The sequence below is a fragment of the Virgisporangium aliadipatigenens genome (genome assembly GCF_016863615.1).
GTDB classification, from domain to species: Bacteria; Actinomycetota; Actinomycetes; order Mycobacteriales; family Micromonosporaceae; genus Virgisporangium; species Virgisporangium aliadipatigenens.
Window position 1 is genome coordinate 1 of sequence record NZ_BOPF01000019.1, and the last position, 112,373, is coordinate 112,373.

The 112,373-nt window shown below is 72.2% G+C and carries 110 protein-coding genes and 4 pseudogenes; 55 read left to right on the forward strand and 59 right to left on the reverse strand.

Annotated features, from left to right (window positions below):
- Both Val02_RS24525 and Val02_RS24530 read right to left on the reverse strand, forming a co-directional pair.
- The coding region (locus Val02_RS24525; RefSeq protein ID WP_203901544.1) for a P-loop NTPase at positions 1–2,541 on the reverse strand (2,541 nt) is incomplete at its 3' end.
- Positions 2,528–2,857 (reverse strand): trypco2 family protein, encoded by a 330-nt coding sequence (locus tag Val02_RS24530; protein WP_203901545.1) that lies wholly within the window; start codon positions 2,855–2,857, stop codon positions 2,528–2,530. The genes Val02_RS24525 and Val02_RS24530, both read right to left, overlap by 14 nt.
- Before the next feature lie 288 nt (positions 2,858–3,145).
- Here Val02_RS24530 and Val02_RS24535 point away from each other — a divergent pair, with 288 nt between their 5' ends.
- The 3 genes from Val02_RS24535 (at position 3,146) to Val02_RS24545 (ending at position 4,837) form a co-directional block, all read left to right on the forward strand.
- Positions 3,146–3,691 carry a hypothetical protein gene (locus Val02_RS24535; protein ID WP_203901546.1) on the forward strand — a complete coding sequence of 182 codons (546 nt, stop codon included), beginning with the start codon at positions 3,146–3,148 and terminating at the stop codon, positions 3,689–3,691.
- 159 nt (positions 3,692–3,850) lie between these two features.
- A complete protein-coding gene (locus Val02_RS24540; protein WP_203901547.1) occupies positions 3,851–4,441 on the forward strand; it encodes a hypothetical protein in 591 nt (196 codons plus the stop codon).
- 90 nt (positions 4,442–4,531) lie between these two features.
- Positions 4,532–4,837, forward strand: a complete 306-nt coding sequence (locus tag Val02_RS24545) for a hypothetical protein (protein WP_203901548.1) — start codon at positions 4,532–4,534, stop codon at positions 4,835–4,837.
- 242 nt (positions 4,838–5,079) lie between these two features.
- On the opposite strand, the gene Val02_RS24550 is transcribed toward Val02_RS24545, so the two are convergent.
- The 6 genes from Val02_RS24550 to Val02_RS24575 all read right to left on the reverse strand — a co-directional run bounded on the left by Val02_RS24550 (position 5,080) and on the right by Val02_RS24575 (position 9,184).
- Entirely contained in the window at positions 5,080–5,871 is a 792-nt protein-coding gene (locus tag Val02_RS24550; protein WP_239153309.1) for a hypothetical protein, read from the reverse strand.
- A 193-nt stretch (positions 5,872–6,064) separates the two neighbouring features.
- Positions 6,065–6,724 (reverse strand): hypothetical protein, encoded by a 660-nt coding sequence (locus Val02_RS24555; RefSeq protein WP_203901549.1) that lies wholly within the window; start codon positions 6,722–6,724, stop codon positions 6,065–6,067.
- A gap of 67 nt (positions 6,725–6,791) precedes the next feature.
- Positions 6,792–7,445, reverse strand: coding sequence for a hypothetical protein (locus Val02_RS24560; RefSeq protein ID WP_203901550.1), 654 nt, complete (start codon positions 7,443–7,445; stop codon positions 6,792–6,794).
- 233 nt (positions 7,446–7,678) lie between these two features.
- Positions 7,679–8,011, reverse strand: coding sequence for a hypothetical protein (locus Val02_RS24565; protein ID WP_203901551.1), 333 nt, complete (start codon positions 8,009–8,011; stop codon positions 7,679–7,681).
- 18 nt (positions 8,012–8,029) lie between these two features.
- The gene (locus Val02_RS24570; RefSeq protein ID WP_203901552.1) at positions 8,030–8,200 is read right to left on the reverse strand and encodes a hypothetical protein; all 171 of its coding nucleotides are present in this window, start codon (positions 8,198–8,200) and stop codon (positions 8,030–8,032) included.
- A gap of 90 nt (positions 8,201–8,290) precedes the next feature.
- Complete coding sequence (locus Val02_RS24575; RefSeq protein ID WP_203901553.1) at positions 8,291–9,184, reverse strand: hypothetical protein; 894 nt, start codon at positions 9,182–9,184, stop codon at positions 8,291–8,293.
- Positions 9,185–10,091: 907 nt separating this feature from the next.
- On the opposite strand from Val02_RS24575, the gene Val02_RS24580 reads away from it, so the two are divergent.
- The 3 genes from Val02_RS24580 to Val02_RS24590 all read left to right on the forward strand — a co-directional run bounded on the left by Val02_RS24580 (position 10,092) and on the right by Val02_RS24590 (position 14,721).
- On the forward strand, positions 10,092–10,292 hold the full coding sequence (locus Val02_RS24580; RefSeq protein ID WP_203901554.1) for a hypothetical protein: 201 nt from the start codon (positions 10,092–10,094) through the stop codon (positions 10,290–10,292).
- A gap of 2,368 nt (positions 10,293–12,660) precedes the next feature.
- Positions 12,661–13,659 (forward strand): hypothetical protein, encoded by a 999-nt coding sequence (locus Val02_RS24585; RefSeq protein WP_203901555.1) that lies wholly within the window; start codon positions 12,661–12,663, stop codon positions 13,657–13,659.
- Positions 13,660–14,136: 477 nt separating this feature from the next.
- Positions 14,137–14,721, forward strand: coding sequence for a magnesium transporter MgtE N-terminal domain-containing protein (locus Val02_RS24590; RefSeq protein ID WP_203901556.1), 585 nt, complete (start codon positions 14,137–14,139; stop codon positions 14,719–14,721).
- A 430-nt stretch (positions 14,722–15,151) separates the two neighbouring features.
- On the opposite strand, the gene Val02_RS24595 is transcribed toward Val02_RS24590, so the two are convergent.
- The gene (locus Val02_RS24595) at positions 15,152–15,796 is read right to left on the reverse strand and encodes a hypothetical protein (protein WP_203901557.1); all 645 of its coding nucleotides are present in this window, start codon (positions 15,794–15,796) and stop codon (positions 15,152–15,154) included.
- Between Val02_RS24595 and Val02_RS24600 the strand changes: the two genes are divergently transcribed.
- The 5 genes and pseudogenes from Val02_RS24600 to Val02_RS48695 form a co-directional block, all read left to right on the forward strand.
- Complete coding sequence (locus Val02_RS24600) at positions 15,797–16,315, forward strand: hypothetical protein (protein ID WP_203901558.1); 519 nt, start codon at positions 15,797–15,799, stop codon at positions 16,313–16,315.
- A gap of 106 nt (positions 16,316–16,421) precedes the next feature.
- On the forward strand, positions 16,422–16,826 hold the full coding sequence (locus Val02_RS24605) for a hypothetical protein (protein ID WP_203901559.1): 405 nt from the start codon (positions 16,422–16,424) through the stop codon (positions 16,824–16,826).
- 476 nt (positions 16,827–17,302) lie between these two features.
- Positions 17,303–17,506 (forward strand): annotated as a pseudogene (locus Val02_RS24610) (cold-shock protein); the annotation flags it as partial.
- Positions 17,507–17,536: 30 nt separating this feature from the next.
- A pseudogene (locus Val02_RS24615) lies at positions 17,537–17,728 on the forward strand (cold-shock protein); the annotation flags it as partial.
- Positions 17,729–17,779: 51 nt separating this feature from the next.
- Positions 17,780–18,253, forward strand: a pseudogene (locus tag Val02_RS48695) (cold-shock protein); the annotation flags it as partial.
- 681 nt (positions 18,254–18,934) lie between these two features.
- Here Val02_RS48695 and Val02_RS24625 read toward each other — a convergent pair.
- Positions 18,935–19,576, reverse strand: a complete 642-nt coding sequence (locus tag Val02_RS24625) for a TetR family transcriptional regulator (RefSeq protein ID WP_203901560.1) — start codon at positions 19,574–19,576, stop codon at positions 18,935–18,937.
- A gap of 89 nt (positions 19,577–19,665) precedes the next feature.
- Here Val02_RS24625 and Val02_RS24630 point away from each other — a divergent pair, with 89 nt between their 5' ends.
- The gene (locus Val02_RS24630) at positions 19,666–20,583 is read left to right on the forward strand and encodes a zinc-binding dehydrogenase (protein WP_203901561.1); all 918 of its coding nucleotides are present in this window, start codon (positions 19,666–19,668) and stop codon (positions 20,581–20,583) included.
- Positions 20,584–20,679: 96 nt separating this feature from the next.
- Here the strand turns inward: Val02_RS24630 and Val02_RS24635 are convergent, their stop codons facing one another.
- On the reverse strand, positions 20,680–21,621 hold the full coding sequence (locus Val02_RS24635) for a LysR family transcriptional regulator (protein WP_203901562.1): 942 nt from the start codon (positions 21,619–21,621) through the stop codon (positions 20,680–20,682).
- A 70-nt stretch (positions 21,622–21,691) separates the two neighbouring features.
- On the opposite strand from Val02_RS24635, the gene Val02_RS24640 reads away from it, so the two are divergent.
- Positions 21,692–22,507, forward strand: a complete 816-nt coding sequence (locus tag Val02_RS24640; RefSeq protein WP_203901563.1) for a class I SAM-dependent methyltransferase — start codon at positions 21,692–21,694, stop codon at positions 22,505–22,507.
- A 34-nt stretch (positions 22,508–22,541) separates the two neighbouring features.
- On the opposite strand, the gene Val02_RS24645 is transcribed toward Val02_RS24640, so the two are convergent.
- Genes Val02_RS24645 through Val02_RS24660 form a run of 4 tightly spaced genes read right to left on the reverse strand, consistent with a single transcriptional unit; the run spans position 22,542 to position 27,631 of the window.
- Positions 22,542–24,734 (reverse strand): MMPL family transporter, encoded by a 2,193-nt coding sequence (locus Val02_RS24645; RefSeq protein WP_203901564.1) that lies wholly within the window; start codon positions 24,732–24,734, stop codon positions 22,542–22,544.
- On the reverse strand, positions 24,731–25,486 hold the full coding sequence (locus Val02_RS24650; RefSeq protein ID WP_203901565.1) for an LmeA family phospholipid-binding protein: 756 nt from the start codon (positions 25,484–25,486) through the stop codon (positions 24,731–24,733). The genes Val02_RS24645 and Val02_RS24650 overlap by 4 nt, the downstream gene beginning before the upstream one ends.
- Positions 25,487–25,541: 55 nt before the next feature.
- Positions 25,542–26,921 (reverse strand): sensor histidine kinase, encoded by a 1,380-nt coding sequence (locus Val02_RS24655; protein WP_203901566.1) that lies wholly within the window; start codon positions 26,919–26,921, stop codon positions 25,542–25,544.
- Complete coding sequence (locus Val02_RS24660) at positions 26,918–27,631, reverse strand: response regulator transcription factor (protein ID WP_203901567.1); 714 nt, start codon at positions 27,629–27,631, stop codon at positions 26,918–26,920. The genes Val02_RS24655 and Val02_RS24660 overlap by 4 nt, the downstream gene beginning before the upstream one ends.
- Before the next feature lie 229 nt (positions 27,632–27,860).
- Here Val02_RS24660 and Val02_RS24665 point away from each other — a divergent pair, with 229 nt between their 5' ends.
- Positions 27,861–28,235: a hypothetical protein gene (locus tag Val02_RS24665; RefSeq protein ID WP_203901568.1), complete on the forward strand. Its 375-nt coding sequence runs from the start codon at positions 27,861–27,863 to the stop codon at positions 28,233–28,235.
- Positions 28,236–28,897: 662 nt separating this feature from the next.
- On the opposite strand, the gene Val02_RS24670 is transcribed toward Val02_RS24665, so the two are convergent.
- Both Val02_RS24670 and Val02_RS24675 read right to left on the reverse strand, forming a co-directional pair.
- A complete protein-coding gene (locus tag Val02_RS24670) occupies positions 28,898–29,155 on the reverse strand; it encodes a hypothetical protein (RefSeq protein ID WP_203901569.1) in 258 nt (85 codons plus the stop codon).
- Positions 29,156–29,177: 22 nt separating this feature from the next.
- Positions 29,178–29,642 (reverse strand): hypothetical protein, encoded by a 465-nt coding sequence (locus Val02_RS24675; RefSeq protein ID WP_203901570.1) that lies wholly within the window; start codon positions 29,640–29,642, stop codon positions 29,178–29,180.
- A 188-nt stretch (positions 29,643–29,830) separates the two neighbouring features.
- On the opposite strand from Val02_RS24675, the gene Val02_RS24680 reads away from it, so the two are divergent.
- Positions 29,831–30,322, forward strand: coding sequence for a hydrogenase maturation protease (locus Val02_RS24680; protein ID WP_203901571.1), 492 nt, complete (start codon positions 29,831–29,833; stop codon positions 30,320–30,322).
- Positions 30,323–30,454: 132 nt separating this feature from the next.
- Here Val02_RS24680 and Val02_RS24685 read toward each other — a convergent pair whose 3' ends face one another.
- Both Val02_RS24685 and Val02_RS24690 read right to left on the reverse strand, forming a co-directional pair.
- Entirely contained in the window at positions 30,455–31,102 is a 648-nt protein-coding gene (locus tag Val02_RS24685; RefSeq protein ID WP_203901572.1) for a class I SAM-dependent methyltransferase, read from the reverse strand.
- A gap of 19 nt (positions 31,103–31,121) precedes the next feature.
- Positions 31,122–31,730: a TetR/AcrR family transcriptional regulator gene (locus Val02_RS24690; RefSeq protein WP_203901573.1), complete on the reverse strand. Its 609-nt coding sequence runs from the start codon at positions 31,728–31,730 to the stop codon at positions 31,122–31,124.
- A gap of 203 nt (positions 31,731–31,933) precedes the next feature.
- Here Val02_RS24690 and Val02_RS24695 point away from each other — a divergent pair, with 203 nt between their 5' ends.
- Positions 31,934–32,743 (forward strand): hypothetical protein, encoded by an 810-nt coding sequence (locus Val02_RS24695; protein WP_203901574.1) that lies wholly within the window; start codon positions 31,934–31,936, stop codon positions 32,741–32,743.
- A 361-nt stretch (positions 32,744–33,104) separates the two neighbouring features.
- On the forward strand, positions 33,105–34,706 hold the full coding sequence (locus Val02_RS24700; protein ID WP_239153310.1) for a glycoside hydrolase family 44 protein: 1,602 nt from the start codon (positions 33,105–33,107) through the stop codon (positions 34,704–34,706).
- A 103-nt stretch (positions 34,707–34,809) separates the two neighbouring features.
- On the opposite strand, the gene Val02_RS24705 is transcribed toward Val02_RS24700, so the two are convergent.
- From Val02_RS24705 to Val02_RS24720, 4 genes are all read right to left on the reverse strand, one after another.
- Entirely contained in the window at positions 34,810–36,285 is a 1,476-nt protein-coding gene (locus Val02_RS24705; RefSeq protein WP_203901576.1) for a DUF4389 domain-containing protein, read from the reverse strand.
- A gap of 122 nt (positions 36,286–36,407) precedes the next feature.
- Positions 36,408–36,713 (reverse strand): hypothetical protein, encoded by a 306-nt coding sequence (locus Val02_RS24710; RefSeq protein ID WP_203901577.1) that lies wholly within the window; start codon positions 36,711–36,713, stop codon positions 36,408–36,410.
- On the reverse strand, positions 36,710–37,501 hold the full coding sequence (locus tag Val02_RS24715) for an efflux permease Rv1217c-related protein (protein WP_203901578.1): 792 nt from the start codon (positions 37,499–37,501) through the stop codon (positions 36,710–36,712). Before Val02_RS24715 ends, Val02_RS24710 begins: the two co-directional genes overlap by 4 nt.
- The gene (locus Val02_RS24720) at positions 37,498–38,394 is read right to left on the reverse strand and encodes an ABC transporter ATP-binding protein (protein WP_203901579.1); all 897 of its coding nucleotides are present in this window, start codon (positions 38,392–38,394) and stop codon (positions 37,498–37,500) included. Before Val02_RS24720 ends, Val02_RS24715 begins: the two co-directional genes overlap by 4 nt.
- Before the next feature lie 423 nt (positions 38,395–38,817).
- Between Val02_RS24720 and Val02_RS24725 the strand changes: the two genes are divergently transcribed.
- The gene (locus tag Val02_RS24725; RefSeq protein WP_203901580.1) at positions 38,818–39,693 is read left to right on the forward strand and encodes a universal stress protein; all 876 of its coding nucleotides are present in this window, start codon (positions 38,818–38,820) and stop codon (positions 39,691–39,693) included.
- 332 nt (positions 39,694–40,025) lie between these two features.
- On the opposite strand, the gene Val02_RS24730 is transcribed toward Val02_RS24725, so the two are convergent.
- From Val02_RS24730 to Val02_RS24795, 14 genes are all read right to left on the reverse strand, one after another.
- Positions 40,026–40,307 (reverse strand): BON domain-containing protein, encoded by a 282-nt coding sequence (locus Val02_RS24730; protein WP_203901581.1) that lies wholly within the window; start codon positions 40,305–40,307, stop codon positions 40,026–40,028.
- A 28-nt stretch (positions 40,308–40,335) separates the two neighbouring features.
- The gene (locus Val02_RS24735; protein ID WP_203901582.1) at positions 40,336–41,532 is read right to left on the reverse strand and encodes an ABC transporter permease; all 1,197 of its coding nucleotides are present in this window, start codon (positions 41,530–41,532) and stop codon (positions 40,336–40,338) included.
- Positions 41,529–42,683, reverse strand: a complete 1,155-nt coding sequence (locus Val02_RS24740) for an ABC transporter permease (RefSeq protein WP_203901583.1) — start codon at positions 42,681–42,683, stop codon at positions 41,529–41,531. The genes Val02_RS24735 and Val02_RS24740 overlap by 4 nt, the downstream gene beginning before the upstream one ends.
- Positions 42,684–42,685: 2 nt before the next feature.
- The gene (locus Val02_RS24745; RefSeq protein WP_203901584.1) at positions 42,686–43,666 is read right to left on the reverse strand and encodes an ABC transporter ATP-binding protein; all 981 of its coding nucleotides are present in this window, start codon (positions 43,664–43,666) and stop codon (positions 42,686–42,688) included.
- The gene (locus Val02_RS24750) at positions 43,663–45,297 is read right to left on the reverse strand and encodes an NAD(P)-binding protein (RefSeq protein ID WP_203901585.1); all 1,635 of its coding nucleotides are present in this window, start codon (positions 45,295–45,297) and stop codon (positions 43,663–43,665) included. The genes Val02_RS24745 and Val02_RS24750 overlap by 4 nt, the downstream gene beginning before the upstream one ends.
- The gene (locus Val02_RS24755) at positions 45,290–46,291 is read right to left on the reverse strand and encodes a thiamine pyrophosphate-dependent enzyme (RefSeq protein WP_203901586.1); all 1,002 of its coding nucleotides are present in this window, start codon (positions 46,289–46,291) and stop codon (positions 45,290–45,292) included. The genes Val02_RS24750 and Val02_RS24755 overlap by 8 nt, the downstream gene beginning before the upstream one ends.
- A gap of 10 nt (positions 46,292–46,301) precedes the next feature.
- A complete protein-coding gene (locus Val02_RS24760) occupies positions 46,302–47,477 on the reverse strand; it encodes a hypothetical protein (RefSeq protein WP_203901587.1) in 1,176 nt (391 codons plus the stop codon).
- Positions 47,470–48,066, reverse strand: a complete 597-nt coding sequence (locus Val02_RS24765; RefSeq protein ID WP_203901588.1) for a 2-oxoacid:acceptor oxidoreductase family protein — start codon at positions 48,064–48,066, stop codon at positions 47,470–47,472. The genes Val02_RS24760 and Val02_RS24765 overlap by 8 nt, the downstream gene beginning before the upstream one ends.
- 17 nt (positions 48,067–48,083) lie before the next feature.
- Entirely contained in the window at positions 48,084–49,469 is a 1,386-nt protein-coding gene (locus Val02_RS24770; protein WP_203901589.1) for an NAD(P)(+) transhydrogenase (Re/Si-specific) subunit beta, read from the reverse strand.
- On the reverse strand, positions 49,466–49,783 hold the full coding sequence (locus tag Val02_RS24775; RefSeq protein WP_203901590.1) for an NAD(P) transhydrogenase subunit alpha part 2: 318 nt from the start codon (positions 49,781–49,783) through the stop codon (positions 49,466–49,468). The genes Val02_RS24770 and Val02_RS24775 overlap by 4 nt, the downstream gene beginning before the upstream one ends.
- Position 49,784: 1 nt before the next feature.
- Positions 49,785–50,894, reverse strand: coding sequence for an NAD(P) transhydrogenase subunit alpha (locus tag Val02_RS24780; protein ID WP_203901591.1), 1,110 nt, complete (start codon positions 50,892–50,894; stop codon positions 49,785–49,787).
- Positions 50,895–51,026: 132 nt separating this feature from the next.
- Positions 51,027–52,607 carry an efflux permease Rv1217c-related protein gene (locus Val02_RS24785; protein ID WP_203901592.1) on the reverse strand — a complete coding sequence of 527 codons (1,581 nt, stop codon included), beginning with the start codon at positions 52,605–52,607 and terminating at the stop codon, positions 51,027–51,029.
- A complete protein-coding gene (locus tag Val02_RS24790) occupies positions 52,604–53,488 on the reverse strand; it encodes an ABC transporter ATP-binding protein (RefSeq protein WP_275415608.1) in 885 nt (294 codons plus the stop codon). The genes Val02_RS24785 and Val02_RS24790 overlap by 4 nt, the downstream gene beginning before the upstream one ends.
- Positions 53,489–53,490: 2 nt before the next feature.
- Positions 53,491–54,321, reverse strand: coding sequence for a MerR family transcriptional regulator (locus Val02_RS24795; protein WP_203901594.1), 831 nt, complete (start codon positions 54,319–54,321; stop codon positions 53,491–53,493).
- 244 nt (positions 54,322–54,565) lie between these two features.
- On the opposite strand from Val02_RS24795, the gene Val02_RS24800 reads away from it, so the two are divergent.
- From Val02_RS24800 to Val02_RS24810, 3 genes are all read left to right on the forward strand, one after another.
- Positions 54,566–55,177, forward strand: coding sequence for a CBS domain-containing protein (locus Val02_RS24800; protein WP_203901595.1), 612 nt, complete (start codon positions 54,566–54,568; stop codon positions 55,175–55,177).
- A 175-nt stretch (positions 55,178–55,352) separates the two neighbouring features.
- Positions 55,353–55,616, forward strand: a complete 264-nt coding sequence (locus tag Val02_RS24805) for a hypothetical protein (RefSeq protein WP_203901596.1) — start codon at positions 55,353–55,355, stop codon at positions 55,614–55,616.
- 12 nt (positions 55,617–55,628) lie between these two features.
- Positions 55,629–56,267, forward strand: coding sequence for a response regulator (locus Val02_RS24810; protein WP_203901597.1), 639 nt, complete (start codon positions 55,629–55,631; stop codon positions 56,265–56,267).
- 4 nt (positions 56,268–56,271) lie between these two features.
- Here Val02_RS24810 and Val02_RS24815 read toward each other — a convergent pair whose 3' ends face one another.
- The 6 genes from Val02_RS24815 to Val02_RS24840 form a co-directional block, all read right to left on the reverse strand.
- The gene (locus Val02_RS24815) at positions 56,272–58,992 is read right to left on the reverse strand and encodes a bifunctional acetate--CoA ligase family protein/GNAT family N-acetyltransferase (RefSeq protein WP_203901598.1); all 2,721 of its coding nucleotides are present in this window, start codon (positions 58,990–58,992) and stop codon (positions 56,272–56,274) included.
- Between the two features lie 19 nt (positions 58,993–59,011).
- Positions 59,012–59,215 carry a hypothetical protein gene (locus Val02_RS24820; protein ID WP_203901599.1) on the reverse strand — a complete coding sequence of 68 codons (204 nt, stop codon included), beginning with the start codon at positions 59,213–59,215 and terminating at the stop codon, positions 59,012–59,014.
- The gene (locus tag Val02_RS24825) at positions 59,215–61,818 is read right to left on the reverse strand and encodes a cation-translocating P-type ATPase (protein ID WP_203901600.1); all 2,604 of its coding nucleotides are present in this window, start codon (positions 61,816–61,818) and stop codon (positions 59,215–59,217) included. Before Val02_RS24825 ends, Val02_RS24820 begins: the two co-directional genes overlap by 1 nt.
- Positions 61,819–61,869: 51 nt before the next feature.
- On the reverse strand, positions 61,870–62,772 hold the full coding sequence (locus Val02_RS24830) for a universal stress protein (protein WP_203901601.1): 903 nt from the start codon (positions 62,770–62,772) through the stop codon (positions 61,870–61,872).
- Positions 62,769–63,254, reverse strand: a complete 486-nt coding sequence (locus Val02_RS24835; protein ID WP_203901602.1) for a BON domain-containing protein — start codon at positions 63,252–63,254, stop codon at positions 62,769–62,771. The genes Val02_RS24830 and Val02_RS24835 overlap by 4 nt, the downstream gene beginning before the upstream one ends.
- 62 nt (positions 63,255–63,316) lie before the next feature.
- Entirely contained in the window at positions 63,317–63,877 is a 561-nt protein-coding gene (locus tag Val02_RS24840) for a DoxX family membrane protein (RefSeq protein WP_203901603.1), read from the reverse strand.
- 224 nt (positions 63,878–64,101) lie between these two features.
- On the opposite strand from Val02_RS24840, the gene Val02_RS24845 reads away from it, so the two are divergent.
- Complete coding sequence (locus tag Val02_RS24845; protein WP_203901604.1) at positions 64,102–65,223, forward strand: Acg family FMN-binding oxidoreductase; 1,122 nt, start codon at positions 64,102–64,104, stop codon at positions 65,221–65,223.
- Here Val02_RS24845 and Val02_RS24850 read toward each other — a convergent pair.
- Complete coding sequence (locus tag Val02_RS24850; RefSeq protein WP_203901605.1) at positions 65,132–65,473, reverse strand: hypothetical protein; 342 nt, start codon at positions 65,471–65,473, stop codon at positions 65,132–65,134. The genes Val02_RS24845 and Val02_RS24850 overlap by 92 nt on opposite strands.
- Before the next feature lie 172 nt (positions 65,474–65,645).
- Between Val02_RS24850 and Val02_RS24855 the strand changes: the two genes are divergently transcribed.
- The 3 genes from Val02_RS24855 to Val02_RS24865 are packed head-to-tail and all read left to right on the forward strand — an operon-like array spanning position 65,646 to position 66,347.
- Positions 65,646–65,840, forward strand: a complete 195-nt coding sequence (locus Val02_RS24855; RefSeq protein WP_203901606.1) for a DUF1918 domain-containing protein — start codon at positions 65,646–65,648, stop codon at positions 65,838–65,840.
- Positions 65,841–65,853: 13 nt separating this feature from the next.
- Positions 65,854–66,123 carry a DUF1876 domain-containing protein gene (locus Val02_RS24860; protein ID WP_203901607.1) on the forward strand — a complete coding sequence of 90 codons (270 nt, stop codon included), beginning with the start codon at positions 65,854–65,856 and terminating at the stop codon, positions 66,121–66,123.
- A 26-nt stretch (positions 66,124–66,149) separates the two neighbouring features.
- The gene (locus tag Val02_RS24865; protein ID WP_203901748.1) at positions 66,150–66,347 is read left to right on the forward strand and encodes an SHOCT domain-containing protein; all 198 of its coding nucleotides are present in this window, start codon (positions 66,150–66,152) and stop codon (positions 66,345–66,347) included.
- Positions 66,348–66,429: 82 nt separating this feature from the next.
- Here the strand turns inward: Val02_RS24865 and Val02_RS24870 are convergent, their stop codons facing one another.
- Positions 66,430–67,395: an Acg family FMN-binding oxidoreductase gene (locus Val02_RS24870; protein WP_203901608.1), complete on the reverse strand. Its 966-nt coding sequence runs from the start codon at positions 67,393–67,395 to the stop codon at positions 66,430–66,432.
- A 6-nt stretch (positions 67,396–67,401) separates the two neighbouring features.
- On the reverse strand, positions 67,402–67,617 hold the full coding sequence (locus tag Val02_RS24875) for a three-helix bundle dimerization domain-containing protein (protein ID WP_203901609.1): 216 nt from the start codon (positions 67,615–67,617) through the stop codon (positions 67,402–67,404).
- 199 nt (positions 67,618–67,816) lie between these two features.
- Here Val02_RS24875 and adhE point away from each other — a divergent pair, with 199 nt between their 5' ends.
- The 7 genes from adhE (at position 67,817) to Val02_RS24910 (ending at position 77,827) form a co-directional block, all read left to right on the forward strand.
- Entirely contained in the window at positions 67,817–70,450 is a 2,634-nt protein-coding gene (gene adhE, locus Val02_RS24880; RefSeq protein WP_239153311.1) for a bifunctional acetaldehyde-CoA/alcohol dehydrogenase, read from the forward strand.
- Entirely contained in the window at positions 70,447–73,110 is a 2,664-nt protein-coding gene (gene ppdK / locus Val02_RS24885) for a pyruvate, phosphate dikinase (protein ID WP_203901611.1), read from the forward strand. Before adhE ends, ppdK begins: the two co-directional genes overlap by 4 nt.
- Before the next feature lie 10 nt (positions 73,111–73,120).
- Positions 73,121–74,338 carry a glycosyltransferase gene (locus tag Val02_RS24890; RefSeq protein ID WP_203901612.1) on the forward strand — a complete coding sequence of 406 codons (1,218 nt, stop codon included), beginning with the start codon at positions 73,121–73,123 and terminating at the stop codon, positions 74,336–74,338.
- 151 nt (positions 74,339–74,489) lie between these two features.
- The gene (locus Val02_RS24895; protein ID WP_203901613.1) at positions 74,490–75,455 is read left to right on the forward strand and encodes an Acg family FMN-binding oxidoreductase; all 966 of its coding nucleotides are present in this window, start codon (positions 74,490–74,492) and stop codon (positions 75,453–75,455) included.
- Between the two features lie 110 nt (positions 75,456–75,565).
- Complete coding sequence (locus tag Val02_RS24900; protein ID WP_203901614.1) at positions 75,566–76,429, forward strand: universal stress protein; 864 nt, start codon at positions 75,566–75,568, stop codon at positions 76,427–76,429.
- A 40-nt stretch (positions 76,430–76,469) separates the two neighbouring features.
- Positions 76,470–77,390: a universal stress protein gene (locus Val02_RS24905; protein ID WP_203901615.1), complete on the forward strand. Its 921-nt coding sequence runs from the start codon at positions 76,470–76,472 to the stop codon at positions 77,388–77,390.
- Positions 77,387–77,827 carry a universal stress protein gene (locus Val02_RS24910; RefSeq protein ID WP_203901616.1) on the forward strand — a complete coding sequence of 147 codons (441 nt, stop codon included), beginning with the start codon at positions 77,387–77,389 and terminating at the stop codon, positions 77,825–77,827. Before Val02_RS24905 ends, Val02_RS24910 begins: the two co-directional genes overlap by 4 nt.
- A gap of 54 nt (positions 77,828–77,881) precedes the next feature.
- Here Val02_RS24910 and Val02_RS24915 read toward each other — a convergent pair whose 3' ends face one another.
- Together Val02_RS24915 and Val02_RS24920 are read right to left on the reverse strand one after the other, a co-directional pair.
- Positions 77,882–78,493, reverse strand: a complete 612-nt coding sequence (locus Val02_RS24915; protein WP_203901617.1) for a CBS domain-containing protein — start codon at positions 78,491–78,493, stop codon at positions 77,882–77,884.
- A gap of 156 nt (positions 78,494–78,649) precedes the next feature.
- Positions 78,650–79,654 (reverse strand): Acg family FMN-binding oxidoreductase, encoded by a 1,005-nt coding sequence (locus Val02_RS24920; RefSeq protein ID WP_203901618.1) that lies wholly within the window; start codon positions 79,652–79,654, stop codon positions 78,650–78,652.
- Positions 79,655–79,862: 208 nt separating this feature from the next.
- Between Val02_RS24920 and Val02_RS24925 the strand changes: the two genes are divergently transcribed.
- From Val02_RS24925 to Val02_RS24940, 4 genes are all read left to right on the forward strand, one after another.
- Complete coding sequence (locus Val02_RS24925) at positions 79,863–80,231, forward strand: sporulation protein (protein WP_203901619.1); 369 nt, start codon at positions 79,863–79,865, stop codon at positions 80,229–80,231.
- Positions 80,231–80,563 carry an STAS domain-containing protein gene (locus Val02_RS24930; RefSeq protein WP_203901620.1) on the forward strand — a complete coding sequence of 111 codons (333 nt, stop codon included), beginning with the start codon at positions 80,231–80,233 and terminating at the stop codon, positions 80,561–80,563. Before Val02_RS24925 ends, Val02_RS24930 begins: the two co-directional genes overlap by 1 nt.
- 102 nt (positions 80,564–80,665) lie before the next feature.
- On the forward strand, positions 80,666–81,190 hold the full coding sequence (locus tag Val02_RS24935; RefSeq protein ID WP_203901621.1) for a flavodoxin family protein: 525 nt from the start codon (positions 80,666–80,668) through the stop codon (positions 81,188–81,190).
- A gap of 4 nt (positions 81,191–81,194) precedes the next feature.
- Positions 81,195–81,899, forward strand: coding sequence for a CBS domain-containing protein (locus Val02_RS24940; protein WP_203901622.1), 705 nt, complete (start codon positions 81,195–81,197; stop codon positions 81,897–81,899).
- A gap of 53 nt (positions 81,900–81,952) precedes the next feature.
- Here Val02_RS24940 and Val02_RS24945 read toward each other — a convergent pair whose 3' ends face one another.
- Positions 81,953–82,237, reverse strand: coding sequence for a 2TM domain-containing protein (locus Val02_RS24945; protein ID WP_203901623.1), 285 nt, complete (start codon positions 82,235–82,237; stop codon positions 81,953–81,955).
- A gap of 88 nt (positions 82,238–82,325) precedes the next feature.
- Positions 82,326–83,507: a baeRF10 domain-containing protein gene (locus Val02_RS24950; RefSeq protein ID WP_203901624.1), complete on the reverse strand. Its 1,182-nt coding sequence runs from the start codon at positions 83,505–83,507 to the stop codon at positions 82,326–82,328.
- Positions 83,508–83,638: 131 nt separating this feature from the next.
- Here Val02_RS24950 and Val02_RS24955 point away from each other — a divergent pair, with 131 nt between their 5' ends.
- Entirely contained in the window at positions 83,639–86,188 is a 2,550-nt protein-coding gene (locus tag Val02_RS24955; RefSeq protein WP_203901625.1) for a cation-translocating P-type ATPase, read from the forward strand.
- Positions 86,189–86,373: 185 nt separating this feature from the next.
- Here Val02_RS24955 and Val02_RS24960 read toward each other — a convergent pair whose 3' ends face one another.
- Together Val02_RS24960 and Val02_RS24965 are read right to left on the reverse strand one after the other, a co-directional pair.
- Complete coding sequence (locus tag Val02_RS24960) at positions 86,374–87,198, reverse strand: AMIN-like domain-containing (lipo)protein (protein WP_203901626.1); 825 nt, start codon at positions 87,196–87,198, stop codon at positions 86,374–86,376.
- A gap of 19 nt (positions 87,199–87,217) precedes the next feature.
- Positions 87,218–88,033 (reverse strand): SPFH domain-containing protein, encoded by an 816-nt coding sequence (locus tag Val02_RS24965; protein WP_203901627.1) that lies wholly within the window; start codon positions 88,031–88,033, stop codon positions 87,218–87,220.
- A 179-nt stretch (positions 88,034–88,212) separates the two neighbouring features.
- Here Val02_RS24965 and Val02_RS24970 point away from each other — a divergent pair, with 179 nt between their 5' ends.
- The gene (locus Val02_RS24970) at positions 88,213–89,046 is read left to right on the forward strand and encodes a universal stress protein (protein WP_203901628.1); all 834 of its coding nucleotides are present in this window, start codon (positions 88,213–88,215) and stop codon (positions 89,044–89,046) included.
- A 12-nt stretch (positions 89,047–89,058) separates the two neighbouring features.
- On the opposite strand, the gene Val02_RS24975 is transcribed toward Val02_RS24970, so the two are convergent.
- Positions 89,059–89,427, reverse strand: coding sequence for a GNAT family N-acetyltransferase (locus Val02_RS24975; protein ID WP_203901629.1), 369 nt, complete (start codon positions 89,425–89,427; stop codon positions 89,059–89,061).
- A 163-nt stretch (positions 89,428–89,590) separates the two neighbouring features.
- Here Val02_RS24975 and Val02_RS24980 point away from each other — a divergent pair, with 163 nt between their 5' ends.
- The 3 genes from Val02_RS24980 (at position 89,591) to Val02_RS47575 (ending at position 92,003) form a co-directional block, all read left to right on the forward strand.
- A complete protein-coding gene (locus tag Val02_RS24980) occupies positions 89,591–90,466 on the forward strand; it encodes a universal stress protein (RefSeq protein ID WP_203901630.1) in 876 nt (291 codons plus the stop codon).
- Positions 90,467–90,672: 206 nt separating this feature from the next.
- On the forward strand, positions 90,673–91,557 hold the full coding sequence (locus Val02_RS24985) for a universal stress protein (RefSeq protein ID WP_203901631.1): 885 nt from the start codon (positions 90,673–90,675) through the stop codon (positions 91,555–91,557).
- Positions 91,554–92,003 carry a patatin-like phospholipase family protein gene (locus Val02_RS47575; RefSeq protein WP_275415609.1) on the forward strand — a complete coding sequence of 150 codons (450 nt, stop codon included), beginning with the start codon at positions 91,554–91,556 and terminating at the stop codon, positions 92,001–92,003. The genes Val02_RS24985 and Val02_RS47575 overlap by 4 nt, the downstream gene beginning before the upstream one ends.
- On the opposite strand, the gene Val02_RS24995 is transcribed toward Val02_RS47575, so the two are convergent.
- A complete protein-coding gene (locus tag Val02_RS24995; protein ID WP_203901632.1) occupies positions 91,949–93,409 on the reverse strand; it encodes a WS/DGAT/MGAT family O-acyltransferase in 1,461 nt (486 codons plus the stop codon). The genes Val02_RS47575 and Val02_RS24995 overlap by 55 nt on opposite strands.
- Positions 93,410–93,516: 107 nt before the next feature.
- Positions 93,517–94,695 (reverse strand): hypothetical protein, encoded by a 1,179-nt coding sequence (locus Val02_RS25000; protein ID WP_203901633.1) that lies wholly within the window; start codon positions 94,693–94,695, stop codon positions 93,517–93,519.
- Positions 94,696–94,924: 229 nt separating this feature from the next.
- Between Val02_RS25000 and gap the strand changes: the two genes are divergently transcribed.
- The gene (gap, locus tag Val02_RS25005; RefSeq protein WP_203901634.1) at positions 94,925–95,935 is read left to right on the forward strand and encodes a type I glyceraldehyde-3-phosphate dehydrogenase; all 1,011 of its coding nucleotides are present in this window, start codon (positions 94,925–94,927) and stop codon (positions 95,933–95,935) included.
- On the opposite strand, the gene Val02_RS25010 is transcribed toward gap, so the two are convergent.
- Entirely contained in the window at positions 95,890–96,804 is a 915-nt protein-coding gene (locus Val02_RS25010; RefSeq protein WP_203901635.1) for a serine/threonine-protein kinase, read from the reverse strand. The genes gap and Val02_RS25010 overlap by 46 nt on opposite strands.
- A 307-nt stretch (positions 96,805–97,111) precedes the next feature.
- Between Val02_RS25010 and hypF the strand changes: the two genes are divergently transcribed.
- From hypF to Val02_RS25055, 9 genes are all read left to right on the forward strand, one after another.
- Complete coding sequence (gene hypF, locus Val02_RS25015) at positions 97,112–99,397, forward strand: carbamoyltransferase HypF (RefSeq protein ID WP_203901636.1); 2,286 nt, start codon at positions 97,112–97,114, stop codon at positions 99,395–99,397.
- Positions 99,398–99,400: 3 nt separating this feature from the next.
- On the forward strand, positions 99,401–99,664 hold the full coding sequence (locus Val02_RS25020; RefSeq protein ID WP_203901637.1) for a HypC/HybG/HupF family hydrogenase formation chaperone: 264 nt from the start codon (positions 99,401–99,403) through the stop codon (positions 99,662–99,664).
- Positions 99,661–100,773 carry a hydrogenase formation protein HypD gene (gene hypD, locus Val02_RS25025; RefSeq protein ID WP_203901638.1) on the forward strand — a complete coding sequence of 371 codons (1,113 nt, stop codon included), beginning with the start codon at positions 99,661–99,663 and terminating at the stop codon, positions 100,771–100,773. The genes Val02_RS25020 and hypD overlap by 4 nt, the downstream gene beginning before the upstream one ends.
- A complete protein-coding gene (gene hypE, locus Val02_RS25030) occupies positions 100,770–101,810 on the forward strand; it encodes a hydrogenase expression/formation protein HypE (RefSeq protein WP_203901639.1) in 1,041 nt (346 codons plus the stop codon). The genes hypD and hypE overlap by 4 nt, the downstream gene beginning before the upstream one ends.
- Positions 101,811–101,905: 95 nt before the next feature.
- Positions 101,906–102,988: a 4Fe-4S dicluster domain-containing protein gene (locus Val02_RS25035; RefSeq protein WP_203901640.1), complete on the forward strand. Its 1,083-nt coding sequence runs from the start codon at positions 101,906–101,908 to the stop codon at positions 102,986–102,988.
- Positions 102,985–103,803, forward strand: a complete 819-nt coding sequence (locus Val02_RS25040) for an FAD/NAD(P)-binding protein (protein ID WP_203901641.1) — start codon at positions 102,985–102,987, stop codon at positions 103,801–103,803. Before Val02_RS25035 ends, Val02_RS25040 begins: the two co-directional genes overlap by 4 nt.
- Positions 103,803–104,588 (forward strand): NADH-quinone oxidoreductase subunit B family protein, encoded by a 786-nt coding sequence (locus Val02_RS25045; RefSeq protein WP_203901642.1) that lies wholly within the window; start codon positions 103,803–103,805, stop codon positions 104,586–104,588. Before Val02_RS25040 ends, Val02_RS25045 begins: the two co-directional genes overlap by 1 nt.
- Positions 104,585–105,883 (forward strand): Ni/Fe hydrogenase subunit alpha, encoded by a 1,299-nt coding sequence (locus Val02_RS25050; RefSeq protein WP_203901643.1) that lies wholly within the window; start codon positions 104,585–104,587, stop codon positions 105,881–105,883. The genes Val02_RS25045 and Val02_RS25050 overlap by 4 nt, the downstream gene beginning before the upstream one ends.
- Before the next feature lie 21 nt (positions 105,884–105,904).
- The gene (locus tag Val02_RS25055; RefSeq protein WP_203901644.1) at positions 105,905–106,174 is read left to right on the forward strand and encodes a GlsB/YeaQ/YmgE family stress response membrane protein; all 270 of its coding nucleotides are present in this window, start codon (positions 105,905–105,907) and stop codon (positions 106,172–106,174) included.
- A gap of 72 nt (positions 106,175–106,246) precedes the next feature.
- On the opposite strand, the gene Val02_RS25060 is transcribed toward Val02_RS25055, so the two are convergent.
- Complete coding sequence (locus tag Val02_RS25060; RefSeq protein WP_239153313.1) at positions 106,247–107,140, reverse strand: class I fructose-bisphosphate aldolase; 894 nt, start codon at positions 107,138–107,140, stop codon at positions 106,247–106,249.
- Between the two features lie 75 nt (positions 107,141–107,215).
- The gene (locus Val02_RS25065; protein WP_203901645.1) at positions 107,216–107,710 is read right to left on the reverse strand and encodes a CorA family divalent cation transporter; all 495 of its coding nucleotides are present in this window, start codon (positions 107,708–107,710) and stop codon (positions 107,216–107,218) included.
- Between the two features lie 266 nt (positions 107,711–107,976).
- On the opposite strand from Val02_RS25065, the gene Val02_RS25070 reads away from it, so the two are divergent.
- The 4 genes and pseudogenes from Val02_RS25070 to Val02_RS48700 form a co-directional block, all read left to right on the forward strand.
- Complete coding sequence (locus tag Val02_RS25070; RefSeq protein ID WP_203901646.1) at positions 107,977–109,131, forward strand: site-2 protease family protein; 1,155 nt, start codon at positions 107,977–107,979, stop codon at positions 109,129–109,131.
- Positions 109,128–110,525 (forward strand): MBL fold metallo-hydrolase RNA specificity domain-containing protein, encoded by a 1,398-nt coding sequence (locus Val02_RS25075; protein WP_203901647.1) that lies wholly within the window; start codon positions 109,128–109,130, stop codon positions 110,523–110,525. Before Val02_RS25070 ends, Val02_RS25075 begins: the two co-directional genes overlap by 4 nt.
- An 80-nt stretch (positions 110,526–110,605) precedes the next feature.
- The gene (locus tag Val02_RS25080) at positions 110,606–111,004 is read left to right on the forward strand and encodes an Hsp20/alpha crystallin family protein (protein WP_203901648.1); all 399 of its coding nucleotides are present in this window, start codon (positions 110,606–110,608) and stop codon (positions 111,002–111,004) included.
- A gap of 81 nt (positions 111,005–111,085) precedes the next feature.
- Positions 111,086–111,226, forward strand: a pseudogene (locus Val02_RS48700) (BON domain-containing protein); the annotation flags it as partial.
- A gap of 293 nt (positions 111,227–111,519) precedes the next feature.
- Here the strand turns inward: Val02_RS48700 and Val02_RS25090 are convergent.
- Positions 111,520–112,185 carry a CBS domain-containing protein gene (locus Val02_RS25090; protein ID WP_203901649.1) on the reverse strand — a complete coding sequence of 222 codons (666 nt, stop codon included), beginning with the start codon at positions 112,183–112,185 and terminating at the stop codon, positions 111,520–111,522.
- Positions 112,186–112,373: the final 188 nt, after the last annotated feature.

Consider the following 112,373-nt stretch of genomic DNA (forward strand, 5'->3'; position numbering starts at 1 on the left):
CGCGGCCAACGCCGGCTCCCGCCGCCCCAAGTCCGCCAACCCCATGGAGAGCGTGTTCAGCGACGCGGCGAGGTCGGGTTCGACCGCGTCGGGGCGGGCTGCGGCCAGCCGCCGCCGGATGGTGACGGATTCCTCGATCGCGGCCAACGCCGGCTCCCGCCGCCCCAAGTCCGCCAACGAGGCAGAGAGGTTGTTCAGCGACGCGGCGAGGTCGGGTTCGACCGCGTCGGGGCGGGCTGCGGCCAGCCGCCGGTAGACGCTGACGGCTTCCTCGATTGCGGCCAACGCCGGCTCCCGCCGCCCCAGACCCGCCAACCGCACGGAGAGGTTGTTCAGCGACGCGGCGAGGGCGGCGTCGTTGGTGCTGGTGTCGGGGCGTAGACCGGGGAGGTGTTGCCACCATCGGCGTTGGGATCGGCGTGTCGCGGTGAGGTGGCGGTGTTCGTCGACGAGGCGTTCGGTGATCTCGGTCGCCCATTCGGCGAGGTTGTGGCTGGCCTGCGGTAGGCGATATGCCATGGCGGACAGCTCGTCGAGGCTGGTGTGGGGGTCGGTGGTCAAGCGGCGCAACGCGGTGATGAGCGGGGCGGGCTGCTCGACCTGGGTGGCGATGTCGATGGCGGGTATGGCGAGCGCGTGCGAGTGGCGGGTGCACAGGTTGGTCAGGGCGGCGGGGAGCCGGTCGGTGAAGGCGGGGCGGGCGGCGGCGCGGGCGTAGACGGTCAGCAGCTGCACGACCTGGGCCGCGCTGGCGTGCGGCACGAGTGGGTCGACCAAATTCGGGTTGCAGAGCAGGCGGGTGCCGACGAATTGTTCGGCGAGGCGGTCCGGTTGCAGGCTGCCCCATGGGCGGTGGTCCCCGGATGGGTAAAGCCGACCGATCCACTGCCGAATGGTGTTACGCCGGTCGCGGGTCTGCCCGTCCAGGGCGGGAAGGTGCGCCAGGACGGTGTCGGCGCTGGTGTCGTCGTGCGCGCCGAACAGCATCGCCACGGCCAGAGCATCTTCCAGGGTGCTCTCGGACACGGCGGGCAGCAGATGGTTCGCGGTGGCGGTGCTGCGCCAGTAGCGACGCTCGTGGACCAGCAGCCGCTCCTCCACCCCCGAGGTGCTCGTCGCCGGGTCGGGTGGATCGACCGCGTCGAGCAGGTCGGCCAGCGCACCGGTGTGCAGGCTCAACGCCGACACTGTCTGCTCGGCGACGGCCGTGGGCGGTGCGCCGCCGGCGAGTCGTTCGGCGACGGTGCGCCAGTCGTGGTGGCGGTAGGCGGGTATGGCAGCCAACGCGCGCACCAGGTCGGTCACGGCGTCACGGTAGGCGTCGACGCGGCCGCCCGGGTCGGTGTCCAACTGGTCAAGGCGCAGAGTGTGGGCGCCGTCAAGGAGTCGTTCCACGGCGGGGTCGGCGGCGGGCAGGCTGGTCCACCAGTCACCGGCGATCCGGGCCAGCAGCAGCAGCCGCACCGGCACGTCACCGGGGTGCTCCGCGCAGACGCGCAGCACCTCGGCGAGCTGGCCGGTGCGCGTCTCGGCGTAGTCGACCACGACCAGCAGCGGCACCGCCACCTGCGCCAGGACCCGCAGCGCGGACCCGGTCGCGTCGGGGTGCAGCCACAGCGTCGCCCACCGCTGTTCGGCCAGCCGGCGTGCCAACTCGTGGGCGGTGCGCGTTTTGCCCTGCCCACCCGGGGCGTGCAGCAGCCACACCGGCGGGCCGCTGCCGGCACACCAGGCGAGCAGGTCCTCCATCAGCTGTTCGCGGCCGTGGAAGCGGACCACCTGCTGTCCGGCCCGCAGCAGCGCCGCAGGGCTGTCGCTCAGCGACGGCTCGACCGCGGCCAGCGGCTGCAACTCCACCGCCTCCAACACCATGTCACCGCCGCCGCGCTCGGCCAACACCTGCCGAAACAGCGGATCCCGGTGCAGCAGGTACACCGGGACCGCGTCCAGGTGAGCGTGTTGACCCGAGGCCACATCGGTGGCGACCACCCCGGTGAGCAGCTCCTCTCCGCAAAACATCGCCGCGCCGGACAACCCGGCCCACGGCGACGCACCGTCCTCACCCACCGCCGGCGGATGGCCGTCGACGTCGAGCACATACCGGTCACCGACATAGCGGTTACCCGCGTTCAGCGTCCCCGACGGCTGCCCCGTCTCGTCGCTGTGTCCCAGGCGCTGAACCCACTCCGGGAACCCCCACGCCCGACACGAAATACCGGCCCGGTGGGTCACCACCCGACCCCACCGCACCGCTCGCCCCCGCAGCGACGGCCAGGCCGGATCATCCACGCGCAGCAGCGCGGCATCGTCGCGGCCACCCGGCGTACCCCGCCACACCACCACCGCGGTGAACTCCTCCCGGCCGGTGACGGTCCGCACGCCTACTGCCGCCCCGACCGGAGGAACAACGTGCGCGCTGGTGAGCACCAACCGGCCGGCAACGACGTACCCGGAACCACGCTGCGAGGCGGAGGCCACCGCGACTACGCGGTCGGCCGGCCCCAGCACCGCCGCCGCAGTGGTGTGGTCAGCGCCCGACATGACCTGACAGGTCAGGCGGGGACACCGACCGGTCCTGGCCGGCGGAGATCAGCAAGTCGCCACCGTCGGGCTTCTTCGGCGTCAGCGTCACGCACACCCGGTGAGTCCGGCCCCGTGACATACCGCCCTCCACATCACCCGACACCACCCACGCCTTGAACCCGGCCTTGGCCTTGGCGTCAGCGCGCAACTCCACGGCGAACTCCAACTCGATCGGCCCCACCGTGAAAGCGACCTCCTGCCCGGAACCGCGACGGGCGGCATCGAGCAACTCCTCCCGCACCGCGGCCACCGCGTCGGCCAACTCGATCTCCACCAGGACGCCCTCCCCACCTCACCGACACGACCACACCGCTATCTCGGTGTCATAGCTTGTTCGCTGCCAGTGTGGCGCCAGCAATCCCCTCAGGAGACTGGATAACAGTCTGTTACCCGACACGGCGACCGTTCCGCCGCGACCGCTAACCGACGTGTCACGATCGCCGCAATTGGCCGGCGCAGTATGCATGACTATGCACGACACCCGGTCTTACAGACATCCGGTTCTGCCGCTGGTCGCGCGCTGACGTCTGCTGGCCTGGACCATATCGGTTACGGTCGGCGGGTGTTGGCTGATCGTGATCGTCTCATGCGGCTCTACGAGGAGCGCGTGGCCGGATGGGACGTGGACGAGGGATTCCGGCAGCAATGGTCCGCGTGGTGCCAGCGGCTACTGGCGCATGGTGGCGAGTTGGTCGTGCCGCCCGGAGTTCCCGAGCCCGACCTCGACCTGCTTGTCGCAGACGGGACTCTGCTTGCCCTACCCATCAACGTCGCGGACCTGGGTGGAGACTGCCACGCCAATGTCGCCAAGCTGTGGATCGACGGCGAGATCGCCGCGGTCGGCACGGGTTATGCCCTATCCGGTGGCTTATGGCGGCAGCACTCATGGGGGGTGACCGCGGACGGGGGGATCGTGGAGACCAAGACCGGGTGCGAACTGTACTGCGGTGTGACTCTGCCACCCGGCGAAAGGACTGTTCAGTTCGCTCTCAACGGGTTCGACGGCGATGTGAAAGCACGACTTCGCGAGGGCGGTGGTCGTACCGGCGAAATCATCAGCGTGCTGCGAGCCAGCCGGCAACGCCGATCGGCTGTAGGCCCGCGGTAGCACCGGTTGCATCACCATCCGGATCTGCCGCGAAGCGCTCGCCCACGGGTCGGGAGCCTCCGGACGCAACGTTGCCGGCCGGACAACTGCCCCTGACGGACGCTTCTGCCGACGCCGCATGGCTTCGCTCGGTAGGCCGGGCACGTAGGGTTGGTCGTCGTGACCGACTTGAAGGCGTTTCGCCGCGCCTGCTATGAGGCCGCGCGACAAACCGGCGGCGAGCTGACCGAGTTCCGGATCAGCGACCATCCAACGCCGAACTTCCACCAGGCGATCATCACCTATTCACATCGAAACGTCGCGGTGGTCTGCGCCCGCGACGCGCCACTTCTGGCGCTCGCCGTTCCGCGCGTCATCGAGTTCACGCCCGCACGTGAAGCGGGTCCGCTGACTTTCGTCGACGTGCCCGACCTGATCGCGGTTTTGAGAACGGCACCGGGGTTCCGCCTGCTGACCGCCACGGAATTGGTCGGGCCGATCGACGCGGCGAAGTGGCCACGGATCAGCCAGCACGACATGCGCTACAGGCAGCCTCAAACGCTGGCGAGGGTCTGTTCAACTACTGGGACTAATCCAAGATCACACATGCTCTTTCTGCCGCCGTTCGGGCGTTCGCGTTCGACCCGTGGGCTACCGAATGTCATCGACGACGGAGCCGCGGATCTTCCGCTCGCGCCGAAGACGGAATCCAGGATCGTCGCACCGCCAACCGCCCACCCAAGCGGCCACGCCATCCGCTCATGCCGCTGATCGCGCGTTACAGAGCGTGATGGGGAGGACGACGCGATCGAGGTCATCGTAGGTCGCCCCGACGACGACGGGCGGTTCGCCCTCAGCGCGTTGGAGGAAAACGGTACCGGCGAGTTCACCGAGACCGACGACGTCGTGCGTACCGCGGCCTGGCTGACCGAAGCGGGCTTCATCAACACCCTGTCCACGTCCAGCACGGGAGGAAACGGATCCCGGCTGTTCGAAAGAGAGGACGGCTGGGAGATCCGCTATCAATGCGTCCTCGGCACCTGGACGTTGGAGATGAAACCGCCGCACGGCACATACGTCAGCTTCTCGCGGATCCGCGTCCATACCACCGAACCGTGCTGGTATCAGGAGGTGCCCGAACTCATCACCTTGTTGACGCCCCCATGACGGCACGTCCGCACATGCCGCCGACCGCGCGCGACGGCCGGCGGTGAGCCGTCACGCGGCGTGATGCACGCCGGGGTGGCCCGACGCACGCTCGAAGCGGAGAAGAGTGCGCGGCCTGACCGCTACAGATCTCCTGTCGATCGTTGTGTCTCCCCAGGTGCAGTTCCGCTCCAACGGCAGGGGTACGTGCGCCAGCGACTGCAACCCGGCCCGGATTGCGGCTATAACGGGATCACGGGCGATCACCGGACAGGAGGCGGATCCAGGTGATCTTCGACCCAGCGACAGAAGGCGTCACCAGTCGCGGGGCCGCCCGCCTCTGCGGGTTCACGCACGATCTCCGAGGCGGTTTCCGGGACAGTCACGCCGAACGTTCCGCACAGCCAATCGCGGTAGGGGCCGTTGACGATCTTACCGCTGTCGCCCCACGGCCGCGGTGGCGCGGCGAACTCCTCACCCCAGCAGATCTCGCGATAACCGATTGCCAGCAGCCGTAGAAAGTCCAGCCCGTTCTCGGCAAGCACACACGTCAGCAACGAGCCGCTGCCCGACCCGAGATGAACGACTCGGGTCCGCCGGTCGCCGTCCAGCCACAGCGCGGCCATCGAACCGTCGCCGCCGGTCCGCACGAAAGGCCACAAACGCGTGGCATGGTCGTTTGCCGCATCCCCGAACCAGGAGCGTGTATACGAGACGGTCTGACCGGCGGTGAAGCCGCGAAGCTCGACCGAGGTGCCGACCCAGGCGTCAGCGCTGAGCGAGCCGTACAGATCGCCGTCGTGCCCCGGCCTTACATAGCCCTGCTTCTCGACCCACTCGAACAACATCTGCAACGGACCCGAGAAATCGAACCCGGACGGCACACGGGCCAACGTCACGTCCACGAACTCCCCCACGCCGGCATCGTAGGCGAACGTCGCCGACCAACAGCCATCGAATGCTGCCATCAAGCCGGACAACGCGGCGTGCTGCACGAGCGCACGCTGCGAGGACCACCACAGAACCAGGGCGTGTTCCTTCTTCGGTCGCTGCACGAGCCGACCGTCCGCCCTGGCGGCGAGGTGTCGAACGAACTCAGCGGCAAGCATCGCGACCAGGCATGCGCTCGTAGTTACGTCACGGTCAGGTCGCCACAGCACAGTCCAGCGCTATTCCAGGTCGATCAGGTCGCCGGCGACGCATAGGTAACCGTGTGGAGGGGCGACCGGGGTCGGCGGTGCAGGGTCATTAGCCCTTTTGCTCGGTTGCCGGTGGACGTAGGCGGGCGGTGGCGATCGTCCTGTCCTCGGCGTCGTAGGCGGTCAGCAGCGGATACCGGTCTTCGGGCAGTGGGGTACTTCCCCAGCCGCCGTCGCCGTAGGGGGCACTCTGCGGTATCGGCTTGCCCTGGCGCTTCAGCCAGAAGATGGTGACGTCGCGATTGTTGCTCCATCGGGTGTAGTGGGCGTTGGTCGTCTTGCCGGCGTCGCGGCTCGTGATACGGGCGGGTGCGGCCCACACGGCGCCGTACTCGATGAGCGGGGTGTGGGTGAACGTGCACTGCCGGACGCGGAAGAAGTTCCTGGGTAGATCGTCTGGCTCCGCGGCGGCGGAACACAGGCCATCGATCTGCAGGTCGATGGCGCCGGTGGTGGTGTCGCGCCAAGCATGATCCAGATTTGGCCTGTCGGGCCTGCCCCAGAAGTACAGCACCAACTCCTGCCCGCCGATGACCATCGATGTCGGGACGGTGTCGCCGATCGGCAGGGCGCTCGGGTTGGCGGTGATGGGGATCGGAGAGGGCGTTTCCGGGCCGGTCGGCGGCTGGGTGGGGGACGTGCAGGCGGCCAGCAGTGCGGCGAGGATGACAAGGGCAAGATGACGCATGCCCTCAAAACTCTTCGGCATGCGTCAATGGTTGCCGGACCCGTCGTGGGCGAGGGTGCTGCCGCTGAAATAAACCAGCCGGGCGCGATCAGCTTCCGGAGCCGAGGGCTTCGGCTATGAGGGCGAGGCGATCCGGTGGCGCCGCTGGGCCTCGCGGGCTGTGTCGGCCCAGGCGGACACGACGATCGGCGTACTCGGTCCAGGTTGGATCGCCCCAGAAACGACGACTCGCGGTCAGGAGTTCGTGGGCGACTTTGTACCGTTGCTGGGACAGGCCACCGACGGCAGCGAAGGCCGAGATGATCGGTTCGTCCGCGTCGTGCGGCAGATCGGCATCACCCAACGCGGGCAGCAGCAGGAGGAGGCGTTCCGACCAGCTCCGTGCGGGGTCCGGTTGACCGGCTGCGACGAGAAGCTCCGGCCAGGAGAGGCCCGGCCCCTGGAAGCAGCCCTCCAGCGCGGCGAGCGTGGTGACCGTATCGGAGCCGGCAGGTTGGAGCAGGTAGTCCCATCCTGCATCATCCTCGAAGTTGCGAAACAGTATGTGCAAGCCGTGGCCACCCCCGAGCGGCAGCGAGATGAAGGGCCAACTGTCGGGGTGGTGGAGCTGCTCTGCGTACTCCTCGACATCCGCCGGATCGACGTCGAAGGCAACGGCTGCGGTGTCGGAACCACCGACCGAGAGCAGGAACGCCGGCCAGAACAGCCGGTCATCCAGCCACAGCGAAATATCGGCGAGCACGGACGCGTCAACCGGCGGTCGAAAGGCGCTCAGGTAACACCGCAAGGACATCGCGCCAGTCTGCCAGTCGGGGCACTCGACGCGTGTCCGGATCTGCCGCCGACCGCGCGACGGGGCCGACGGTGGGCCGTCACATGGCGTGACGCACGCTCGGGCGGCCCGACGCACGCTCGTGCCGCATGAACGGTTCTGGTCGGAGCACATTTCCGATGGAAGCCGCGGCAGCTGTTCACTCAGTTGGGTTGTGCGTCCCACCAACGAGGCAGATCCTCGTTCGGCTCCTGTGGGCTAGCGAAGTGGAACGGCACGCCGAGCTGCTGCGCGACCGCCCGGCCCTGCTCGAATGCCTGCTGTGCCTCCGGCCAGGGCGGCACCTGTCCGTTGAACAGACGGATGTCGCCGCCCGAGCGCAGCACGGTCAACGGAACCTCATCGAAACGATCGTTGTGCCTACCCGGCCGGCGCACAACGGCCACTAGAAAGATGAACCATCCCCGCGTGTCGCCGTCCCAGAACGCCTCGACGGCAAGAACCGGCGCGGTGACAGTATCGATGATCTCGATCAACTGTGCTGGTGGGCAGTCTCACTGAACCAGCACGTACCCCGCTCCGTTCACCTCCAGCAAGTCGACGCTGGCCGGCGGATCGGCGTCGAGCAGCTCACGCAGCGGAGCGAACACCTCGTTCCACGTCTGCGCGTACTGCGGCCGTAGCAGCGCGTCATGGGCGTCCAGGCTAGTGCCACGTTCGTCCAACTAGATAAGCATCCGGAACGCCGGGCCGTCATCCTTGTCCTGCCGTCAGCCACGTGTCGGGGTGGATGACCTCGCCGACCGGAGGCAACGTCAGATTTCCAGGGTGCGTCCGACGAGGGCATGCCTGTATAAGGCGGGCATGGCGTTGCTCAGGGCATCGCGTACGCGGCGTGCCGAGTCGTTGTCATAGTGTCGGAGGTGTTCCGTGGCCTGTAGCCAGTACCCGCCGGCGGCGAGCGGCGACACATCGTGGAAAGCGCCTGTGTCCCGCAGCGCTTGGACGCCGCCGAGTCGGTCGCCTATCTCTTGTGGCAGCAGGGTCAGCCATGAGTAGCCGCGTAGAAGTGTTCTGCCGGTTGTGGGGCTGTGTTCGGCGTTCACGCCGATCTTCGCTTCGAGGGTGGAGCCGGTCGGTCCGGCGGAGTGGTTGGGTCCTGCCTCGCCGTAGGTGGGGTTGCAGCCGTCGGCGAAAAGGCGCGCCACCGACAGGAGTCGGGCCTCGCCATCAGCGTCCGGGACCAGAAAGTCCGATGACGCGAGCAGTCCCAGGGTGAACTGGTCGGCTCCGTAATCGCGGGAGGCCGTCAGATACAGACGGGGCCAACCCGGGTCTCGGCCGAGAAAGCTGGGTTCGAGGATGCCGCCGGTGATAGCCACCCCGGATGCCCAGCGCAGATCATCTGCAATAGCGGCCAGATTCCTCTCGGTCAGGGTCCGCGCGGCGAAATGCCTTTCGTCGTCCTCGACAGCGATGGTCACGAACGGGGATCCGAGCGGTGGGTACGCCTCGCGGATCCGGCCCGCGGCGACGAGTTCGCTGATGTCGTCGCCGGGAAGCGGGTGGGTCTGTAACGCGAGGCGAAGCGGCGTACACAGGTTCTGCCAGACTTCCCGGCACCACCGCTGTGCGGTCGACCTCCACTTGTCGAAACCGTTATCGCTGTCGGCTGTAATGGTGAGCCGTATCGATTTCCTGGACGCCATTGCCACCCTTCGCCGGTCGGAACGCTACCTGCCGGTGCTACTCAGCGCGGTAGCGCCCGCCCGATCCGTCCAGACAGGCACGGGCAGGCGCACCCGAACTACGATCCGCCTGCCACCTGCTCAGTTTGTGAGCGATCGCAACAGTTGTGGGATGGTTCTCCCCCATCGTCGCTGCACAGCCGCCAAGGACCTTCTCGAGAGTGGTTTCGTTCGTGAGAACGAGAGCCGGAGGTTCGTCACCTCGGGAGCCACCTCGCCCACCGCCGCCGCGTGAATGTTCGTAAGAACGAGCGCCACTTTGTGACCATGGGCCGAAGCAGGGAGAGCTCCTTGAACGCCTGCACCATCAATGTCTGTGCACCTGTACCGCGTCCGCGAACGAGGGTCGATCGCTCTTCTGCCGATGTGCGGATGCCCGATTGGATGATCGGACCTGCGATGGAGTCGACGCTAGAGAACGTGTCGCCGGCGCAGAACCGCTGTACCGCGGTTGGGTCCACGGGTCGGCGATCAGAGCGCGCGGTTCGGCGTGCTGAGCGACGTTCAGCGTATGGACCGTGCCGCTGCCCGCGACTGCTCCCACCTGATCCGGCCAATTGAGCCGCGCGGGCGTCCCGCTACCCGCACGAACGTCCATCGGCCCTTGCTCGACCGCGGGCTCAGCCGATGATGGGACGCACTTCGCTGATCGCTCCATCGTTACCCGGCCACAACGTGCACTCGTTCGACCGAAAGGCGGAACTCCCTCCAACGTTGCCGTGAAAAACTGGATACCTCAATCATGACGGATTCATCTTCGGGTCCGATGTACCGCTCGACACTCGACCCGAAGTGGCGCCCACCAAATGGACAGACGACCAATTTGCATCTGGAATGAAAGTGAAACCCGAGCAGAGCGAGGCCGACGATGTCATGGATCAGAGCTGCCGACGGCGAAACGTGGATCAATCTGGACCGAGCCACGCGGGCCTGGGTCGCGCCGTGCCAGAAGACGCCGGGCCACTTCATTGTCGCCGCGGAGGTCGACGGAGCCTGCTATCAGCTGGGCCGCGATTCTCACGACAGCAAGGCGCTCGCCGAAATGGTGTTGAAGAACTATCTTTCATAAACCGTGAACTTGTCGATGCAACGTTGCGGCAACAGTCGTGTCCATCGACTAAGGAGCCGTTCACTTACGGCTTCGGTCGTCTGGTCAATCTGGCACTCCGCTGACGGAATGCGGCAGTCCACATAGTCGTTCGGCGTGGCCATCAAGGCAACGTCCATAGCATCGCTGGTCCGCGACCTGCGCCGGACATCCTGACCGTGAGTCACTTGCTCGATATGCGAGGTCGTCCGGGCCGGTCACACTCACAGTCGCGCCGCTCAGTGCCTTAGTCTTCCGGAGCATGTGGAAAGGGATCCGCGAAGACCGGATCGGCGCAATCACGGCGCGGCCCTGTCTTCAATCGCAAGTGTGCATTGCACTGTTCCGCCGGGTCGGCCGCGTGGCCTCAACGGCAGATTTCGCCAAGCCGTCTGCGAACCGCAGCCCAGCGGAATTTACTCATGCTCATCGTCGGGCTCCGCGGAAACTAAGTCCTCTACCCAACCAATTTCAACTTGGTGATCTGTCGAGCGCTCAACATCAATTAAGTGAGGAACCCGTGTCCATTGATGATCGCGCCGCACGGCCTGGCGAGTTGACCTGCCTCAACGATCACTGCGACAACGCGGGAGGACCAGTCGCAGCGACGGCATGTCCGCTGTGCGGTCAGGCCACGTACCCTGTTCCACCCGAAGGGCCTCATTACCCAACCCCGGCCGCCCCTCCACGAGGAATGCCTAGCGTCGGCGATATCATCGGCCGGGTAGTATTTGGTGGATTTTGGACGGTTGCGACCGTGGGCGCGTTGTTGGTGTGCGCATATTCTATCAAGGAAGGGCGAGTCGGCGGGGCATTGGTCGCTGTCGGAGTGGCGCTGTTGTGCGGACTGTACGCACGATACATTCTCCGTGGAGGAACCTTCCGTATCTTGTTCTGGTGACCGTCGTGACCCGTCGGCTCGTGCGGATACCGTCGGGCGATTGCCTGGACAGGCCCGGCGTGGGTCATGACCACCTGGTGGCTGCTTCGCTGAAGACCCGGCCTATCGGTAACAGATCGCTGAATGCCATCCGACAGTGTGCCGCGAAATTGTGGGGTATGCGGTGGGGCCGAAGCGGTATTCGGAGAACAGGCTTTGCAGGGCCCGCCGGGCGGCGGTAGCCATCTCTTCGGCGGGCTTACCGCCGGGAACACCCTTGCGTGTAGCTGAGCGCCCTACCCTCCGACATAGGTGCCGTCCGGTGGGTCGGCCAAGATCACGGTCGATGCCGTCACGGAGATCATGCCCTGGCAGTTCAATCTCCTCCAGGCGAACGGTTGGCGTGTCTGCAACGCACAAGGCTCCTACTAGCGGCCAAGGTTTTAGCCGCCTGGCTGCAGTTCTGACCCGGCCGCGCAGGGCCGCATCAAGCAGACTGGCCAATCGAAATCGAGGCGGCATGGCCACGCGACCGATCAATTAATGCCGATCGCATTCATGCAGCGCGGCGCACCGAGGCAAGACCAGTGCGCACATCTTCCGCCGTCGGTGCGCGCTGCCCAGTCGCCGCTTGTCGCGGTCGGCAACCGGCGCCTTCGCCGTAGAGCATCGTGAACTGCCCAAATTGCACGTCTGATCATCCCGCCCGCGGTGGTCATCGGCGTGGCGCCACTCGCGACGGTAGGGTCGGCGCGATCGGGCTACGTCGCGGCTAAGCTCGCGAGAAAAGGGATCGCCCCCAGGCCCGAACATGGCATGATCTGGAGGCCAACCTACGCCGCGGCGATTCGTTTGGGACCCCGGCCGCAGTGGCTCGCGGTCGTCCATATCGACAGCGTATCGAGACTTCGACTGAATTGAGACACGATCCATCGCTTAGCACTTCACTGTTGATCCTTTTTAAGATCCGGAGGCGTTATGGCATATCAAGATCTTCAGCTGCAACGGTCCCTCCGGGAGTCTTTGCGTCGCCGATCTAGTCTCGTTGGATTTTCAGCACTTGTAATCCTCGCCTATGCCGTTGTGGCTCTCATCGTCTTGACATACACCAAAGGGATATTCGAAAAGGAGGTCGCGCCTACTTTGCCAAAAGAAGGTATTGTGCTTTCATTCGAATTGAACAGGGATTCGATTACCAGATCATTCACAGTGGATGTGCAGGCCGCACAACCTCCGCCGCCAGCCGGTCAACCAGCCGAGCTCAGTGTTCGACTCGCAGGTGACTTGCGGCACGATGGCGGGCCGGGTGAGTTTCCCGAGGGACAGATAACAGTAGGGGTCAACCGTCTAACCGAAACACGTTTAAGCATCGCAATAACCGCAGACCCCTGGGCTCCTGAGAAGGTGAGGGCGGGAGTTTTTCGTGGCCTCGTTCAAGTCCGAGGACCCGGCATTTCGACGGACGCGCCGTTGACAATCTGGCTAAAGGATCGGGACGGCCGCGGCGCGGCGCTCGCCCTGACGCTCTTGCTCCTTGGCGCCATGCTGGGACTCCTGGTCAAATACATCACCGAACGACTGACGCCGCAGGCTGTGCTGGTCCGGCGCCTCGGAACGTTGAAGCGAGCACTTAGCTACCGCGACGATGGTGCCACCCTTCCAGTCCGGGCGAGGATGCGAATAGACGATCTTGAGGACCAGATATCTCGCTCGGACTACGCCCAGGTGGAGAAATCATTCGAGGAATTCGACAAAGATAAGGTCGCGCTGGCCACAATGTCGTGGCATTTCCGCATTTTACTCGACCAGCTTGATCAGCAAGCTGGGATACTTCGCGGGGCGCGCAAGCTATCGTCAACAGACGCCAGACTAATCGAGGGCGTGCTAGAGGCAGAGTTCCGGGCGGTCCAGAAGTCGCAGGTACTTGATTGGCCGGAACAAGAAGAGGATATGGTTGCGCAATGTCGTGAGAATGCGAACTCGTTCGGCGTGGTTACCGGCATCATATCCCGGTTTCTGCGAAGCCCCGGAGATCGTAGGTTGCGCGCCCAGCTCTTCGATATCCAACAGGGCGATTTGCCGCCTGCCGGGTCACTACTTGACGTACCCGAAACTGACACCGAAGCCGACGAGAGCCCATCTCCACTCGCAGATTCGCCAGAAGCTCGCGACTTCGGTCCGAGAGCCGGCATTGTGGGAATCGTGACTCCCGGACTACGGCAAGATCCCGGACGGGTGTCGCTCCTTTTCCGGCAGGCGAGAACAATTGCGGCACTGGCATCCGTTCTGGTAGTCAGTCTCGTTGGGCTCAAGACCCAGTACCTCGACCAGAGGCCTTTCGCTGGAAACCTTTCGGACTGGCTCGGGATCGGCCTCTGGGGTCTCGTTGTTGAACTTAGTGGCGTCGCGGTTCTCGACGTGCTTGGCCGCTTGGGCAGCGGTGGGACCGCTGGCTCGACCAGACCGTAATTCGAATTCATCTCGACGGGATCGCGCACTTCTACGACCGCACCGACGTGGTGGTCCGCATTGACGGCGTCACCGAGTTGGTTTCGTTGGGCAGCGACGATATGCCCTACGGCGGCTGGCGGGAACGTCACCGGCGTGTTCCGCGAGCGGGGCCGCGCCGCCGCGGTGCCGAATGCCCGGGCTGCTCGGTTGTCGCGCGCAGGCTCCGCTGACAACCGCGCCCGCAGCGAGTGGGCAGCCGAGAATGGCTCGGCGGCGCCCGATCGGCGCGCCGGCCGATGCAATCTGGTCAGGCGGAGCGGTTAGCCGCTGCGGGTGCGCCACATACCGACGCGGTGTACGCGCCGCCATCCGGCGAGACGCAAATGCGCGCCGGCACCCTACGTCGAGCCGTGGCGGGAGCCGGGCTCGCCGGGGCCCGTTGGGCAGGCGCCGTTGCAGGTGCATCCGCCGCGGTACGACGTCGGTGTCACGCAGGTGTCCAACGCGATTCTCGCGGGAACGGTCGACGACGCCGTCGCGCGGCTCGGCGACCTCACCGTGTCGGCCGCCGCCGAGATCCTCGGTGACGTGCCGCCGGCGCGGGTAGCCGTACTGCTCGCCGCCATGCCGCCGGAGATCGGCGCCGACGTGCTGGCGTCGATGGCGGCGGATCGGGTGGCGGTGCGGTTGTCCGCGCTGGCGCCGGCCATGGCGGTGGCGCTGCTCCTCACCATGCCGATCCGGGCGGCCGCCGACCGGCTCGGGCTCATCCCGGTGCGGGTGGGCAACCCGTTGCTGCGCGCAATGCCGCCGCAGGCCGCCGCCGACCGGTTGGCGACGATGGCACAGAACGCGGCGGGGCTACGCCTGGCGGGCCTCCCGCCGCAGGTGGCCGCCGGGCTCGTCGCCGCGATGCCGCCACCGGCGGCGGCCGTGCGGCTGACCATGATGCTGCCGATGACCGCCGCGACGATGCTGCGGAACCTGCCCTGGCCAGTCGTCGCGGACCTGCTCATGCTGATGCCACCGGCCTCCGGTGCCGAGGTGTACGCGGCGATCCACCAGGTCTGGCAACGCTAGGTTCCAGCTCGTGGATCACGGAGACTCGGCCGCGACGATGCGCCAACGAAGCGGCTCGACAGGTGCGCTGCCCAGGCGTCGAGCATTGACCCTGAGGACCTCAACCACGGCGAGGTCATGAATCTTGCTCAGCTCGGCGGGGCCCTAACCGCGGCGAATCAGAACGCGTACGAGCCACAAGATCAGGTGCGCGAATCTGCCGCGGCGAGCGTACTGGTGTTCATCGCCGGGAGTGACGCATGGTGATGTATGGCTGCCATCGTCAACCCAGCCGTCAGCGGCGGGGCCCCGAACGAACTCGTACTCCGCGCTACGCCGGAACGCAGCAACCCGAACGGCCCGCTGATGAGTGGGCACGTTGTCGTGCCCTTCTCAAGGACAGTGATCGTCAAAGGAAGCATCTGGTCGCTTGCAAGTAGTGACGGTGCGGCTATATTGCCCATGTTGCGTCAGGCGGTGAGGTCACGTTGCTCATTGAGAGATACTCGATAAGGTGAGCTGCGCGCGCTCGAGCCGCCGCGCGATCGGAGTCGGTCAGTTTCACCGGACGCGCTTCCGAAACGACCACTGAGAGCTCGGCATCGAGCTTGTCGAGATAACTCCTGATAGCTGGAAGGTTTTGGCCTTCTCCTCGCCAAGCTGGCGGTCCGACGTCAAGTTGCAGGTAGCGTTCGTAGGACTCTGCAAGAGCGCTTAGAGTGGCAGCCGCACGCCCGTGGTCTCGGGACCTACTGGCGGCGCCCAAGGCTTGCTGTAGCGGCACCAGTGCGGCTACGGCTATAGACAGCACTATGCCAAGCCAGCCCGCTTTCAGGTAGCCAACCGCGGCGAGTGACGCAGCAACCGCCGTCACCGCGCTAATCACCGTCTCGATGCGTGCCCATCTTTCGGACTGGCGTCCATGAGCTCGCGCACGAACATCTGATTTCATGAGTCGCTGAATGCCCAGACGTGCAATATCATCTGGCATTCCAATAAATGGAATTAAATTCCCCTCTGTCAATTTATTCCCACCTTTTGATATGACGTTTCCTAAGCTTGCGCAGCAGGTGGACATTGTCACGAAAATTGCCACGTGAATTTCCTGCGCTCGGCGCTAGCCCGGCCGGAGAGGACAGTGCGCCGGGCATGTCGCTCCTTTGCGACATGGGCTATTCTCGATGCTGCCGAGGTGACTGGCCACCGGAAGGGTGTCAATCCGACAGCCTTCCGACGTAGCATCGATCGGCTTCACCGCCGCCTGAAGGTACACGCCTCTGTCGCGATCCGGCAGGGCGGCTGCGTATCCGCATACCTGCGTAGTGTCGTGCTCATGTCTGAGAAGGCGGAGCGACGGACGGCGCGCTCGGTGGTCGCGGAGTACCACCAAGCCGAGTTGGAAGACCTACTCGCCCGCGTGGCAGAAGCCGTCGATCGCTACCGCGAAGGTGAGCTCGACGCCTTCGACGTCGATCAGATTTTGTTCCAGTACTCCCGATCGGCGAAGGAGCTGTGGAAGTACTGCAATCTCGGCCCAGTGGAGATGGCTGCGACGCTCATCTGTGAGCGGCCACCGCACGACTGGTGGGAACGCGGTGCGCCGAGACGACGGTGATCGTGGACAGCTCGGCGACCCCGCCGTGCACTCTCATGCCGCGAACCGGGTGCGGCAGACCGGCTCCGCGGCGCAGCGCGAAGTGTCGCGCCGGTACCGTATCGGCATGGCTGACGATGACGGCCTGGTCGGTGACGATCCGCTGGTTGACGGTATGAGCCTGTCGCTACGGCTGCGGCGGGACTTCTCGGTCACCGACGCCGATCGGCTCCTGGCCGCAGCCCGCCGTATCTATCGCGACCTCAACCCCGGTACCAGCGCCGAGACAGCCGATGCGATGGTGACGTGCGCCGCGGATGCGCTGTTCGTCATCCTCGAACACGCAGGACTGCTCGGCGAGACCTCCGACAACCGGCTCGCAGAATATGCAGGCGACGGACTGGAGGTCGCCGGATGGCGGGCACAGGTCGTCCCGAACGAACCATGGCCGCTGTCGCCCGCGCCTCTGCACGACTGCCTGCTCGGAGACGTTTTCGCACTGCCACCCGATGCAAGCGAAGACGAGCGTTGAACAAGTGCGCACATCTGCCGCTGTCAATGCGACGTTGGTTTTCGAGGGCTGGTCACGTTGCGCCGACGAGGCAGGGGCACGTCTCGTCCTGGCGCTTGTAGTCGTAGGAACGGGGATGACAGCAGTAGCAGACGCTGAGCAGTGTGTGCTGGGGTTCGGTGGACTGGTCCGGGTCAGCGCCGCATGCCGGGCACGGTGTCGGCGTGTCTGGACCGGTCACCGTCGGCGCTGAGCGGGTCCACCAGGCAACGACGCGCTCGGCCACGGAGTCGATCTCATCGTCGGCCACGTCGAGCGGTCGCGCGGCGGGCGGGCCGGCGCGACGAGCCGTCGGAGTCGTTCGCGACCGCCACCCGCGTCCTGGCCGCCTACGACCTTCTGACAGCCGACCGACCGTGGCCGGTCCCGGTGGTCCCAGGCACGACGCCGTGAGCGAGACTGAGAGCAATGCCGCTCTTACGACCTGGAGCTTTCCTATGCCGCACGGGATCGTCCGCTGGTTCGACGCCGAACGGGGGTTCGGCTTCCTCGCGCCTGAGGACGGCTCGCCAGACGTGTTCGTGCACGCCTCCGAGATCGTGGGTGAAGGCGGCCCGAAGGTGCTCCGTGAGGGCCAGGCCGTCGAGTTCGAGGTCGGCGAGAACGACCGCGGTCCGCAGGCGCTGCGCGTCCGCGTTACCGCCGAGCAGGCCGCCGGCGGCGCCGTGGGCGTGCTCGGCACGGTCAACTGGTACGAGCCGGCGAAGGGGTACGGGTTCGCCTCGCCGGACGGCGGCGGCCCCGACGTCTTCGTGCACAGCTCGGCCATCGTGACCGGCGGTGTGCTCAGCGACGGTCAGCGGGTGGCCTTCGTCGTCGTCGAGGGCGAGCGCGGCCCGCAGGCCGCGCACGTGGTGCCGCTCGGTCCCGGGGCCGGCCTGTCCGCCGGTGCCGACGGGGCGGACGGAACCGTCTCCTGGTACGACGAGGACAAGGGCTTCGGCTTTATCGTTCCCGATTCCGGCGGCGGGGACGTCTTCGTCCACGCCCGGTCCCTGGCCGAGGGCCTCACCTGGCTGGCAGAGGGCGATCGGGTGGCGTACGAGGTCGTCAGCGGCGACAAGGGCCCGCAGGCCCGCGATGTGCAGCTGGTCCGAGGGGCCGAGCCCGCACCGCCACCGCGACGGCCGGCACCGGCCGGGCCGCCACCCGCCAGGAGGGAGCCGCCGTCACGGGGCGTGCCCGCACGCGCGGGCGAGGGCGTCGTCGCACGTTACGACGGCGACCGCGGGTTCGGGTTCATCACCCCGGATGCCGGAGGCGACGACCTGTTCGTCCACGTGTCCGTGGTCGCCGGGTCGGAACCGCTGCAGCAGGGCGACCGGGTCCGGTACACGGTGCGTCAGAGCGACCGGGGCCCGCAGGCCGACCGCGTGGAGCGCCTCTGACCTCTGAACACATGCTCATCTGGCAGACCATGCGCGGCCACATTTCCGCTCTAGTAACTATCCGTGAGCGAGTAGGTCTCGACCAGCTGGCGTAGTGCCGCGGCCGACGGTTGGCTCCCAAAATCGCGAACATCGAGGTCGGGAAGATCCCACTGGCTCCCAAACTCAGCAACATTCGGCTCTGTAGTTCACCAACAAACCCACGAGAGGAACTCGCGAACGGAAGCACAGTCGAATGAGAGATGCAGCGCGGGTTGTCCAACGGATTCCGGCCTTCCCCGGTCACCGGCCGTGGCCCTCCGTACCCGCGGGCCTCTGCCGGTTCGACCCCGCGACGTTGTCGGTCGCGGGTTCGCGCTTCCACATGGTGGCCCGTGCCAGACTCCGGAACCCGAGCCGCTGGTACACCGGTTGGCGGGCTTCGCCGTGATCAGTACGGCGGGCAGGTGCGGAGCGATCTGCGCGGCCCGCCAGGCCGTCGCGATGCGGTACTCCTCGGCGCGGGGGCCGGCAGTGTCCCGATCCGGTCCACGCGTGGCGCCGCCCCGAGCGTGGCGGTGCCCGCCTGGCCAGTTCCAGATCACGGCTGTCCACAGGTAGCCGGACAACGGCACGGAAGCGACGGGCAGCGACCACGACGGCGGCCCTGCCGAGGCGGCTCGGCGACGGAGCCGCGTCCCTCTAATGCTCCTGGGCGGGCGCCCCACCGGTGACCGTGAGGCTGTCGGGAATCGCCCCGAACGCCGCGAGGGTGTCCGCCGCCAGCAGCGCGCGATCGGCCTCGCCGGTGCGGGCGGCCCACCGGGCGATGCTGCGCTGGTGTGCCGCGACGACGATGTCCATGGCCAGCAGCACGCGAAAGTCTTTTGGGGCGGCTAGCTCGTGGCGGTCTCGCATGATGGACAGCGCGGCTTCGGTGGTGCGGTGGCAGAAGTAGAGGCAGTGCGCCTCGATGGCCGGAGTCGCGACAGACAGGTGGACGGTGCGGCGCAGGCGCTCGGCCCACCCGTCGGAGTCCATCTTGTCGAGCCCGGCGAGCAGGCTGTCGCGCATGAGATCGACGAGGGGCCGCCGTCCCGGCGGGGCCGCCTCCAACGCCTCCAGCGCCGCCGCCCACATGTCCTGGTAGGTCGCCATCGCGGCGTGTTCCTTGCTCGTGAACGTGCGGAAGAAGGTGCGCTTGGACACCTCCGCGGCCTCGCACAGTTCGTCGAGCGTCACGTGGTCGAAGCCGCGGCGGCCGAAGAGGTCCAACGCGCTGTCGATCAACGCCTCACGGGTGCGTCGCTTACGGCGTTCGCGCAGGGACGGTCGGGCGGTCATGGTCGCAGTCTACGTGAACGCCACTTGTCGCCAACTGCCACTCAGTGGCACTATGACCGCGACTTACCCGGTGAACGAAGGATTTCCTCGTGCGCGCTCTGCTTGTCGACCGTTCCGCTCCAGCCGGCCTCCGCCTGGGCATCGCGCCCGATCCCGAACCGGCCCCGGACCAGGCCCTCGTGCGGGTGCACGCGACGTCCGTCAACCCCGGCGACCTCGGTTACGAGGCGGCCCCGGAGGGCACCGTGCCCGGTTACGAGGCAGCCGGTGTCATCGAACGCGCGGCGGCCGACGGCTCCGGACCGCCGGTGGGTACGCCCGTCGTGACGCTGGACGCGCACGGCGGCTGGGCCGAACTGCGCGCGGTCGGCACCACGCTCATCGGTACGGCACCCCGCGGCGCGGACCCGGGCGCCCTCAGCACCGTCGCGGTCGCCGGAGCTAGCGCGCTACGGGCGTTGCGCAGAGTGGGACCGATCCTGGGCAGGCGGGTGCTCATCACGGGAGCCGCCGGCGGCGTGGGGCGCTACGCCGTTCAACTCGCCCGGTTGGGCGGCGCGCAGGTCATCGCCGCGGTCAGGGACCCCGCGACGCACGGGTCGGTGCTGCGTTCGCTCGGTGCCGACGAGGTCGTGGACAACCCCGCGACGGTCACGCAGCCGGTGCACGGCGTCATCGACACGGCCGGCGGGACGACGCTGGTCGAGGCGTACGACCGCCTCGCCGCCCACGGGGTACTGGTGTCCGTCGGGCCCGGCACCGGCGAGACGTTCCCCCCGATGTCGTTCGCCGGTCACGCCGGGCGGCACGAGCGCACGATCGTCACGTTCTTCAACCCCGAGGGCGCGCCGATGCCCGCGGACCTCACCTGGCTCGCGGAAAAGGTCGCCGGCGGCGCGGTGGATCCCGGCATCACGGCGCGCACCGGTTGGGACAACGCCGCAGACGCGATCCGGTCGCTGCGCGAACGCCTCGTGCGGGGCAAGGTCGTCCTCGACATCACCTGATCCGGCGGGAGTGCCGTGCGGGTGTCGGCCCGTGCGTCCCACCGTTACCGCACCGCCGACCCCGACCGGATCCGATCCGACCACCCGTCGTCCCGGCTAACGCCGATATTCGGCGATCAGTTCCCCGAGCAGGCCGAGCATCGCCTCGGCGGCGGGACCGCGGTGCGGCGGCGGCGCGGTGACGGCGTAGAGCCGTCGCGGGGGCAGCGCCGGTTCGGTGGGGCGCAGGACGATGTCGCGCCGCACCGCGGTGCGGGCCAGCGGCGGCACCAGGGTGATCCCGCTGCCGCTGGAGACGAGGGCCTGCTTGCCGTTCCAGTCGTCGCAGAAGAACCCGACCCGTGGCGGTGCGCCGAGCGCCTCGGTCAGTTCGGTCAGCGGCCCCAGGCAGTCGGGGAACGCGCCCTCGATCCACGCCTCACCTGCCAGGTCGGTGAGGCGGATCCGGGTGCGGGAGGCGAGCCGGTGCGCGGCCGGCAGCGCCACGAGGAGTTCCTCGTCGAGCAGCGGCGTCAGCTCCACGTCGTCGAGGCCGACGGTGGTGGTGTCGCCGTGGTGCCGGGCCCGCTCCGGGTCGGCGTACAACTCCCAGCCGGTCACCAGCGCGACGTCCACCGCGCCGGCCCGGATCGCCGGTAGCGGGCCCGCGGGATCGTGCCGCACGAGGGTGATCTCGACGCCCGGGTGCGCGCCCCGGAAGCGCCGGATCGCCTCGGGAACCAGCACCGTGTTTGCACTCGGGAAGGCGGACATGCGCAGCGATCCTGTCTCCAGGTCACGGAACGCGGCCAGCCGGGCAGACATGTTCCGCAGCCCGTCGAGCACCTCCAGGGCGTGTGCCAGCGCAGCCTCCCCCGCCGGCGTCGGGCTGACGCCGCGCGGCGAACGGCGGAACAGCCGCACCCCGACCCGCCGTTCCAGGCCGCCGATCTGGCGGGATACCGCGGGCTGCGTCATCGACAGCGCCTCGGCGGCCGCGGAGAACGACCCCCGCGCCGCGACCTCCACGAGAACCCGCAGGGACCACGTGTCCAACATGCGCCGAGTGTATGGCGGGCATGTTCAACCGGCAGTGGTGCGCATGCCCGGAGCGGACCAGGCTGAGTTCATGCAGATCGCCAATGTTCAGCAGGACGCCGCATGGAACGGGCCGGAGGGGCACCACTGGGCCGCACGCGCCGAAAGCATCAACGCCGATCTCACCGACCGGCTCCTCGCCGCCGCCGACATCGCCCCGACCCACCGGGTTCTCGACGTCGGCTGCGGCACCGGCGGGAGCACCCGCGCGGCGGCACGCCTCGCCGTCGACGGTGCGGCCGTGGGGCTCGACCTGTCCGAGCCGATGCTCGCCCGCGCCGCCGCACTGGCCCAGCGGGAGGGCCTGACGAACGTCCGGTTCGAGCGGGGCGACGCGCAGGTGCACCGCTTTCCCGCCGGCCGTTTCGACGTGGCGATCAGTCAGTTCGGCATCATGTTCTTCGCCGATCCGGTGGCGGCGTTCGCCAACATCCGCCTGGCCCTGCGCCCCGGCGGGCGGCTGGTGTTCGTCTGCCCGCAGGCCGCGGACGACTGCGAGTGGTACCGCGTCCCGATCCGCGCACTCGACCCCTCCGGGTCCGAGTCGCCCACACCGAACGAGGGGATGTTCTCGCTCGCCGACCCTGGCGTGATCCGCGACGTTCTCGGAAAGGCAGGGTTCGCACGTGTCCGTGCGACGGCGGTGACGGCGTCCGTCAGGTTCGGCCGCGACCTTCCCGAGGCAGTCGACTTCTTCGCCGGAAGCGGCCCGGTCCGAGCCGTCCTCGAATCCGGTGCGCTCACCGAGGACGCGGTCCGCGCGACGCTCGGGTCCGCGCTCCACCCCTACGTCTCCCCCACCGGCATCCTCGTCCCGGGACGTCATTGGATCGTCGAGGCCATGTGAGGGAACGACTTTTTCGCCCGCCCGGTCCACATGATCACTGCGGCGACGCGTGCCGCTCCCGGTCGTGCGGCACGGTGACCGTCACGGGCGACGGCGTGCCGGCCGTCGGCACGATCGCGGGTGAACGCCCGGGGTGCCACCAGTTGGCCGGGCCGAGCAGCGCCATGACGGCCGGCACCAGCAAGCCGCGCACCACCGTGGCGTCGACCGCGATCGCCACCGCCATGCCCAGCCCGAACATCTTGATCACCGGGTCGCTGTGCAGCAGGAAGCCGGCGAACACGACCACCATGATGAACGCCGCCGAGGTGATCACCCGCCCGGTGGCGGCCAGTCCGGCGCGCACCGAGGCCCGGTTGTCGCCGGTACGCCGCCACGCCTCCTGAACCGCGGTCAGGAGAAATACCTCGTAGTCCATCGACAGGCCGAACAGCAGCGCGAAGAGCATCATCGGCACGTAGCTCTCCACCGGCACCGGGCCGTCCAGGCCGATGAGCGTGGCGCCCCAGCCCCACGCGAAGACGGTGGTCAACGCCCCGTACGCGGCGCCGATGGAGACCAGGTTCATCACGGCCGCCTTCACCGCGACGACCGGCGCGCCGAACGCCAGGTACAGCAGCACCGTGGACAGCACCACGACGACCGCGATGACGTACCACATCCGTTCGCCGACACGTCCGGCCAGGTCGGCCTTCGTCGCCACGACGCCGCCGACGTGTGCGGTCGTTCCGGCGACCGGGGTGTCCCGGACGGTCTCGACGAGCGCGGCGGTGGCCGGGTCGCCCGGTCCGGTCGTCGGGATGACCCGCAGCGTGGCGATCGCACCGTCGGGCGACGGCCGGGCCGGCGCGACCGACGCGACGCCGGGCAGGGCCGACAGGTCCGTGCGGGCCGTGGCCAGTCTCGGGTCGTCCGCTCCGGTGGCCGGCGGGTCGAGAACGACCACGACGGTCAGCGGTCCGTTGACACCCGGCCCCAGTCCGGCGGCGAGCAGGTCGTAGCTCGTGCGGCCGGCGCTGCCCGGTGCGGCGTCGCCGGCGTCGGTCTGTCCCAGCCGCAGACTCAGCGCGGGCGCGGCGAGCAGGCCCAGCAGGGCGGTGGCCGCCATCGCGTAACGCCACGGCCGACGGGTCACCCGGTCGGCCCGCCGCGCCCACCCTGTCGTGCCGTCGGTGGCCGGTGCGCGGGTGAGGCGCAGCGCGTCAACGCGGGCGCCCAGCAGCGCGAGAAGGGCCGGCAGCAGGGTGACCGCACCGGCGACGGCGACCACCACGGCCACGCCGGTGCTCCACGCCAGCGTGGTGAGGATCGGTACCCCGGCTACGGCCAGGCCGCCGAGAGCGATCACCACCGTGCCACCGGCGAACACGACGGCGCTGCCGGAGCCGGCCATGCTGCGGGCGACCGCTTCCGGCACGGGCACGCCGCGGGCGAGCAGCTCCCGGTGGCGGGTGATGACGAACAACGCGTAGTCGATGCCGACGCCGAGCCCGATCATCGTGGCCAGGGTGCTCGCGACGCCCGGCACTCCGGTGATGTGGCCGGCGAGCCCGACAGCACCGACCGCGCAGGTCAGCGTCAGCAGGGCGGTCAGGATCGGCAGCCCGGCGGCAACCAGCCCGCCGAAGGCCAGGACGAGCACGACGGCCGCGGCCACCAGCCCGATCAGTTCGCTGAGCCGGCTGTCGCCGCGGTCGGCCGCCGCCGCCAGCGCGCCACCGAGGCTGGTCCGCACGCCGTGGGCCCGCAGCGGCGTGGCCGCCGCGTCGACCTCGGCGGCGAGCGACCGGTCGACCTCCCGGGCCGGGACGTCCAGTTCCACGGTGAGGTAGCCGGTCCGCCCGTCGGCGCTGAGCGTGCCCTGGCCGGTGGCCGGCGGCGTGACCACAACGACGTGGTCGACGGCGGCGATCGCCGCCACCGCCTCCGTCAGGGCCGCCTGGCGGGCCGACTCGTCCAGCCGGCCGGTCCCGACGTGCACGACGACCTGCCCGCCGGCGCCGTCGTCGCCGACCCCGTGCGCGTGCACCAGGTCGCGGGCCGTCTGGGCGTCGCTTCCGGGCAGGCCGACCTCGTTGTCGACCGGACGGCCGTAGGCCACGACGGCGAGCACAACGGCGACCACCAGTAGCAGCCATGCCCCGAGCACCCGGCGCGGGTGCGCCGCACAGCCGCGGCCGATCCGGCCCAGCACGCGGTGTACGGTGCCGGCCTCTGCCCCGCTCATCGCGCTCCTCCGCAGTCGCCGTTCCGCGTGCCGGCGCCGGTTGCGGGACCGCTCAGGTCGTGCCCGCCGACGGTGATCCGCAGGCCGTCGTCGACGACGCCGACCGACCGGTAGGCCACCTTCTCCGGCAGGTCGGGCAGCGTGCGCGTGGGCGTCCGGTCGACCCCCATGCGGGCCAGCACCTGTCCGGCGGAGCGCTGGACGCCGAACACCTCGACGGTGTCCGGTGTGACGGCCAGCGTGGCTCCCTCCAGGCGCGGGACGGCGAGGATCGTGACCGGCACGCTCTGTCCGGCGAACCGGGCCTCGGTGCGGATGCCCAGCCGGTCGCCGCGGGCGACGTAGCTGACCGGTCGGTCACCGAGCCGGGTCGGTAGGCCGTCGAACCCGACCACCAGGTCGACCCGCAGTTCGGCCACGGTGAACCGGCCGTCGCCCACCGCGACGTCGCGCAGGTCCGCGTCGACCCGGCGCACCCGCAGTTCGCCGCGCACCACGTCGGTCGCGGTCACGGTGAGGTGCGGGTAGCTGCCCGCGGCGACCTGGGTCAGGAACGGGAAGCCGTGCAGGTCGATGGCCGGCGTGCGGGCCAGCCCGGCGGCGCAGGCCAGCCTCGTGGCGAGCCGCCGGGACGCGACGGTGGCGGCGACCCGGTCGGCGACCGTGGCGGCGATGATGACGATCAGGAACGCGGCGGCGCTGATCCGCGCCCGGCGTGACCGCGGCAGGCGCGGTCGGATTCGGTACGACACCGGACCATTGCAGCGTCGGTGGCTGCGAGCCCGACGCGACGACGATGTGGGTTCGTCAAGAGTTCGGCGCCGGAACGGTGAGACGCACCGCGGTGCCGCCACCGGGCGGGCTGTCGACGGTGACCGTGCCCTCGTGCGCGGCGACGATCTCGGCGACGATCGCGAGCCCGAGACCACTGCCCGGGCCCCGCCGGTCGCCGCGGCTGAACCGGTCGAACAACTGACCCGCGAGGGCCGCCGGCACACCCGGCCCGTCGTCGGCGACGGTGACCCGGGCGGTGCCGGCCGCGCACTCAACCGTGACCCGCACCGGGGTCTGCGGCGGGGTGTGCATCCGCACATTGGCGAGCAGATTCGCGAACACCTGCCGCAACGCGTCCGGGTCACCGGGCACCGGGCAGGTCCGCGGGGCGTCGAGGGTCGCCGGCCGTCCGGGTTGCACAGCCAGGGCGTCGGAGAGCGAGTCGCGGGCCACGACGACGAGGTCGACCGGTTCGTGGCGCAGCGCCGGTTCGGTGTCCAGCCGCGCGAGGTACAGCAGGTCCTCGACGATCTTCGCCATCCGGGTCGCCTCCGCGTCGGCGCGTCGCAGCACCTCGGGCCGGTCGGCGTCGGTGACCATCCCCTGTCGCAGCACCTGCAGGTACCCGCGGATCGTGGTCAGTGGCGTGCGGAGTTCGTGCGACGCGTCGGCGATGAAGCGGCGCAGCCGTTCCTCGGAGCGGGCGCGGGCGGCCAGGGCGGTCTCGATGCGCCCGAGCATGCCGTTGACGGCGAGCGTGAGCCGCCCGACCTCGGTGCGGTCGTCGACGGCGCGTTCGACCGGAACACGCCGGTCGAGCACGGCACCCGGATCGCCGGCGGCGATCGCGACAGCGGTCGTGGTGATCCGGTTCAACGGCCGCAACCCCCGGGCGAGCAGCATCCGCCCGGCGAGGCCCTGCAACACCAGAACGAGAAGGCCGGCCGCCACCTCGACGAGGATGAGGCGGGTGAGGGTCTGCCGCATAGGGGCCAACGGGAACGCCACCAGGATCACGGCGTCTCCACTGTGGACGGTCACCGCCCGGTAGGCGCCACCGGCGGTGGTGACCGGCCCGGCCGCCCCGGTGGGCCATCGGTCCAGGAGCGTCTCGGCGGGCAGACCGGCCAATCCGCCCAGCCGGGTCAGCGTGCCGTCGGCGTCCCGGATCTCCACCACGTAGTCCGACGGCGCCAGCACCGCCTTCAACCCGCCGCCGCGCTCGTCACCGGCGAGCAACGCGGGCGCGCGCTGCACCGCGAACGCCCCGGCGACCCGCAACTGGTCGTCGGTCCGCTCGACAAGGTAGGCGCGCAACGCGACCGCACTCACGGTGCCTGCGACGGCCAACGCCACGGCGGTGAGCGCGAGCATCCACCACAGCAGCGACCGGCGCAGTGGCGGCCGGCTCACCACGACGCGTCCGATCCCGCCTCACGCAGCGCGTACCCGAAGCCCCGCCGGGTGGCGATCAGCGGCGGGCCGTACCGGTCGAGCTTGCGCCGCAGGTAGCCGACGTAGGTGTCGACGACGTTCGAGGCGCTGCCGAAGTCGTAGTCCCACACCGCTTCCAGGATCTGGGCACGGGACAGTACCCGCCCGGGATTGGCCATCAGGTACCGGAGCAACTTGAACTCGGTGGGCGACAGGGCCACGAGCGTGCCGGCACGGCGGACCTGGACGGCGCCCTCGTCCAGTTCCAGGTCAGCGAAGCGCAGCACCCCCGGCAGGGGCGGCCCGTCACCGACCGGTCGGATCCGGCGCAGCACCGCGCGGATGCGGGCCAGCAGTTCGTCGACCGCGAACGGCTTCGTCACGTAGTCGTCGCCGCCGTACGTGAGCCCCGTGACGGTGTCGCGGGGCGCGTCCCGGGCGGTCAGGAACACGATGCCGAGTTCGTGTCCCGCGGCGCGCAGGTCGCGACACACATCGAACCCCTCACCGTCGGGCAGCATCACGTCGAGCACCACGAGATCGGGTCGATCGGCGGCGGCGCGGCGCAACGCCTCCGCAGCCGTCCCCGCGGTGCTGACCGCGAAACCGTGAAAGCCCAGCACGGTGACGAGCATGTCGACGATGTTCGGCTGGTCGTCGACGACCAGCACCCGAACCGGTCCATCCATGACGGCATCCCAGCACAGCACGATGTGAATTCGATGAGAACTGCGGCCCGACGCCTGCCCTCTCCTCGTGCCGTCTCATGTTGAGGGACATGTCCGCGCCGAGCAGCCTCTCGGCGTTGTGGACGCCCTGGTGCCTGGGCCCTCGCTTGTCACGCACGCCGCCCCGGCATCGCCCGCCTCGCCGTCGACCTCGAGGTCGACCCCAAGCCCCGTCAAGGCAGCCATCGCCGTGCTGCGGCGCACCGGCCTGCTGCGCCTCGTGAGCGCCGGCGGCCGCTCCCGCCGTGCCGATGAGTACCAACTCGTCATACCGGTAGACCTTCTCGACCGCGACGACCTCGAAGTGCTCTCCCCCGCCGCTCACGACCTGGCGATCGAGATCACCCGCACCGAGCTGCGCGGTCGCCCGGCCGCCACGACCGACCCGCGACTGGCCCGCGAGGCTGCCGACACGCAGACCCCTCGACGGCCCGACATCTCCACCCGCGACTTCTCGGATGCGGGCCCCGTCGATGCCGCCGCCGGCACAGCGCAGGCCCTACCGGTACTTGTGTGCAGACCCCGTCGGTGCCTGCCACCACCCACAGACCTGCCACCGCTATGACCACCCACCTCGACGGCAGTGCCTGTACCGACGTTGCCGCACCGCGCCCACGTACGCGCATAACGGCCCCGACATCAGCCTCCACGAAATGTCCGCACGGGCTGACCAGCGGCCAACGACCCGACGGGCGACCCGCGTGCGCTCTGTGCCGGCGACACCGCATCACCACGGCGAGCGGCAGAGTCGACGGGCCGTCGATGCCAGTGGTGATGCCTTGATCTGCTCAAGCGTCGTTAAGCCGATCCAAACGGTGCTCCGCTCCGGGGCTACAGCAATTGCCGCAGATGTCGCGTGGCACGCAGGTCCATGGCAGCGGAGGCCCGTGGGCTCCGCAACGACTGCGCCGGCCCGGTCCCGAGCGACGTTCGTACCGAACTCGCTCACCCCGGCCGCCCGCGCGACGCCGACGTTGTCCACGGCCGTGCCGGCCTTACCCAGAGCCCGTTCCGGATCCGTGGGGAACGCCGACCTTGCGCACGATCACTACTTCCGACGGCGCGTGCAGCGCCGCAGCTATCTCGAAGGCGAGCGGAACACCGCCGCGCGGCAGGTCCAGCACCACGGCACGGTGCCGCACGGTCGAGCCACCCGCCCCGCCAGTCGCCGGCCCGCGTCCCTGCGATCACGAATCGCCTGGCGCGCCCTCCTCGTCGCCTCTTCGCTCAGCGCCCGGGCGGGACGGTGAACGGCTTACGCGCGGCGTCAGCCCGGGCCAACGCGGCCATCTCCGCGCGGTACCGCGCCGCGGACAGCTGACCCGCCAGCAACCGGCGGGCGAGCCGCTCCTCGACGGCGTACAACGGCGTCTGCGGCGCCGGCGTTGACGGCGGCGCCTTCTGCCGGCCCGGGGTCGGCGCAGCGTAGGCGCACAGCCAGAGCGCCAGCAGGACCATCGCGAACAGGCTGAGCCAGCCGATCATCGTCTCCACCTCCCCGGGACCGTCAGCCCGGCCCAACGGACCGCCGCCCGCCACCGCGGAGTTCCCGCACCAGCCGGGTCGCCTGGGCGATCACGTCGATCGCGGTGCCGACGAGGGCAACGGCGAGCACGAGCCGCACCGGCACCCGCCACACCGCGTCGTCGGCGAACGTGAACGGGAAGACCGCCCAGATCCGCACCAGCGACCACCACGCCACCGCCGAGCCCAGCAGCCGGCCGTAGGCCGTGAACCAGGCCACGGCCCCGACGCTGAACGCCAGGTTGACCGCGACACCGACGACGAGCGACAGCGCGACGGGTCCGAGCACGTGCGGCGTCCGTTCGGTGAGGAACGGCACGACGTCCCAGCCGGGCCATGCGTAGATGAGATACAGCAGCACCAGGTTGACCGTCGCGGCGGCGGTGTACCCGAGCCGTTCGCCCAGCCGGAGCGAACCCGGCCGGTGCAGGTCCTGACGCGTGTCCATGACGTTCCCCTCCCGTGGATCCCGCCGGTTCCCACCGTGCGTCGTGGCGGGCGGCGTGCGGCAGGGCCGGACGTCCCGGCAGCCGGCGGGACGATCGGCCCACGGCCGTGCGGTCCGCCGCCCCTGCCGCACGCCGTCCGCATGACGAAGCCTGGGACCGTAGGCCCGAACGCGGATCGGAGACGGCGATGGCCACGCATCCACCGATGTCCCCCGTCGTGGTGATCGGCGTCGGCAACCCCTACCGCCGCGACGACGGCGTCGGTCCGGCCGTCATCGAGTTGCTGCGCGAGCGCCGCCTTTGCGGGGTGGACCTGGCGGAGACCGACGGCGAGGCCGTGGCTCTCATCGCGATGTGGGACCGCAGGCGTCTCGCCATCCTGGTCGACGCCGTGTGCGCCGACCCGCCTCATCCGGGTCGGGTGCACCGCCTGACCGTTCCCCGTCCGAGCATCGAACGGGCCCGCGCCGCCAACTCCCACGGCATGGATCTCGGCGACACCGTCGAACTGGCACGGGAACTCGGCCGCCTTCCCGACCGCATGACGGTCTACGCCGTCGAGGCCGCCGATACCGGTTTCGGGCCCGACCTGACGCCGGCGGTGGCCGCGGCCGCGCGCCACATAGCGGACGAGATCGCCGCCGACATCGCCGCCAATGCGCAAAGGAGTTCACGATGATCGGAAAGCTCGGCCTTCCGCCCGGCTCGCCGCGGATCTACCGATCGCCCCCGTAACCGGTCGTGACCTGGTTCCGTGCCGCCCTCGACACGAGTTCCGTCGGCGGGACCGGTCTGTCGACGAACCCGACGGCTACGCCCGTTTGGTGGCATGGATGCGTTCGACGCTGCCGGCCTTGAGGCGTTCGGTCTCGACGATGTCGAATCCGGCCGCCGCCACGAGGGCGAGCTGGCGGCGGGTGAAGTGTTCCCCGGCGGCGGGGATGGTGATGCGTTCGAGCAGCCATTGCGCGGCGCGCACAGGCGGCCAGGTGCTGGCCACATGATCCAGCAGTAGGATCCGGCCGCCGGGAACGAGGACGCGGTGCATCTGGGCGATCGCGGTGGCGGGGTTCGGGATGGAGCACAGGGACAGGGCGCAGACGACGGTGTCGAAGGAGGCGTCGTCGAACGGGAGGTGTTCGGCGTCGCCCTCGTGCAGGTCGATCGTGCGGTTGAGGTCGGTGGCACGTCGGCGGGCGATGGCGAGCATGGCGGGGCTGAGGTCGATGCCGGTGAGCTGTACGCCTGACGGGTAGTGGGGCAGGCTGCGGCCGGTACCGACGGCGACGTCGAGGACACGTCCGCGGGCCCGGGTGCCGAGCCATTCGCGCCCGCCGCCGAACTGGACCTTTTCGAAGAAGGCGATCTGCTTGTCGTAGCTGGGTGCGCCCTTGTCCCAGACGCGGCGTTGTTTGGCGGTGGCGGCCTCGGCGGCGCTGGGTTTGGCGGTGCCGGTCATGGTGGTGGGTCCTTCCGGGTCATGGGGCGGGAAGGGTGCACCGCACGTCGGTGGCGGCTGCGGTGATGACGCCCATGACGACCTGTCGTACGCGGTCGCCGGCGCGTTGTGGGTCGGGTTGGCCGGCGTCGAGCCAGGCGATGACGGCCTCGATCGCGGCTACCGGGGCGAGTTGGGCGGCCCACCGGGCCAGTGCCGGGTCCGGGACGAACGCGGAGATCTGCTGGTGCGCGGCGGCGGTGGTGTCGGCGCGGAACTTCTCGATGCGTTCCTTGAACTCCGGTTCGCGCACGGCGTGCTGGAACAGCAGCCGGAACCCGGCCGGCGATTCGGCGGCGGCGGCGAGCAGCCCGTCGACGCTGGCGTCGGTGAACCCACCGACGGGTTCCTCGACGTGTGCTTCCAGCCGGGTGCACATGCGGTCCAGGACGGCCTGGTAGAGGTCGGTCTTGGAGTCGAAGTGCCGGTACAGGATCACCCGCGTGATGCCGGCCTCGGTAGCGATCTCGTCCAGCCCGGTCGCGGCGAAGCCGTTGCGGGCGAACGCCTCGGTCGCCGCCGCGAGGATCTGCTCTCGACGCTCGGCCCGGGGCAGCCGGCGTGCCGGCTCCTGGTTGCCTTCCACCATTGACGCACCCTCGTTCACTCGTTGACGCCAAAGTGTACTTAGATAGATGTTCACTCGGAAGTACACATCTTGGGCGAGCGCACGGGTCCGGTGGATCCCGGGCGGGCGCCGATGCGTATCCATCAGCAGGAACGCCGACCACGGGTGAGGCAGGGTTGAACATGGAATCCGAGCCGGGCACCGAGCCATCTACGGCAACCGTCGTGCCTGAGTACCGCAAGCCCGACGACGCAGAGCCGGCGCCTCCCGAGGAACAACCGTCGCGACGCCTTCCCGTCATGGGGCTGTTGATCACCGGCTCTTTGGTGGCGATCGTGATACTGGCCGCGGTCACGATCATGCCGTTCGTCGACCCACCGGAGAACGAGGTGCGCACGTCGGCGTCACCGGGATTCACCAGGTCTCCCCACACGGTGACCGGTCCGCTCGGCTCGACGAAGAACGCGGAGTTCGAACTCGCCGTCGGTGTCGCCACCGTGGTGGTGCGCGCCGCCGACCTCGGCGACAACCTGTACCGCGCGTCGACGGCGGAGGGCGCGCGGTCCGTGCCGCGCGTCTCCCAGGAGAACGGGCAGGTCCGGCTGCGGGTCGCCAACGTGTTCGACAGCGACAGCGGCGACGAGGTCACGATGGAACTGAACCAGCGGGTGCGGTGGCTCGTCACGATGACCGGCGGCTCGCAGTCGGCGTCCGTGGACCTGCGGTCGGCGGATCTCGCCGGGGTCAACTTCGTCGGCGGGGTCGCACGTATCGAACTGTGGCTGCCGGCACCGAAGGGTGAGGTCCGGGTGGCGGTCTCCGGCGGCGCCCGCGACGTGGTGGTACACGTGCCGGACGGCGTTCCGGTGCGGGTCGGCCTCAGCCGTGGTGCGGCGAAGGCCACCGTCGACGGCTCGACGCGCACGGGAATCGCCGCCGGCACGCGCCTGACACCCGCCAGTTGGAACGCCGCCCGGAACCGCTACGACATCGACGCGCCCGGCGGACTGGGAACCCTGTCGGTCGGCCGCTGACCGCCACTCGCGAGTAAGCGGGCCACACCGCCGACGGGGGCGAGCCGGCGGATCGGCAAGTTCAGCCCCGCCGTTTCCCGGCCGACCGCCTGTAACTTTCAGGCCGCCCCGTCGCGGGTGGGCGATGCCGTCGCGCTCGCCGGTCGGGTGCGATGCGGCAGGTGTTCGCGGCCTGATCAGGCAACGCGGAGCGACCGGCCGGTCGATGCCGCCGGGGCAGGCGGCCCCGCCTCCGGGCTTCCGCTTGACGCACCGAAACGGACGGCGCCACGCTCCCGTCGAAGCATGTCGATGCATCGAGCGATGGGAGATGCCGGTCATGAGGACTCGACCACGGCCCCGACGGGCGTATGCCGTCGGGATGGCGCTGTCACTCGTGGCGGGAGGACTCGTCGTCCAGCCGGCTCCCGCCGCCGCCGACCCGGGCCTGACGCTGTCGGTGGACGTCTCCGCTGCCCGGCACCCGATCAGTCGGGACATCTACGGGCTGAACGGCGCGGACCCGGCGTTCGCCGCCGAGATCGGCATGCCGGTGGCGCGGTGGGGCGGCAACGCCTCCACCCGGTACAACTACACCAACCACACCTACAACACGGGCAGCGACTGGTACTTCGAGAACATCGTCGCCGGGCCCGACAACACGCTCGAGTCGTTCGTCCGGATCAACAGGGCCCGGGGTACGAAGCAGATCGTCACGGTGCCGATGAGCGGATGGGTGGCCAAGGACTCACCGGATCAGCACCCGTTCGCCTGCGGATTCCCGGCCACCCGCTTCCCGCAGCAGGACTCGTTCGACCAGTGGGACCCCAACTGCGGCAACGGCCGGCAGGGCGGTGTGAACCTGACCGGGGCCGACCCCACCGACACTTCCATCCCGGTCGACGCCTCTTTCGACGGTGCGATGGTGTCGCACCTGGTGAGCCAGTTCGGTCCGGCGGCGCGTGGCGGCGTGGCGATCTACGAACTCGACAACGAGCCGGTGCTGTGGAGTTCCACCCACCGCGACGTGCACCCCGACCCGGTCACGTACGACGAACTGGGCGGCAAGGGCACGGCGACGGCCGCGGCGATCAAGGCCGCCGACCCGAGCGCCGCGGTGCTCGGCCCGTCGGGCTGGGGCTACTGCGAGTGGATCGCCTCCGGGCTGGACGGCTGCTCGCCGGGTGCCGACGCGGCCGCGCACGGCGGGCTCAACCTCTCGCAGTGGTACCTCAAGAACATGAAGGACTACAGCGACGCCCACGGTGGGAAGCGCTTCCTCGACTACTTCGACCAGCACTACTACCCGCAGATCAGCGGCGGGCAGGATGCCGAGGCCAACGCGCTGCGGCTGCGGTCGACCCGGTCGCTGTGGGACCCCACGTACGTGGAGGAGTCCTGGATCGGCCCGGGTGGTGTCAACGCCCCGCCGCTGCAGTTCATCCGCACGATGAAGTCCTGGATCGCGCAGTACTACCCCGGGACGAAGACCGCCATCACCGAGTACAACTGGGGCGCGCTGGACAGCATCAACGGCGCCCTCACCCAGGCCGACGTCCTCGGCATCTTCGGCCGCGAGGGCCTCGACCTCGCGACCATGTGGGGAGAGCCGCAGCCCACTCAGCCCGGCGCCTACGCGTTTCGGATGTACCGCAACTACGACGGCAAGGGCGGCCGGTTCGGTGACGTGAGCGTCTCGGCGACCAGCAGCGACCAGGGGCAGCTCGCGGTGTACGGCGCGCAGCGGCTGCGCGACAAGGCACTGACCCTCATGGTCATCAACAAGACCGGCACCGACCTGACCTCGCCCCTGTCGATCGCCGGGTTCCACGCCAACCGCAAGGCCCAGCGGTTCACCTACGGCCCGGCCGATCTGGGCGCCATCGCGCGCGGCGCCGACCTCCCGGTGACCGGCGGCACGATCACCGCCACGTACCCGGCCAACTCCATCACCCTGCTCGTGCTACCCGCCCGCCAACACTGACCGGACGGCTCCGTGGCATGCGATGCCGTGGACGACGCGGAGCGGACATGACGCATCCCGCTCCGCGTCGCCGTCCCGGTTGTCGGGCGTCGCGCCGGCGCGCTCATCCTGAGCCGGCGCCGACCTTCTCACCCGACCGGCTGTCCGCTGCCGGTGGCGGCGGTTCTGCGGTGGGCGGCCCCTCCGGTGCCGACGGTGGCCGGTCACGGCGGGCTCCGCCGGCGAGCCCCGTACCACCGAGGTAGATCAGCAACAGCGCGACGAGGATCGCGACCACCCCGCCGGCCAGCAGGGCCGTACCGAGCGGCTGCAGGAACGACAGCCGCACCGCCGGGCCGACCTCCGCGGACAGGCCGGTCATCCCGTCCGCTCGGGCGAGTACCACGGTCCAGGTGCCGGCGACCGGGGTCCAGTCCAGCCGCAGCGTGTCGGTTCCGGTCACCGAGGCGTACCAGAATCCCGCGGTGGTCGGCGCGACGACCGGGCCGACGGTGCCCGCCGTGCGGTGCACCGTTCGACTGTCGTCGGGGCCGTAGACAGCACTGAGTTCGTCGTGGGCGATGCCGTCCAACCAGCGTTCCACCGCGCCCGCGGGCGCGACCCCGAGGAACAGCGCCGCGTCGCCGTGGTTGGCCACCGTGATCCGGACCGCGTCCACGCCGCTCATCTCCTGACCGAACACGTCACCGGGCCCGACCTCGATGCGTCCCGCCGTCACCGCGGCCGTGGAGGTGGCGACCTGCCATGCGGGCGCCTCGACGTAGCCGTTCGCGTCCCGCGAGGCGTGCATCGCCAGGGCCGCGGCGCCACCCGTCGCGGCGAGAGCGCCGCCGGCCAGCATCAGGGCGCCGAGCACGATTGCGGTCACGTGGACGACGAGCCGTCCGCCGGGGTCGCGCTTCTTCTCCGGGGGAACGGGCGGAGGGTCCGTCGGTCCCGGTTCCACCGCTCCCTGATCCAGCCGGAACGGTGGGTACCGGTCGGTCAGCAGCGTCACGTAGGCGATGGTGCGCAGCACCCAGCGGTTCAGCCCGATCACCAGGTCGTACAGCCCGCCGGGATAGCGGCCGGCGAAGAGCAGGAACAGCGCCGCGATGAGCACCAGCACGCCCAGCACGCCGCCGGCGTACGTAAGCCGCCAGCCGTTGTCGTCGCCGTTCGAGAAGCCACCGCTGGTGATGATCCCGACGATGACCAGATGCGGCAGGGCCAGCAGCCAGGCCACCAGCGGCAGCCACCGCGGCGGGCGCGGCGGGCCGTCGACGCTCAGCCGGGCCGGATAATCGGCGACGTCGGCGAGCGTGAACGGCGGGTACCGGTCGGTGCCCAGCACCGAATAGCCGTAGTACCAGACCCGCCAGGTCCACCGCAGGACGCCGACGTTGAAGTCGAAGATCCCGCCGGGGTACCGGCCGGTGAACAGGACCGCGACGTAGGCGATCAGGGTCATCGCCACGAACGCGGTCCACAGCACGGCCAGCACGATGTAGTGCGGTATCAGCAGCAGCCACTTCACCAGCCAGAGCCACCGGCCCGGCCGGTCCGGCTGCGCGGACACCCGCACGGGATAGGTCCCCATGGTGTCCTCCTTTCCACCGTCTCCAGCACAGGACGCCCGCCTCGTGGGTGGCAGGGGCGAACGGCACCTCCGGGGCCGGGCCCTTCGGCCGTGGTGGCGCCGCCGGCGCGGGCACCGCCCCTTCAGCCGGCTGGGCGGCCCGGCGGCGCAACCGGCTCGCGGCGTGCCGTTCGCGCGGACTCGGCGGCGGCGAGGTCGGCCATCGCGGATCGGTACCGGGCGCGGTCGAGAGAGCCGGCCACGACGGCGGCGCACAGCCGGGCCTCTCTGGCGTGCCGCCGCCCGAGGCGGCTGAACAGGCGGCGCCACCGCGGCCGGCGGCGCACGGTTCGCTCCGGCCGCGGCTCGATCGCTTCCACGTAACCGTAGACGGCGCACATGAACCCGGTGCCGAGGAGGAACAGCCACACGTAGAGACCGAGGCTCATCGCGCTGCTCCGATGTCGCGCCGCGTGAAGACCGGCGCCGCGGCGATGATCACGGCCGCCGCACCCGCGACCAGCCACAGGTAGCGTCCCGGCAGCCCGGCCCCGATCGGTCCGCCCTCGAGCGCCTGGTGGAACGGCGACAACGGCTGCCAGCCCTTGACCGCGTCGACGAGCTGCCCCGCGACGAACAGCACGTAAGCCGCCACCGCCGCGACGGCCGGCACCGCCACCGCCGCCGCACGCCGGCCGGTCAACGCCCCGACGGCGAGCGCCAGCGCACCGAACTCGGCACCGAGCAGCACCATCGACAGGCAGGCACCGGCGAGGTCGAGCGGCCGCACACCGAGGCCGAAGGCGGCGGAGCACAGCGCGGCTGTCGACCACAGCACCACGCCGAGAGCCGCCAGCGAGGTGGCCAGCGCAGCCGCCTGCTCTGCCAGGAACCGCGCCGGGGTCACCGGCGTCACCAGCACGATGTCCAGCGTGCCCGCCTCCTCCTCGCCGGCCACCAGGCGCACGCCGCGTCCGACGGCGAAGATGATGAACAGCACCGGCAGCACCGCGCTGAACAACTCGGCGTTGATGAATCCTGCCCCGCTCGCGAAGTTGTCGAGGTCGAACAGTTTGCGCAGCGCCTCCGGATAGTTCGCCACGAACGCGTCGAGGTCGGGCATGTCCCGGACGGTCGGCCACATCGCCGACTCCAGCAGGACCAGCGCGGCGATGCCGACGCTCCATCCGATGATCCCTCGACGCTGGTCCCGCAGGCTCTTGAGGAACACGGTCATGGCTGTGGCACCTCCCGGGAGTAGTAGTTGACGAAGATCTCCTCCAGGTCCGGCTCGTGGGTCACGACGGAGACCACCCGATGCGGCGCGGCGACCTGTAGCAACCTCGCCGTCGAACCCTCCACCATGAGGTGGACGGCGCGACCGGCAACGGTGCACGAGCGCACCTCCGGCACGGCGCGCAGGGGCTCCTCGGGCGGATCCGTGTCGAAGATCAGGTCGATGCGCCGCTGGGCGCGCGACTTCAGCTTGTCGACGGCCTCGGTCACCAGCAGCCGGCCCTGCGAGAGCATCGCCACCCGGTCGGCCACCGCCTCGACCTCGGACAGCACGTGGGAGGAGAGAAAGACCGTCCGACCGCGGTCGCGCGCCTCCCGCACCATCGCCAGGAACTCCCGTTGGGCGATCGGGTCGAGTCCGGCAGTCGGCTCGTCCAGGATCAGCAGCGGCGGATCGTGCGCGAACGCCTGCACGATGCCGACCTTCTGCCGGTTCCCGTGCGACAGCGTGCCGATGCGGGCCGTCAGGTCGAGGTCCAGGCGTTCGGCGAGGCGCGCGACCGCGGACGGGTCGGCGCCGCCGCGCAGCCTGCCGAGGTGCTCCAGGTACCGCCCGGCGGTCAGGTCCGGATAAGCGACGAACTCCCCCGGCAGGTAGCCGACGAGACGCTGGGCCCGTTCCCGGTCGCGCACCGTGTCGTGACCGAACACCGCTGCCGCCCCGGACGTGGGGCGCAACAGGCCGACCAGGAGCCGGATCGTGGTGGTCTTGCCCGCGCCGTTGGGTCCGAGGTAACCGCAGACCGGTCCGGCGGGCACGGACAGGTCGATGCCGCGCAGTGCGGTGCGGCGGCCGTAGTTCTTGGTCAGGCCCCAGGTGCGGATGGCGTCCATGGGCTCACCTCCGTCGCTCCCGCCCAGTCTGGGCGGTCGGACGGCCGTCGGTGCAGGGTCCTTGGTCCCTGCTCGGGCGCGGTTCCCACGGGGACCGTGGAAGCTGTCGGCGACCTGCCGACGCCGCACTGCGGACTCACCGGGCGTCGGAGAACCCGGGCCCGGGAAATCCCGAGGAGGTCGGGAGAGATGGCTACCCGAACGGTAGCGAGCGTGACGACGTTCAACGAGACAGTGGACATGCTGGCGGCCCACCGGATCGGCGTGCTACCGGTTCCGAACCCCCGGTCGGCGCGGGGGCGCTACATCCGGGTCCGGCCGACGAAGCTGCGTCGCGGGCGGGAGACCCGCGGGCGAGGCCGCCGGCGTTGAGCCGGTCGACCGGCCGGCGCGCTCGCCCGGGCCCGGCAGGAGGTGCACGTGATGAGCGGACCGGTGGTGGTCGGGGTCGACGGCTCCGTCACCGGTGAGCGCGCCCTGGACTGGGCGACGGACGAGGCCCGCCGGCGCAAGCGGACACTGCGTGTGCTGCATGCCTACGGCTGGCCGCTGCCGGACCTTCCGGTGTCACCGGACCGCTACCGGGCGCCCCGCCCCGGCATGTCCGACGGTGAGTTGGCGCGCGACGTGGCCGAACGGCATGCGGCGCGAGCCCGCCGCGCGGCCCCCGAACTGACGGTGGAGACCGTCGTCTCCGGCGATCTTCCCGGGCCCGCGCTGGTGACCGCGTCGCTCGACGCCTCCGTCGTCGTGGTGGGCAGCCGAGGACTCGGCAGCGTCACCGAACTGCTGCTCGGCTCCGTGTCGTCCCACGTCGTCGCGCACGCCCGCGTTCCCGTGGTGGTGGTGCGCCGGCCCGCCGATCCGCACGCGCCGGTGCTCGTCGGGGTGGACGGGAAGCCGGCGTCCGACCGCGCCGTCGGCTGGGCCTTCGAGCAGGCCGCGTCGCGCCGCGTGCCGCTGATCGCGGTACACGCCTGGCAGGCGCCGGTGTCCCGCCGACACGGCGACATGCTGCCCCTCGTCCACGACCCCGCGATGCTCGCCAAGGAAGAGGCGCGGGTGCTCACCGAGGCGCTCACCGGCGGGCGCGAGGAGTACCCCGACGTCGTGGTGCGAGCGTGCCTGCGGCACGAGAGGCCGGCGAAAGCGCTGCTCGCCGAGTCCACGCGGGCAGGTCTGCTGGTCGTCGGTGCGCACGGCCGCAGCGAGTGGCGCGGCCTGCTGCTCGGCTCGGTGAGCCGCCACGTGCTGCACCACGCGGGCGTGCCGGTAGCGGTCGTCCACGAACGGCGGTGACCGACAGGGATCACCGTTCACTCCGGGCGGCCACCGGCACCGGTTGTCCGGAGCCGCCGTTCAGGGAGGAGATGCGCCGTGTCGGGCCTCATCGTCGTCGGGGTCGACGGCTCCCACCACGCGTCGGTCGCGGCGTGCCGGAGCACTCGAATCCGCGCGGACGGGCCCGGGAACTGGTTGACACGATCAGCAGCGCCGCCGTCGAGCGGCATCCCGGGTTGACCACCCGGCGTCTCGTGGTCGACGGCGTCCCCTCGGCCGTGCTCACGAGGCCTCGCGTGGGGCCGACCCGCTCTATGTGGCCATCGTGGGCTCGGTCGGGATCAGTGCGATCACGCACGCGCGCTGACCCGTCGTCGTCGGTTCCCGGGGTGGCGGTGGACTGCGCGCCCCGAGGCAGCGGGCGGAACGGTGTCGCGCCGGTACGCCACGGCGTTCACCACCGACGCGACCCCGTCGACGTGCGCGACGGCGTGGGCGATCCGTTCCGCCGTAACGCGTTCGTGCACCGTGCCGAACAGCACGACGACGCCGTGGTGAACGTCGGCCCGCAGGTCGCTCAAGTGGTCGCCGGGGATCGTGCGAAACACCTCGTGAACCGTCAACGTGCGCATCGCCGTTCTCCTCTCACCGGGGACGACGCTACGAGCGGCCGGCCCCGCGCGTCAGGGCCGAGCGGCTCGTTCCGCCCGGGAGCTCCCGCCGCAGCCGCCGGCACGCCACCGCGGTCAACACCACGGCGACGGCGAGCAGGACCGCAAGGTCGACGGCGATGTCGCCGAACCCGCCGCCCCGGCCGAGCGCGGTGAACCCGTCGACCGCCCACGCGTGCGGACTCACCACATGGGCAACCGTCCGCATGAACGGGGTGAAGAACTCCAGCGGCATCATCGTCCCGCCCAGCGCGGCCAGCCCGAGCCCGAGCAGGATCCCGATCGCCGAGGCGAGTTGCGGTGTGCGGGCGAGGCTGCCCATCAGCAGCCCGGCGGCACCGGCCACGGACGCGAACGCCAGCATCAGCGCCCCGGCGGCGAACGGATCACCCCACCGCACGTCGAACAGCAGCGCGGTGGCCACCATCATGAACCCGCCCTGGAGCACCGTGACGGTGAGCCGCCCCAGCCCCTCCCCGGTCAGGATCGCGGCGGTGCTCGTCGGCGTGGCGAGCATCCGGCGCAGCACCCCGAGCCGGCGCGTCTCCACCAGCGCCACGGACGCCGTCAGCGCGGTGACGAACAGGAACAGCAGCAGCTGCGTGCTCGCCGTGGTGTCGAAGCGCCCGCCGGTGTCCAGGTCGGTGCCGACCGTGCGTGCGGAGACCGAGAGCCGGGGCAGGCTCGCCGCGACACCGTCGACACCGCGCAGCCCGTCGTCGAGCGGTACGCCCCGTTCGGCCGCGACGAACAGTCCGGCGCGCAGCCGTCCGGCCTCGTGCCCGACGACGGCACGCACGACCGACCCGACCCGCGTGCCGACAGTGCCGGGGCGGGCGACGAACTCCACGGTGACGGCGTGCCCGGCCCGGATCGCCGCGTCGTAACCGGCCGGGACGAGCACCCCGGCGTCGAGTTCGCCGTGCGCGACCGCCGGTGCCAGTTCCCCCACGGAATGCCGGCGCACCGATATGCCGGCGCCCTGCGCGGCGAGTGCCGCCACGAGCCGGTCGGCCAACGGTCCGGACTCGGCCACCGCGACGCCGACGCGGGGCACGGCCACGCCACCGACGGCGGTGCCGAGCACGAAGACCAGCAGCAGCGGGAACACGAAGACGAACACCAGGTTGGTGCGGTCCCGCAGGGTGCGGCGCAGATCGACCGCCGCGATCGCCAGGGCCTTCACGGCCGCACCGCCTTCCGCAGTCGCACGACGGCCACCGCACCGGTGACCGCCGCGAAGCCGCACATGGCCGCCACCGCGGGCAGCACCTCTCGGAGCGACCCGCCGCCGGCCAATTCGCCCAGCCCGCCCAGGAACCAGCCGTGCGGCGTCGCCCACGACAGGGCCTTCAGCGCGGGGACCCGTTCGATCGGGAAGAAGACCCCGCCCAGCATGCCGAGCAGCATCGCGAGCACCGCCTGCCAGCTGCCGGCCTGTTCGGCGGTGCGGGCCAGGCTCGCCACCACGGCCGTCACGCCGGTCGCCGCGAGCACGGCGGCACCGGCCAGCGCCGCCACGGCGAGCGGGGCACCCCACGACGCTCCCATGAACGCGGTGGTCGCCACGATGAGCACCGCCAGGCTGGACGCGCCGAACAGCACGCTCGTGAGCAGCTTCGCCGTCAGGACCGCGCCCGGTGGCACCGGCATCGCCAGCAGCCGTCCCAGCGTCCCGCCGGCCCGCTCCTCGATCAGCGACGACACCCCGAACTGCACGGTGAAGAAGAGGAAGAAGACCGCCATCGCGGCGGCGAACCAGGTGCGCGTGTCGAGGATGCGCCGCTGCGCGGAGACGTCCACGACGCTCACCGGTGGCGTGAACCGGGCAGCCCGTTCCGCCAGCGCGGCGATCCGCCGCGGGTCGTGCGGTTCACCCGCCGCGGCCACGGCCGCCACGCGCACGCTCGTGAGGTCGTCCACGAACGCCGCCGCGAGCGAGCGCGCCACGTCGGCCGCGGTGGGCGCGTTGACGTTGCCGATCACCTCGATGGCGGCGGTGCCGTCGGTGCCGATGCCGGCCGGCAGCACGAACGCCGCGTCGATCGTGCCGCCGTCGGCCAGTTCCGCCGCCTCGGCCGGGTCGGCGACCCGTCGCACCGTCACGATGTCCCGCTCGGCCAGCCGATCGAGCACGTCGACGAACGCCGCCGCCACCGGCCCCCGGTCGAGGTCGGTGACCGCGTAGGCGAACGGCCGCGGCGTCTCGTTCCCGCCGAAGACCGTGGCGAAGATGAGGGCCAAGGTGAACGGGATGACCACGGCGATCAGCACCGCCGAGCGGTCCCGCAGCCGCAGCCGCAGGTCCTTGCCGGCCAGGATCAGCACCGCGCGCATGGTCAGTCCCGCAGGCTTCGGCCGGTCAGGTGCAGGAACACGGCCTCCAGGTCCGGTTCCTCCAGCGTGACCGAGCGGACGGTGGCGCCGGCGCCGGAGACCGCTGCCAGGATGGCGGGCAGGGCGGTCCGCGCGTCGGTGTCGAGCAGTTCGATCCCGTCCGCGCCGACGGCGATTCCGCGCACGGAGCCGAGCCGTTCCAGGGCCTCGCCGGCCGACGCGAGATCGCCGGTCGCCCCGAGGCGCACCCGGTCGCACTGGCCGACGAGGGCCGTCAGTTCCCGTTGCGTGCCCTGCGCGACGAGCCGGCCGGCGTCGATGATGCCGACCCGGTCGCAGAGCCGGTGCGCCTCCTCCATGTAATGCGTGGTGTAGAGGACGGCCACGCCGCGGCCGCTGAGCGCGGTGACGTCGTCGAGGATCGCGTTGCGGCTCTGCGGGTCGACGCCGACCGTCGGTTCGTCGAGGATCAGCAGGTCGGGCCGGTGCAGCAGGCCGGCGCCGATGTTCAGGCGGCGCTGCATGCCGCCGGAGTAGGTGCCGGCGCGGTCACCGGCACGCCCGGAGAGCCCCACGACCTCCAGCACCTCCTCGGCCCGGGCGCGGGCGGCCGCGGCGCGCAGTCCGTAGAGGCGGGCGAACAGGCGCAGGTTCTCCCGGCCGGTCAGGTCGGGGTACACCGCGATCTCCTGCGGGACGTAGCCGATGCGCGACTTGGCGGCGAGCGCCCGCAGCGTCATCGGCAGGCCGGCGACCCTGATGTCCCCGGCGTCCGGCGGCAGGATCCCGACGACCATGGAGATGACCGTGGTCTTGCCGGCGCCGTTCGGCCCGAGGAGGCCGTACGTCTCGCCCTTTCCGATGTCGAACGACACGCCGTCGACCGCGAGCCGCCCGTCGTAGCTCTTGCGCAGGCCACGGCAGGACAGGACGGCCCCGGTGCCGGTGCTGGTCGGTGGCGCCGCGAGCTGCCGCAGCGTCATGATTCCTCCTCCGGGACCATCTCGATGGCGCCGGCCGGGCACTCCGCCACGCAGATGCCGCAGCCCTTGCAGTAGTCCAGGTCGATCGCGTAACTGCCGGCGCGGTGCCCCTCGTCCAGCTTGCGCACGGCGTTGTCGGGGCAGACGCCGAAGCAGTTGTCGCAACCGAAGCAGTTGCCGCAGGACAGGCAGCGGCGCGCCTCGAACAGCGCGGTCGACTCGTCCAGCCCTCGGACCACCTCGTCGAAGGTGGACGCCCGCCGGGCAAGGTCGAGCCGCGGCCGCAGGGTCGCCGGGGCGTCGCTGTAGTACCAGGTGTTGAGTCGTTCGAACGTCGCCAGCGGCGGCCGCGCAGCCGGTGTCGGGGTGCCGCCGCCCAGCCAGGCGTCGATTTCGCGCGCCGCGCGCTTGCCGTGGCCGACGGCATCGGTGACGGTGCGCCGCGACGGCACCATGTCGCCGCCGGCGAACACGCCCGGACGGCCGGTCATCAGGTGCGCGTCGACCCGCACCGTGCCGTGGTCGACCTCGATGTCCGGCGCACTGTCCACAATGGAGCGATCTACCTCCTGGCCGAGCGCCAGCACCACGGCGTCGGCCGGCAGTTCCTCGAACTCGCCGGTGGGCTGCGGGAAGCCGTTGTCGTCCAGGCGCATCCGCTCGACGACCACCCGCCCCGATCCGGCGTACGCGATCGTCGACAGCCACCGCATGCGCACGCCCTCCTCGATCGCCTCGTCGGTCTCTTCGGGATGCGCCGGCATCTGCGCACGGGTGCGCCGGTAGACGACCAGCGGTTCGGTGGCGCCCAGCCGCTTGGCGCTGCGGGCCACGTCGAGCGCCGTGTTGCCGCCGCCGTAGACGACCACCCGGCGGCCGAGCAGCGGGCGTTCGCCCTCGGCGACGTCGTGCAGCACGCCGAGCGCGTCGAGGATGCGGGCCGACTCGCCGGCCGGGACGTAGGCCCGCTTGGACAGTTGGGCGCCGACGGCGAGGAACACCGCGTCGAACTCGGCGAGCGCGGCCACCGGATCGTCCACCCGCCGGTTCTGCTCGACGGTCACACCGAGGTCGACGATGCGCCCGATCTCCGCGTCGAGAACGTCGCGCGGCAGCCGGTACGCCGGGATGCCGTAGCGCATCATGCCGCCGGCCGCCTCGCCCGCGTCCCGAACGGTCACCGCGTGGCCGCGCACGGCCAGGTGGTACGCGGCGGACAGCCCGCACGGGCCGGCGCCGACCACCAGCACCCGCTTGCCGGTCGGTGCCGGCGGCGGGTCGAAGCGCCAGCCCCGTCGGATCGCCTCGTCGCCGACGAACCGCTCCACGGCGTTGATGCCGACCGCCTCGTCGAGCTGCCCGCGGTTGCAGGCGTCCTGGCACGGGTGGTAGCAGACCCGGCCCATGATCGCGGGGAACGGGTTGTCGCGCACGAGCTGTCGCCAGGCCCGTTCGTAGCCGCCGTCCTCCGCCTCGTACAGCCACGCCTGCACGTTCTCCCCGGCCGGGCAGGCGTCGTTGCACGGCGGCATCCGGTTGACGTACACCGGGCGTTCGGTGCGCCACGCGCCGGTCCGGTTGGCCAGGCTGGACCCGACGTCCAGCGTGATCGCGAACGGATGTTCAGTCATGGCCCGCCTCCAGGAGCCCGTAGCGTGCGATGTTGGCATCGGCGATGGCCTGGATCCGCCCGATGACGTCGGTGCGCAACTCCGGGCGGAACAGGTGCGCGAAGCGCCTCTGCGGCCGCAGGTACTCCGTGACCGGAACGGCTGCGCGGATCGGGGTCGCGGCCACCACGTCGCCGCGTTCGGCCTCGTACACCGGGAAGAGGCCGCACTGCGTGGCGAGCCGGGCCAGGCGCACCGTGTCGCGCGCGGCGCTGCCCCAGCCCAATGGACACGGCACCAGCACGTGCAGGTACCGCGCGCCCCGGAACGACATCGCCCGTTCCACCTTGTACTCCAGATCGCGCGGGTCGGCGACGGTGGCCGTGGCGACGTACGGGATGCCGTGCGCCATCGCGATCCGCGGCGCGTCCTTGCCCTGCCCGAACGCGTTGCCCGGCGCGGGCCCGACGGCGTCGGTCGTGGCGGTGCGCGCGGCCGGCGGGGTGGCGCCGGAGCGCTGCACGCCGGTGTTCATGTAGGCCTGGTTGTCGTAGCAGACGAACAGCACGTCGTCGTCGCGCTCGAACATGCCGGACAGGCAGCCGAAGCCGATGTCGACGGTGCCGCCGTCGCCACCCTGGCCGATCACCCGGATGTCCTCGCGCCCCTGAGCGCGCAGCGCGGCGGCGACCCCGGTGGCGACCGCGGGCGCGTTGCCGAACAGCGAGTGCAGCCAGGCGACCCGCCACGACGACTCGGGGAACGGGGTGGAGAAGACCTCCAGGCAGCCGGTGGCGTTGACGGTCACCAGCTTGCCGCCGGTGGCGCGCATCGCCGCGTCGAGCACGTAGCGGGCGCCGAGCGCCTCGCCGCAGCCCTGACAGGCACGGTGGCCGGTGGTGATGGCGTTCGTGCGGGCCGGGTCGGACTGCACGGCGCGCGAGCGCGGGTCGAGCAGCCGGTTGCCGACCGCGTAGCTGCCGGTCTGGTAGAACTTCACGCGATTGACGGGCATGACCGCCCCCTCAGCCGTGGCCCGCCGCGCCGGCGAGCAGATCCGTGTCGAGGTCCAGGAAGGTCACCGGGTCGAGCGCGTCACGCGCCGCCGCACGGAGCATCGCGTCGAGCGAGGCGCGGGTGACCGGCCGCCCGCCGAGTCCCGCGACCACGTCGTAGCGCGGCGTTCGCGTGCCGCGCAGCGCGGTGTCGACGTCGGCCGCCACCACGCCGCCGACCCCGGGGGCGAGCGCCCGGTCCAGCACCACCACCCGCCGCGCGCCACGCAGCGCCGCGCACAACGCGGCCCCGGGGAACGGGCGGTACGCGGTCAACCCGAGCACGCCGACCGACACGCCGTCGGCGCACAGGCCGTCGACGGTGTCCTTGAGCGTGCCGAGGATCGAGCCGAGCGCCACGACAACCGTCTCGGCGTCCGCCTGATACGGCGCGAGCAGCGACATGCCGGGCCGGCCGAACCCACGGGCGAACTCCTCCCCCAGCGCCGGGATGCGGCTCAGGGCATCCAGGTGCGTGCGGTGCGCCAGGTACCGCACCTCGGTGAACGCCTCCGGCCCCACCATCGCCCCGATGGTCACCGGCGCGTCCGGATCCAGCCGCTGCCGCGGCACGAACGCCGGCAGGTAGCCGCCGACCTGTTCGACGGTGGGCACCTCGACCGGTTCGCACGCGTGGGTCAGCACGAAGCCGTCCATGCACACCATCACCGGCAGCGACATCTCCTCGGCCAGCCGGAACGCCTGCACGTGCAGGTCGGTGGCGGCCTGATTGGACTCGGCGTAGAGCTGGATCCAGCCGCTGTCGCGTTGGCTCATCGCGTCGCTGTGGTCGTTCCAGATGTTGATCGGTGCGCCGAGCGCCCGGTTGGCCACCGTCATCACGATCGGCAGGCCCAGGCCGGCCGCGTTGAACAGCGCCTCGGCCATGAACAGCAGCCCCTGGCTGGCGGTGGCGGTATAGGCGCGCGCACCCGTGGCCGACGCGCCGATCGCAACCGACATGGCGGCGAACTCCGACTCGACGTTCACGAACTCGCAGCCGGGCAGCACTCCGGTGCGCACCAGCGTGCTCAGCGACTCCACGATGTGCGTCTGCGGCGAGATCGGATAGGCGCACACGACGCGAGGCCGGCACGCGGCGACGGCCCGGGCGACGGCCTTCGAGCCCTCGATCTGTTCAGTCATCGGAGCGCTCCCTCCCCGCACCGGCCGGCAGTGCCTGCCGCACCAGGTCGAACGCCGCGTGCGCCGCGGCGACGTTGCCCTCGGCCACCTTCCCCGGGAACCGTTCCCGGATGGCGGCGGCCATCGCCTCGAACGGCACCAACCCGGTCAGCGCGGCCAGCGCGCCGAGCAGCGCCACGTTCGGCACGGGACGGCCGATGTGCGAAAGCGCCAGCGCGGTCGCCGGAAGCACCACCAGGTGTTCCCGGTCGAGTGCCGCGACGGCGGGTGGCAGCGGCAACCGTTCCCGCGCAACCGCCGCGTTTACCACCACCGACCCGTCCGGCGCCAACCCGGTGAAGACCCCGGGGGCCCGCAGCAGCGTCGGGTCCTGCACGACGAGCGCGTCCGGGGTGAGCACCGGCTCGCGCAGCCGGATCGGCCGGTCGTCGACGCGGCAGAACGCCATGACGGGCGCGCCGGTGCGCTCCGAGCCGAAGCTGGGGAAGGCCTGCGCGTACCGGCCGCCGGCGTGCGCCGCCACGGACAGCAGTTCCGCCGCCGTGACCACCCCCTGGCCGCCGCGGCCGTGGATCCGCACCGAGTACATGGCGCCGCTCCTTTCGCTCAGCCCACGAGCACCTTCACGGCCGCGGTCAACCGGCCGAGGCCGGCCCTGGCGTCGGCGAAGAGCATCGCGGTCCGCGGATCGGTGAACAGTTCGTTGTCGATGCCGGCGTAGCCGGAGCCCATCGAACGCTTGATGACGATGACGTGCGCCGCCCTGTCGACGTCGAGGATCGGCATGCCCGAGACCGGGTTGCCGGGCCGGCGGGCGGCCGGGTTGACGACGTCGTTGGCGCCGACGACCAGCGCCACGTCGGCGCGGGGCAGTTCGGCGTTGGCCTGGTCGAGGTCGCGCATCTGTTCGTAGGGCACGTTCGCCTCGGCGAGCAGCACGTTCATGTGGCCGGGCATCCGGCCGGCGACCGGGTGGATCGCGTAGCCCACCTCGATGCCGCGGCCGGCGAGCAGGTCGGCAAGTTCGCGTGCGGCGTGCTGCGCCTGCGCCGCGGCGAGGCCGTAGCCGGGCACGATCATCACCTTGCGGGCGTAGGCGAGCAGGATCGCCGCGTCGTCGGCCTCGATCGCGCGCACGGCCGCCGCGCCGGTGACCTGCGGCGTCGTGCCGTCGCCGGTGCCGTAGCCGCCGAGCACGATGTCGGGGATCGAACGGTTCATCGCGTCGGCCATGAGTTTGGTGAGGATGCCGCCGGATGCACCCACCAGCGCGCCGGCGACCACCAGCACGGTGTTGTCGAGGACGAACCCGACCAGCGCGACGGCCGTGCCGGTGCAGGCGTTGAGCAGCGACACCACCACCGGCATGTCGGCGCCACCGATCGGCAGCACGCCGAGTACCCCGATCGCGAGGGCCAGCCCGGCGAGCGCCAGCAGCACCCAGGCGGTGTACCGGTCCGCCGCGACCGCCCCGCCGACACCCAGCCCGGCGGCCGCCAGCAGGAACACCGGCACGGAACCGCCGGGCAGCCGGATCGGCCGGCCCGGCACCACCCCGTGCAGCTTCCCGGCCGCGATCAACGAGCCGCTGAACGTGACGCCGCCGATGAGGACGTCGAGCACCGCCGGCACCCGCACGGCGACGCCGGGCGAGTCGAGCAGGTCGTGCGCGCCGACCAGAACGGCCGCGCCGCCGCCGACCGCGTTGAAGAGGCTCACCAGTTGCGGCATCGCCGTCGTCGGGGTGCGCCGTCCACTGTGGACACCCGCGACGGAACCGGCCAGCACGCCGATCGCGAGCGTCAGCCAGCCCGCCCCGCTCGGGCCGCCGTCGCGCACCACGAGAACGAGCGTCGCGGCCACGGCGACCGCCATGCCGGCCGCCGAGACGCGGTTGCCGAACCGGGCCGTCGGCGGCGAGTTCATCAGGTGCAGGCCGGTCACGAAGCACACGGCGGCGGCGAGGTAGGCGAGTTGCACGACGGCGTTCATCTCGGGGCCTCCTCGCGACGCGGCGCGCGGTCGCCGGCCGGCCGGAACATCTCCAGCATCCGGTCGGTGACGACGTAGCCGCCGGTGACGTTCATGGCGGCGAAGAAGCCGGCGACGCCGACGAGCGCGTAGCCGAGCGGGTCGTCGGCGGTGACCGCCATCGCGATCGCGCCGGCGAGCACCACGCCGTGGATCGCGTTCGTGGCGGACATCAGCGGCGTGTGCAGGGTGGCCGGCACCTTGCCGATCACCTCGAACCCGAGCAGCACGCCCAGGACGAAGATGACCACCGTGCCCGTCGTCAGGTCGTCCATGTCATCGCCTCGCTCCCGTGGTCGTCGGTGTGACGAGCAGGCCGGCGCAGATCTCGTCCGCCGGGTCCAGCGTCAGTTCGCCGTCGCGGACCACGTGCCGCAGCAGCGCCGTGAGGTTGCGGGAGAAGGCCTCGGACGCGGCGACCGGCATCCGGGCCGCCAGCTCCGGGGCACCGATGATCGTGACCCCGTGCGGCGTCACGATCGTCGCGTCGGGCACGCTGCCCGCGACGTTCCCGCCGTCGGGTCCGGCGGCCAGGTCGACGAACACCGCGCCCGGCGCCATACCGTCGATCGCACCGGCCGGGACCAGCAGCGGCGCGCGCCGTCCCGGCACCCGCGCGGTCGCGATGACCACGTCGTACCGGGCGACGTGCGCCGCCAGCGCGTCCTGCTGCCGCCGTGTCTCGTCGGTGCTGAGCGCCCGCGCGTAGCCACCGGCCCCGCCGCCGTCGAGGGGCGCGTCGAGGTCGAGGTACGCCGCGCCGACCGAGGTCACCTCGTCCCGAGTCTCGGGCCTGATGTCGAACGCCGTCACGACCGCACCGAGCCGCCGTGCCGTGCCGATCGCCTGCAACCCGGCGACGCCGGCGCCCAGCACCAGGACCCGGGCCGGGCGGGTGGTGCCCGCGGCCGTCATGAGCATCGGGAAGAACCCGCCGAACGCGTCGGCGGCGACCAGAACGGCCTTGTAGCCGGCGACGTTCGCCTGCGAGGTGAGCGCGTCCATCTCCTGCGCCCGACTCAGCCGGCGGGGCAGCCCGCACAGGTCCACCAGCGTCACGCCGGGCGGGACCGGCAGTGGCGGATCACCGGTGGCCGCGAGCAGACCCACGAGTGTCTGTCCGGGGCGCAGGGCGTCGATTACGTCGGAGTCCGGCCGCACGACGGTGAGCACCACGTCCGCGTCTATCAGCGCCTCGGCGCGCGACACGACCTCGGCGCCCGCATGGCGGTAGGCGTCGTCGGTCCACCACGCGCCCGTCCCGGCGCCGCTTTCGACGATCACGTCGATGCCGAACGAGGACAGCCGTGGGACCGCGTCCGGGGCGAGAGCCACCCGGCGTTCGGCCGGTCCCCGATGTTTGACGACGGCGACGATCGTTGCCACGTTTCCTCCCCGTGCTCGTGCGTGGGCGGCGATTCCCCCCAAGCACATCGGGAGGACACGGGGGTCAACAGGGGCGGAGGTCCCACCCGCACGGCCGACCGGCCCGGTGGCCGCCGGCCGTGAGCGGATACGTCAGCCGGTGGTGACGTCGCGGCGGGTCACGGCGACCAGGCCCGCCAGCGTGGTCCCGGCCGCGACGGCCAGGAGCACCGCCTGACCGCCGAGGTGCGGGTGGTCACCGAGCAGGTCCGGCACATGGTGGAACGTGCCGAGGTCGCGCACCCGCTCGGGCACCCCGAGCAGTTGCCCGAGCAGCGCCAGCCCGGCGCTCAACACCAGCGGGACCCAGGCCAGCCAGGTGAACCGGGGCCGCCAGCCGGCCAGCAACGCCGTCCAGCCCGCGGCGACCAGCACCGCCGGCCACTGCCCGACGACGTAACCGAACGCCCGCGCGGCAACGTCGGCGCCGTCGATCACCCTCGCCGCGACGAAGCCGCTGAGCAGGCCGGCGACGAGGAGCACGGCGGCGGCGCCGGCCGCGGTCACCACGACCCGCGCGGCCAGCGGCGCCCAGCGGCGCACCCCCGTCGCCAGCACGTGGTCGGTACGCCCGCTCAGCTCCTCCGCAGCGGTGCGGGCCACCGACAGGACGGCGAACGCCGACACGAGCACGCCGAGCACCGTTGCGGTGTAGGCGAAGTAGCCGGCGACCGGATCGGCGCCCAGCTGCGCGCCGAGGAACCCGCCGACATCGCCGCCGCGGCTCTGCTCCAGCACCCCCGAACCCATCGCGGAGAAGAGCGTCCCGACCGCGGCGACGGCGAGCGTCCAGGCCACGATCCCGCCACGGGCCAGCCGGCCGGCCAGCCCGACGGTAGAACGGATCCGCAGGTGCGCCGCCCGGCGATCACGCTGCCGCAGCAGCCCGCCGCGGAAATCCCGCCGGCCGTGCAGGAACACCGCCGCGCCCGCGACGGCGAACGCCACGGCCAGGTATGCGCCGAGCATGCCCCACCGGTCCCCGTCGAACGGGCGCGCCACGGCCCGCAGCCCCAGCGGGCTGAACCGGTTGAGCCCGTCGACGTGCCGCACGTCGGCCACCGCGCGCACCGCGAACGCGATCCCCACGGCGCCGAGGCCGAGCAGTCGCGCCGCCCCGGCCGCCGGCACCACCTGGGCGAGCAGCACCGCGAGTACCGCCACCACGAGGAACGTCAGCCCGACCGTCGCGCCGAACGTCACCGCACCGGCGGCGGTCACCCCGTCGACCCGTCCGGCGTGCATCCCGACGACGGCGGCACAGCCGGCACCGCACGCCGTCGCGAACATCGCCAGCACCGCCAGTGCGGCGTACAGCGGCGCCCGGGCGCTGACGCCGTTCGACCGGATCACCTCGACCGTGCCGTCGTCCTCGGCGGCACGGGTCAGCGCGACGGCGAGCAGCACGGCCGCCACCGCCGCGAGAACGGTGACGATGGCGCCGACCTCCCACGCGAACAGCTCGGCCGACGTGCCGCCGCCGCCGAGCCGCCCGTACAACAGCGTGCCGGCGACGTTGCGGCGGGCCAGATCGGCGGCGACCAGGCGCTGCGCGGCCGTCGGGTACGTCGCCCGGTAGGACGGGACCGTGACGCCCGACAGCGCCACCAGCAGCACCCACCACGACCCGAGCGCCACCCGGTGCCGGCGCAGCGTCAACGCGATCAGGGTCATGCCGGCACCACCGAGTAGTGCCGCATGAACAGCTGCTCCAGGGTCGCCGGCGTGCAGGTGATGTCCGCGGCGTCGACGGTGGCCAGGATCCCGAGCACCGCCGGGACCCGCTCGCGCCGCACGCTGAACCGCAGCGTGCCGCCGTCGCTCGGCGGCGGAGCGACACCGACCGCGGCGAGCCGTTCGGCCACGGCCGGCACGAGGTCGGCGGGCACCCGGGCGGTGACCTCCGAGGCCGACAGGTGCCGCAGGTAGGTGAGGCCGCCGGACTCCACGAGGCGGCCGTCCTTGATGATCGTCACCGAGTGGCACAGCTTCTCCGCCTCGGCCAGCAGGTGACTGGAGAGCAGCACGGTCCGCCCCGCGTCGGCCGCCGCGCGCACGTGCCGTTGGAACACGTCCTCCATCAGCGGGTCGAGCCCGGAGGTCGGCTCGTCCAGCACGAGCAGCTCGGTGGGCGCGGCGAACGCGGCGACGAGCAGCACCTTCTGCCGGTTCCCCTTGGAGTAGGTGCGCACGGCCTTGCGCACGTCGAGCGCGAAGTCGTCCACGAGGCCGCGTTCGGCCGCGGGGTCGCGCCGGCCGCGCAGACCGGCCAGCGCGTCGAGAACCTCCCGGCCGGTGAGGTTCGGCCAGAGGTTCACCTCGCCGGGAACGTAGGAGACCCGCCGGGTCACCGCCGCCGCGCCGGTGCCCGGGTCGAGGCCGAGCACGCGCACCCGGCCGGCCGTGGCGCGGTACAGCCCCAGCAGGACCCGCAGCGTCGTGGACTTGCCCGCGCCGTTCGGGCCGAGGAAGCCGTGGATCTCGCCGACGCGCACGTTCAGGTCGAGCCCGTCGACCGCGCGGAAGCGGCCGAATCGTTTCACCAGCCCGGTCACCGCTACAGCGTGTTCTGCGGGCACGGTGCCGCCTCCTCCTCGATCAGTGCCAGCACGGCATCCCCGACGGCGCGCGCCACCCGCCGCGACGCGGGGTCGCCGGTGAGGCTCACGTAGAGGTCGGCGGCTCGCCGGGCGATGTCGGGACGCACGCTTCGCGCCACCTGCTTCAGGTCGGCACCGAGCTGCCGGCGCAGGCGCGCCACGACGGCTTCCGCCATTCGCGCGATCTCCGCGTCGGTCGGGGTGGCGCCGTCCCGTTCGGCGATCTCGCCGAAGAGTGCGAGGCTCTCGGAACGGGCCGTCTCGGTGAACCCGCGGTAGACGAGTTCCGCTTCCGGTGGCATGTCGCCGCGGTAGTACGCCAGTTCCATGAAATCGCGCTCCCGGCGGACGGACCGGCGCACCCGGTCGTCAGTGGCCCGGCGGGCCAGGTCGTCGTAGAACGCGGCCACGGCACCGGGCACCGGCGACAGGTCCCCGCCCCGCTCGACCGCGGCGACCAGCCGCTCGACCTGCTCCCGTTGCGCGCGCAGCTGCTCGATCTGATCGTCGAGCGCGCCGAGCGTGGCGCGCAGGTCCACGAGGATCGCGTCCTGGCCGGCGGCGTCGTCGCGCACGTGCTCCGGCGTGGACAGCACCGCACCGATGCGTGAGAGTGGCAGCCCGGCCCGGGCCAGCCAGCGGATCCGGGCCAGGCGCGCGACGTGCGAGAGGTCGTAGTCGCGGCAACCGTCGCGGATCGGCGGCACCGGTAGCAGGCCGATCTGGTGGTAATACCGGATCGTGCGCACGGTGGTGCCGGCCAGCTCGGCGAGATTCTTGATCCGCACACCGTCGAGTCTCCGGTGTGACGTTACGTCGCAGTCAAGCCGTTCGGGCCGACTCCCAAATGTGTCGGGTGGCTCACCATCTGCACACCACCTTGCATCACCCGACCGGCGAGACGAATGTCTTTGCCACCGACCCCTTCATCCGAGCGCGCGCAGCCCGCCTGCAGACAACTCGGCCGGCGTTGCTGCGCCGAGGACGTGACGGTCGGCCCCGGACGCGACAACCGAACGGCCGGAGGAACGAATGCTGGTACGCGACCTGATGAGCCATGCCCCGTACGTCGTACGTCAGGACCAACTGATCGAACTGGTCGCAGCTCGGATGAACGGGCTCGGACTGTCGGACGCTCCCGTGCTCGACGGCCGTGGCGCCGTCGTCGGGATGTTGAGCGCCGAGGACCTGCTGCGCCAGTGGCTGCCGAGCGCGGAGTTCCCCGGCCGGTGGGACGAGCCCGAGACGCCGGGCGAGCCCTTGCCCTGTTTCGTCGGCGACATCATGCGTCGCGGGGGGCCCGCGGCCCGCAGCGCCGACGACGCGGCCGACGTCGCCAGGATCATGGTCGAGTCGGACCTGCGCTGCGTCCCGGTCGTGGACAACGGCGTGCTACGCGGCACCGTCAGCCGCCGGGACCTGATGCGCACGGTGCTGCGCACCGACGAGACCGTCCGCGATGAGATCCAGCACCGGCTCGACTCGTACGCGAGCGGCGTCCGGCGCTGGCACGTCACGGTGAACGACGGCGTGGCAACGGTCGCCGGTCCGCCGGACGACGAGGAGGACGACCGCCTGATCACGATCATCGTCGAGTGCGTGCCCGGGGTACGCCGCGCCAGGATGGTCGCACGGACCCACTAGTGCGGACTGTTCGTCTCTCGGCCGTCTGCGACCGCACACGGGGTCATCTCGGGACCTTCGGCCCGACCGGCTGTCGCCGTTGGCCCCTCAACGTACGGAGGATCCGCCCTTCCTCGACGGCGGTCGATGGCACAGGCTCGACACGACAACCGGTGACGACGAGGAGGCGAGAGCAATGACCACTCTGATCCTGATCGTGGCGACGATTCTGATCGCGACGGCCGTCACGGCCGGCGTCCTGCTCAGCCGTCGCCTGAGGGGCGCCGGTCCGGCCGGCGGATGGACGGCCGGGCGAAGGTGTCGACGGGAGGCCGCGCTGGCCGCACGGTTGGGAACACACGACATCGACCGGGCCGCGTATCGCGACGCGATGTCGGCGCTGGCCGCCCTGGACGAGCAACGCTTCCCGCTGGCGATTCCGAAGCAGCCTCAGGACTGATACAACCGACGTGTGATCCGGGTTTACCTGCTCGACGACCACGAGGTGGTCCGGCACGGCCTTCGCGAGCTGCTCACCCGCGACGGCGACATCGAGGTGGTCGGCGAGTCGGGTTCCGTGGCCGAGGCGACCGCGCGCATCCCGGCACTGCGCCCCGACGTCGCCGTCCTCGACGGGCGGCTGCCCGACGGCAGCGGCATCGACGTGTGCCGCGACATCCGCTCCGTCGACCCGACCATCAAGGCGCTCATCCTCACCTCCTACGAGGACGACGAGGCGCTCTTCGCCGCCATCATGGCCGGCGCCGCCGGCTACGTGCTCAAGCAGATCCGCGGGGCCGACCTCATCGACGCAGTGCGCCGGGTCGCCGCCGGCCAGTCGCTGCTCGACCCGGCCGTCACCGCCCGGGTGCTGGAACGCATCCGCAACGGCGCGCAGGAGCACGACGAGCTGAAGGCGTTGACCGACCAGGAGCGGCGCATCCTCGAACTGATCGCCGAGGGGCTGACCAACCGGGAGATCGGCGAACGGATGTTCCTCGCGGAGAAGACCGTGAAGAACTACGTCTCCAGCCTGCTCGCCAAGCTGGGTCTGGAACGGCGCACCCAGGCCGCGGTGCTCGCCACCAAGCTGCTGGGCGAGCACCGCTGACCGGTCATTCGCACCTGGGTTCCGACAGAGCCCGCAGGTAGGGGTCGTGCTCGCCGTGGGCGGCCGCCAGGCGCAGCTTGACGTCGACCGCGAGCACCCCGCCGGGGCCGGCGAGCACCGGGTTCAGGTCCAGTTCGGCGACCTCGGGCAGCTCCTCGGCCAGCCGCCCGATCCGGCACAGCACCTCCTCCAGGGCCGCCGTGTCGACCGGTGGCGCACCCCGGTAGCCGGTCAGCAGGGCCGCGCCGCGAAGCGTCCGCCACATCGCGGCCGCGTCGACGTCGGTCACCGGCAGCAGCCGGAACGTGCGATCGGCCAGCAGGTCGGTGTGCACGCCGCCGAGCCCGAGCATCACCAGCGAGCCGAACAGCGGGTCGTGCACGATGCCGACGACGAGTTCGGTGCCGGCCGGCGCCATCCGTTGCAGCACCACCGGCGGCTCGGGCACGCCGAGCGCCGCGGCCACGGCGTCGTACGCCTCCCGCACCGCGTGGGCGTCGCGCAGGTCGAGCCGCACACCGCCGACGTCGCTCTTGTGCACCAGTTCCGGCGCGGCGGCCTTGAGCACGGCAGGGTAGCCGATCTCCTCGGCGACGGCGACGGCCGACGCGCTGTCGCGGGCGAGCCGGGTCGTCACGACCGGCACCCCGTAGCAGGACAGCAGGTCCCGGGCCACGTCTGCCGCCTGCCAGCCGCCGCCGGCCGCCAGGGCGGAGGCCACGATCCGGCGGGCCCGCTGACTGTCCACATCGGACAGTTCCGGGCGGCGGCCGACCGGTGCGCGGCGCCAGGCGGCGTAGCGCGCGGCATGGCCGAGTGCGCGCAGCGCGTGTTCCGGCATCGCGAACACCGGCGCGCGGCGCGTGCCGACGGTCGCCGGCGCCTCGTCCAGCCCGACGACGGTCAGCGCGATCGGCACCTGCGGCGCCGCGTCGACGGCGTCCCCGACGGCGGAGAGCATCGCGCGCACGTCGTTGGTGCGGGTCGCCACGACGGCCACGACGAGCGCGTCGACCTCGCCGCTCGCCGCGATCGCGGACACCGACGCCGCGAGAGTCGCGGGCGTCGCCTCGGCGCCGAGGTCGACCGGGTTCGACCACCCGGCCGCGCCGGGTGCCGTTTCGCGCAACGCGTCGCGCAGCGGCGCCGACAGTTCGGGGACCGCGAGTGCGGCCGCCTCGGCGGCGTCGGCGGCGAGCACGTTCAGCCCGCCGGCGTTGCCGATGATCCCGACCCGGCTCCCGGCCGGCAGCGGCTGGTCGGTCAGCATCCGGGCCGCGTCGAGCAGTTCGCCGAGGGTGTCCGTGCGCACGACGCCGGCCTGGGCGAACAGCGCGTCGACGGCCACGTCGGGGGCGGCCGCGGCGGCGGTGTGCGATGCGCCGGCCCGCCGGCCACCGCCGGAGCGGCCGCTCTTGACGGCCAGGACCGGCTTGCGGCGGGCGATCGCACGGGCCGTCCAGGCGAAGCGGCGCGGGTTCCCGAACGACTCCAGGTACAGCGCCACCGACCGGGTGGCCGGGTCGTCGCACCAGTACGCGAGCAGGTCGTTGCCGCTGACGTCGGCCTTGTTGCCGAGCGAGACGAAGCTCGACACCCCGATCCCGCCACGGGCCGCCGCGTCGAGGATGGCGATGCCGACCGCGCCGGACTGCGAGGCGACGGCCAGCCCGCCGGCGACCGGGACCGACGGCGCGAACGCGGCACTCAGCCGCACGGCCGGATCGGTGTTGATCACACCCAGGCAGTTCGGTCCGACGAGGCGCAGCCCGTGCGCCCGCGCGGTGCGCACGATGTCGGCCTGCGCTCGTGCGCCGTCGGTGCCGCTCTCGGCCAGTCCCGAGGAGAGGATCACGGCGGCCCGTACACCGGCGGCGGCGCACTCGGTGATGACCTCGCGCACCGCGCCGGCCGGTACGGCGACGACGGCGAGGTCGACCGGTTCGCCGATCCCGGCCACCGACGCGACCGCCGGGATGCCGGCGATCTCGGTGGCCGCCGGGTTCACCGGGTACACGCGCCCGGTGTAGCCGCCGGCGACCAGTGCGCGGGTCACCTCGTGGCCGACGCTGCCGGGACGCCGGCCGGCGCCGACGACGGCCACGGCCGCCGGCGCGAACAGCGGCAGCAGCGAGCGGTGTTCCGCGGTGCGGTCCCGCGCGGCCACCGCGTCCAGGGCCGCCGCGTCCGGCGTCGTGGGCAGGCGCACCCGGGTCGTGCCGTAGTCCCGGTCGAACGTGCGGGGCACGCCCGGCGCCAGATCGCCGCTGACCCGCAGCATCGCGGCATTGGTGGGCAGAACCTCGCCGATCAGTGCGGTGAGCCCGGTGCGCCGGGCGTGCGCCAGGAGTTCCTCGATCAACAGCGTGCCGATCCCGTCGCCCTGGCGGGCGTCGTCGACGAGCGCCGCGAACTCGGCCTCGGTGGGGCTCACCCGCTCGTAGGACGCCACCGCCACGACGGCGTCGGTGTCCTCGGCCAGCAGGGCCAGATGGTCACCGTCCGGCGGGCGGACCAGCCGCGTGATCTCCCCGTCGAACGCGGCGCCGCCGCTGAAGAAGCGCAGGAAGCGGCTGCGTTCGGAGACCCGTTCGTGCAGTGCCCGCAGCGCCGTTTCGTCCGCGGGAGTGACCGGTCGCAGCCGCACGACCCGCCCGGTGGCGGTCAACGCGTCGCAGGGGGCCGGCGGTGGAACCAGGGCAACGAGGTCGGTGGGCGCACTCATGACCTCATGTTCGTGACCGTCAGCGGATCTCAGCAGGGTCGGTCGTCCCGGCCCCGGCCGCCGAGGGTCCCGATACCGTGGCCGACGGCTCCGGCTCAGCGGCCCGCGCCGCGTCCTCGGCGTCAGCGGCGGCACAACCGGCACGTGCCGCACCGATCACCGCCCCGACCGCCAGAGCCACGACGACGCCGGCGACGAGCCATCCGACATGGCGAAGCGTCATCACACACCTCCTTCGCGAAACGGTTGTTTTCTCGTCCGAGCGCGAACGGCCTTCGCCGCCGCGTCGGCGAACAGCACCACCGGGATCGCCGCGGCGGCGAGTAGCCAGCCGGCCGCGGCCGGCCAGGTGCCGCCGAGCAGTCGCGCCAGCGGCGGCACGCCGAGGAACCCGGCCAGCAGCACGAGTTCCATCGCGATCGCGGCCGGTAGCAGTGGATTGCCGCGCAAGCCCACGCGCCACACCGGCCGGCTCTCGCTGCGGCAGGCGTAGGCGTTGGCGAGCTGGCCCAGCACGATCGCGGCGAACGCGGTCCCCGAGGCGGTCGCGGCCAGCGCGGCGGGCGGCGTCTCGCCCCAGTTCCAGCCGCCGAGCAGGAGCACCGCGGTGAACGCGCCGAGCGACGCGAGCACCTCGGCCGGCCCGAGCACCCCGAACGCGCGCCCCAGCACCGCACGGTCGATCAGCTGCCCGGTGCGGGCGCGTCCCTTCAACGCCCGGTCGTTCGGCGGCTCGGCGCCCAGGGCCAGCGCGGGCAGCAGGTCTGTGCCGATGTCCAGCGCGAGCACCTGCAGCACACCGATCGCCAGCGGGAACCGCCCGCCGGTCAGCGCCCATGCCACGAACGGCGCCAGTTCGGCCACGTTGTCCGTCAGGTGGTACGTGAGGAACCGGCGGATGTTGGCGAACGTGGCGCGCCCCAGTTCGACGGCGGCGACGATCGTGGAGAAGTGGTCGTCGAGCAGCACGAGGTCCGCGGCCTCGCGCGCCACGTCGCTTCCGGTGGCGCCCATGGCGACGCCGATGTCCGCGGCCCGCAGCGCGGGTGCGTCGTTGACGCCGTCGCCGGTCATGGCGACCACGTGCCCGCGTGCCCGGAGCGCGTTCGCGATGCGCAGCTTGTCCTCGGGCTTGACCCGCGCCACGACGACGCCGTCCCGGTCGAGGAGTCCGGCCAGTGCGGCGTCGTCGTCCGGCAGGCCGGGGCCGTCGAGCACGAGCCGGTCGGGGCCGAGCAGGCCGACCTCCTCGGCGACGGCGCGCGCGGTGCCGGGGTGGTCGCCGGTGACCATCGCCAGTTTGATGCCGGCGCGCCGGCAGGACGCCACGGCCGCCGCGGCGTCGGGGCGCGGTGGGTCGGCCAGCCCCACGACACCGAGCAGGGTCAGGTCCGCGAGCGCCCCGTCCACTGTGGACCGACGGACGCCGCGCCGCCGCGCGACGGCGAGCACGCGCAGCCCGCCGTCCGCCATCGCGTGCGCGGCCAGGGCCGCGTCGCCGTTCCCGGCCGGGCAGCGGGCGAGGACCGACTCGGGTGCGCCCTTCACGTACAGGGTGTCCCCGACCAGCGTCGAGGACAGCAGCAGGCGCGGGTCGAACGGGTGCCGCGCGAGCGTGGGCTCGCGCCGTTCCCGGGTCGTCACGTCGACGCCGGCGCGGCGGGCCAGCACGTGCAGCGCCACCTCCATCGGATCGCCGGAGGGCACCCAACCGCCGTCGCGCCGGGCGAGCCGGCCGCTGGAGGCGCGCACCGCTGCATAGGCGATCTCGGCCACCGCGCCGCGCACCTCGTCCGTCGCCTCGACGGTGCCGCGCGGGTCGTAGCCGCTCCCGTCGATCCGCGCGGTGCCGGCCGGGGTCCACACCCGGGTCACCACCATCTCGTTGCGGGTCAGCGTGCCGGTCTTGTCGGTGCAGATGAAGGTCACCGAGCCCAGCGTCTCCACCGCTTCCAGGTGTTTGACGAGGGCCTTGCGGGTCGCCATCGTGTGCGCCCCGCGGGCCAGGGACAGCGTGACGGTCGGCAGCAGTCCCTCGGGCACCAGCGCCACGGTGACGCCGAGCGCGAACACGAAGCCCTCCATCGCCGACGTGCCGAGCAGCAGCGCCAGCCCGAAGAAGAGGACGCCGACCACGAGCGCCGAGGCGCCGACGACGCCGACGACCCGGTCGAGGCGCCGGGCGAGCGGGCTGCGCGGCGGCGGGGTGCGCCGGGTCAGCGCGGCGATCGCGGCGAGCCGGGTGGCGGAACCGGTTTTCGCCACGACCGCCTCACCGGCACCCTCCACCACGAAGGTGCCGGCGTACAGCGCCTCACCCCCCGCCGCCCGGCGGGGCACGCTCTCACCAGTCAGCAGCGACTCGTCCACGGCCAGGCCGACGGCCTGCACGGTGCGCAGGTCGGCGCTCACCCGGTCACCGGACTCCAGCAGTACCAGGTCGCCCGGGACGAGTTCGGCGACGGGGACGGTCCGGCGCCGTCCGTCGCGGCGCACCGTCGCGGTGGCGGGCATGAGGTCGCGCAGCCGGTCGGCGGCGCGATCCGCCCGGTACTCCTGCCAGAACGCGAAGCCACCGTTGACCAGGATCACCACGACGATCGCCACCGCCAGCTGCGGCATCCCGGCGAGCAGGGCGAAGCCGGTCGCCGCCCACAACATCAGTGCGAAGAAGTGGGTGAACTGGCCCAGCAACATCCGCCACGCCTGCGGGCCGCGGGTCACCGGGAGTGCGTTCGTCCCGACGGTGGCCAGCAGCCGATGGGCCTGTGTCGTGGTGAGTCCGGCCCGTGCCGATTCCGGCACCGCCGTCGTTGCGACAGTCATGTCCGTGGTCCCTTCCGGTCCGACCGGACGTCCCGACCGTCCACTGTGGACCTATTCCGGGGGAACGACCACCAGCGGGCCGGCCCCGTTCATCACGAGCGCCCCGTTGACCCGTCCGAGCGCACGGTGCGCCATCCGCCGGTGCCGACGCCCGACGACGGTCAACCGCGCCCCCGCTCCGACGTCGTCGACCAGACGGCACAGGGGGTCGCCGGTCAGGACCACGAGCCGGGTCGCCACGTCCGGGTACCGCACCAGGAACGGCTCGACGGCCGCGGACAGCACCCGCAGCGCGTGCGGCTCGGTGGCGAAGTGCGTCTCCAACGTCCGTTCGTCGAACCAGTAGTCCCCGGCGGCCGCGGCGGTCACGTGCACCGCGACGAGCGGAAAGTGGTGCACGGTCGCGTACCCGAAGCCGAACGCCAGCGCCGGGGTGTCGACGCCGGAGCCGGCCACCGCGACCGCCACCTGCCCGGCGAACATCCCGCCGGCGCCGGGGCCGGGACGCACGACGACCACGGGACGCGTGCACCCGACCGCCACCCGCGCCGCCACCGAGGAGACGTCGGATGCCGCCGGGGCGCCGACGACGAGCAGATCCGCCGCGCCGGCGGCCGCGCACAGCTGCGTGGCGGGATCACCCGGAACGAGCCGCAGATCGACCCGTTCGCCGCCGAGCCGCTGTCGTACCGCACGCACCGCGCGGGCGAACGGCGGGTCGAACAGTTCGAGCACCGCTGTGCCCGGGCCGCCGGGCGGTGGTGGGCCGACGCGGCAGACGGTGAGCCGCCCGCCGGTGGCCGTGACCTCGTCGGCCGCCCACGCCAGCGCGTGCCGGCCACCGGCCGAGCAGCCGTCGACCCCGACGACCACGTGTGGTTCCGCGCGCGGCCAACGGCCACGGATCGCCGGAGCCGCCTGGGTACGCATCGCCGCCACCTCCTTGACGTTCACGGGTACCAGGGCGGGTCGCAGACGCGGTGGCCGGTGGCGGAACGGGGCGCGATGGTGTCGCGCCGGTAGGCCATGGCGTTCACCACCGACAGCACGCCGTCGACGTGCTCGACGGCGTGCGCGATCCGTTCTCCGACGACGCGTTCCTCCACCGCACCGAGCAGGACGACGACGCGGTGGTGCACGTCGGCCCGTACCTCGTCGGCGTGCCGGCCGAGCATCACCGGCAGCACCTCGTCGGTGATGTCGCGGCGGATGTCCGCGTCGGAGCGGTTGGCGGCGGCCGCCACGTCACGCCAGGTGATCACGCCGACCTCGCCGCCGCCGTCGTCCAGGACCCGCAGCCGTTCGACGTGGCCGCTGCGCATCAGACAGACCGCGGTACGCACCGAGTCCCGCGGCGACACGGCCATCGCCGGGACCGGGTCGGTATCGGCCTCGGCGCGGCGATGCATCAGGTCGGCGACCGTCAACGCGTCCATCTCGACCCCCTTCGCGGCTGTCGGGCGGTGGGTCGCCCCACCGCCCTACCGGCCGGATCCGTTCACCAGAGCCAGCCGTTGTTACGCACGAACGGCAGCTTCCGCCACCAGCGGCCGAGCCCCGCGGTGTCACCGGCGCCGACGAGCGCGAGCGCCACGATCAGGCCGGCGTAGATCAGGTGGTCGTCCATGAAGACGTTGTTCTCCGGGGGCAGCACCGCCGTCCACATGAGAACCAGGAGCAGCGCACCCGTGGCCGCGGCGATGCGCATGCCGATGCCGAGGATCAGGGCGAGCCCGATACCGAGCAGGCCGATCATGAACAGCCAGTCGGCCCACGCCTGGCCGGCGATGTCGTTGTAGACGCCCTGGAACGGCCCCTTGGCGGCGTGTGCCAGGAAGCCCTCGGTCGGGTGTCCGCCGTTGATCCAGGCGGCCTTCTCGGCGGTCTCGTGACCGAGCCCGAACGTCTTGTCCAGGAACGCCCACAGGAAGACCCAGCCGAGCGCGAGCCGCAGCCCGGCGAACAGGTAACGGGTGGCGGTCGCCGTGGTGGTACCGGCCAAGGCGGCCGCGTCGGAGCGGTTGGATGCGTGGAGCGGTCCGTGGGCGATCGTCGCCATCAGACTCACTGTCCCTTCGAATCGGCTCTCGTCGCTGATCCTCACAGCCTCGCCACCCGCCCCGACGGTCGGCAGTGCCGCGTGGATCCACCCGGCGGGACGAAGGTCCCACCCCCGGGGGCACGTACCGGTGGGGTCCGAATTCGGGTCGAACGGCCCTGATCGACATGCCGGTGCGCGGGCAAGAGTGGTGTTTCGTCAACCGCCGTACCGGGAGAATCGCCATGCCTGCCTCGATCCAGATCGCGCCGACGAACGCGCGGACGAGCACCCGCAAGAACGTTCTCACCCGCGCGGCCGTCAGCGCGCTCTGCGCGCCGTCGGTGTTCAACACGCAGCCGTGGCGGTGGCGGATCACCGGTGACACGGCGGAACTGCGGGCCGACCGGTCCCGGCAACTGCCGGTGCTCGACCCGGACGGGCGGCTGTTGACGGTCAGCTGCGGGGCCGCACTGCACCATTTCCGCACGGCGCTCGCGGTCGACGGGGTCCGCCCCGAGGTGACGGTCCTACCGGATCCCGTCGGCGACCCGGACGTGCTGGCGGTCATCGCCTGCGGTCCGCACGAGGAGCCGCCGACCGCCGTGATCCGGCTCTTCCGGGCGATGTCGGTGCGGCGCAGCGATCGGCGGCCGTTCGCCGACGAGCCGGTGCCGCCCGCCGTCCTCGCGCGGCTGTGCGCGGCGGGCCGGATCGGCACCGCCCATGTGCAGCTCGTGCGGGACCGCGACGTCGTGGGGCTGGCGGTCGCCGCGGTCCACGCCGCCGGCCGCGAGCTCGCCGATCCGGACTACCGGGCGGAACTTGCCGCCTGGCGCCGCCGCGGGGACGACACCAGGGGCGACGGCCTTCCCGGATACACCGCGCCGGCGCCGGCGGCACGCCCGGTCCCGGTGCGCGACCTGGCGGCGACCGGCCCGGAGACGGCCACGATCCACGACGCGCCGCCGGACGCCGACCGGTTCGCCCGCTATCTGATCGTCCACACCGAGAACGAGGACCCGGTGGCGTGGCTCGACGCGGGCGAGGCGCTCTCCGCGGTGTTGCTGACCGCCACGGTCGAGGGGCTGTCCGCCTCGCCGATGAGCGATCTGGTCGAGGTTCCCGCGTCCCGGCAGATTCTCCGGGAACTGCTCGGCGGGCTCGGGCACGCCGCGATCGTGGTGCGGGTGGGCATCACCGAGCACCGCAGGCCCACGGCGACGACACCCCGACGCGGCACCGACGACGCCGTCGACACCACCGAACGCCGGCTCAGCGCACCACAAGTTCCCGCGCGCGAAGCAACCGGGCCCACCACGGGCGCGGGGCGGCCGGACGCAGGGCGGGCAACGACGCGCCCTTGACGCTGATCCACCCCCCGTGCCCCATCCGCACCGAGCCGATCGCCGGCGGCCGGCGCAGCGCGGCCACGCCCACCGCGGCGGCGGCGACCATGGCGGTGGCCGCGACGCCGTAGCGCGCCAGGCGCTGTACGTCCACTGCGGGACGGAACGCCAAGCGCTCGGCGCTGACGACGAAGACGCCCACGGTGGCGTCCGGACCGCAGGGCACCACTACCGGCGCCGGCGCGACGTGCTCGACCTCGACGGACATGGCCCGCTCCCCTCCTCGCGGGACGCACACGCGGCCCGTCCCTCCAGGGTGGCCGTCGCGGCACCCGCCGGTCCCGGTCCGAAAGGCCCAGGCGCGGGGGCCGGTTCGGCCTTGCCCCGCGACCAGTCCGAGGCCAGATTGGAACACACGCAGCGGACGGAAGGAGCCGGCCATGCTCGCCCATCGCGGTGATCGTCTGATCCTGGAAGGCACGCACGTCGGGGACCGCCGGCGCACCGGAATGATCATCGAACTGCGCGGCGCGGACGGCGCACCGCCGTACGTGGTGCGCTGGCTCGACACCGACCGCGAGTCGCTGGTGTTCCCCGGACCCGACGCACGGGTCGAACCGCCCCTTTCCGAGTGACCCGGAGGAGATCATGGCTGGGACGAAACGCTGGACCGTGGAGATCATCATCGACGAGCACGAGGGGCGAACGTTCGCCGAGGCGACGCTGTACACCGGCGACGCACCGCCGCTGACCGGCACGGGCCGGGCCCGGCTGAGCCCGGACGACGACGACATCCCGGAGATCGGCGACGAGGTGGCGGTCGCCCGGGCGTTGAACGCGCTCGGCGAACGGCTGCGGCGCACCACCGCCGAGGACATCGCGTCGGTGACCAGAGAGCCGGTGCGCCTGCACCGGTGAGCCCGAGGAGGTGGGCCGTGAACGGCATGCATTCCGGCATGGCCGGTTGGAGTCAGCTCGTGGTGCTGTTCGACCTCGCGGTGTTCACCGCGGTGCTCGGCGCGCTCGTCGCCGTCCTGTCGGGTGGCAAGGTCTCCCGGATCCTCGCGGAACGCTACGCGCGCGGCGAGATCGACGAGGACGAGTACCACCGCCGCCGGGCGATCCTGCGGCGCGGCCGGTGACCCCGGTGCACGGCACCGGCGGCCCGACCGGGGACGGTGGTAGCGCCCCGGCAGGGACCGGCCGGCGTCCCCGCGGCCTTGTTCAGCCCGTGAGCATCGTGGCGATCGAACGCCGCGGGGTGGCCGCACCCGGCAGCCCGTAGCCGATGCGCAGCAGCACCTGTGGGTACCAGCCGTCCTGCGACACCATCAGCTCGCGCAGGTCCGGCAGTTCGAGGGCCTGCGTCATCGGCTGCGTGGACAGGCCGCGCACCGTGGCGGTCAGCAGCACCCGTTGCAGCGCCTGTCCGGCCCGCACCCACCGGGTGATGTCGTCACCGGGCGTGGAGAGCAGCATCAGGCGCGGCCGCGGTTCGTAGCCGTCCGCGCGCCGGAACCGGTCCGGCCGCACGAGTCCGAAGTCGCGCACCGGCAGCCGCCCGTCGGCGTCGAGGCAGCCGTACGCCTCGGTCGGCACGCCGTCGGTGCGCCCGCGCCGGTTCGCCGTCCACTCGGCCAGTTCGCGCCGGTACGCAACGGACTCGCGTTGGCGTTCGTCGGCGGCGCGGGTGAGAGCGAGCACGGCGTCGCGGCGGACCGGGTCCAACGGCGTGAGCCGCGCACCCTCGACGGCCGCGGCGGCGCGCAGTTCCTCGACCACCTGCCACGGGACCGGTGTGCCGCTGAACGGTGCCCGGGCGGTGTGCCGGCGCGGGATCGCCTCGACGAGCGTGCGCACCGTCGCGTCCGGCACGGCGTGCGGCCCGAACTCGACGTAGGCCACCCCGGGCCCGCCCTGCAACACCGGCGTGCGGCCGCGCGCCAGCACCGCCAGGCGCAGGTTCAGCAACGCGGCGCCGACGCTGATCCACGCCTCGCGCCCGTCCGGGTCGATCGCGGGCAGCAGCCGCGAACGGTCGAGCAGCACGGCGAATCCGCTGTCGTGCACGGCGAAGCGCCACGGTTGGCTGTTGTGCACCGACGGCGCGGAGGCAGCCGTGCGCAGGCACGCCGTCACCGCCGTGGTGCTGAACAGGTCGTGCCACCCGGGCATCGTCGCGGTGGTCATCGCGGCTCACCTCCCCGCGTCGAGAACGCGGCGCGCGTCGCGTTCCACCATCAGCGGGACGAACGCGTGCACCTGGCTGCCCAGGTACGGCCGTTGCGCCTCCTCGACCACCTGCCGGATCGCCTCCGCGGGGTACCGGTCGCCGTAGCGGGCGACCAGCCGGTCCAGCACGAAGTGCACGCCGGTGATCTCGAACTCGACGTCGAATCCCTGTGTCCGCATCGTCCCTCACCTTCCTTCCGGTGCCCATTCAGCACGTCGGAGAACGGCATCGACAGGGCCGGAGGTCCCGGTGCCCGGTCCGCCGCGGAGAGGACCTTCGGCCCTAGGGAGGCGAGCACTTGCGCCGCAGACGGCCCGACGCCGGGCGGGCGACGATCAGGTCGACATCGCATCGATCCGCACGGAAGAGGTGAGTTCAGTGACGCACGCGCCGACGCCGATCGAGGTGACGGTCGACTCGCTGGTCGCGAACGGGGTGAAGGCCCTGGCCGACTACGCGACGTACACCCAGGAACAGGTGGACCAGATCGTCGGAAAGGCATCGGTCGCCGCACTGCACCGGCACGGCGCACTGGCGCAGCTCGCCGTCGCGGAGACCGGGCGCGGAGTGTTCGAGGACAAGGCGGTGAAGAACATTTTCGCCTGTGAGCACGTCACGAACAACATGGCCGGGCTCAAGACCGTCGGCGTGATCCGCCGGGACGAGGTCGACGGCATCGTCGAGATCGCCGACCCGGTCGGGGTCGTGTGCGCCCTCACTCCGGTCACCAACCCGACGTCGACGGTCATCTTCAAGGCGTTGCTGGCGCTCAAGACGCGCAACCCCGTCGTGTTCGCCTTCCACCCCTCGGCGCAGGAGTGCAGCGCCGAGGCGGCGCGGATCGTGCGGGACGCGGCCGTCGCCGCCGGCGCGCCCGAGCACTGCGTGCAGTGGATCGCGCAGCCGTCGCTGGAAGCGACCCGTGCGCTCATGCACCACCGGGACGTGTCGGTCATCCTGGCCACCGGCGGCAGCGGCATGGTGCGCGCGGCGTACTCGGCGGGCAAGCCGGCGCTGGGCGTCGGGCCGGGCAACGTTCCGTCCTATGTGGACTCCACCGCCGACGTCGGCCGGGCGGTGCACGACATCGTGCTGTCCAAGACGTTCGACAACGGCATGATCTGCGCCTCGGAGCAGGCGGTCATCCTGCACGAGCGGGTCTACGACGACGCGATCGCCGGCTTCGAACGGCTGCACGCGCGGGTCGTCACGCCCGAGGAGAAGGCGAAGCTGGAGCGGTTCGTCTTCCCGCGCACCGGCGGCGGCGACTGCCCGGACGTCGCGCTGAACCACGACGTCGTCGGCCGTTCCCCGGTGTGGATCGCCGAACAGGCCGGCTTCAGCGTGCCGCCGGACACCTCGATGCTGCTCGTCGAGGTCGGCTCGGTCGGCGACGCGGAGCCGCTCACCCGCGAGAAGCTCTGCCCCGTGCTGGCGGTCCTGCGTGCGCCCACCCGCGAGGACGGCTTCCGCTACGCCGAACAGATGGTCGAGTACCACGGTCTCGGGCACAGCGCCGTCATCCACGCCACCGACGCGGCGGCCGTCGAACAGTACGGGCTGCGCGTCAAGGCGGTGCGGATCATCTCCAACGCGCCCGCGTCGCAGGGCGGCATCGGTGACATCTACAACGCCTACCTGCCCTCGCTGACCCTCGGCTGCGGCACCTATGGAGCGAACTCCGTGTCGAACAACGTCTCCGCCGTCAACCTGCTCAACATCAAGCGCATCGGCCGGCGGGTCAACAACATGCAGTGGTTCAAGGTCCCCCCGAAGATCTACTTCGAGCCGAACGCGATCCGCTACTTCCGCGACATGCCGGACGTGCACCGCATCACCATCGTCACCGACCACACCATGACGAAGCTCGGCTACGTCGACCGGATCAGCGGGGTGCTGCGCGAACGCGCGGAGCCGGTCACCATCCAGGTGATCGACGACGTCGAGCCCGAACCGAGCATGGACACCGTGCAGCGCGGCGCGGCGGTGATGCGTTCGTTCCGGCCGGACACCATCATCGCCCTCGGCGGCGGCTCGCCGATGGACGCGGCGAAGGTGATGTGGCTGCTGTACGAGCACCCGGACATCGAGTTCGCCGACATGCGGGAGAAGTTCTTCGACATCCGCAAGCGGGCGTTCACGTTCCCGACACTGGGCGCGCTGGCGCAGCTCGTGTGCGTGCCGACCACGTCGGGCACCGGCGCGGAGGTGACGCCGTTCGCGGTCATCACCGACACCGCCACCGGGCAGAAGTACCCGCTCGCCGACTACGCCCTCACGCCCAGCGTGGCCGTGGTGGACCCGGTGCTCGCCGCCGACCTGCCGGCCGTGGTGACCGCCGACAGCGGATTCGACGCGCTGACCCACGCCACCGAGGCGTACGTGTCGGTGTACGCCAACGACTACACCGACGGGCTCGCGCTGCACGCGATCCGGCTCATCTTCGCCAATCTGGAACGGGCCGTCCACAGTGGAGCGATCGACCCCGTCGCGCGGGAGAAGATGCACAACGCCGGCACCATCGCCGGGATGGCGTTCGGCAACGCGTTCCTCGGCATCGTGCACGCGATGGCGCACACGCTCGGTGCGACGTTCCACGTGGCGCACGGGCGCACGAACGCGGTGCTGCTGCCGCACGTCATCCGCTACAACGGCACCGTTCCCGGCAAGCTCACCGGCTGGCCGAAGTACGAGCGCTACACCGCTCCGGAGCGGTTCCAGGACATCGCGCGCACGCTCGGACTGCCCGCCGCCACACCCGAGGAGGGCGTCGAGTCCTACGCCCGCGCGGTCGAGCGGCTGCGCGACGCGGTCGGCATCGAACCGTCGTTCCAGAAGATCGGCGTCGACGAACGGCAGTACGTCGCGGCGCTGCCGCAACAGGCGATGAACGCCTACCTCGACCAGTGCGCGCCGGCGAACCCGCGCATGCCGATGCTCGACGACATGCGGGAGATCATGCGGGCCGCCTACTACGGCACCACCTCGGACCGGGACGGAGAAGGATCATGACCAAGTACGTCTACGACTTCACCGACGGGAACAAGGACCTCAAGGATCTGCTCGGCGGCAAGGGCGCGAACCTCGCCGAGATGACCCGGCTCGGCCTGCCCGTCCCGCCCGGCTTCACCATCACCACCGAGGCGTGCCGCGCCTACCTGCGCACCGGCGCCGACCCGGACGGCCTGTGGGACGAGGTCGGACAACACCTGCGCCGCCTCGAGCTGCACATGGGCCGCGAACTCGGCTCGCCGACCGACCCGCTGCTGGTCTCGGTGCGCTCGGGCGCGAAGTTCTCGATGCCGGGCATGATGGAGACGGTGCTGGACATCGGCCTCACCGACGCCAGCGTCGAAGGGCTGGCCGCGCACACCGGCGACGAGCGCTTCGCGTGGGACTCCTACCGGCGGCTGATCCAGATGTTCGGCAAGACGGTGTGCGACGTGCCCGGCGAGGCGTTCGCCCAGGCGCTGGAGGAATGCAAGGCCGTGCACGGTGTCACCGCCGACACCGGGCTCGACGCCACCGCGCTGCGCGACCTCGTGGAGACCTACAAGAAGGTGTTCCACGACCACACCGGGCGCGAGTTCCCGCAGGCGCCGCACGAGCAGTTGCTGCTCGCCGTGCGCGCCGTCTTCCGTTCGTGGAACGCCGAACGCGCCGCCGTGTACCGCCGTCAGGAGCGCATCCCCGCCGACCTGGGCACGGCGGTGAACGTGATGGCGATGGTGTACGGCAACCTCGGCGAGGGCTCCGGCACCGGCGTGGCGTTCACCCGCGATCCGGCCACCGGCGCGCGGGGCGTCTACGGCGACTACCTGGAGAACGCCCAGGGCGAGGACGTCGTGGCCGGCATCCGCAACACCATGTCGCTGAGTGATCTGGCCGCCATCGACCGACGCTCCTTCGACGAGCTGATGCGCGTCATGTCCACATTGGAGGGTCACTACCGGGACCTGTGCGACATCGAGTTCACCATCGAGCGCGGCAAGCTGTGGATGCTGCAGACCCGCGTCGGCAAGCGCACGCCGGCCGCCGCGTTCGTGATCGCCGCGCAGCTCGTCGACGAGGGCGTCATCGACCTGGACGAGGCGCTGCGGCGGGTCACCGGCAAGCAGTTGGCGACGCTGATGTTCCCCGCGTTCGACACCGCCGCCGCGCCGGCCCCGATCGCCACGGGCGTGCCGGCCTCCCCCGGCGCGGCCGTCGGCAAGGCGGTGTTCGACGCCGCGACGGCCGCCGCCGCGACCGAACCGGTGATCCTGGTGCGCCGCGAGACCAATCCCGACGACCTGCCCGGCATGGTCGCGGCGGCCGGCATCCTGACCGGCCGCGGCGGCAAGACCTCGCACGCCGCCGTCGTCGCCCGCGGCATGGGGCGCACCTGCGTCTGCGGCGCCGAGGCGATCGACGTCGGCGAGCACGCGTTCACCGTCGGCGACACCGTGGTCCGCGAGGGGGACGTCATCTCCGTCGACGGCACCTCCGGACGGGTGTACCTCGGCGCGGTGCCGGTGCGCCCCTCGCCGGTCGTGCGCTACTTCGAGGGCGAACTGCAGCCCGGCCACGACCGCGTCGTCGACGCCGTGCACCGGTTGCTGGCGCACGCCGATTCGGTGCGGCGGCTGGAGGTGCACGCCAACGCCGACACGCCGGTCGACGCGGTTCGCGCACAGCGCTTCGGCGCCGAGGGGATCGGGCTGTGCCGCACCGAGCACATGTTCCTCGGGGAGCGCCGCGCGCTGGTCGAACGCCTCATCCTCGCCACCACCGACGCCGAACGCGACGCCGCGCTGGACGAACTTCTTCCCCTGCAACGCGAGGACTTCGCGCACATCCTGTGGGCGATGGACGGCCGGCCGGTGACGATCCGGCTGATCGACCCGCCGCTGCACGAGTTCCTGCCCTCCCTGGAGGAACTGGCCGTCACGGTGGCCCGGGCGCAGGAGCGCGGCGAGCAGCCCGGCCGCGACGCCGAACTCCTCGCGGCGGTGCGCCGCATGCACGAGTCGAACCCGATGCTGGGCCTGCGCGGCGTGCGCCTCGGCCTGGTGCTGCCGGGCCTCGTGGCCATGCAGGTGCGCGCCGTCGCCGAGGCGGCCGCGGCGGTCCGGGCGAACGGCGGCGACCCGCACCCCGAGATCATGGTGCCGCTCGTCGGGGCCGTGCAGGAGCTTGAGATCACCCGTGCCGAGATCGAACGGGTGCTGTCCACGGTGGAGGGTGTGCCGAACGTGCGCGTCGGCACGATGATCGAGGTGCCGCGGGCCGCGATGACCGCGGGTGAGATCGCCGGGGCGGCCGAGTTCTTCTCGTTCGGCACCAACGATCTCACCCAACTCGGGTGGGGCTTCTCCCGCGACGACGTCGAGGGCGCGTTCTTCTCCCGCTACCTCGAACTGGGCGTGTTCGGCGTGTCGCCGTTCGAGTCCATCGACCGCACCGGCATCGGCCGGCTCATCACCACGGCCGTGAACGAGGGCCGCGCCGCCCGCCCCGACCTGACCATCGGCGTCTGCGGCGAGCACGGCGGCGACCCCGACTCGGTGCACTTCTTCCACGCCGCCGGACTCGACTACGTCTCCTGCTCGCCGTACCGGGTGCCGGTGGCGCGGCTGGAGGCGGCGCGGGCCGCACTGGCCCCCGGCGGCACCGACGGCGACAGCAGGTGAGGAGGCCGTGATGATGGCCGCCACGACGGCGGGGCTGCGGGTGCGGCTGGCGATCGTGTCGCCGTACCCGCCGCGGCAGTGCGCCGTGTCCGCCTACACGCAGGAACTGGTGCGGGCCCTGGCGGTCGCGGCACCGCAGATCACCGTCTCGCTGTGGTCGGTCGACAGCACGCCGGTGGCCGATCACCGGCCGGACGTGGCGGGCGTCATCCCCGCCGCCGACCTCAGCGGGTACCGCCGAGCCGCCCAGAAGCTGATCCGGATCGGCGCAGACGCCGTCCTGGTCGTGCATGAGCCCGGCCCGCACGCGCGACACCTGCTCGGCCTGACCGCCGAGCTGACCCGGGCCGGCGTTCCGTACCTGATCGCGCCGCACGAACTGCGGTGGTCCGTCCGGCCCGACCAGGCCGACACGATCGCCGCCCTGTGCCGGGAGGCGGCCGGCGTCGTCGTGCTGTCGGAAGCGGCCGAGAAGCTCGTGCTCGCCGCGCGGATGGCGCCGCCCGAGCGGATCGCCGTCATCCCCTACGGCGTGCCGCCGGAACTGACCCGACCGCCGTCGTCGGACGTGGACGTGCGCCCGGAACTCGCGTACCTGCTCGCCGACCGGGCGCCAGGGCCGTTGCTGGTGACGACCGGGCCGGTGCATCCGGGGCGCGGCGTCGACGTGGCCGTGGCCACCCTGCCGCTGCTGGTGCGCCGGTTCCCCGGGATCCGGTACGTGGTCGCCGGGGCCGACGACGACCTCAACGCCCCCCTGCCGGGTGCCCGTTATCGCGCGGTGCTGCGCCGGGCGGCGGCGGCCCGGGGCATCGACGAGCGACTGCACCTGCTCGACGCCGCCCTCGCGCCCCCCGAGACGGCCCTGCTGCTGCACGCCGCGTCCGTCGCGGTGCTGCCGGACCTGGATCCCGGGATCACCTCCTCCGCGCCGCTCGTCGACGCGCTGGCCGCCGGCCTCCCGGTGGTGACGACGGCACACCCCTTCGCGCGGGAGACCTCGGGGCGTGCCCCGGGCCACCTGGTTCCCGTTCCCCCGGCAAATCCGGAAGCCCTGGCCGAGGCGGTCGGTGACGTCCTCGACAAGGCCCGGCGGCGACACAGCCCCAACCGGGAGACGGACACCTCGGTCACGTCGGCCGAGCACCTGGCCGGACTCGTCCATTTTGTCCTGCTGCATCGACGGCACGCGGGCCGCACGACCGGGGCTCGCGCGACACACCGCTAGGAGGCCACGATGGGACGGCAACTGTTCCAGTCCACGACGGCGACGTCCGATATCGCGCTCCGGCTCCTCCGCCTGGAGGAACGGGTCATGCTGTTGGAGGCCGCCCTGGCTCGACTGGCGGCGGAGACCACGACACCACCGGAGGTCCGACTTGGAGACGAACCCGCTGACGGAGGCGCTCGCGACGGCCGCTGAGACGGCCGGCCGGGCCCCGTCCATCCACAACACACAGCCCTGGCGCTGGGTGGTCCGCAACGGCGCCCTGGAGCTGCACACCGTGCCCGAACGCCGGCTGCACGAACTGGACCCGGAGGGGCACCTGATGCTGCTCAGCTGCGGTGCGGCGCTGTTCCACGCCCGGGTGTCGCTGGCCGCGCAGGGCCTGTCCCCCACGGTCGAACGCCGGACCGCCGAGCCGCTCGCGGTGATCCGGACGGCGCCGGCGGCGGAGCCCGACGCGCACGCCCGCCGGCTGGTCGAGGCCGGCCTGCGCCGCCACACCGACCGCCGACCCACCTCGACCACCCCGGTCGACCCCGACGCGCTGGCGGCCGTCACGGCGGCGGTGCGGGCGGAGGGCGAGCAGGCGCACGTGCTGCGCGCCGAGCAGGTCCTCGAACTGGCCGCCACCGTCGACCGGGCGGCCCGGGCCGAGGCCACCGACGAGCGCCAGCAGGCCGAACTGGGCCGCTGGGTCGGCGGCGAGCGCCCCGACGGCACCGGCATCCCGGACGCCGCGATCCCCGCCGCGCCGCCGCAGACCACGGTGCCCGGCCGCGACTTCGGCGTCACCGGGACGCTGCCGGTCGACGCCGGGCACGACACCCAGGCCGTCTACGCGGTCCTCTACGGCGACGGCGACGCCCCGGTCGACTGGCTGCGCGCCGGCGAGGCGCTCAGCGCAGCCTGGTTGGAGGCGGTGGACCGCGGCCTGAACCTGCTGCCGCTGAGCGCACCGGTGGAGATCGCGCACACCCGGCAGCTGCTGCGCCGCATGCTCGCCGACGTCGGCCACCCGCACGCGGTGATCCGGCTGGGCACCGCCGACACCGCGACACCGGGGCCGCTGACCCCTCGGCTGGCGGCCGACCAACTCATCGACATCGTCACGGACTGAGACCTCCAGGCCTTTCGGCCCGGGCCGTCGGTCTCATCGCCTCTGCACCCGTCGATCCCGCACCGGCACCCTCATATTCGGGACAACCGATCCGATGTGAGGAGACCGCGATGGAGCGCACAGAGGTCATCGTCGGCATCGACCGACACGAATCTCACCGGGCGGCGCTGTACTGGGCCGCCGAGGAGGCGGCGCGGCGGGGCGTCGGCCTCCACGTGATCCACGCATACCGCATCGAGTGGCCGGACGCGGAGTACGCCACGGCCGAGACCGAACGCGTGCTCGCCGGCGAGGCGAAGTCGCTCATCGACTCCGCCCTGTACGACGCGCGCCGGCACACCAGCGGCCTCACCGTGACCGGAACGTTCGTGCGCGACGGCGCCGCCGGCGCCCTGATCGACGCCGGCAGGACGGCCGTGCTCACCGTCGTGGGCAGCCGGCACCACGTCTCCGGGCTCACCGCCACGCTGCTGGGCTCCACGGCGCAGCAGGTCGCGTTGCACAGCACGGGACCGGTCGTGGTCGTGCGCGGCCGCAGCGAGACGAAGACCGGCCCGGTGGCGGTCGGCGTCGACGGATCGCCCGGTTCGTTCACCGCGCTCGGGGTGGCCTTCGAGGCGGCCGCCGCGCGTGGCGCCCGACTGTCGGTGGTGCGGGCGTTCCGGCCCGGGACGCCGGCGTGGCCGAAGGACGTTCCGCCGCCGGAGGTGCTCAACGCCGAGACCGCGCACGCGGCCCTCTACGACGAACTCGGCCGCGCCGTCTCCACATGGTCGGAGAAGTTCCCGGATGTCGGCGTGGACCGGCTGGTGCTGCCGGGCGACGCGGCCAAGGTGCTCGACGACGTGTCCACGGGCGCGCAGCTCGTCGTCGTCGGCTCGCGCGGGCACGGCGGCTTCGCCGGGCTGCTGCTCGGCTCCGTCGGCGGGCATCTCATCCACCACGCCGACTGCCCCGTGCTGATCGCGCGCTGACCCGGCTCATCGGCCGGAGGTTCACCCGAGGGAGGTTGCGATGGACAGCGGAGCCGTGGTCGTCGGCATCGACGGCTCGCCGGCGAACTGGGTGACGTGGCGGTGGGCGACCGCCGAGGCGGCCCGCCGCGGTGCGCTGCTGCGGCTCGTGTGCGCCTACCGGGCGCCGTGGCCGTTCGAGAAGTTCATCACCGGCACCGAACTCGGCGACGCCGCCCTGAGCCGGGCGGAGACTGTCGTCACCGAGATGGTGTCGTGGGCACGTTCCGCGCGGCCAGGACTCGTCGTCACCGGCGAGGCGGTCTGCGGCGACCCCGCCGCGGTGCTGTTCGCGGCGCTGCACGGCAGCACCGTTTCGATGCTGTCCGCGGTGGCCCAACGCGCCGAGCTGCTTGTCGTCGGCGACCACGGGCAGCGCGGGTTCACCGGCAAGTTGCTCGGCGCGACCGGCCTGCACCTGGCCGTTCACGCGCGGGTGCCGGTGGCGGTCGTCCGCGGCCGGGCCGACCCCGACACCGGACCGGTGGTCGTGGGCACCGACGGCTCCCCCGGCGCCGACGTGGCGATCGGCACGGCGCTGGAGGAGGCGAACCTGCTCGGCTGCGGTCTCACCGTCGCGCACGCCTACCCGGTGCCCGCACCGCCGTGGAACAGCGAGATCGAACCACTCGTCTACGACCCGCAGCGGCTGCGGGCGGCCGTGCGGGCTGTGACCGAGGAGCAGCTCGCACCGTGGCAAGAGAAGTTCCCCGACGTGCCGGTCGAGATCGTCGCGGCGCCGGAGGACGCCGCCGGACTGCTGGTCCGGCTGTCCCGGGAGGCCCGGCTCGTCGTCGTGGGCTCCCGCGGGCACGGCGGTTTCGCCGGCCTGCTCCTCGGATCCGTCGGGCAGAAGCTGCTCCACCACGCCGACTGCCCGGTTCTCATCGCTCGTACGTCCACAGGAGGTCGAGAAACATGACAGACAAGATCATCGTCGGGGTGGACGGCTCCGACGGCGGCCGCCGCGCCCTGCGCTGGGCGATGGAGGAGGCCGCCCGCACCGGTCAGCAGCTGGACGTCGTCACGGCCTGGCACTGGGCCGGTGTGCAGGAGATGGCCCCCGCCGTCAACGGCCCGCAGGAGCAGCGCCACGTCGCCGAAGAGGGCCAGGCCCGGGACATCGCGACCGTTCGCGCCGAACTCGGCAGCCAACTGCCGGTCACCCAGGTGCTCGTGCAGGGCACCCCCGCCGAGGCGCTGACCGACGCCGCCCGTGGGGCGCGGCTGCTCGTGCTCGGCAGCCACGGCTACGGCCGGTTGCACCACGCGGTGCTCGGTTCGGTGGCCGAGGAGTGCATCCGGCTCGCCACCTGCCCGGTCGTCGTGGTGCCGGTGTCCGTCGCGGCAGCCGCCTGAAGCACCGCACTGACGTGGCCCGGGACGCCGTCCCGGGCCACGTTCCCGTAGCGCTCATGCGGCCGCGGCCGCGTCGACCATCCGCACGGTGCCGATGCCGGCGATGGTGCGGGCCATCACCGACACGACCGTCTTCTCCACGTCGTCGTCGAACACCCCGGTCACCGTGCACGCCCCGTCGACGACGGAGACGTTCCAGCGCAGGTGCTCACCCGCGTACTCGTCGAGCCGGTGCTGGAGTTCGGCGCGCAGCACCTCGTCCGTGCGCACCGCGGCGCGCACGACGTCGCGCCGGCTGACTATGCCGACGATCTGGCCGCCCTCGATCACGGGCAGGCTGCGGACGTTGCAGTCCAACATGACCTGCGCCACGTCCGAGATGTCCTCGGCCGGCCAAGCCGTGGCGACCGCGCGGGTCATCACATCGGCCGCCGTACGGGGACGGCTCGCCGGATCCGGCACCGGCCACAGGTGGGCGGTCGGATCCGCCGGCACCCGCCGGCGCAGCAGGTCCCCCTCGCTGACGATGCCGATCAGGTCACCGTCGGCGTCGACCACCGGCGCGGCGGTGATGGCGTGGGTGGTCAGCACCTCCGCCACCGTCTCGATGGGGTCGTCCGGTCCGACCGTGTGCACCGGCCGGCTCATGATGTCACGTACTCGCATGGCGATCGCCTCCTCACGGCGTCGGATGTCCACTGTGGAGCGCGGGAACGGCACATCCGCCCTCCCGATGGTGCGCGGCCTGCCGGCGGTCCGGCAGGGCCGGAATACCCGCGCCGGACGGGCCGTTCCCGACTGTCCATAATGGACAGTCCGGAGTCATGCCTCGCCGGGAAGTCCCACCACATCGCTACCGCTACGGCGGGCGCTGCGCGGCGGAGGTTCGGACGTCCCCGGACGACCGATCCGCATCGCGATCGCCGGAACGCCCGTCCAGGCGAGCAGCCGGCGCAACGCGGCCCGCGCCTGCGGCACCTCGACCACCTCGCTGATCGGCGAGGCCGCGAGGCCCCGGGCGGTCAGCGTCAGCCACACGTCCGACAGTGCCTCGCCGGCGGCCAACCAGTCGGCGCGCTCGTCGCCGCTCGTGGCCAGTACCGCGTACACCGTGCCGCCGTCGGTGCCGTCGCCCGCCGCGAGTCCCGGTGCGCGGCCCTGCGCGAAGTCGCGCGGCGGTACCCGGTGCCGGCCGGGGGCGGGCACGTCGTTCAGGGCCACGCCGTCGCCGCTGGAGCGCGCGCGGTCACTCCACTCGGTTACGTCGCGCGCGTAGGCGGGAATCTCCCGCTCGGCCGCCGCGGCCAGCGCCACGATCTGCGCGAACGACTCCACTTGCGCGGCCGTCACGAAGGTCAGCACGACGCCGTGCCGCCGGGCGGCGGCGCATAGCGCGTCGAGGTCGTCCGGTGCCGGCGGTGCGTCGGCGAACGGCCGCCGGTCCGTGCGCCGCCGGTACACGGCCTCGTACGCGGTCCGCTCCGGCGTCATGACGGGACCGAGCCGCAACCGCGCCACCAGCTCCGGCGCTTCGCCCGCGGGTAGCCGCGTGACGTGGCCGGCGAATCCCGACGCGGCGAGTCCGGTCAACGCGTGGTGCAGAGCGATACCGCAGCTCAGCGTCTCCAGCCGGCCGGCCGGGTCCACCCGGTGCAGGCGACGGGCCGGGTCGACCCGCAGTTCGACGTCGTCGTTGCGGACCCGCCACCGCCACGGCTGCGAGTTGAGGATCGACGGGGCCCGCAACGACACCAATGTCGCCTGCGTCAACGTGTCCAGCGCGGCACGCCCGTCGTCGACCTTCGTGGGAACCGTCTCGGGTGTCATCTGTGCTCACCGTCCTCTCCGCCGTACCGGCGCGGCGCCGGTGGGTAGCGAGCCTGCCGGCCGCCGGCACGGCGCACCAGGGCCGAACGGCACCGCCCGACGGGACCCCGGGACGGCCGGGGTCGCAGGTCCGGTCGTCCCGGGACCTTCTCCCCGTTGCCCGCATCCCGCGTCCCCGCAGCCTGTTCACGTGAGGAGGGTGAGGACGATGAGCGAACCGACGGTTCTCGACGAGGCGTGGGTGGACGTCGCGCGGAAGATGGTCGGCGATGCCGGCGGCGGGGCGGTGTTCGGCCCGGCGGTGGTCCGGGACGACGTGACGATGGTGCCGGTGGCGCGGGTCTCGGTCTGGTCCGGCGGGGAGACCGCCGACGGTGGCGGCGAGCGGCCGGCGAGCGCGGCCCGGATCACGGCGCGACCGCTCGGCGCCCTGGTCGTCACGCACGGGAAGGTGTGCTGGCGCCCGGCCCTGGACGTCAACAAGGTGATCCTCGGCGGTCAGGTCGTGGCCGTGGTCGCGCTGCTCGTCGCGGGCGCGGTCCTGGGTTCCCGGCGACGTTGCCCGGGAACGGGCTGATGGCGCACCGCCCGGCCGCACCACCGGTCGACATGAACGGTGACCCGTCCGCGCTGACCGTCGCGTGCGCCGTCGAGGGCACCACGACGGTGCTGACCGTGCGCGGCGCGCTCGACCCGCAGCGGTGCACCACGCTCTCCGACGGCATCGAGACGGCGTTCGCACTGCGGCACACCGGTGCCGTCGTCGTGGACCTCTCGGCCGCCGTGCCGATCCCGCTCGCGGCGCTGGCGCTGCTGCGCCGTTCCGCCGAGGAGGCGCGGCGCGCCGGCCGGAGCCTCATCGTGCGGCCGTTCCCGATCTCCGGCCCGACGGATCGGCCGGCCTGGTGAACCGGAGCCGGAGGTCTTGCGGGCGGCGGGTCGTTCGGCCCTTGGGGTGCCGTGCGCGGCGGAGCACGCTGGCCTCGACGTGAGCCGAAGGAGGGGACACAGATGCGTGCCCTGGTGGTGTACGAGTCGATGTTCGGCAACACCCGCGCGATCGCGAACGCGGTGGCCGAAGGACTGGCGACCGGGATGCCGGTCGACGTGACCGAGGTGGGCGCCGCGCCCGCGACGTTCGACGCCGAACTGGTGGTGATCGGCGGGCCGACACACGCGTTCTCGATGAGCCGGCCGGCGACCCGGCGCGACGCGGCGCAGAAGGCGGACGGCGCGATCGTCTCGACCGGCATCGGTGTCCGGGAGTGGCTCGACCGTCAACGCTCCACATTGGAGGGTCGGCAGGTCGCCGCGTTCGGCACCCGGATGGACAGCTTCATGTCCGGCTCGGCGGCGAAGTCGTTGCAGCGCCGGCTGGGCCGCCTCGGCGCACGCGTCGCGGTGCCGTTCGGCGACTTCCACGTCGAGGGGATGCAGGGACCGCTGCCGGAGGGCGAACTCGACCGGGCCCGCCGCTGGGGCGAGGTCCTGGCCGCCGCGGTGACCACGACCGGAACGACCGGAACGAGGAGGTAGGACGATGAGCACGCCCACGGTGGAGACCGTGATGACCCGCGACGTGGTGACGGCGCGGCTGGACACCCCGTTCAAGGAACTGGTGGAACTGCTGGCGACCCACCGGATCGGCGCACTGCCGGTCGTCAACGGCGGACGGGTCGTCGGGGTGGTCTCCCAGACGGACCTGGTGCACAAGCTCGACCTGCCCGTCGACGGCCCCGGGATGCGCCTGTTCGGCCGGCACCGCGAGGCCCGCATCAAGGCCGCCGGTGACATCGCCGGCGACCTCATGACCACCCCGGCGATCACCGTCACCGCCGGCACCACACTGGCCGCGGCCGCCCGGATCATGGACCGCCGCCGGGTGACCCACCTGCCGGTCGTCGACGGCGGGGACCGGCTCGTCGGCATCGTCGCCCGGCACGACCTGCTCACCCCGTACCGGCGCACCGACGACGACCTCCGCGCGGAGATCCGCCAGGAGATCGTGGAACGCAGCCTGCTGCTCGAACCGACCGACATCGCCGTCACGGTGGACGACGGCGTCGTCACCCTCACCGGCACCGTCGACCGCCGCTCCACGGCCCGGATCGCGGTGAGCCTCACGCGCGCGTTCGCCGGTGTGGTGGACGTCGTCGACGGGCTCACGTGGAAGTACGACGACTCGGAGGAGATCCGGCGGCGGTACGGCTTCGACGCCCAGATCGGCCCGGTCGTGCGGTTGTGACCCTGGAACCGGAGCGTGGCGCCCGTCATCGGGCGCCACGCTCGGTCGTGCGGCTACTTGCGCGAAAGCCGGTTCATCTCCCGTTCGATCCGCTCCTCGCTCGGCCCGGGCGCGGCGTAGACGTCGTAGGCGTGGAAAACCAGGCCCATCCCCCACAGTGCCAACGGGAACATCGGCCAGAAGAACCCGCCCGGCATCGTCACCAGCCAGATCACGACCAGCACCGAGTTCATCACCGTGTACACGAAGAAGTGCTGGTGCAGGTCCCGGCGCTTGCGGAGCCGGGTGACCGCCTGCTGGCGCAGGTCGTCCCGGTCGGCCGGCAGTTCAGTGCTCATCACGTACCTCCCCTCCACTCCTGTGACGCTCCGCCCGCGGCGCGGCGGCGGCAGGGGTCCTCCGTCCCCTGTGCCCGGGTCGAGCGGCCTACCAGCGCAGAACGGCGGCCGCCCCGTCCGCCTCCGCCAGCGGGCCGGCGTCGGCGGCGTCGAGCAGCGTGACGGCCGCGCCCTGCCGGAGCGCCGCGACTATCATCCGTTCGCCGAGATGGGCATCGGGGCGCAACGCCGCCTCCGGCACACCCGGCACCGCAACGAACTCCGGATACAGCGCCCCGTCCGGACCGCTGCGCCCGCGCCACTCCCGATCGGCGGCCAGCAGCAGGTGCCGCACCTGCCCCTGGGCCAGCGCGGTGAGCACGTCGGCGAGGCCCAGGGCGCCGGCGCCCCCGGCGTGCGCGGCGCTCACCGCGTTCTCGACGAGGGAGCGGACGACGCCGCGGCGGCCGGCACGCAGGTGGGATGCGACCGCCGCGTACACCTCCGCCGCCGAGAGCCCGGCCAGTTGACGGGGCACCGACACCGTGTGCGCGGCCACCTCCAGCGGGAGCCGGGCCGTCAGCTCCCTGACCTTCACGGGTTCCCCGCAGACGACGAGCCGCTCCCAGCCCAGTTCCGTCGCGCGGCCGGCGACCGTGTCCGCCGCGCCGTGCAGGAAGCGGCCGAGGTGGTCCGCGGCGTGCTGCGCGGCGACGTCGTGAGCGGCGACGCCGTGCGATGTCGTGGACGTGTGTGAGGCGTCGAGGTGTTCGACCGCGCGCGGGGTGTACACCACGAGTTCGACGTCGGTGGCGTGATCGAGCCGCACGTCGATCAGGCGGACACCGCGGCCGTCGACGGTCACCACGCCGGCGGGCGGGAACGCGCTGAGCGCCGCGACGAGCGGTCGCAGGTGTGCCGCCGGCCCGAGTTCGACGAACTCCCCGAGAAGTGCCTGGGTCGCGAGCCGTCGCACCGGGCCGCCGTTCAGCGGCACGAACAGGGCCCGTCCGCGGCCGGTGCGCGTGGTGTCGATCAGCGCCTTCAGTTCACCCTCCACATCGGACAGTCGTTCGGCGAGCAGCGCGGCCCGGTCGGCATCACCCTCCCTGGCCAGCCGCCGTTCGAGTGCGACGAGTTCGTTGACGATGCGGACCTGCCAGGCGGGGACGGCGGAACCGGTGCCCGGATCGGCCGTCGCGTACACCGACAGCACACCGGCCGGATCGGTCAGCTCGGCGAGTTCGCGCAGCACCCGGCAATCGACCAGATTCCTCGCATCAGTTGTCATTGCGCCAGCGTGTCGCCGGATCCGGAGGACGGTCAGGGCACAAGGACCCGGCCGCGCGGGACCGCACGCCTCTGCCCGCGCCGCCGTCGGCGGAGCACTCTCGGCTGGACAAGCCTGCGGAAGGGTCAGCGATGGCGAGCGATCTCCGGACTCACACGGCAGACCGAGGCCTCTCCGAGGCGCAGGCGCAAAGCCGCCTCGAAGTCGACGGGCCCAACGCGCTGCCCGCCGCGCCGCACGTTCCTGCGTGGCGCCGCGTATCGGCACAACTGCGCGACCCGCTCATCCTGGTCCTGTTGGTCGCCATCGCGCTGACCGTCGCCACCGGCGACTGGACGGACGCGGCGGTCATCGCCCTCGTGATCGTCGTCAACACCTCGGTCGGCGTCGCCCAGGAGATCAAGGCGGACCGCGCCATCGCCGCCCTCGCCGGGCTGACCGCACCGGAGGCACGCGTCCTGCGCGACGGCGGGCAGCGGCTCGTACCGGCGGCCGAGGTAGTCGTGGGAGACGTCCTGGTCCTGGCCGAGGGCGACATCGTCGCGGCCGACGCCACCGTCGCCGCGGGGGCCGCGCTGCTGGTCGACGAGGCCGCGCTCACCGGGGAGTCGGTGCCGGTCGACAAGGATGCCGGCGACACGGTTTCCGCCGGCACCGTCGTCGTGCGCGGCCGCGGTGTCGCCGAGGTGGTCGCGACCGGTGCGGCGAGCGCCATGGGGCGTATCGCGGCGCTGATGTCGACCCGGTCGCAACGCACACCCCTGCAGCGCCGGTTGATGGGCGTCGGCCGGGCACTGGCCGTCGTCGCCGTGGTGCTGTGCACGGTCGTGCTCGTCCTGGGGCTGCTGCGCGGCGAGTCCGTGGAACTGATGGCCGTCACGGCGATCAGCCTCGTGGTGGCGGCCGTTCCGGAGTCGCTGCCGGCCGTGGTGACGCTGGCGCTGGCGCTGGGCGCGCGCCGGATGGCCGCCCGACGCGCCCTCGTGCGGCGGCTTCCTGCGGTGGAGACGCTCGGATCGGTGACGGTGCTCGCCACCGACAAGACGGGCACGCTGACCGAGGGAAGCATGGCCGTCCGTCTACTGTGGACACCCGTCGGCGAGGGCGTGGTCGACGGCAACGGATACGCGCCGCACGGCACGGTCCGCCGGGCCGGCCGGCCGGTCAACTGCGACGGCGCGCCGGACCTCGCCGGGCTGCTCCGCGCCGCACTGTTGTGCAGCGACGCGGAGCTGCGGGCGCCAGATACTCCCGAGGCGGCGTGGACGGCCCTCGGCGACCCCACCGAGGCGGCGCTCGTCGCGGCCGCCCCCAAGCTGGGGCTGGCGCCGGGAGAGGTCAGGGCGTCGCTGCCCCGCATCGACGAACGCCCGTTCGACAGCGTCAGTAAGAGAATGACCACCGTCCACCGGAGACCGGATGGCGGCGTCCGGGTGATCTGCAAGGGCGCCCCGGAGGTCCTGCTGCACCCGCGCCTCCTCTACGAGCCCACGGACCTGATCGAACTCGCGACCGCGAAGGCAGACGAGCTCGCCACCCACGGATACCGCGTCCTGGCCGTCACCGCCGCCGACCACGACACCGACGCCCGTTCGCAGGACTGGGACGCGGAACTGCGGCTGGTCGGCCTGATCGGCATCCAGGACCCGGCCCGCCCGGCGGCCGCCGGCACGATCGCGGCCTGCCGGGACGCCGGCATCACCCCGGTCCTCATCACCGGCGACCATCCGGCGACCGCCCGGGCCGTCGCGGTCGACGCCGGCGTCATCCCCGCCGACGGCGAGGTCGTCGACTGCCGCCGCCTGGTCGCGGCCGGGGAGGACGGCATGCGGCGCGCGCGGGTGTTCGCCCGCGCCACCCCGGAGCAGAAGCTCGACATCATCTCGGCCCGGCAGCGGGCGGGCGACATCGTCGCGATGACCGGCGACGGTGTGAACGACGGGCCCGCGCTGCGCCGCGCCGACATCGGTGTCGCGATGGGCAAGCGGGGCACCGAGGTCGCCCGCCAGGCCGCCGATCTCGTGCTCGCCGACGACGACCTCGGGACGCTGGTCGCCGCCGCGGAGGAGGGCCGGCGGGTCTACGCCAACATCCGCCGGTTCCTGCTCTACGCCCTGTCGGGCGGCGCCGCCGAGATCGCCGTCATGCTCGCCGGGCCGTTCCTGGGGCTGCCGCTGGTGCTGCTGCCGGCGCAGATCCTCTGGGTCAACCTGCTCACCCACGGGCTGCCGGGCGTGGCGATGGGCGGCGAACCCGCCCCGCCGGACGTGATGCGGAACCCGCCCCGCCCGCCCGCCGAGTCCGTGCTGGGCGCCGGGCTGTGGCAACGGGTGCTGCGGGTGGGCGCCGTCATCGCCGCGCTCACCCTCGGCGTGGCCGTGTGGGCGGAGGCGACCGGGCGGCCGTGGCAGAGCATGGCGTTCTTCACCCTGGGTGCCACGCAGCTCGCCGTCGCGCTCGGCTCCCGGGCCCGTCCGGGCAGCCGCACCAACCCGATGCTCCCGGTCGCCGTCGCCGGCGCCCTGGCGTTGCAGCTCGCGGGTCTGTACGCGCCGGTGCTCAACGACCTGCTCGGCACGGTGCCGGTCGCGCTTCCCGACCTGTTGGTCGTGGGTGTCCTGTCCGGGCTCGGCTACGCCGCGATCCGGCTGGACCGATTGGTCCGTCGGTCGTCGTCGTGAACTCGTAACCGCCCGAAGCGGAACTCGTCCCGACGACCACGCCGTGCGCGTCGACGGCCAGGGCGCTCGCCGTGCCGGAGAGCGGGACCGCCGTATCGTTCTTCGCCGACGCCCGCCCCGGTCGCATCGGAAGGGAGCCCCGCCGACCGGGCGGAAGGCCGCCGGCCGGCGGGGTGACCGGAGTGCTACGGCTCCAGGGAGATCGGGACGGAGTCGCTCTGCCCGACCGGTTGCTCGGTGCGACCGCACGGGTCGAAGATCTTCACGAACCGCACCGAGGGGAACTGCTTGAGCGTCGGCATGATCTCGTTCGCGATCGAGACGGTCGAGCCGTCGCAGGCGCACCCGTCGGTCAGGATCACCCGGGCGACGCCGTCCTCGATCGTCACGCCGGCGAAGCCACCGGCGTGCGAGTCGACGAAGCGCAGCCCGGCTTTGCGTTCGTCCTCCGTCGGGCCGGCGAACAGCCGCTGCAACGCGCCCCGCGAGGTGGCCGGCGGGATCACCGGCCGGCTCACCGACCGGGACCGCTGCTGCGCGGCGTCGTCGACGAAGTACACCTGCACCGGCACCGTGCGCGCCGGCCGGTCGACGTCGATGACGATCCGGCTCGGCACCAGCAACGTGGTGACCCGGAACGCCGTCGCCTGCGCCAGCCCGACCACGAACGTCAGCACCGCCTCGTAGTCGCCGGCGGCGTTGACCTGGATGAGGTTCGGCAGCGAGAACGTGCGCCGCTCCGGCCCGAAGGTACCGACGAGCCCGTCGCCGTGACCCGTCGCCGGGTAGAACGTCACCCGCAGGAACGCATCACCGGCGGTCGGCTCCGGCGCGCCGGAGCCGTCGGCGACCACCTGCGACACGAAGCGCACCTCGTTGTCGAACGGCGGCGGGCCGTCGAACTCGAACACGAGCCGGTCGAACGTGCCGTGGTCGGCGGCGCGCACGTCGACCAGTGTGGACACGACGGGCGGCGCCGCGTCGTCGCACAGGACCGGAATCTGCACCATGGCTGTCCACCCCCTCCGCTCAGCTCAACGCGCGCAGGTCATCGGGCACCGTCGGCGCCTGCTCGGCCGCCTTCGCCTCGGTCAACTGCGCGAAGAAGCGCAGCAGTTCCACCGGGAACGGCATGACGAGCGTGCTGTTCTTCTCCGCCGCGACGTCCACCACGGTCTGCAACAGCCGCAGCTGGAACGCCCCCGGAGTGGCCGCCATCGCGCGGGAGGCGTCGGCCAGCCGGCGTGACGCCTGGTACTCGCCGTCGGCGGCGATGACGCGGGCGCGACGTTCCCGTTCCGCCTCGGCCTGCCGGGACATCGAACGCTTCATCGAGTCCGGCAGCGCGACGTCCTTCACCTCGACCCGTTCGATCAGAACGCCCCACGGCTTCTCGGTGGGTGCGTCGATCGCGGCCTTGAGCTCGGTGTTGATCCGCTCCCGGTCGCTGAGCAGGGTGTCCAGGTCGGCCCGGCCGATGACCGAACGCAGCGACGTCTGTGCCACCTGGAGGACGGCGCGCCCGTAGTCGCGCACGTTCACCAGCGCCTTGATCGGGTCGACGACGCGGAAGTAGACGACGGCGTCGACCGTCAGGGTCACGTTGTCCCTGGTGATCGCCCCCTGTGCCGGCACCGGCATCACGACCGTCTGCATGGTCACCTTCGCCATCCGGTCGACGATCGGGATGATCACCCGGAGTCCGGGCTGCCGCACCTTCTCCAGCACCCGGCCGAACCGGAACACGATGCCGCGCTGGTACTGCTGCACCAGCCGCAGGCTCGCCATCGCCGTCAGCAGCAGCACACTCAGCACGACGACCGTCCACGCGAGTGGGGTACTCATGGCCGCCTCCATTCGTCATGAGACGTCGACACATGTCGACATCCGTAGCGTCCATCCGCCGGCAGCGCGGGTGCGGGGCCGAAGGTCCCCGGGACAGGTGCCGACCGGCCCTGAGGCCGACGACCGCATCCGCGACACCCTGAACCATCACCGCTCCTGCGCAACCCCGGGAGGACGTCATGGCCGAGACCGAGATCGTCGTCGGGGTGGACGGTTCCGTGCCGAGCCTGAGCGCGCTGCGCCTCGCCGCGGCGGAGGCCGAACGGCACCGCTCCCGGCTGCGCGTGATCACCGCCTACGGTCGGGATCCGCGCACCGCACGGGAAGTGCGCCAGCACTACACCGGTGTGGTCTCCGACGCCCTCCGGGAGATCCGCATCATCGCGCCGGGCGTGTCCGTTGCCGGGCAGGCCGTCGAGGGCGACCCGACGCACGTGCTGCTGCGGGCCGCGCGCGGCGCCCGGATGCTCGTCGTGGGCAGCCGCGGCGGCGGCGGGTTCCGCGATCTCCTGCTCGGCTCGGTGAGCCAACGGGTCGCGACGCACGCCACGGTTCCGGTCCTGGTCGTGCGCGGCGGCCCGAACACCGTCGGCCGGAAGGTCGTCGTCGGGGTGGACCGCTCCGCGGGCAGCAGCCTCGTGCTGGACGCGGCGTTCGAGGAGGCGGCGGCGCGCGGGGTGGCGCTGCACGCGGTGCGCGCGTACGGCTTCCCGGTGCCACCGATCCCGGCCGCCATCACCCCGTTGCCGTACGACCCGCCCGTCGTCCGCCGTCACGAGTGCGAGGGCCTGCGGGAAACGCTGGCGCCGTGGCGGGAGAAGTTCCCCGAGGTCGCGATCCTCAGTACGGTCAGCCAGGCGGGTCCGGCCCGGATCCTCATGGAACTCTCGGCCGGTGCCGGCGTCGTGGTCGTCGGCTCGCACGGTCACAGCGCCGTCGTCGGCACCCTGCTCGGCTCCGTCGGCCTCCAACTCCTGCACCATGCCGCGTGCCCCGTCCTGATCGCCCGTTGAGGACAGCCGGCCTCACCGCCGCGGGGCGAGGTCGACGATCCTGCGGTCCAGCAGGGTGGCGATGCCCGCGCCGTGGTACCGGTCGTCGACGAGGACATGCGTGTGCGCCCGGTCCGGGCACTGCGCCCGCACCGCGACCGCGACGATGGCACCGTCGTGCTCGGCGACGAGCGCGACGTGGTCACGACCCGGCGGACGCAGGACGGACAGCAGCACGTCGAACGAGACGGCGGCGGCGCCGAACACGCGCAGGAACTCCGGGCTGTCCCGGACCCGCTCGTGCAGCCGGCGCAACGCCGTCAGGTCGCCGTCGCACAGCGGTCGGACGCGCAGCGGCAGGCCACTGCCCGTCAGGTCCGATTGCTGGTCGACGGCTGCCATGACGCACCTCCTCGTGGGCGCCGTACAGGTCCACTGTCGCCCCCCGCGCCGCCGCGCGCTCAGGGCCGTTCGGCCCGGCCGACACGGTCGTGACGGCCCTACGCCCGACCGCCGTCCCGCGCGACGCTCGGCCCGGACTCCCGATCCGACCGAGGAGACAGCAATGGGACGCAACGAGGTCATCGTCGGGATCGATGGCGACAAGACGCACCGGGCCGCGTTGTACTGGGCCGCCGACGAGGCGACCCGACGCGGCGTCGGGCTCCGCATCATCCACGCCTACCTGTCCGAGTGGCCGGACACCGACCTCGCCCTGCGCCGCGCCGCGCGGGCACTGGAGCCGCTCGCCGAGGAGGTACTCGCCGCGGCGGTGAACGACATCCACGCCTACACGCCCGACCTTCCGGTCACCGCCGCCGTGGAACGCAGCGGTCCGGCCTCGGCGCTGATCGGCGCGGCCGACCCGGGCGACCTCCTCGTGGTCGGCAGCCGGCACGACGCCGCCGGCCTCACCGCGACGCTGCTGGGTTCCACCGCCCAGCAGGTCGCCCTGCACAGCACGACCTCCGTGGCGGTGGTGCGGGGCCGCGACGACACCGTGGGCACCGACGCCACGGGGCCGGTCGTGGTCGGCGTGGACGGCTCGGCCGCGTCGAGGACAGCGCTCGGCGTGGCGTTCGAGGCGGCCGCCGCGCGCGGCGCCAGGCTGTCGATCGTCCGGGCGTTCCGCCCCGGGTCGCCGCCGTGGCCGCGGGACGTCGCGCCGTCGCTGCTCCGCGACGTCACGACCACCCGTGCCGCGCACCTTAAGGAACTGGGCCTCGCCGCGGCCGCCTGGTCCGAGAAGTTCCCCGACGTCGGCGTGGACATGTTCGTCCTGCCGGGCTATGCCGCCGAGGTGCTCGACGACGCGACCGGCAACGCGCAGCTCGTCGTGGTCGGTTCGCGGGGTCACGGCGGGTTCGCCGGCCTTCTGCTCGGCTCCGTCGGCCTGCATCTGATCCACCACGCAGACTGCCCGGTGCTCATCGCCCGTTGACGGTGCGGGGCTTTGCGCCGTGGCGCGCGTTACCGGCCACGGTCAGGGCCGAACGTCCCGTCGTCGAACGGCCGGCGAGCCCTGTGCATCGAGACCGTAGCGGAGTGTGCTGGAGGAAGCCGGTGAGGCGAGGCTCCGCCGTTCCCGCGAAGCCGTTGCCGCGAAACCGTTCCGGCAACCACCGGCGCAGCCTGAGGAGGTGCACGATGACGGGCCTGATCGTCGTCGGCGTCGACGGCTCCCGCCACGCGTCGCGCGCCGTCGAACTCGCGGCCGACGCGGCCGCACGACGTGGCGCCGAACTCCAGGTGATCCACGCGTTCACCTGGCCGCTGATCCACCCACCGCTGGTACCGGACACCTCGACCGAGTACCTCGACCCCCGGCGGCGCGCCTGGGTCATCGTCGACGCGGCCGAGTGCGCCGCCGTGCAGCGGCATCCCGAACTCGTCCTCGACGGCCGGGTCGTCAACGGAGCCGCCCCGGGCGTGCTGGTCGAGGCCTCGCGACATGCCGACGTCCTGTACGTGGGCCACCGCGGCCTCAGCGGTTTCAACGAACTCGTGATGGGTTCCGTCGGAGTGGCCGCGATCATTGACGCCTACTGCCCGGTCGTGGTGGTGCGCGGCGAGCCCTCGGCCCCGGACGCACCGGTGATCGTGGGCATCGACGGCTCGAACAGCGCGTACGTGGCGGCCCGGGCCGGCTTCGAGGAGGCCCGGCTGCGCGGTGCCGACCTGGTCGCCGCATGGGTGCGGACGCCGGGTCTCGGCCGACGCGCCGCCGAGTGGGACGCCGACGCGACGGCTCTGCCCGGCATCGCACAGGGGTTCCCGGGCGTCAGGTGGACGACCCACCTCGGGTACGACCAGTCGGCTCCCGAGTACCTGGAACGGCTCGCCAAGAGGACCGGTGCGGGCCTGCTGGTGGTCGGCTCGCACGGTATCGGAGGGCTGCGCGGGCTGTTGCTCGGCGGCACCTGCCGCCACCTCGTGGACCATGCGCCCTGCCCGGTCCTGGTGACCCGGCCGAAGGTCGAGCAGCGCACGGCGGTGGGGAAGGCCGCGACCGGCACGTCGCCGACCGCCTGAATCGGCGCCGGCCCGGCACAGGGCCGAACGACCCTGCCGGCACGCCCGCCGGCGCCGCACCGTGGAAGCGGCACCGGCGGGTCGTCTTCGGCCGACCCGGCGGGCCGTCACCCGACGTGTCGGCGGTCGTCGCCGCCTCCTGCGCCGTCCCCGGCTACTTCACCCCGATCGAGATCGGCGGTGTCGAGTACGTCGACGGCGGGGTCCATTCCCCGACCAACGCCGACCTGCCCATCAGGCTGTGGTTCCGTCATCTCCTGCGCCAGGAACTGTGGACGCTGCGCCGGCCCGGTCTGCGGCTGGGGACCGTCGAGCCGGACCGGGCGACGTTACGGGCGATGGGCCTGAACGTGATGCGCGCACACCGCCTCGACCGCATCGAAGCGGCCGCCTACGCACTCGCCCGCCGACGGCTCACCGAGACGCCGGGCCCGGGACGTTCCTGAGCCGTGGCCCGCTTCCTGGGCGGCTTCGGGACGGTGTCGACGAGTGCCCTGACCTCGTCGGCGAGCGCCGCGGTGAAAAGTCCGATCTCGGGCACCGAGTCGAAGTCGGTGGTGATGCCGAAGACGGCCTGGCCACCGAAGGTGAACACGGACACGCCGGTACGCAACCCGTTGCCGATCGGCACGTAGGGGAGGATCTCCCGGACCGGCCGGCCGAGCGCGTAGAGCCGCTGGCGCGGCCCGGGCACGTTCGTGACGACCGTGACGACGGAGCGCTGACGCAGCCGCAGCACCATCCGCACCCCCATCGCGATCGGGGCGAACGGCTCGTAGCGCGCCAGCGCCGTCATCGACGCGTGCGCCTCGCTCTCCTTGCCGCGCTTGAGCCGCATGACCCGTTGGTGCACGGAGTGCAGGCGGTTCAACGGATCCACGAACTCCACCGGCAGGCTCGGCAGCAGCACGGAGATCCGGTTGTCGAGGATGCCGGCCTCGCTCCCGGCGCGGACGTTCACCGGTACCAGGGTGCGGATGCTGCCCGGCACCGGCGCCTCGCCCCGCGCGAGCATGAGCCGGCGGAAGGCGCCGGTCACCGCGGCGAGCACCACGTCGTTGACGGTGACGCCGTGCGCCTTCGCGACCGCCACCACGTCGGCGAGCGGAACCCGGCTGACCGCCCAGCGCCGGCTCGTGCCGACCGGCCCGCCGAGCGACGTGGGCGTGCCCGGCCACATCCCGGCCGCCAGCGTGCCGAGCCCCAGGGCGGTCTCCCCGGCGCGGCGGGCCAGCACGCCCGGTGCCCGCAGCGCGCGCCCGACGAGGCGCACCTGGTCGGCGGGCATGCGCGCCAGCCGCACGAGCGCGTCGGCGGTCAACCGGAAGGTGGTAGGGGCCGGGCACGGCCGCTGGGCGTCGGCGACGGCGTCGCGCGGCTCCGGTGTCGCGTCGAACAGCAGCCGGTACAACTCGTTGCCCGAGACCCCGTCGACCATGCAGTGGTGCACCTTCGACAGCAGTGCCCACCGCCCCTCCGGCAGCCCTTCGATCACCCAGTACTCCCACAGCGGCCGCGAACGGTCGAGCCGGTGCGACATGATCCGGGCCACCACGCGGCACAGGTCCTCCTCGGTGGCGCCGGCCGGAAGGGCGGTGCGCCGGACATGGAAGTCGAGATCGACGCCCTCGACATCGACCCACACCGGTGGCCCCAGATCGAACGGCACCCGCCGCACCACCTGCCGGTAGCGCGGGATCAGCGGCAGGCGCCCGGCGATCGCCGCCTGGAACTCGGCGTGTGCCGGCGCGGGTCCGTCGATCACCGCGACCGAGGCGATGGCCATCGACAGGTGTGCGTCCTCGTCCTCGGCGTCCAGGAACGTGGCGTCCAACACGCTCAACTCGTCCATGATCACTCCTCGGGGTGGCGGGTGTACGCAGGCACCGTCCCGCCACCCCGAGGTCGCCGCACGGGTCCAACGTCCCGGCCCGCGGGGCCGTGGGCCGGGACGCGCGTTCAGCCGGTCTCGCGCACGGTCACCGACGCACCGTTGTTGAACGGGTCGGACTCGCTCAGGCCGGTGCCGTCGGCCCGGACACCGCCCACGCGCGCACCCGCCTCGCCGCCGCTCTGGGTGGCCGGCCGCCGGAACGCGAAGCTGACCGAGTTGGTGCCGCCGAGCGCCGGTGGCGGGACCTCCAGAACGACCTCACCGTTCTTGACCTGTGGCTCGGCGGCGCCGTCGGCCTCCACCCCGGCCGGGACGTTCACCGTCACCACGAGGTGGTCCGGCCGCGCACCACGCCGGTACGAGACCGTCACGGTCAGGACGCCTCGGCGCACGCCGCTGATCGGCGCACCGAAGACCAGGTCACCGGCGGTGAGACCGGTCTCGGTCACCGACGGGTTCACCGGGAACGCGGTGGGGCCGCTCACCTGGCGGAAGCGCTGCCCGTTCCAGGCGTAGCCGCGGGTCTGCCACAGCTGCGGTGTCTCGTCGCCGCAGCAGCGCTGGAAGTCGCCCACCTTGACCCGCACCACATGGTCGGCGGTGACCGACACCGTGTCGAAGACCCGGATCTCGCCGGTGGTGGCGACGACCGTGCCGAGGGTCACGATGCGACCCGAGCGGTCCCGGTCCAGCGCCAGCAGTTGTCCGCTGCCGCCCTGGACCACGCAGTACAACGGCACCACCGTCTCGCGCGCGCCGTCACGGTCGACGTCGCCGTAGACGGGGTCGCCGAAGAACATGTACCGCGGGAAGTCGAACCGATCGTCCGGGGGGACGGTCAGGGTCGAGCCGGGGAACTTGACCCAGCCGGAAAGCCCGGTCAGGTTGTCCTGCGGCCACGGCGGCACCTGGATCGTGGAACGCATCAGTTCCTCTCTCGAGATGCGCCCGTCCGGGGCGCCTGTCCCCGGGCGGGTCGACGGCGTGGCACCACCGCTGCCACCGGTCGCGCCGGGCGACGCCGACTCCGAGGCGCCCACCGACGGTGCGACGCCCGGCTCCGGCGGGGTGGAGTCACCGCGGAGCAGGACGAACAGCCCCAGCGGCAACAGGATCACGACGGCGACCAGTGCGGACAACAACGCCACGCGCCGCAGGTGGCGATGCCGTTCCACCCGTTCCGGCGGAATCGGCGGGCCCAACTCCTCCGGAGGCGGCATGGGCTGCGTGGGGAACTCCGACATGTCACACCTCCTCGTTCCTGACGGCCGACCACGCGGTACGACCGTTCACCCATCAGCGTGTGCCGGAAGGACCCGTGCGACCCGGGCCGAAAGTCCGTGTCCGCACGCGGGTTGCCGACAGTCCGCGGGCGGGCGGGACCAACGTCCTCCCGGCCCCGATCGGTTCGGCCCTGCCCGCTCCCGGCACGACCCGGAATGGTCGGGGAGGAAGCGATGACAGGAGGACGTGATGACGTACCGGGTGGCGATCAACGGTTTCGGCCGGATCGGCCGGAACTACGTGCGGGCCGCGCTGGAGCGGGGCCTGTTCGACGACGGAGGCGTGGAGATCGTCGCGGTCAACGACCTGTGGCCGGCGGCGACGCTCGCGCACCTGCTCGCGCACGACTCGACGTTCGGGCCGCTGCGCGCCCCAGTGTCGGTCGAGGGGCAGACACTCACCGTGGCGGGCCACGACATCACCCTTTTCGGCGAACGCGACCCGGCCGCCCTCCCCTGGGCGACGCTCGGCGTCGACCTCGTGATCGAGTCCACCGGCCGGTTCCGCACGCGCGACGACGCCGCCCTGCACCTGAAGGCCGGCGCCCGCCGGGTGCTCATCTCCGCCCCCGGCAAGAACGTCGACGCCACGATCGTGCTCGGCGTCAACACCGGCGCGCTGGACCCGGCGAACGAGGTCGTCTCGGCCGCCTCCTGCACCACGAACTGCGTGGCTCCCATGGTGAAGGTGCTGCACGAGGCGTTCGGGCTGGAACACGGCTTCCTCACCACCGTGCACGCCTACACCAACGACCAGGTCGTGCTCGACACCCCGCACAAGGATCCGCGCCGCGCCCGGGCGGCCGGCGTGAACATGATCCCGACCAGCACCGGCGCCGCGAAGGCCGTCGGCCTGGTGCTGCCGGAACTGGCCGGCCGGCTGGGCGGCGTCGCCGTGCGCGTGCCGGTGGAGAACGGTTCGCTGACCGACCTGACCGCGAAGCTCGCCGTGCCGGTGACGGCCGCCGAGGTCAACCACGCGTTCGCGGCCGCCGGTGCGGAGGGTCCCCTCGCCGGGATCCTGCGCTACACCGAGGCTCCGCTGGTCTCCCGCGACATCGTCGGCGACGCGGCCTCGTGCGTGTTCGACGCGAACCTGACCCAGGCCGACGGCGACCTGGTGAAGGTCTTCGGCTGGTACGACAACGAGTGGGGCTACACCAACCGGTTGCTCGACCTGACGGTGCTGATGGCCGGGTGATCCGGGCGCGACGGCCGCCGGTCCCCGGTTCGCCGGGGGCCGGCGGCGCTGCGGTCCGCTCCGCCCGCCGCCGCCAGCCGACACAACTGCCCGCGGACCCGTTCGATCCCGGGGCGGCACACCGGATCGGGTTGGAGCATGCGCCGGATCAACGGCCACAGCGGACCGGCCCGGTGCGGCGGATCGGGCACGCCCCCGGCCACCGCGATCAGCGTCGCGTGCACCGAACGGCGCAGGTGCGGTGGCCGGCCCTCGACCGCGGTGTACAGCGTCGCACCGAGCGACCAGACGTCGCCGGCGGCGAGGGAGACGCCGCGGAGCAGGCGTTCCGGTGGGGCGTAGGCGGGTGTGCCGAGCACCTCGCCCCCGTCGTCGCCGGGACCGATGTGGGCGATGCCGAAGTCGGTCAGCACCACCCGGCGTCCGGACGCGACGAGGACGTTCGAGGGTTTGACGTCGCGGTGCAGCACGCCGGCCCGGTGTACCGCGGCCAACGCCGCCGCGAGTTCGGCACCGACGGCGGCCACGTAGCCGGGAGGCAGCAGGCCGGCGTTGTCCACCAGTTCCCGTAACGAACGCGCCGGCACGTACTCGCCGACGATGGCCGGAAAGCCGCCGAGGTCGACGAGATCGTACAGGCGCGCCACCCCGGGGTGGTTCACCCGCGCGGCCGCCCGTGCCTCGTGTTCGGCGTACCGACGGATGCCGGCCAGATCGTCGGCGGCCACGCACGGCGCGGCGGTGATGTGCTTGACCGCGATGTCGCGCTGCAACACCCGGTCCCACGCCCGCCACACCTGCGCGGTACCGCCGGAGCCGACGATCTCTTGCAGTTCGTACCGTTGCCCGGGCGCTCTGAGCCCCGTCATGGCGCCTCCCCCGCCCGACTGCCGGGGCGCCCGCCGGCGATCGGTCACGGTGGCGGCTGCCCATCTTGGCGATGGTGGGTCTACGGTGCGTGGACCGTCGTCTCCAATTCCGCCACCGGAGGTCCGTCCAGTCCGGCGGGCGCACGGTCATGCTGCCTCCCCGGGGGGCGTGGTGATCAGGGGCATTCGGCCCTTGTGTTCGCGCCGCCGACCGCACCCGGGCGTCGCACCGCCGCGGGACGAAGGTCCCTCGCCACCGGTCCTGCGGGCACTGTGCACGCCCGACGGCAGCGTGCACGGTGGCACCGTGGCCGCGGACCGCAGCGTGGAGATCGAGGTGCGGGGAACCGTCCAGGGGGTCGGTTTCCGGCCGTTCGTGCACCGGCTCGCCACCGCGCACGGGCTCGCCGGCGACGTGCGCAACGCGGGCGGCACCGTCGTCATCCGGTTGCGCGGAGACGGTGCCGGCGTGGCGTCGTTTCTTCGGCGGCTGGCGGCCGAGGCCCCGTCGGCGGCCCGTGTCGGCGACGTCCGCGCACGGGATCTGCCGGTCGGTGCCGTGCCGGTGGGCGGGTTCCGCATCGGCGGGTCCACCACGAGCGCCGTGGGCGTCCGGGAGGTGCCGCCGGACCTTGCGACCTGCCCGGACTGCCGCGCCGAACTCGCCGATCCGACCGACCGGCGCTACCGGTACCCCTTCGTGAACTGCACGGCCTGTGGCCCGCGCGCCACGATCATCGACGACCTGCCCTACGACCGGGTCCGCACGGCGATGTCGACGTTCCCGCTCTGCGCCGCGTGCGCGGCCGAGTACGCCGCACCGGCCGATCGCCGGTTCCACGCCGAACCGGTGGCCTGCCCGGACTGCGGTCCCCGGCTGTGCTGGTGGCCCGGCGGGGTGGAGGGCGCCGAGGCGTTCGCGGCCGCGGTGGCCGCGCTCGAGGCCGGCAGCGTGGTCGCGGTCAAGGGAATCGGCGGCTACCAACTGCTGTGCGACGCCGCCGATGCGCACGCCGTCGCCCACCTGCGCGCGGCAAAGCACCGGCCGCGCAAGCCGTTCGCGGTGATGGTGCCGGATCTCGCCGCCGCGCGCCGGCTCGCCGCGCTCTCCCCCGCGCAGGAACGGGTACTGTCCGGACCCGCCGCGCCGATCGTGCTCGCCGTCCGACGCCCCGGCACGCCGCTGGCCGCCGGGGTATGCGGCGGTTCCGCGGAGATCGGGCTCTTCCTGCCCTACAGTCCGCTGCACCATCTGCTGCTCGCCGCGCTGGACCGGCCGCTGGTCGTCACGAGCGGCAACGTCTCGGGTGCGCCGATCGTCGTCGACGACGCCGTGGCGAGGGCGGCGCTCGGCACGTTCGCCGCCGGCATCCTGGGGCACGACCGGCCGATCCGGTCCCGTTACGACGACTCGGTGGTGCGGCTCCTCGGCGACCGCACGACCGTGTTGCGGCGCGCCCGCGGGTTGGCGCCCGCACCGGTACCGCTTCCCGTTCCGGCGCGGGAACCGGTGCTTGCCGTCGGCGCCCAGCTCAAGCACACCGTCACGCTGGCCGTCGGCACCCGTGCCGTGCCCGGCCCGCACACCGGCGACCTGTCCGACGCGGCCGCGTACCAGGCGTTCACCGACACGGTGGAACGACTGTGCCGCTGGCACGCCGTCACCCCGCACGTCGTGGCGCACGACCTGCACCCCGGATACCTGTCGACCCGCTTCGCCCGTTCCCACGAAGGCAGGCGGATCGCGGTTCAGCACCATCACGCCCACGTCGCCGCGGTGGCCGCCGAGCACGGCATCACCGGGCCGGTGCTCGGCGTGGCCTACGACGGGCTCGGCCTCGGCGACGACGGAACGCTGTGGGGCGGCGAGATCCTCCTCGCCACGCTCACCGGCTACCGCCGCCTGGCCCGCTTCGCCCGCGCGCCCTTGCCCGGCGGCGAGTCAGCCGTCCGCCACCCCGCCCGAACGGCGCTCGGCCACCTGTACGGCGCGGAGGAACTCGGCGGCGCCCGGCCGGACCCGCGCGACGCCGCCGTCCTGTGGCACACCGTCGACCCGCGCACGGCGGCGACGGTACGCGAGCTGGTGGCGCGCCGGGTCAACGCGCCGCTCGCATCGAGCGCGGGCCGCCTGTTCGACACCGTCTCGGCCCTGCTCGGTCTCTGCGCGACGGCCACCTACGAGGGCGAGGCGGCGGTCCTGCTGGAGACGGCCGCCGCGCCGTACGGCCCGGTGCCCGCGCTGCCCTGGCGGCTGGCGAACCGGGACGGGCTGCTGGTCTACGACCCCGCGCCGACGCTGCGGGCGGTGCTCGCGCACGGCGGGGCCGCGGGCGAGGTGGCGGCGGCGTTCCACACCACCGTCGCCGAGGTGACCGAGGCGCTGCTGACCGAGGCCGCCCGCGCGACCGGGGTCCGCACGGTGTGCCTCGGCGGCGGGGTCTTCGCCAACCGGCGTCTCACCACCGACCTGCTGGACCGGCTGCCCCGCGCCGGGTTCACCGTCCACATCGGAGCGTCGGTCCCCAGCAACGACGGCGGGATCAGCTACGGACAGGCGGCCGTCGCGGCGGCCCTGAGCGCGAAGGAGTGACCCATGTGCCTCGGCATCCCGGGCCGGATCGTCGACCTGTGCACCGACGGCGGCGATCCCCTGCTGCGCACCGGCACTGTCGACTTCGACGGCGTACGCCGTCGCGTCTGCCTCGCCTACACGCCCGACGCGACACCCGGCGACTACGTGATCGTGCACGTCGGGTTCGCGATCAGCGTCGTCGACGCCGACGAGGCCGCGCGCACCCTGGCCGTCCTGCGGGCGATGCCCGACGTTCTCGCGCGGGAACTGGAGGCCGGGCCGTGAGATACCTCGACGAGTACCGCGACCCCGTGCTGGCCCGGCGGCTCCTGGCGGAGCTGCGTGCGCTCGCCACCCGCCCGTGGCGGTTGATGGAGGTGTGCGGCGGCCAGACCCACACGATCGTGCGGCAGGGCATCGACGAGATGCTGCCGGCCGGTATCCGGATGGTGCACGGCCCCGGCTGCCCGGTCTGCGTCACGCCGCTGTCCACAGTGGACCGTGCGGTGGCGATCGCCGAACGCCCGGACGTCATCTTCACCAGCTACGGCGACATGCTCCGGGTGCCCGGCAGCGGGGGCAGCCTGCTGGAGGTACGCGCGCGGGGCGGTGACGTGCGGGCGGTGTACTCGCCGCTCGACGCGGTGCGCATCGCCGTCGCCGAACCCGACCGGCAGGTGGTGTTCTTCGCGGTCGGGTTCGAGACGACGGCACCGGCCAACGCCGCCGCGGTGCGCCACGCCGCCCTGGCCGGGTTGCGGAACTTCTCGGTGCTGGTCAGCCACGCGCTGGTGCCACCGGCGTTGACCACGATCCTCGACGCGCCGGACACCGGCATCGACGCCGTACTGGCCGCCGGGCACGTCTGCGCGGTGATGGGCTGGACCGAGTACGAGCCGATCGCCGCGCGCTACCGACTGCCGATCGTCGTCACCGGGTTCGAGCCGCTGGACCTGCTGGAGGGGATCACGATGGCGGTGCGCCAGCTGGAGGAGGGCCGCGCCGAGGTCGAGAACCAGTACCGCCGCGCAGTCCGGCGCACCGGCAACACCGCCGCGCAGGCCGCCGTGCGGGAGGTGTTCACGGTCGGGCCGCGAACGTGGCGCGGCATCGGCGCCATCCCCGACAGCGGCCTCGTGCTCACCGAGGCGTACGCCCGCTTCGACGCCGAACGCCGCTTCGGGGTCACGCACCTGGCCGCCGCCGAACATCCGGCGTGCATCGCCGGCGACGTGCTGCGCGGTACCCGCCTGCCGACCGAGTGCCCCGAGTACGGCCGCGGTTGCACCCCACGCCACCCACTCGGCGCGCCGATGGTCTCCAGCGAGGGCACCTGCGCGGCGTTCCACGCGGCCGGCCGCACCGCTCCGTCCACAGTGGAGGAACGACGATGAACCCCCAGGCATGCACCGACTGCACCCGGCCGTCCGTGGACCAGGAACGGATCCTGCTCGGACACGGCGCCGGCGGCCAGCTCATGGCCGAGCTGCTGAACGACGTGATCACTCCGCACCTCGCGGCACCGGTAGAGGACGCCGCCGTGGTGCCGTTCGGCGCGGCGCGCGCGGTGCTGTCCACCGACGGCTTCGTGGTCACGCCGCGCTTCTTCCCCGGTGGTGACATCGGCTCGCTGGCCGTGCACGGCACCGTGAACGACCTGGCGATGCGCGGTGCCGCACCGGTGGCGCTCTGCCTGGCCTACGTGATCGAGGAGGGCCTGCCGACCGCCGAACTGCGCGCCGTGACGGCCTCGGTGGCGGCCGCCGCCCGTGCCGTCGGCGTGCCGGTGGTCACCGGTGACACCAAGGTGGTGAACCGGGGCTGCGCCGACGGGCTATTCGTCACCACCACCGGGTTGGGCCGGCTGCACCCCGCCGCGCGGGTCTCCGCCACCCGAGGCCGGCGCGGCGACGTGGTGCTGCTGTCCGGGCCGATCGGCGCCCACGGCACGGCCATCCTCACCGCCCGCGAGGGCCTGGGGTTGGCCTCCGACGTGGCCTCCGACAGCCGCCCGCTGCACCGCCTCGTCGCGGCGATGCTCGACGCCGGCGGCGAGGACGTGCACGCGCTGCGCGACCCGACGCGGGGCGGGCTGGCCGCCGCGCTCAACGAACTGGCGGCGGCCGGCCGCATCGGCATCGAGTGCGACGAGCCGGCCGTTCCGGTGCCGGCGGCGGTCGCATCCGCCTGTGACCTGCTCGGCCTCGACCCGTTCGAGGTGGCGAACGAGGGCTGCCTCGTGGCGCTCGTGCACCCCCGGGCGGCGCAACGGGTGCTCGCGGCGATGCGCGCCAGGCCCGAGGGCGCCGACGCCACGGTCATCGGCGAGGCGACCGCCGGCCCGCCGGGCAGGGTCACCGCCCGAACCCTGGTCGGCTCGCACCGCATCGTCGACCTGCCGCTCGGCGAGCAGCTTCCGCGCATCTGCTGAGCCGTAGGGCCGATCGGCCCCGGTCGGTCCGGGACCGACGCCCCTGACATGCATCACCGGCGCGGCGGACCGTGGCACCGAAGGGAGGATCCGGCATGTTCCAACTTCCCGATCTCGACGGCCTCTTCGCCGCCCTGCACGCGGACGGGTACCGCATCGTCGGCCCGACCGTCTCGGCCGGCGCGATCGTGCTGGCCGAACTCGACCGGCCGGCCCACCTGCCGTACGGCGTGCGCGTGGAGACGGCGCCCGGGCACTACCGGCTGCGCCCCGGCCCGGCCCGGCAGGCGTTCACCCACACCGCCGGCCCGCAGGCGTGGAAGGAGTTCCTGCAACCGTCGCCCGAACGGCTGTGGCGGGGCACGCGCGACGACGAGGGCTTCCGCGTCGACGCCGCCGAGGAGCCGCCGCGTCCCACCGCCCTGCTCGGTGTGCGCCCGTGCGACCTGCGCGCACTCGGCATCCTGGACGGTGTTCTCGGCGACGGCGAACGGTACGCCCGGCGCCGGGCAGCCAGCCTGGTCATCGCCGTGGACTGCACCGAGCCCGGGGAGGCCTGCTTCTGCGTCAGTGCCGGCGGCGGCCCGGCCGCGCGGTCGGGGTTCGACATCGGGCTCGTCGAACGCCCCGACGGCGGCTACCTCGCCCGCGCCGCGACCGACCGCGGCACCGACCTGCTCGCCCGGCTGGCGGCGCCGGAGGCGAGCGACGTGGAGGTGACGACCGCGCGCAAGGCGGTCGACGAGGCGGCCGCGCGGATGGGTCGCCGGCTGCCCGAGGTCGACCTGCGCGACCTGCTGACCCGCCACCGCACCGACGACACCTACTGGTCGGCGATCGCCGAGCGCTGCCTTGCCTGCGCCAACTGCACGATGGTCTGCCCCACCTGCTTCTGCGCGCGGGTCACCGACGTCACCGACCTGACAGGCGAACACGCCGAACGGTGGCAGCGGGCGGACTCCTGCTTCGACCCCGACTTCAGCTACGTGCACGGGGGTCCGGTCCGCTCGTCGACGGGCGCCCGGTACCGGCAGTGGATCAGCCACAAGTTCGCCACCTGGCACGACCAGTTCGGCGGCTCCGGCTGTGTCGGCTGCGGCCGCTGCGTGGTGTGGTGCCCGGTCGGCATCGACATCACCGCGGAACTGCACGCGCTCGCGCAGCGGGACCGGTCATGAACACCGACCCGGCCCCGCACCGCTACCGCGTCGTCGTCAACCGCGCCGAGACGCCCGACACCTCGACGCTCACGCTCCGGCCGGTCGACGCGCCGCTGCCGGCGTTCCTGCCGGGTCAGTTCGCGATGCTCTACGCCTTCGGGATCGGTGAGATCCCGGTGTCGGTGAGTGGGCGGTGCGGCGCCGGCGGCCTGATGCACACCGTCCGCGCCGTCGGAGCGGTCTCCCGCGCCGTGCACGACTGCCCGCCCGGTGGGTTCCTCGGCGTGCGTGGCCCGTTCGGGCGGCCGTGGACGCTGCCGGCCCCCCGCGACGCGGACGTCGTGGTCGTCGCCGGTGGCCTGGGCCTGGCGCCGCTGCACCCCCTGGTGCGTCACCTGCGCGACCACCGCGTCCGCTACCGCAGCGTGGCGGTCCTCATCGGCGCCCGGACCCCGGACGACCTTCTGTACCGCGCCGAGTACCGGCGCTGGCGCGCCGACGGTCTGGACGTGCGGGTCACGGTGGACCGGCCGCTGCCGGGGTGGAACGGCGCCACCGGGCTGGTCACCGCGTTGTTGACGGGGCTGAGGCCGCAGCCCGGCCGGTGCGCCGGATACGTGTGCGGGCCGGAGGTGATGATGCGTCCGGTCGTGCGGAGCCTCGCCACGATCGGTATGCCCACGTCCCGCGTCGAACTGTCGCTGGAACGCAACATGCAGTGCGGTACCGGCCACTGTGGACACTGCCAGCTCGGGCCGCTGTTCGTCTGTCGCGACGGGCCGGTCGTCCCGGCGACCGCCGCGGAGAACCTTCTCGCCGTCCGGGAGTTGTGATGGCCACCGAGCCCGCGCGCCCCTCGCTCGCCGTCTGGAAGTTCGCCTCCTGCGACGGCTGCCAGCTCACCCTGCTCGACTGCGGCGACGCGCTCCTCACCCTGGCGGCGCGGCTGCACATCGCCGCGTTCCCCGAGGCCAGCAGCATGATCGAACCGGGGCCTTACGACGTGTCGCTGGTCGAGGGTTCGATCACCACCGAGGAGGACGCCGCCCGCATCCGGGACATCCGCGCGCGGTCGACGCTGCTCGTGGCGATCGGCGCCTGCGCCACGGCCGGCGGTATCCAGGCGCTGCGCGACCTCGCCGACGTCGACGAGTTCCGCGCGCAGGTCTACCCGCATCCCGAGTACGTGCGGAGCCTGGCGACGGCCACGCCGATCTCGGCCCACGTGCCGGTGGACCTCGAACTGCACGGCTGCCCGATCGACCGCGGTCAACTCGTGGAGGTACTCGGCGCGCTGCTCGCCGGCCGCAAGCCGGACCTGCCCGTGCACAGCGTCTGCGCGCAGTGCAAGGCGCGCGGCACGCCGTGCCTGCCGGTCGTCGCCGGCGTGCCCTGCCTGGGGCCGGTGACGCGGGCCGGCTGCGGCGCGCTGTGCCCGGCCTACGGGCGCGGCTGCTTCGGTTGTTTCGGTCCGGTCGAGCGACCGAACACCCGCGCCCTCGTCGCGCTGCTGCGCCACCAGGGCATGTCACCGGCCGACATCGGTCGGGTGTTCCGCACCTACACCGCCACGACGGCGCAGTTCCGCGCCGCTGCCGAAGAGGGGGCGCGGTCATGACCCACCGTTCGCGCCGCCTGCTGAAGGTGCCCGCGCTGACCCGGGTCGAGGGTGAGGGCGCCCTGCACGTGGAACTGACCGGCGACACGGTCACCGAACTGCGGCTGGACATCTACGAACCGCCGCGCTACTTCGAGGCGCTGCTACGCGGTCGCCGGTACACGGAACCGCCCGACATCACCGCCCGTATCTGCGGCATCTGCCCGGTGGCGTACCAGATGAGCGCGTGCGCCGCGATCGAGGACGCCTGTGGCGTGGAGGTCGACGACCGGGTGGCCGAACTGCGCCGGCTACTCTACTGCGGGGAATGGATCGCCAGCCACGCCCTGCACATCCACCTGTTGCACGCACCGGACTTCCTCGGCTGCGCGAACGTCGTCGAGCTGGCCCGCCGGCACCGGCCGGAGGTGGAGCGCGGGCTGGCCCTCAAACAGGCCGGCAACGCGGTGCTGGAACTGGTCGGCGGGCGGGCGATCCATCCGTTCAACGTGCGCCTGGGCGGGTTCCACCGGGCGCCGTCCGCGGCCGAGTTGCGCACGCTCGCCGAGCAGACCCTGCGTCCGGCGCGCGACGCCGCGCTCGCCTGCGTGGAGTGGGTGTCCACGTTCGACTTCCCGGATGTCGCGGCCACGCCGGAACTGCTGGCGCTGACCGACCGCCGCTATCCGCTGGACCGCGGCTCGCCGCGCACCTCCTCCGCCGTGGCCTTCCCGGTGCGCGCGTTCGAGGAGCACGTCGTCGAGGAGCAGGTGCCGCACTCCACCGCACTGCACGCCCGGCTGGTGGGCGGCGGCGCGTACCTGACCGGCCCGCTGGCCCGCTACGCCCTCAACCGCGGCGTGTTGTCCCCGCTGGCCCGCGAGGCCGCCGACGCCGCGGGGCTCGGTGCGCGGTGCGACAACCCGTTCCGCAGCATCGTCGTGCGCGCCGTGGAACTCGTCTACGCGATCGACGAGGCCCTGCGCATCATCGACGCCTACGAGCCGCCGCGACCGCCGGCGATCGACGTGGCGCCGCGCGCCGGCATCGGCTACGGCGCCACCGAGGCTCCCCGGGGCGTCCTGTTCCACCGCTACGAACTGGCCGCCGACGGGTCGGTGCGCACGGCGCGCATCGTGCCGCCGACGGCGCAGAACCAGGCGACGATCGAGGCCGACCTGCGCGCGTTCGTCCAGGAGAACCTCGACATGCCCGACGACGACCTCGCCGCCGCATGCGAACGGGTGGTCCGCAACCACGACCCGTGCATCTCCTGCGCCACCCACTTCCTGCGCCTGACCAGGACCCACCGCTGACGGTACGGAAGGAGGTGAACCATGGAGATCACCGGCATCATCTCGGCATTGGTGATCGGGCTCATCATCGGTGCGCTCGGCCGCCTCGTCGTACCCGGCCGGCAGCACCTGGCGTTGTGGCTCACGCTCGTCATCGGCGTCGTCGCCGCGCTGCTCGGCACACTGCTCGCGGCGGCCCTCGGCGTCGCCGACACGGCGGGCGTCGACTGGATCGAACTCCTGCTCCAGGTCGGTCTGGCCGCGCTCGGTGTGAGCGTCCTCGCCGGTACGACGGGCCGACGCACCGGCTGAGTCGCCCTTCCGAACGGCGGCGTGCCCGGCACCGAAGCCGGGCACGCCGTCACATTGTCCACAATGGACTATCTACCGTGGATACTTCACGAGCACCTCGCGCAGTTTCGTGACGAAGCGCATCGACTCGTCGTGCGGGCGCTGCCACACGTTGCGGCCGAAGATCAGCCCGGTGGCACCGGCCTCCATCGACTCGCGCGCCTTCTCGATCATCGCCCCGTCACCGGCCTTCTCGCCGCCGGAAATCAACACCAGGGTCCGGTTGGCCGAGCGGACCACCGAGTCCACCGCCCGCTGGCTGCTGAACTCGGCGTCGTACTCGGGCTTCACGCCGGTGCGCTTGTCCGGACGCGGGAAGTTCACCTTCACCACGTCGGCGCCGAGTTCGCTCGCCGTGCGGGCCGCGTAGTCGACGGCGTAGAACGAGTTCTTGCCGCCCTTGGCCTCGATCGCGTCGCCGCGCGGGTAGGCCCACACCACCAGCGGCATCCCGTAGCGGTGGGCGTCCTCGCGGACCTGCCGGTACTGGGCGAAGTCCTGTTCCTGCGCCCGGGTTCCGACGTACATGGTGTATCCCACCGCGTCCGCCCCTAGTCGCACCGCCTCGGCCACCGAGGCGTGCAGCGGCGACAGCGCCGCGTCGTCGGGTGGGATGTCGGTCTTGCCGTTGAGCTTCAGCAGCAACGGCACCTCCCCGGCGAAGTCCCAGAAGAACTTCTCGGCGAGACCGATCTGCACGGCGATGCCGTTGAAACCACCCTCGACGGCCAATTTGAGGATGTACCGCGGGTCGCCCGCGGCCGGGTTGGCGAAGAAGTCCCGCGGGCCGTGTTCGAGGCCCTGGTCGTACGGCAGGAACAGCGCCGTGCCATTGGCGATCCCGTGCTTGTACAGGATCCGGTGCAGCCGGGCCTTCTTCCCCGGCCCGAGGCCGAGGCGGCCGAGCGTGTCGCCGTTGGTCATCATGCCCTCCTTCGATGGATGTCACGCCCGAGTCTCGTCATCGCCCGAACCGGCGGCAGGGCCGAAGGTCCCGTGCGTTCAGAGCCGGTCCCGGCGCCGGAGAACCGTGTACAGCGCGAGGGAGGACGCCACCATCAGACCGATCGACGCCACCACGCCGGCCGGCTGACCGGAACCCGGGAAGGGCACGTTCTGCCCGTAGAAACCGGTGATGGCGGTCGGCACCGCAATGATGGCCGCGACCGGCGAGACTCGGGGGCGGCCGAGCCGCGCGGCGATCGGATACGCGGTGACGAACAGGTGTGTGCCGTAGCGGCGCAGGCTCGGCCGGTCCGGCCCTTCGAGGGCGTCGACCAACGCCAGGTCGTGCAGGTCCGGCGCGGGGTCGAGCGCCTCGATGTCGTCGGTGCCGGCATCGACGACGTCCAGCCACGCCGTGGCGCCCGGTTCACGGGCCGCGTGCACAGCGTCGGCCAGTGTGCCGCCGTCGCGGGCCGAGACACCGCCGCGGTACAGCCGAATCCGCGCCGACCCGCCGGCGGTCGGACCCGCGACGGATGCCCCGGCCCGCATGACTCGAGCCTCCACCGGCCCGCACGCACCGGCAAGGGCCACCCGACCCGGTCACCGTACGGCTGTTCGTCCTGGCCCGCCGCCACCACCCGGCGGCGCCGAGCCAGACCGGCGGCTTCCGGTGCCGCGACGGCCCGGACCCTCTCGTCCCGGATCCAGGCGAATGTGGCTCAGGCCGGGCAGCCGGGTCGGCCGGGACGTTCGGCCCTCATGGCGCGGGCCGGCCGGGGCGACGGTCGAGGTGTCACGCGACCGGGGAGGACACGATGAAGCAGACGGTGCGCATGGGCCGTGTCGCCGGGATTCCGATCGGGTTGCACTGGTCCGTGCTGGTCATCATGTTCCTGCTGGCGCAGGGTCTGGCGATGGTGGCGTTGCCCACCGGTGCGCCCGGCCGGCCCGCGTGGCTCTACTGGGGCGTCGCGCTGGGCACCGCCGCGCTGTTCCTCGCCTCGCTGCTGGCCCACGAGTTGGCCCACGCGCTGGTGGCACGTCACTACGGGATCCCCGTGCGGCGGGTGACCCTGTGGCTGCTCGGCGGAGTGGCCGAACTCGACGGCGACCCGCCGACGCCGACCGCCGACCTGCGGGTCGCGGCCGTCGGACCGTTGACCAGCGCCGGTATCGGCGGCGTCTGCTTCGCCGCGGCGCTCGCCGTTCGGTCGCTCGTGTCGCCGGTCCCGGTCACCGCACTCGCCTGGCTGGCGACCATCAATCTGTTGCTGGCCGTGTTCAACATGATTCCGGCCGCGCCGTTGGACGGTGGACGGGTGCTGCGCGCGGCACTGTGGCGCTGGCGCGGCGACCGGGCCCGCGCGGTGGTGGCCGCCGCCCGCGCCGGGAGCTTCGTCGGCGGTGCGCTCGTGGTCTCCGGCCTGATCGTCATGGTTCTCGGCGACCTGTCCGGGCTGTGGCTCATCCTGGTGGGCTGGTTCGTGGCCGGGGCGGCACGGGCGGAGGAGCGTGCGGCGCGGGTCGACCGTCTGCTCGGCCCGCTGCCGGTGCGCGCGGCGATGGATCCGTGTCCACCCACAGTCGCCGACGACGTGAGCATCGCCGAGTTCGTCGACGCCGTCGCGGCGCGCTCGCGGCACCGGACCTTCTTCGTCGTGGACGCCGGCGGCCATCCGGTCGGCACGGTCGACCTGGAGTCCTGCGGACGGTTCTCCGCGTGGGACCGGCGCACGATGTCGATCGGCGCGGCCAGCCGGCCCGTGCACGGCGCGTTCGCTCCCGACCTGCCGCTGTCGATGGCCGTCCCGTCCGTGCTGTCGCGGCTCGGTCCGCTGCCGGTCGTCGACGGCGAGGTGCTGGTCGGGCAGCTGGCCGCCCGCGACATCGAACGGATGCTGGAGTTGACCGCCCTGGGGGTGCGCCCCGGCGCGCACGACCCGGGGGCATCGTCTCGGAGGTCGTCATGAACACCGCCGTGAGTTTTCTGGGCGCCGCGCGCACCGTCACCGGCAGCCGCTTCGCCGTCACCGCGCCGTCCGGCCGGACCGTGCTCGTCGACTGCGGGATGTACCAGGGCGCGCGGGAACTGCGCCGGCGCAACTGGTCGCCGTTCCCGCTGCGGGTGGAGGGCATCGACGCGGTCGTGCTGAGCCACGCCCACCTCGATCACTGCGGCTGGCTGCCGCGCCTCGTGCGCCACGGCTACCACGGTCCGGTGCTGTGTTCGCCGCGCACCGCCGAGGTCGCCGCGATCGTGCTGCGCGACGCGGCACACCTGCAGGAGGAGGACGCCGCCCACGCCACCCGGCGCGGGTCGAGCCGACACACCCCGGCGCTGCCGCTGTTCGACACCGCCGACGCGGAGAAGGCGATCGACCTGTTCCGGCCGGTGCCGTTCGACCGGATGACGCCGATCGGGGCGGACGCCCGGGTCCGACTGCGCCCGGCCGGCCACATCCTCGGATCGTCCACTGTGGAACTGGAGTCCGGCGGGCGGACCGTCGTCTTCAGCGGCGACCTCGGCCGCGACGACCATCCGCTGCTGTGCCCGCCGCAGCCGCCACCGGCCGCCGACGCCGTCGTCGTGGAGTCGACCTACGGCGATCGCCGGCACCCGCCACGCACGCTGCACCACCTCGCTGAACATGTGGAGCGCGCGCTCGCCCGCGGCGGCACGGTGCTCGTGCCGGCGTTCGCGGTCGACCGCACGGCCGTGCTGCTGATGGCGCTGCGCGACCTGATGCGCTCCGGCGCGCTGCCGACGGTGCCGGTGTACGTGGACAGCCCGATGGCACAGGCCGCCCTGGAGGTGTACCGCGCCGCCGTGCGCGCCGGCGACCTGCAGATCCGGGACGAGGTGCGCGGCCGCGCGCACGACCCGTTCGACCCGGGGGAACTGCGGTTGGCCCACAGCCCGCAGGAGTCCGCGGCACTGGACCGGCTGACCACGCCGTCGATCCTCGTCTCCGCCTCCGGGATGGCCACCGGTGGTCGCGTCCTGCACCACCTCGTACACCTCGCGCCGAACGCCCGGAACCTGATCCTGCTACCCGGCTTCCAGGTACCCGGCACGCGGGGCCGCGCCATGCTCGACGGCGCCGCCGCCATCAAGATCTTCGGCGAGTACGTGCCGGTGCGGGCCGAGGTGGCCGGCCTGGACGACCTGTCCGCGCACGCCGACGCCGAGGGTCTCCTCGCGTGGCTGCGCGGGATGCCGGCACCGCCGCACACCTGCTACGTGGTGCACGGCGAACCGGCCGCCGCCGCAGCGCTCACCGCCCGGATCCGGCACGACCTCGGCTGGTGCGCCGTCGTGCCGGAGCTGGGCGAACGGGTGCTCGTCCAGGGTCGAGCGGCCTAGCCACGCACGGGCCTTCCGCCCTGTCCGCCGGCCGGTACCGCGGATGCAATGGAGACAACAGGCGAATGGAGGTGTTATCGATGGCTCCGCTGCTGCCCCGTCTCTTCGCCGACGTCGGCGGACTGTTCGAACCCGAGTTCCCGTTCCGGCTCTCCTCGATGATGCGGGTGGAAGACACCCTGACCGACGAGGAGTACACGGTTCGCGCCGAACTGCCCGGCCTCGACCCGGAGAAGGACGTCACGCTCACGGTGACGGACGGCATGCTGGTGATCCACGCGGAGCGCCGTGAGGAGGAGAGGACGTCGACCCGTTCCGAGTTCCGTTACGGCGTCTTCCAGCGAACGATCCGGCTCCCCGCGAACGCCGACGAGGAGAAGATCGCCGCGGCCTACGACAAAGGGATCCTGACGGTGACCGTGCCGTTGACCGCGCCGACGGCGAGCAAACGGGAGATTCCGATCGGCAAGACCGGTTGATCCCGAGCGCGCAACCGCCGGTCGACCGTTCCGGTCGGCCGGCGGCCGTATTCGGAGGCAGGCAATGTCCGATAGGAGATCGTGGAACGGAGCCTGCTGCTCGAACCGACCGACATCGCCGTCACGGTCGACGACGGCGTCGTCACCCTCACCGGCACCGTCGACCGCCGCTCCACGGCCCGGATCGCGGTGAGCCTCACGCGCGCGTTCGCCGGCGTGGTGGACGTCGTGGACGGGCCGCGGCCGTCAGTCCAGGTACTTCTGGCCCAGACACAGCACGAACAGCACCGCGAGCGTGCTGAACAGCAGAATGATCGACCAGCCCAGGACGCGCCCGCGGTGCGGGTCTTCCGGTTCCCCCGACATCGGTCGATCGTTACACACTCGTCGATGGGCCGCTGCCCGGGCCGCACCGTCACGTGCCTGCGAAGTCCGTTCGCCGGACCGGGCCCGGGTCGCGACGCGGCCTCCGACACCGCCACCCGCGCTCGTCGACGCCGGCCGGTCGAGCCGACTCAGCCGAGGCCGACACTTGCCAGCGGGCCGTCGTCGTGGCGCCACGCGATGCGGTTCTCCACCGCGACGACGCCCTCGACGCTGCCGGCCGCCTCGGCGACGTCGTTCGCCGTGGAGCGCAGCCGCACCTCGCCGTCGAGCGCCACGACGCCGTCGTGCACCTCGGCCGTGACGTCGTCGCCCGCCCCGGCCGGCAGCGCGTCGGCCGTGACGTCGCGGGCGATGTCTCCCTCCGGCCGCAGGAACACCCGCAGCAGGTCGCGCCGGGTCACCATGCCGACGAGCCGGCCCAGGTCGTTGACGACGGGCAGCCGGTGCACACCGGTCGACTCCATCAGGTGCACGGCGGCCTTGACGGAACTGCTCGACGACACCGACACCGCCGGTGCGCTCATCAGGTCCCCGGCCACCACACCGGCCGCCTTCGCCGCCTCCTGGCGGTGCGTCAGGCGTTCCCACAGCCGGGGCCGCTCGACGGCGAACTCCAGCTTGTACATCAGGTCCGTCTCGGACACGATGCCGAGCACCCGGTTGTCCCGGTCCACCACCGGAACGGCGCTGACCGACGCGGCGTCCATGGCGTCGACCACGGTCCGGAACGGCGTGTCCGCGGTCACCGACACGACATTGGTGGACATGACGTCGGTAACGGCAAAGCCGCTCATGACGACCTCCTCGAAGGCTTTCGATGCTTCCGCCGTGACGCTAACGGCGCGTCCGCCCACGGCGTCAGTGCTGCTGGTCCCCGCGCGCCCGGACCTTGGTCCGCCGCCTCCGTAGGGCCGATGTGCCCTGGGCGTGAGCGTGCGCGAGGAACGGCGCGGTCGTCACCTCCGACGGCGGTTGGAGGGCC

Excerpts from the sequence above, each read along its gene's own strand:
- Val02_RS25080 (WP_203901648.1), top strand. The coding sequence starts at position 110,606 with ATGGCTCCGCTGCTGCCCCGTCTCTTCGCCGACGTCGGCGGACTGTTC.
- Val02_RS24820 (WP_203901599.1), bottom strand. The coding sequence starts at position 59,215 with ATGACGCTTCGCCATGTCGGATGGCTCGTCGCCGGCGTCGTCGTGGCT.
- Val02_RS24785 (WP_203901592.1), bottom strand. The coding sequence starts at position 52,607 with ATGACCCTGATCGCGTTGACGCTGCGCCGGCACCGGGTGGCGCTCGGG.
- Val02_RS24580 (WP_203901554.1), top strand. The coding sequence starts at position 10,092 with ATGTCATGGATCAGAGCTGCCGACGGCGAAACGTGGATCAATCTGGAC.
- Val02_RS24605 (WP_203901559.1), top strand. The coding sequence starts at position 16,422 with ATGGCTGACGATGACGGCCTGGTCGGTGACGATCCGCTGGTTGACGGT.
- Val02_RS24635 (WP_203901562.1), bottom strand. The coding sequence starts at position 21,621 with ATGTTGGACACGTGGTCCCTGCGGGTTCTCGTGGAGGTCGCGGCGCGG.
- Val02_RS24710 (WP_203901577.1), bottom strand. The coding sequence starts at position 36,713 with ATGAGCCTCGGTCTCTACGTGTGGCTGTTCCTCCTCGGCACCGGGTTC.
- Val02_RS24705 (WP_203901576.1), bottom strand. The coding sequence starts at position 36,285 with ATGGGGACCTATCCCGTGCGGGTGTCCGCGCAGCCGGACCGGCCGGGC.
- Val02_RS24725 (WP_203901580.1), top strand. The coding sequence starts at position 38,818 with ATGAGCGGACCGGTGGTGGTCGGGGTCGACGGCTCCGTCACCGGTGAG.
- Val02_RS24645 (WP_203901564.1), bottom strand. The coding sequence starts at position 24,734 with ATGAGCGGGGCAGAGGCCGGCACCGTACACCGCGTGCTGGGCCGGATC.
- Val02_RS25060 (WP_239153313.1), bottom strand. The coding sequence starts at position 107,140 with ATGATGACCAACGGCGACACGCTCGGCCGCCTCGGCCTCGGGCCGGGG.
- Val02_RS24640 (WP_203901563.1), top strand. The coding sequence starts at position 21,692 with ATGCAGATCGCCAATGTTCAGCAGGACGCCGCATGGAACGGGCCGGAG.
- Val02_RS24835 (WP_203901602.1), bottom strand. The coding sequence starts at position 63,254 with ATGGACGCGTTGACGGTCGCCGACCTGATGCATCGCCGCGCCGAGGCC.
- Val02_RS24730 (WP_203901581.1), bottom strand. The coding sequence starts at position 40,307 with ATGCGCACGTTGACGGTTCACGAGGTGTTTCGCACGATCCCCGGCGAC.
- Val02_RS24845 (WP_203901604.1), top strand. The coding sequence starts at position 64,102 with ATGCCTGCCTCGATCCAGATCGCGCCGACGAACGCGCGGACGAGCACC.
- Val02_RS24760 (WP_203901587.1), bottom strand. The coding sequence starts at position 47,477 with ATGACTGAACAGATCGAGGGCTCGAAGGCCGTCGCCCGGGCCGTCGCC.
- gap (WP_203901634.1), top strand. The coding sequence starts at position 94,925 with ATGACGTACCGGGTGGCGATCAACGGTTTCGGCCGGATCGGCCGGAAC.
- Val02_RS25035 (WP_203901640.1), top strand. The coding sequence starts at position 101,906 with ATGTTCCAACTTCCCGATCTCGACGGCCTCTTCGCCGCCCTGCACGCG.
- Val02_RS24825 (WP_203901600.1), bottom strand. The coding sequence starts at position 61,818 with ATGACTGTCGCAACGACGGCGGTGCCGGAATCGGCACGGGCCGGACTC.
- Val02_RS24700 (WP_239153310.1), top strand. The coding sequence starts at position 33,105 with ATGGCGCTGTCACTCGTGGCGGGAGGACTCGTCGTCCAGCCGGCTCCC.
- Val02_RS25090 (WP_203901649.1), bottom strand. The coding sequence starts at position 112,185 with ATGAGCGGCTTTGCCGTTACCGACGTCATGTCCACCAATGTCGTGTCG.
- Val02_RS24575 (WP_203901553.1), bottom strand. The coding sequence starts at position 9,184 with ATGGCGTCCAGGAAATCGATACGGCTCACCATTACAGCCGACAGCGAT.
- Val02_RS24975 (WP_203901629.1), bottom strand. The coding sequence starts at position 89,427 with ATGGCAGCCGTCGACCAGCAATCGGACCTGACGGGCAGTGGCCTGCCG.
- Val02_RS24870 (WP_203901608.1), bottom strand. The coding sequence starts at position 67,395 with ATGACCACCGCGACGATGCCCGGGTGGCACGACCTGTTCAGCACCACG.
- Val02_RS24910 (WP_203901616.1), top strand. The coding sequence starts at position 77,387 with ATGACAGACAAGATCATCGTCGGGGTGGACGGCTCCGACGGCGGCCGC.
- Val02_RS24865 (WP_203901748.1), top strand. The coding sequence starts at position 66,150 with ATGCATTCCGGCATGGCCGGTTGGAGTCAGCTCGTGGTGCTGTTCGAC.
- Val02_RS24775 (WP_203901590.1), bottom strand. The coding sequence starts at position 49,783 with ATGGACGACCTGACGACGGGCACGGTGGTCATCTTCGTCCTGGGCGTG.
- Val02_RS24660 (WP_203901567.1), bottom strand. The coding sequence starts at position 27,631 with ATGGATGGACCGGTTCGGGTGCTGGTCGTCGACGACCAGCCGAACATC.
- Val02_RS24950 (WP_203901624.1), bottom strand. The coding sequence starts at position 83,507 with ATGACAACTGATGCGAGGAATCTGGTCGATTGCCGGGTGCTGCGCGAA.
- Val02_RS24915 (WP_203901617.1), bottom strand. The coding sequence starts at position 78,493 with ATGCGAGTACGTGACATCATGAGCCGGCCGGTGCACACGGTCGGACCG.
- Val02_RS24765 (WP_203901588.1), bottom strand. The coding sequence starts at position 48,066 with ATGTACTCGGTGCGGATCCACGGCCGCGGCGGCCAGGGGGTGGTCACG.
- Val02_RS24890 (WP_203901612.1), top strand. The coding sequence starts at position 73,121 with ATGATGGCCGCCACGACGGCGGGGCTGCGGGTGCGGCTGGCGATCGTG.
- Val02_RS24680 (WP_203901571.1), top strand. The coding sequence starts at position 29,831 with ATGGCCACGCATCCACCGATGTCCCCCGTCGTGGTGATCGGCGTCGGC.
- Val02_RS24745 (WP_203901584.1), bottom strand. The coding sequence starts at position 43,666 with ATGACGCTGCGGCAGCTCGCGGCGCCACCGACCAGCACCGGCACCGGG.
- Val02_RS25070 (WP_203901646.1), top strand. The coding sequence starts at position 107,977 with ATGAAGCAGACGGTGCGCATGGGCCGTGTCGCCGGGATTCCGATCGGG.
- Val02_RS24945 (WP_203901623.1), bottom strand. The coding sequence starts at position 82,237 with ATGAGCACTGAACTGCCGGCCGACCGGGACGACCTGCGCCAGCAGGCG.
- Val02_RS24750 (WP_203901585.1), bottom strand. The coding sequence starts at position 45,297 with ATGACTGAACATCCGTTCGCGATCACGCTGGACGTCGGGTCCAGCCTG.
- Val02_RS24720 (WP_203901579.1), bottom strand. The coding sequence starts at position 38,394 with ATGGACGCCATCCGCACCTGGGGCCTGACCAAGAACTACGGCCGCCGC.
- Val02_RS24740 (WP_203901583.1), bottom strand. The coding sequence starts at position 42,683 with ATGCGCGCGGTGCTGATCCTGGCCGGCAAGGACCTGCGGCTGCGGCTG.
- Val02_RS24625 (WP_203901560.1), bottom strand. The coding sequence starts at position 19,576 with ATGACCGCCCGACCGTCCCTGCGCGAACGCCGTAAGCGACGCACCCGT.
- Val02_RS25010 (WP_203901635.1), bottom strand. The coding sequence starts at position 96,804 with ATGACGGGGCTCAGAGCGCCCGGGCAACGGTACGAACTGCAAGAGATC.
- Val02_RS25050 (WP_203901643.1), top strand. The coding sequence starts at position 104,585 with ATGACCCACCGTTCGCGCCGCCTGCTGAAGGTGCCCGCGCTGACCCGG.
- Val02_RS24935 (WP_203901621.1), top strand. The coding sequence starts at position 80,666 with ATGCGTGCCCTGGTGGTGTACGAGTCGATGTTCGGCAACACCCGCGCG.
- Val02_RS24850 (WP_203901605.1), bottom strand. The coding sequence starts at position 65,473 with ATGTCCGTCGAGGTCGAGCACGTCGCGCCGGCGCCGGTAGTGGTGCCC.
- Val02_RS24985 (WP_203901631.1), top strand. The coding sequence starts at position 90,673 with ATGACGGGCCTGATCGTCGTCGGCGTCGACGGCTCCCGCCACGCGTCG.
- Val02_RS24685 (WP_203901572.1), bottom strand. The coding sequence starts at position 31,102 with ATGACCGGCACCGCCAAACCCAGCGCCGCCGAGGCCGCCACCGCCAAA.
- Val02_RS24860 (WP_203901607.1), top strand. The coding sequence starts at position 65,854 with ATGGCTGGGACGAAACGCTGGACCGTGGAGATCATCATCGACGAGCAC.
- Val02_RS24755 (WP_203901586.1), bottom strand. The coding sequence starts at position 46,291 with ATGCCCGTCAATCGCGTGAAGTTCTACCAGACCGGCAGCTACGCGGTC.
- Val02_RS24930 (WP_203901620.1), top strand. The coding sequence starts at position 80,231 with ATGGCGCACCGCCCGGCCGCACCACCGGTCGACATGAACGGTGACCCG.
- Val02_RS24970 (WP_203901628.1), top strand. The coding sequence starts at position 88,213 with ATGGCCGAGACCGAGATCGTCGTCGGGGTGGACGGTTCCGTGCCGAGC.
- Val02_RS24670 (WP_203901569.1), bottom strand. The coding sequence starts at position 29,155 with ATGATCGGCTGGCTCAGCCTGTTCGCGATGGTCCTGCTGGCGCTCTGG.
- Val02_RS25065 (WP_203901645.1), bottom strand. The coding sequence starts at position 107,710 with ATGCGGGCCGGGGCATCCGTCGCGGGTCCGACCGCCGGCGGGTCGGCG.
- Val02_RS25075 (WP_203901647.1), top strand. The coding sequence starts at position 109,128 with ATGAACACCGCCGTGAGTTTTCTGGGCGCCGCGCGCACCGTCACCGGC.
- hypE (WP_203901639.1), top strand. The coding sequence starts at position 100,770 with ATGAACCCCCAGGCATGCACCGACTGCACCCGGCCGTCCGTGGACCAG.
- Val02_RS24940 (WP_203901622.1), top strand. The coding sequence starts at position 81,195 with ATGAGCACGCCCACGGTGGAGACCGTGATGACCCGCGACGTGGTGACG.
- Val02_RS25055 (WP_203901644.1), top strand. The coding sequence starts at position 105,905 with ATGGAGATCACCGGCATCATCTCGGCATTGGTGATCGGGCTCATCATC.
- Val02_RS24840 (WP_203901603.1), bottom strand. The coding sequence starts at position 63,877 with ATGGCGACGATCGCCCACGGACCGCTCCACGCATCCAACCGCTCCGAC.
- Val02_RS25045 (WP_203901642.1), top strand. The coding sequence starts at position 103,803 with ATGGCCACCGAGCCCGCGCGCCCCTCGCTCGCCGTCTGGAAGTTCGCC.
- Val02_RS24855 (WP_203901606.1), top strand. The coding sequence starts at position 65,646 with ATGCTCGCCCATCGCGGTGATCGTCTGATCCTGGAAGGCACGCACGTC.
- Val02_RS24900 (WP_203901614.1), top strand. The coding sequence starts at position 75,566 with ATGGAGCGCACAGAGGTCATCGTCGGCATCGACCGACACGAATCTCAC.
- Val02_RS24805 (WP_203901596.1), top strand. The coding sequence starts at position 55,353 with ATGACCACTCTGATCCTGATCGTGGCGACGATTCTGATCGCGACGGCC.
- Val02_RS24715 (WP_203901578.1), bottom strand. The coding sequence starts at position 37,501 with ATGACCGTGTTCCTCAAGAGCCTGCGGGACCAGCGTCGAGGGATCATC.
- Val02_RS24800 (WP_203901595.1), top strand. The coding sequence starts at position 54,566 with ATGCTGGTACGCGACCTGATGAGCCATGCCCCGTACGTCGTACGTCAG.
- Val02_RS24770 (WP_203901589.1), bottom strand. The coding sequence starts at position 49,469 with ATGAACGCCGTCGTGCAACTCGCCTACCTCGCCGCCGCCGTGTGCTTC.
- Val02_RS24995 (WP_203901632.1), bottom strand. The coding sequence starts at position 93,409 with ATGGACGAGTTGAGCGTGTTGGACGCCACGTTCCTGGACGCCGAGGAC.
- Val02_RS25000 (WP_203901633.1), bottom strand. The coding sequence starts at position 94,695 with ATGTCGGAGTTCCCCACGCAGCCCATGCCGCCTCCGGAGGAGTTGGGC.
- Val02_RS25020 (WP_203901637.1), top strand. The coding sequence starts at position 99,401 with ATGTGCCTCGGCATCCCGGGCCGGATCGTCGACCTGTGCACCGACGGC.
- Val02_RS24815 (WP_203901598.1), bottom strand. The coding sequence starts at position 58,992 with ATGAGTGCGCCCACCGACCTCGTTGCCCTGGTTCCACCGCCGGCCCCC.
- Val02_RS24955 (WP_203901625.1), top strand. The coding sequence starts at position 83,639 with ATGGCGAGCGATCTCCGGACTCACACGGCAGACCGAGGCCTCTCCGAG.
- Val02_RS24675 (WP_203901570.1), bottom strand. The coding sequence starts at position 29,642 with ATGGACACGCGTCAGGACCTGCACCGGCCGGGTTCGCTCCGGCTGGGC.
- Val02_RS24925 (WP_203901619.1), top strand. The coding sequence starts at position 79,863 with ATGAGCGAACCGACGGTTCTCGACGAGGCGTGGGTGGACGTCGCGCGG.
- Val02_RS24965 (WP_203901627.1), bottom strand. The coding sequence starts at position 88,033 with ATGAGTACCCCACTCGCGTGGACGGTCGTCGTGCTGAGTGTGCTGCTG.
- Val02_RS24920 (WP_203901618.1), bottom strand. The coding sequence starts at position 79,654 with ATGACACCCGAGACGGTTCCCACGAAGGTCGACGACGGGCGTGCCGCG.
- ppdK (WP_203901611.1), top strand. The coding sequence starts at position 70,447 with ATGACCAAGTACGTCTACGACTTCACCGACGGGAACAAGGACCTCAAG.
- Val02_RS24875 (WP_203901609.1), bottom strand. The coding sequence starts at position 67,617 with ATGCGGACACAGGGATTCGACGTCGAGTTCGAGATCACCGGCGTGCAC.
- Val02_RS24690 (WP_203901573.1), bottom strand. The coding sequence starts at position 31,730 with ATGGTGGAAGGCAACCAGGAGCCGGCACGCCGGCTGCCCCGGGCCGAG.
- Val02_RS24555 (WP_203901549.1), bottom strand. The coding sequence starts at position 6,724 with ATGCCGAAGAGTTTTGAGGGCATGCGTCATCTTGCCCTTGTCATCCTC.
- Val02_RS24980 (WP_203901630.1), top strand. The coding sequence starts at position 89,591 with ATGGGACGCAACGAGGTCATCGTCGGGATCGATGGCGACAAGACGCAC.
- Val02_RS24905 (WP_203901615.1), top strand. The coding sequence starts at position 76,470 with ATGGACAGCGGAGCCGTGGTCGTCGGCATCGACGGCTCGCCGGCGAAC.
- Val02_RS25040 (WP_203901641.1), top strand. The coding sequence starts at position 102,985 with ATGAACACCGACCCGGCCCCGCACCGCTACCGCGTCGTCGTCAACCGC.
- Val02_RS24960 (WP_203901626.1), bottom strand. The coding sequence starts at position 87,198 with ATGGTGCAGATTCCGGTCCTGTGCGACGACGCGGCGCCGCCCGTCGTG.